This window comes from Mesorhizobium sp. B2-2-4 (genome assembly GCF_006442375.1).
Lineage (GTDB): Bacteria > Pseudomonadota > Alphaproteobacteria > Rhizobiales > Rhizobiaceae > Mesorhizobium.
Map to the genome: position 1 here is coordinate 340,530 of NZ_VFWB01000002.1, position 111,263 is coordinate 451,792.

The 111,263-nt window shown below is 63.7% G+C and carries 118 protein-coding genes and 1 riboswitch (1 of these 119 only partly in view); of the genes, 63 read left to right on the plus strand and 55 right to left on the minus strand.

The window, feature by feature from the left end:
- From FJ959_RS06695 to FJ959_RS06740, 10 genes are all read right to left on the minus strand, one after another.
- Positions 1-266, minus strand: the beginning of a protein-coding gene (locus FJ959_RS06695; RefSeq protein ID WP_140629179.1) for an ABC transporter ATP-binding protein. 1,786 nt of this gene lie to the left of the window's left edge; 266 of the gene's 2,052 nt are visible here — the first part of the coding sequence; it begins with the start codon at positions 264-266; its stop codon lies beyond the left edge, outside the window.
- The gene (locus tag FJ959_RS06700; protein WP_140497909.1) at positions 259-1,137 is read right to left on the minus strand and encodes an ABC transporter permease; all 879 of its coding nucleotides are present in this window, start codon (positions 1,135-1,137) and stop codon (positions 259-261) included. Before FJ959_RS06700 ends, FJ959_RS06695 begins: the two co-directional genes overlap by 8 nt.
- On the minus strand, positions 1,134-2,087 hold the full coding sequence (locus FJ959_RS06705; RefSeq protein WP_140498118.1) for an ABC transporter permease: 954 nt from the start codon (positions 2,085-2,087) through the stop codon (positions 1,134-1,136). The genes FJ959_RS06700 and FJ959_RS06705 overlap by 4 nt, the downstream gene beginning before the upstream one ends.
- Positions 2,088-2,157: 70 nt before the next feature.
- Positions 2,158-3,822 carry an ABC transporter substrate-binding protein gene (locus tag FJ959_RS06710; protein WP_140497911.1) on the minus strand — a complete coding sequence of 555 codons (1,665 nt, stop codon included), beginning with the start codon at positions 3,820-3,822 and terminating at the stop codon, positions 2,158-2,160.
- 233 nt (positions 3,823-4,055) lie between these two features.
- On the minus strand, positions 4,056-5,240 hold the full coding sequence (locus FJ959_RS06715; RefSeq protein WP_140520848.1) for a mandelate racemase/muconate lactonizing enzyme family protein: 1,185 nt from the start codon (positions 5,238-5,240) through the stop codon (positions 4,056-4,058).
- Positions 5,237-6,343 (minus strand): mandelate racemase/muconate lactonizing enzyme family protein, encoded by a 1,107-nt coding sequence (locus tag FJ959_RS06720; protein ID WP_140558258.1) that lies wholly within the window; start codon positions 6,341-6,343, stop codon positions 5,237-5,239. Before FJ959_RS06720 ends, FJ959_RS06715 begins: the two co-directional genes overlap by 4 nt.
- 29 nt (positions 6,344-6,372) lie before the next feature.
- On the minus strand, positions 6,373-7,065 hold the full coding sequence (locus tag FJ959_RS06725; protein WP_140558256.1) for a GntR family transcriptional regulator: 693 nt from the start codon (positions 7,063-7,065) through the stop codon (positions 6,373-6,375).
- Positions 7,066-7,241: 176 nt separating this feature from the next.
- Positions 7,242-8,396, minus strand: coding sequence for an efflux RND transporter periplasmic adaptor subunit (locus tag FJ959_RS06730; RefSeq protein ID WP_140629181.1), 1,155 nt, complete (start codon positions 8,394-8,396; stop codon positions 7,242-7,244).
- A 15-nt stretch (positions 8,397-8,411) separates the two neighbouring features.
- A complete protein-coding gene (locus FJ959_RS06735) occupies positions 8,412-11,588 on the minus strand; it encodes a multidrug efflux RND transporter permease subunit (protein ID WP_140629458.1) in 3,177 nt (1,058 codons plus the stop codon).
- The gene (locus FJ959_RS06740; RefSeq protein ID WP_140559344.1) at positions 11,582-11,830 is read right to left on the minus strand and encodes a hypothetical protein; all 249 of its coding nucleotides are present in this window, start codon (positions 11,828-11,830) and stop codon (positions 11,582-11,584) included. The genes FJ959_RS06735 and FJ959_RS06740 overlap by 7 nt, the downstream gene beginning before the upstream one ends.
- Before the next feature lie 246 nt (positions 11,831-12,076).
- Between FJ959_RS06740 and FJ959_RS06745 the strand changes: the two genes are divergently transcribed.
- Positions 12,077-12,670 carry a TetR/AcrR family transcriptional regulator gene (locus FJ959_RS06745; RefSeq protein ID WP_140497923.1) on the plus strand — a complete coding sequence of 198 codons (594 nt, stop codon included), beginning with the start codon at positions 12,077-12,079 and terminating at the stop codon, positions 12,668-12,670.
- A gap of 332 nt (positions 12,671-13,002) precedes the next feature.
- Here FJ959_RS06745 and FJ959_RS06755 read toward each other — a convergent pair whose 3' ends face one another.
- The 6 genes from FJ959_RS06755 to FJ959_RS06775 form a co-directional block, all read right to left on the minus strand.
- A complete protein-coding gene (locus FJ959_RS06755) occupies positions 13,003-14,025 on the minus strand; it encodes a LacI family DNA-binding transcriptional regulator (protein WP_140629184.1) in 1,023 nt (340 codons plus the stop codon).
- Between the two features lie 116 nt (positions 14,026-14,141).
- On the minus strand, positions 14,142-14,933 hold the full coding sequence (locus FJ959_RS06760; protein WP_140497927.1) for an ATP-binding cassette domain-containing protein: 792 nt from the start codon (positions 14,931-14,933) through the stop codon (positions 14,142-14,144).
- Between the two features lie 3 nt (positions 14,934-14,936).
- A complete protein-coding gene (locus FJ959_RS06765; protein WP_140558252.1) occupies positions 14,937-15,923 on the minus strand; it encodes an ABC transporter permease in 987 nt (328 codons plus the stop codon).
- Between the two features lie 119 nt (positions 15,924-16,042).
- Positions 16,043-16,978, minus strand: a complete 936-nt coding sequence (locus tag FJ959_RS06770) for a substrate-binding domain-containing protein (RefSeq protein ID WP_140497931.1) — start codon at positions 16,976-16,978, stop codon at positions 16,043-16,045.
- Positions 16,972-17,100 (minus strand): hypothetical protein, encoded by a 129-nt coding sequence (locus FJ959_RS32455; RefSeq protein WP_281406201.1) that lies wholly within the window; start codon positions 17,098-17,100, stop codon positions 16,972-16,974. The genes FJ959_RS06770 and FJ959_RS32455 overlap by 7 nt, the downstream gene beginning before the upstream one ends.
- Before the next feature lie 150 nt (positions 17,101-17,250).
- Entirely contained in the window at positions 17,251-18,408 is a 1,158-nt protein-coding gene (locus FJ959_RS06775) for a fumarylacetoacetate hydrolase family protein (RefSeq protein ID WP_140559346.1), read from the minus strand.
- A gap of 256 nt (positions 18,409-18,664) precedes the next feature.
- On the opposite strand from FJ959_RS06775, the gene FJ959_RS06780 reads away from it, so the two are divergent.
- The 3 genes from FJ959_RS06780 (at position 18,665) to FJ959_RS06790 (ending at position 20,371) form a co-directional block, all read left to right on the plus strand.
- On the plus strand, positions 18,665-19,315 hold the full coding sequence (locus FJ959_RS06780; protein WP_224680498.1) for a 2'-5' RNA ligase family protein: 651 nt from the start codon (positions 18,665-18,667) through the stop codon (positions 19,313-19,315).
- 131 nt (positions 19,316-19,446) lie between these two features.
- Positions 19,447-19,800, plus strand: a complete 354-nt coding sequence (locus FJ959_RS06785) for a nuclear transport factor 2 family protein (RefSeq protein ID WP_140497937.1) — start codon at positions 19,447-19,449, stop codon at positions 19,798-19,800.
- Between the two features lie 217 nt (positions 19,801-20,017).
- Positions 20,018-20,371, plus strand: a complete 354-nt coding sequence (locus FJ959_RS06790; RefSeq protein WP_140629186.1) for an ArsC family reductase — start codon at positions 20,018-20,020, stop codon at positions 20,369-20,371.
- Between the two features lie 186 nt (positions 20,372-20,557).
- On the opposite strand, the gene FJ959_RS06795 is transcribed toward FJ959_RS06790, so the two are convergent.
- From FJ959_RS06795 to FJ959_RS06805, 3 genes are read right to left on the minus strand one after another with little or no spacing between them, the layout of a single operon-like run.
- On the minus strand, positions 20,558-20,911 hold the full coding sequence (locus FJ959_RS06795) for a DUF488 domain-containing protein (RefSeq protein WP_140629188.1): 354 nt from the start codon (positions 20,909-20,911) through the stop codon (positions 20,558-20,560).
- Positions 20,912-20,934: 23 nt separating this feature from the next.
- Entirely contained in the window at positions 20,935-22,191 is a 1,257-nt protein-coding gene (locus FJ959_RS06800) for an aminopeptidase (RefSeq protein ID WP_140629191.1), read from the minus strand.
- Complete coding sequence (locus FJ959_RS06805; protein WP_140629192.1) at positions 22,188-23,180, minus strand: LysR substrate-binding domain-containing protein; 993 nt, start codon at positions 23,178-23,180, stop codon at positions 22,188-22,190. Before FJ959_RS06805 ends, FJ959_RS06800 begins: the two co-directional genes overlap by 4 nt.
- A 93-nt stretch (positions 23,181-23,273) precedes the next feature.
- Here FJ959_RS06805 and FJ959_RS06810 point away from each other — a divergent pair, with 93 nt between their 5' ends.
- The 3 genes from FJ959_RS06810 to sbmA all read left to right on the plus strand — a co-directional run bounded on the left by FJ959_RS06810 (position 23,274) and on the right by sbmA (position 26,086).
- Positions 23,274-23,474, plus strand: coding sequence for a hypothetical protein (locus FJ959_RS06810; RefSeq protein ID WP_140497946.1), 201 nt, complete (start codon positions 23,274-23,276; stop codon positions 23,472-23,474).
- A 76-nt stretch (positions 23,475-23,550) separates the two neighbouring features.
- Positions 23,551-24,711, plus strand: coding sequence for a YbfB/YjiJ family MFS transporter (locus FJ959_RS06815; RefSeq protein ID WP_140514745.1), 1,161 nt, complete (start codon positions 23,551-23,553; stop codon positions 24,709-24,711).
- Between the two features lie 115 nt (positions 24,712-24,826).
- A complete protein-coding gene (sbmA, locus tag FJ959_RS06820) occupies positions 24,827-26,086 on the plus strand; it encodes a peptide antibiotic transporter SbmA (protein WP_140497950.1) in 1,260 nt (419 codons plus the stop codon).
- Positions 26,087-26,122: 36 nt separating this feature from the next.
- Here sbmA and FJ959_RS06825 read toward each other — a convergent pair whose 3' ends face one another.
- Positions 26,123-27,136 (minus strand): polysaccharide deacetylase family protein, encoded by a 1,014-nt coding sequence (locus FJ959_RS06825; RefSeq protein ID WP_140558293.1) that lies wholly within the window; start codon positions 27,134-27,136, stop codon positions 26,123-26,125.
- A 191-nt stretch (positions 27,137-27,327) separates the two neighbouring features.
- Between FJ959_RS06825 and FJ959_RS06830 the strand changes: the two genes are divergently transcribed.
- On the plus strand, positions 27,328-27,993 hold the full coding sequence (locus FJ959_RS06830; protein WP_140514747.1) for a tetratricopeptide repeat protein: 666 nt from the start codon (positions 27,328-27,330) through the stop codon (positions 27,991-27,993).
- A 3-nt stretch (positions 27,994-27,996) separates the two neighbouring features.
- On the plus strand, positions 27,997-29,430 hold the full coding sequence (gene der / locus FJ959_RS06835; protein ID WP_140497954.1) for a ribosome biogenesis GTPase Der: 1,434 nt from the start codon (positions 27,997-27,999) through the stop codon (positions 29,428-29,430).
- A 74-nt stretch (positions 29,431-29,504) separates the two neighbouring features.
- Here der and FJ959_RS06840 read toward each other — a convergent pair whose 3' ends face one another.
- Positions 29,505-30,425, minus strand: a complete 921-nt coding sequence (locus FJ959_RS06840) for a LysR substrate-binding domain-containing protein (RefSeq protein ID WP_140497956.1) — start codon at positions 30,423-30,425, stop codon at positions 29,505-29,507.
- A gap of 116 nt (positions 30,426-30,541) precedes the next feature.
- Between FJ959_RS06840 and FJ959_RS06845 the strand changes: the two genes are divergently transcribed.
- The 7 genes from FJ959_RS06845 to FJ959_RS06875 all read left to right on the plus strand — a co-directional run bounded on the left by FJ959_RS06845 (position 30,542) and on the right by FJ959_RS06875 (position 36,158).
- Positions 30,542-31,870, plus strand: coding sequence for an MFS transporter (locus FJ959_RS06845; protein ID WP_140559352.1), 1,329 nt, complete (start codon positions 30,542-30,544; stop codon positions 31,868-31,870).
- Between the two features lie 100 nt (positions 31,871-31,970).
- Complete coding sequence (locus FJ959_RS06850; protein WP_140629194.1) at positions 31,971-33,152, plus strand: cell wall hydrolase; 1,182 nt, start codon at positions 31,971-31,973, stop codon at positions 33,150-33,152.
- Between the two features lie 256 nt (positions 33,153-33,408).
- On the plus strand, positions 33,409-33,807 hold the full coding sequence (locus tag FJ959_RS06855; protein ID WP_140498124.1) for an AtpZ/AtpI family protein: 399 nt from the start codon (positions 33,409-33,411) through the stop codon (positions 33,805-33,807).
- 87 nt (positions 33,808-33,894) lie between these two features.
- Positions 33,895-34,653 (plus strand): F0F1 ATP synthase subunit A, encoded by a 759-nt coding sequence (locus tag FJ959_RS06860; protein WP_140497962.1) that lies wholly within the window; start codon positions 33,895-33,897, stop codon positions 34,651-34,653.
- Between the two features lie 84 nt (positions 34,654-34,737).
- Positions 34,738-34,962: a F0F1 ATP synthase subunit C gene (locus tag FJ959_RS06865; RefSeq protein ID WP_140497964.1), complete on the plus strand. Its 225-nt coding sequence runs from the start codon at positions 34,738-34,740 to the stop codon at positions 34,960-34,962.
- A 94-nt stretch (positions 34,963-35,056) separates the two neighbouring features.
- Entirely contained in the window at positions 35,057-35,656 is a 600-nt protein-coding gene (locus FJ959_RS06870) for a F0F1 ATP synthase subunit B (protein ID WP_140497966.1), read from the plus strand.
- 10 nt (positions 35,657-35,666) lie between these two features.
- Positions 35,667-36,158, plus strand: coding sequence for a F0F1 ATP synthase subunit B (locus tag FJ959_RS06875; RefSeq protein ID WP_140514758.1), 492 nt, complete (start codon positions 35,667-35,669; stop codon positions 36,156-36,158).
- Between the two features lie 323 nt (positions 36,159-36,481).
- Here the strand turns inward: FJ959_RS06875 and FJ959_RS06880 are convergent, their stop codons facing one another.
- Both FJ959_RS06880 and FJ959_RS06885 read right to left on the minus strand, forming a co-directional pair.
- Positions 36,482-37,177, minus strand: coding sequence for a ribonuclease HII (locus FJ959_RS06880; RefSeq protein WP_140514759.1), 696 nt, complete (start codon positions 37,175-37,177; stop codon positions 36,482-36,484).
- A 142-nt stretch (positions 37,178-37,319) separates the two neighbouring features.
- On the minus strand, positions 37,320-38,474 hold the full coding sequence (locus FJ959_RS06885; protein WP_140559479.1) for a PA0069 family radical SAM protein: 1,155 nt from the start codon (positions 38,472-38,474) through the stop codon (positions 37,320-37,322).
- Positions 38,475-38,624: 150 nt separating this feature from the next.
- Between FJ959_RS06885 and FJ959_RS06890 the strand changes: the two genes are divergently transcribed.
- On the plus strand, positions 38,625-39,149 hold the full coding sequence (locus FJ959_RS06890) for a glycosyltransferase (RefSeq protein ID WP_140514953.1): 525 nt from the start codon (positions 38,625-38,627) through the stop codon (positions 39,147-39,149).
- Between the two features lie 148 nt (positions 39,150-39,297).
- Here the strand turns inward: FJ959_RS06890 and FJ959_RS31580 are convergent, their stop codons facing one another.
- From FJ959_RS31580 to FJ959_RS06925, 7 genes are all read right to left on the minus strand, one after another.
- Positions 39,298-39,543, minus strand: coding sequence for a hypothetical protein (locus tag FJ959_RS31580; protein ID WP_140497974.1), 246 nt, complete (start codon positions 39,541-39,543; stop codon positions 39,298-39,300).
- Positions 39,544-39,865: 322 nt separating this feature from the next.
- Positions 39,866-40,420: a molybdenum cofactor biosynthesis protein B gene (gene moaB / locus FJ959_RS06900; RefSeq protein WP_140564282.1), complete on the minus strand. Its 555-nt coding sequence runs from the start codon at positions 40,418-40,420 to the stop codon at positions 39,866-39,868.
- Complete coding sequence (locus tag FJ959_RS06905; RefSeq protein ID WP_140629199.1) at positions 40,407-41,285, minus strand: 4-(cytidine 5'-diphospho)-2-C-methyl-D-erythritol kinase; 879 nt, start codon at positions 41,283-41,285, stop codon at positions 40,407-40,409. The genes moaB and FJ959_RS06905 overlap by 14 nt, the downstream gene beginning before the upstream one ends.
- A 50-nt stretch (positions 41,286-41,335) precedes the next feature.
- Entirely contained in the window at positions 41,336-41,521 is a 186-nt protein-coding gene (locus FJ959_RS06910; RefSeq protein ID WP_140497980.1) for a hypothetical protein, read from the minus strand.
- 137 nt (positions 41,522-41,658) lie between these two features.
- Positions 41,659-42,522, minus strand: coding sequence for a S49 family peptidase (locus tag FJ959_RS06915; protein WP_140629202.1), 864 nt, complete (start codon positions 42,520-42,522; stop codon positions 41,659-41,661).
- Positions 42,523-42,609: 87 nt separating this feature from the next.
- A complete protein-coding gene (locus FJ959_RS06920) occupies positions 42,610-43,410 on the minus strand; it encodes a methyltransferase (protein ID WP_140497984.1) in 801 nt (266 codons plus the stop codon).
- On the minus strand, positions 43,410-43,634 hold the full coding sequence (locus FJ959_RS06925; RefSeq protein WP_135901951.1) for a DUF2007 domain-containing protein: 225 nt from the start codon (positions 43,632-43,634) through the stop codon (positions 43,410-43,412). The genes FJ959_RS06920 and FJ959_RS06925 overlap by 1 nt, the downstream gene beginning before the upstream one ends.
- A 165-nt stretch (positions 43,635-43,799) precedes the next feature.
- Between FJ959_RS06925 and FJ959_RS06930 the strand changes: the two genes are divergently transcribed.
- From FJ959_RS06930 to FJ959_RS06950, 5 genes are all read left to right on the plus strand, one after another.
- On the plus strand, positions 43,800-44,816 hold the full coding sequence (locus FJ959_RS06930; RefSeq protein ID WP_140497986.1) for a polyprenyl synthetase family protein: 1,017 nt from the start codon (positions 43,800-43,802) through the stop codon (positions 44,814-44,816).
- 106 nt (positions 44,817-44,922) lie between these two features.
- Positions 44,923-45,591: a GntR family transcriptional regulator gene (locus FJ959_RS06935; RefSeq protein ID WP_140547324.1), complete on the plus strand. Its 669-nt coding sequence runs from the start codon at positions 44,923-44,925 to the stop codon at positions 45,589-45,591.
- Between the two features lie 105 nt (positions 45,592-45,696).
- Positions 45,697-46,278, plus strand: coding sequence for a biotin transporter BioY (locus FJ959_RS06940; protein ID WP_140497991.1), 582 nt, complete (start codon positions 45,697-45,699; stop codon positions 46,276-46,278).
- Between the two features lie 8 nt (positions 46,279-46,286).
- Positions 46,287-46,754, plus strand: a complete 468-nt coding sequence (locus FJ959_RS06945; protein WP_140497994.1) for a DUF1284 domain-containing protein — start codon at positions 46,287-46,289, stop codon at positions 46,752-46,754.
- A gap of 159 nt (positions 46,755-46,913) precedes the next feature.
- Positions 46,914-48,686, plus strand: coding sequence for a tetratricopeptide repeat protein (locus FJ959_RS06950; RefSeq protein ID WP_140514774.1), 1,773 nt, complete (start codon positions 46,914-46,916; stop codon positions 48,684-48,686).
- 62 nt (positions 48,687-48,748) lie between these two features.
- Here the strand turns inward: FJ959_RS06950 and FJ959_RS06955 are convergent, their stop codons facing one another.
- The gene (locus FJ959_RS06955) at positions 48,749-49,210 is read right to left on the minus strand and encodes a GNAT family N-acetyltransferase (RefSeq protein ID WP_140629205.1); all 462 of its coding nucleotides are present in this window, start codon (positions 49,208-49,210) and stop codon (positions 48,749-48,751) included.
- Positions 49,211-49,420: 210 nt separating this feature from the next.
- Here FJ959_RS06955 and FJ959_RS06960 point away from each other — a divergent pair, with 210 nt between their 5' ends.
- The 3 genes from FJ959_RS06960 to glyS all read left to right on the plus strand — a co-directional run bounded on the left by FJ959_RS06960 (position 49,421) and on the right by glyS (position 53,759).
- Positions 49,421-50,341 (plus strand): glycine--tRNA ligase subunit alpha, encoded by a 921-nt coding sequence (locus FJ959_RS06960; protein WP_181165179.1) that lies wholly within the window; start codon positions 49,421-49,423, stop codon positions 50,339-50,341.
- A 129-nt stretch (positions 50,342-50,470) separates the two neighbouring features.
- Positions 50,471-51,145: a DUF559 domain-containing protein gene (locus tag FJ959_RS32070; protein WP_246678902.1), complete on the plus strand. Its 675-nt coding sequence runs from the start codon at positions 50,471-50,473 to the stop codon at positions 51,143-51,145.
- Positions 51,146-51,458: 313 nt separating this feature from the next.
- Positions 51,459-53,759 carry a glycine--tRNA ligase subunit beta gene (gene glyS / locus FJ959_RS06975; RefSeq protein WP_140629207.1) on the plus strand — a complete coding sequence of 767 codons (2,301 nt, stop codon included), beginning with the start codon at positions 51,459-51,461 and terminating at the stop codon, positions 53,757-53,759.
- Positions 53,760-53,848: 89 nt separating this feature from the next.
- Here glyS and FJ959_RS06980 read toward each other — a convergent pair whose 3' ends face one another.
- Entirely contained in the window at positions 53,849-54,298 is a 450-nt protein-coding gene (locus FJ959_RS06980) for a hypothetical protein (protein WP_140629210.1), read from the minus strand.
- A gap of 162 nt (positions 54,299-54,460) precedes the next feature.
- Here FJ959_RS06980 and FJ959_RS06985 point away from each other — a divergent pair, with 162 nt between their 5' ends.
- The 3 genes from FJ959_RS06985 (at position 54,461) to FJ959_RS06995 (ending at position 57,625) form a co-directional block, all read left to right on the plus strand.
- The gene (locus FJ959_RS06985; protein ID WP_181171923.1) at positions 54,461-55,435 is read left to right on the plus strand and encodes an L-threonylcarbamoyladenylate synthase; all 975 of its coding nucleotides are present in this window, start codon (positions 54,461-54,463) and stop codon (positions 55,433-55,435) included.
- A 10-nt stretch (positions 55,436-55,445) separates the two neighbouring features.
- Positions 55,446-56,876, plus strand: a complete 1,431-nt coding sequence (locus FJ959_RS06990) for an FAD-binding oxidoreductase (protein WP_140629214.1) — start codon at positions 55,446-55,448, stop codon at positions 56,874-56,876.
- 182 nt (positions 56,877-57,058) lie between these two features.
- Positions 57,059-57,625 carry a DUF6101 family protein gene (locus FJ959_RS06995; protein WP_140498020.1) on the plus strand — a complete coding sequence of 189 codons (567 nt, stop codon included), beginning with the start codon at positions 57,059-57,061 and terminating at the stop codon, positions 57,623-57,625.
- 75 nt (positions 57,626-57,700) lie between these two features.
- On the opposite strand, the gene ubiA is transcribed toward FJ959_RS06995, so the two are convergent.
- Entirely contained in the window at positions 57,701-58,684 is a 984-nt protein-coding gene (gene ubiA / locus FJ959_RS07000) for a 4-hydroxybenzoate octaprenyltransferase (protein WP_140629217.1), read from the minus strand.
- A 69-nt stretch (positions 58,685-58,753) separates the two neighbouring features.
- Positions 58,754-59,665 (minus strand): LysR family transcriptional regulator, encoded by a 912-nt coding sequence (locus FJ959_RS07005; RefSeq protein ID WP_140629218.1) that lies wholly within the window; start codon positions 59,663-59,665, stop codon positions 58,754-58,756.
- Positions 59,666-59,756: 91 nt separating this feature from the next.
- Between FJ959_RS07005 and FJ959_RS07010 the strand changes: the two genes are divergently transcribed.
- Together FJ959_RS07010 and purD are read left to right on the plus strand one after the other, a co-directional pair.
- Positions 59,757-60,578, plus strand: coding sequence for a phytanoyl-CoA dioxygenase family protein (locus FJ959_RS07010; RefSeq protein ID WP_140629219.1), 822 nt, complete (start codon positions 59,757-59,759; stop codon positions 60,576-60,578).
- Positions 60,579-60,736: 158 nt separating this feature from the next.
- Positions 60,737-62,020 carry a phosphoribosylamine--glycine ligase gene (gene purD, locus FJ959_RS07015; RefSeq protein WP_140629220.1) on the plus strand — a complete coding sequence of 428 codons (1,284 nt, stop codon included), beginning with the start codon at positions 60,737-60,739 and terminating at the stop codon, positions 62,018-62,020.
- 24 nt (positions 62,021-62,044) lie between these two features.
- Here purD and FJ959_RS07020 read toward each other — a convergent pair whose 3' ends face one another.
- From FJ959_RS07020 to FJ959_RS32075, 4 genes are all read right to left on the minus strand, one after another.
- The gene (locus tag FJ959_RS07020; RefSeq protein WP_140629464.1) at positions 62,045-63,160 is read right to left on the minus strand and encodes a glycoside hydrolase family 25 protein; all 1,116 of its coding nucleotides are present in this window, start codon (positions 63,158-63,160) and stop codon (positions 62,045-62,047) included.
- A gap of 127 nt (positions 63,161-63,287) precedes the next feature.
- Positions 63,288-63,779, minus strand: a complete 492-nt coding sequence (locus tag FJ959_RS07025) for a GNAT family N-acetyltransferase (protein ID WP_224705014.1) — start codon at positions 63,777-63,779, stop codon at positions 63,288-63,290.
- An 8-nt stretch (positions 63,780-63,787) separates the two neighbouring features.
- Positions 63,788-64,075 carry a DUF1778 domain-containing protein gene (locus FJ959_RS07030; protein ID WP_140629222.1) on the minus strand — a complete coding sequence of 96 codons (288 nt, stop codon included), beginning with the start codon at positions 64,073-64,075 and terminating at the stop codon, positions 63,788-63,790.
- Positions 64,076-64,113: 38 nt separating this feature from the next.
- Entirely contained in the window at positions 64,114-64,362 is a 249-nt protein-coding gene (locus FJ959_RS32075) for a hypothetical protein (protein WP_140498033.1), read from the minus strand.
- A gap of 227 nt (positions 64,363-64,589) precedes the next feature.
- Between FJ959_RS32075 and FJ959_RS07040 the strand changes: the two genes are divergently transcribed.
- Both FJ959_RS07040 and FJ959_RS07045 read left to right on the plus strand, forming a co-directional pair.
- A complete protein-coding gene (locus FJ959_RS07040) occupies positions 64,590-66,359 on the plus strand; it encodes an acyl-CoA dehydrogenase (RefSeq protein ID WP_140629223.1) in 1,770 nt (589 codons plus the stop codon).
- Positions 66,360-66,378: 19 nt separating this feature from the next.
- Positions 66,379-67,128 carry a crotonase/enoyl-CoA hydratase family protein gene (locus FJ959_RS07045; RefSeq protein ID WP_140520816.1) on the plus strand — a complete coding sequence of 250 codons (750 nt, stop codon included), beginning with the start codon at positions 66,379-66,381 and terminating at the stop codon, positions 67,126-67,128.
- A 140-nt stretch (positions 67,129-67,268) separates the two neighbouring features.
- Here the strand turns inward: FJ959_RS07045 and pdxH are convergent, their stop codons facing one another.
- Entirely contained in the window at positions 67,269-67,886 is a 618-nt protein-coding gene (pdxH, locus tag FJ959_RS07050) for a pyridoxamine 5'-phosphate oxidase (RefSeq protein WP_140498039.1), read from the minus strand.
- 40 nt (positions 67,887-67,926) lie between these two features.
- Here pdxH and FJ959_RS07055 point away from each other — a divergent pair, with 40 nt between their 5' ends.
- From FJ959_RS07055 to FJ959_RS07070, 4 genes are all read left to right on the plus strand, one after another.
- Positions 67,927-68,388, plus strand: a complete 462-nt coding sequence (locus tag FJ959_RS07055; protein WP_140498041.1) for an RT0821/Lpp0805 family surface protein — start codon at positions 67,927-67,929, stop codon at positions 68,386-68,388.
- 98 nt (positions 68,389-68,486) lie between these two features.
- Entirely contained in the window at positions 68,487-69,434 is a 948-nt protein-coding gene (locus FJ959_RS07060) for a DnaJ C-terminal domain-containing protein (protein WP_140629224.1), read from the plus strand.
- Between the two features lie 105 nt (positions 69,435-69,539).
- Entirely contained in the window at positions 69,540-70,358 is an 819-nt protein-coding gene (fabI, locus tag FJ959_RS07065; RefSeq protein ID WP_140498045.1) for an enoyl-ACP reductase FabI, read from the plus strand.
- A 52-nt stretch (positions 70,359-70,410) separates the two neighbouring features.
- Complete coding sequence (locus tag FJ959_RS07070) at positions 70,411-70,998, plus strand: histidine phosphatase family protein (protein WP_140559375.1); 588 nt, start codon at positions 70,411-70,413, stop codon at positions 70,996-70,998.
- A 106-nt stretch (positions 70,999-71,104) separates the two neighbouring features.
- Here FJ959_RS07070 and FJ959_RS07075 read toward each other — a convergent pair whose 3' ends face one another.
- The gene (locus FJ959_RS07075; protein ID WP_140498049.1) at positions 71,105-71,365 is read right to left on the minus strand and encodes a DUF1344 domain-containing protein; all 261 of its coding nucleotides are present in this window, start codon (positions 71,363-71,365) and stop codon (positions 71,105-71,107) included.
- Between the two features lie 182 nt (positions 71,366-71,547).
- Here FJ959_RS07075 and aroC point away from each other — a divergent pair, with 182 nt between their 5' ends.
- The gene (gene aroC, locus FJ959_RS07080; protein WP_140520814.1) at positions 71,548-72,669 is read left to right on the plus strand and encodes a chorismate synthase; all 1,122 of its coding nucleotides are present in this window, start codon (positions 71,548-71,550) and stop codon (positions 72,667-72,669) included.
- A gap of 100 nt (positions 72,670-72,769) precedes the next feature.
- A complete protein-coding gene (gene ribB, locus FJ959_RS07085; protein ID WP_140514808.1) occupies positions 72,770-73,870 on the plus strand; it encodes a 3,4-dihydroxy-2-butanone-4-phosphate synthase in 1,101 nt (366 codons plus the stop codon).
- A 50-nt stretch (positions 73,871-73,920) separates the two neighbouring features.
- On the opposite strand, the gene FJ959_RS07090 is transcribed toward ribB, so the two are convergent.
- Positions 73,921-75,144 (minus strand): MFS transporter, encoded by a 1,224-nt coding sequence (locus tag FJ959_RS07090; RefSeq protein ID WP_140629225.1) that lies wholly within the window; start codon positions 75,142-75,144, stop codon positions 73,921-73,923.
- Positions 75,145-75,264: 120 nt separating this feature from the next.
- Here FJ959_RS07090 and FJ959_RS07095 point away from each other — a divergent pair, with 120 nt between their 5' ends.
- Positions 75,265-75,870 carry a TetR/AcrR family transcriptional regulator gene (locus FJ959_RS07095; protein ID WP_140498058.1) on the plus strand — a complete coding sequence of 202 codons (606 nt, stop codon included), beginning with the start codon at positions 75,265-75,267 and terminating at the stop codon, positions 75,868-75,870.
- A gap of 43 nt (positions 75,871-75,913) precedes the next feature.
- On the opposite strand, the gene bluB is transcribed toward FJ959_RS07095, so the two are convergent.
- Positions 75,914-76,666 (minus strand): 5,6-dimethylbenzimidazole synthase, encoded by a 753-nt coding sequence (gene bluB, locus FJ959_RS07100; protein WP_140629227.1) that lies wholly within the window; start codon positions 76,664-76,666, stop codon positions 75,914-75,916.
- 48 nt (positions 76,667-76,714) lie between these two features.
- Positions 76,715-76,895, minus strand: a riboswitch (cobalamin riboswitch).
- Positions 76,896-77,016: 121 nt separating this feature from the next.
- On the opposite strand from bluB, the gene FJ959_RS07105 reads away from it, so the two are divergent.
- From FJ959_RS07105 to FJ959_RS07130, 6 genes are all read left to right on the plus strand, one after another.
- Complete coding sequence (locus FJ959_RS07105; protein WP_140629229.1) at positions 77,017-77,943, plus strand: histone deacetylase family protein; 927 nt, start codon at positions 77,017-77,019, stop codon at positions 77,941-77,943.
- 3 nt (positions 77,944-77,946) lie between these two features.
- On the plus strand, positions 77,947-78,198 hold the full coding sequence (locus FJ959_RS07110; RefSeq protein WP_140498064.1) for an exodeoxyribonuclease VII small subunit: 252 nt from the start codon (positions 77,947-77,949) through the stop codon (positions 78,196-78,198).
- 98 nt (positions 78,199-78,296) lie between these two features.
- Entirely contained in the window at positions 78,297-78,563 is a 267-nt protein-coding gene (locus FJ959_RS07115; RefSeq protein ID WP_010914875.1) for a DUF2277 domain-containing protein, read from the plus strand.
- A 40-nt stretch (positions 78,564-78,603) separates the two neighbouring features.
- Positions 78,604-79,524: a pirin family protein gene (locus FJ959_RS07120; RefSeq protein ID WP_140629231.1), complete on the plus strand. Its 921-nt coding sequence runs from the start codon at positions 78,604-78,606 to the stop codon at positions 79,522-79,524.
- 77 nt (positions 79,525-79,601) lie between these two features.
- Positions 79,602-81,539 carry a 1-deoxy-D-xylulose-5-phosphate synthase gene (gene dxs, locus FJ959_RS07125; protein ID WP_181171924.1) on the plus strand — a complete coding sequence of 646 codons (1,938 nt, stop codon included), beginning with the start codon at positions 79,602-79,604 and terminating at the stop codon, positions 81,537-81,539.
- A gap of 149 nt (positions 81,540-81,688) precedes the next feature.
- A complete protein-coding gene (locus FJ959_RS07130; protein ID WP_140580773.1) occupies positions 81,689-81,982 on the plus strand; it encodes a hypothetical protein in 294 nt (97 codons plus the stop codon).
- Between the two features lie 25 nt (positions 81,983-82,007).
- Here FJ959_RS07130 and FJ959_RS07135 read toward each other — a convergent pair whose 3' ends face one another.
- Positions 82,008-82,409: a GFA family protein gene (locus FJ959_RS07135; protein ID WP_140629233.1), complete on the minus strand. Its 402-nt coding sequence runs from the start codon at positions 82,407-82,409 to the stop codon at positions 82,008-82,010.
- A gap of 174 nt (positions 82,410-82,583) precedes the next feature.
- Here FJ959_RS07135 and FJ959_RS07140 point away from each other — a divergent pair, with 174 nt between their 5' ends.
- The 3 genes from FJ959_RS07140 (at position 82,584) to FJ959_RS07150 (ending at position 85,015) form a co-directional block, all read left to right on the plus strand.
- Positions 82,584-83,348 carry a TlyA family RNA methyltransferase gene (locus FJ959_RS07140; RefSeq protein WP_140580777.1) on the plus strand — a complete coding sequence of 255 codons (765 nt, stop codon included), beginning with the start codon at positions 82,584-82,586 and terminating at the stop codon, positions 83,346-83,348.
- Positions 83,345-84,580 carry a class I SAM-dependent RNA methyltransferase gene (locus tag FJ959_RS07145; RefSeq protein WP_140629235.1) on the plus strand — a complete coding sequence of 412 codons (1,236 nt, stop codon included), beginning with the start codon at positions 83,345-83,347 and terminating at the stop codon, positions 84,578-84,580. Before FJ959_RS07140 ends, FJ959_RS07145 begins: the two co-directional genes overlap by 4 nt.
- Positions 84,581-84,730: 150 nt before the next feature.
- Positions 84,731-85,015 (plus strand): hypothetical protein, encoded by a 285-nt coding sequence (locus tag FJ959_RS07150; protein ID WP_140629237.1) that lies wholly within the window; start codon positions 84,731-84,733, stop codon positions 85,013-85,015.
- A gap of 21 nt (positions 85,016-85,036) precedes the next feature.
- Here the strand turns inward: FJ959_RS07150 and tldD are convergent, their stop codons facing one another.
- Positions 85,037-86,449: a metalloprotease TldD gene (gene tldD / locus FJ959_RS07155; RefSeq protein ID WP_140514821.1), complete on the minus strand. Its 1,413-nt coding sequence runs from the start codon at positions 86,447-86,449 to the stop codon at positions 85,037-85,039.
- A gap of 164 nt (positions 86,450-86,613) precedes the next feature.
- The gene (locus FJ959_RS07160; protein WP_140494976.1) at positions 86,614-87,159 is read right to left on the minus strand and encodes an invasion associated locus B family protein; all 546 of its coding nucleotides are present in this window, start codon (positions 87,157-87,159) and stop codon (positions 86,614-86,616) included.
- Between the two features lie 258 nt (positions 87,160-87,417).
- On the opposite strand from FJ959_RS07160, the gene coxB reads away from it, so the two are divergent.
- The 11 genes from coxB (at position 87,418) to rnhA (ending at position 96,827) form a co-directional block, all read left to right on the plus strand.
- Positions 87,418-88,434 (plus strand): cytochrome c oxidase subunit II, encoded by a 1,017-nt coding sequence (gene coxB / locus FJ959_RS07165; RefSeq protein ID WP_181171925.1) that lies wholly within the window; start codon positions 87,418-87,420, stop codon positions 88,432-88,434.
- A gap of 38 nt (positions 88,435-88,472) precedes the next feature.
- Positions 88,473-90,125, plus strand: a complete 1,653-nt coding sequence (gene ctaD / locus FJ959_RS07170; RefSeq protein ID WP_140494972.1) for a cytochrome c oxidase subunit I — start codon at positions 88,473-88,475, stop codon at positions 90,123-90,125.
- A 72-nt stretch (positions 90,126-90,197) separates the two neighbouring features.
- On the plus strand, positions 90,198-91,142 hold the full coding sequence (locus FJ959_RS07175; RefSeq protein WP_140494970.1) for a heme o synthase: 945 nt from the start codon (positions 90,198-90,200) through the stop codon (positions 91,140-91,142).
- A gap of 2 nt (positions 91,143-91,144) precedes the next feature.
- Positions 91,145-91,306 carry a hypothetical protein gene (locus tag FJ959_RS07180; protein WP_140494968.1) on the plus strand — a complete coding sequence of 54 codons (162 nt, stop codon included), beginning with the start codon at positions 91,145-91,147 and terminating at the stop codon, positions 91,304-91,306.
- 8 nt (positions 91,307-91,314) lie between these two features.
- Positions 91,315-91,947 carry a cytochrome c oxidase assembly protein gene (locus tag FJ959_RS07185; RefSeq protein WP_140514826.1) on the plus strand — a complete coding sequence of 211 codons (633 nt, stop codon included), beginning with the start codon at positions 91,315-91,317 and terminating at the stop codon, positions 91,945-91,947.
- A gap of 1 nt (position 91,948) precedes the next feature.
- Entirely contained in the window at positions 91,949-92,827 is an 879-nt protein-coding gene (locus tag FJ959_RS07190; protein ID WP_140494964.1) for a cytochrome c oxidase subunit 3, read from the plus strand.
- A gap of 265 nt (positions 92,828-93,092) precedes the next feature.
- Entirely contained in the window at positions 93,093-93,479 is a 387-nt protein-coding gene (locus FJ959_RS07200; protein WP_140494962.1) for a DUF983 domain-containing protein, read from the plus strand.
- Entirely contained in the window at positions 93,476-94,231 is a 756-nt protein-coding gene (locus tag FJ959_RS07205; protein ID WP_181171926.1) for an SURF1 family protein, read from the plus strand. The genes FJ959_RS07200 and FJ959_RS07205 overlap by 4 nt, the downstream gene beginning before the upstream one ends.
- A gap of 87 nt (positions 94,232-94,318) precedes the next feature.
- Entirely contained in the window at positions 94,319-95,329 is a 1,011-nt protein-coding gene (gene ispH, locus FJ959_RS07210; RefSeq protein ID WP_140559381.1) for a 4-hydroxy-3-methylbut-2-enyl diphosphate reductase, read from the plus strand.
- A 5-nt stretch (positions 95,330-95,334) separates the two neighbouring features.
- Positions 95,335-96,297, plus strand: a complete 963-nt coding sequence (locus FJ959_RS07215; protein WP_140629242.1) for a homoserine kinase — start codon at positions 95,335-95,337, stop codon at positions 96,295-96,297.
- A complete protein-coding gene (gene rnhA, locus FJ959_RS07220) occupies positions 96,294-96,827 on the plus strand; it encodes a ribonuclease HI (RefSeq protein ID WP_140494956.1) in 534 nt (177 codons plus the stop codon). The genes FJ959_RS07215 and rnhA overlap by 4 nt, the downstream gene beginning before the upstream one ends.
- A 172-nt stretch (positions 96,828-96,999) precedes the next feature.
- Here the strand turns inward: rnhA and FJ959_RS07225 are convergent, their stop codons facing one another.
- From FJ959_RS07225 to FJ959_RS07235, 3 genes are all read right to left on the minus strand, one after another.
- Positions 97,000-97,479, minus strand: coding sequence for a DUF2938 domain-containing protein (locus tag FJ959_RS07225; RefSeq protein ID WP_140520804.1), 480 nt, complete (start codon positions 97,477-97,479; stop codon positions 97,000-97,002).
- 2 nt (positions 97,480-97,481) lie between these two features.
- Positions 97,482-97,964 (minus strand): peroxiredoxin, encoded by a 483-nt coding sequence (locus FJ959_RS07230; RefSeq protein ID WP_140514835.1) that lies wholly within the window; start codon positions 97,962-97,964, stop codon positions 97,482-97,484.
- Positions 97,965-98,048: 84 nt separating this feature from the next.
- Entirely contained in the window at positions 98,049-98,855 is an 807-nt protein-coding gene (locus FJ959_RS07235) for a protein-disulfide reductase DsbD domain-containing protein (protein WP_140514836.1), read from the minus strand.
- Positions 98,856-99,024: 169 nt separating this feature from the next.
- Between FJ959_RS07235 and FJ959_RS07240 the strand changes: the two genes are divergently transcribed.
- Positions 99,025-99,633: a YqgE/AlgH family protein gene (locus FJ959_RS07240; protein WP_140629245.1), complete on the plus strand. Its 609-nt coding sequence runs from the start codon at positions 99,025-99,027 to the stop codon at positions 99,631-99,633.
- 22 nt (positions 99,634-99,655) lie between these two features.
- On the opposite strand, the gene FJ959_RS07245 is transcribed toward FJ959_RS07240, so the two are convergent.
- Genes FJ959_RS07245 through thrC form a run of 4 tightly spaced genes read right to left on the minus strand, consistent with a single transcriptional unit; the run spans position 99,656 to position 105,864 of the window.
- Positions 99,656-102,544: an EAL domain-containing protein gene (locus tag FJ959_RS07245; protein ID WP_140514838.1), complete on the minus strand. Its 2,889-nt coding sequence runs from the start codon at positions 102,542-102,544 to the stop codon at positions 99,656-99,658.
- Positions 102,545-102,547: 3 nt separating this feature from the next.
- Entirely contained in the window at positions 102,548-103,144 is a 597-nt protein-coding gene (locus FJ959_RS07250; protein WP_140494945.1) for a GNAT family protein, read from the minus strand.
- Between the two features lie 15 nt (positions 103,145-103,159).
- Entirely contained in the window at positions 103,160-104,452 is a 1,293-nt protein-coding gene (locus FJ959_RS07255; RefSeq protein ID WP_140494943.1) for a pitrilysin family protein, read from the minus strand.
- 14 nt (positions 104,453-104,466) lie between these two features.
- Positions 104,467-105,864, minus strand: coding sequence for a threonine synthase (gene thrC / locus FJ959_RS07260; protein WP_140629248.1), 1,398 nt, complete (start codon positions 105,862-105,864; stop codon positions 104,467-104,469).
- Positions 105,865-105,993: 129 nt separating this feature from the next.
- On the opposite strand from thrC, the gene FJ959_RS07265 reads away from it, so the two are divergent.
- Positions 105,994-106,719, plus strand: a complete 726-nt coding sequence (locus FJ959_RS07265; RefSeq protein ID WP_140494939.1) for a hypothetical protein — start codon at positions 105,994-105,996, stop codon at positions 106,717-106,719.
- 35 nt (positions 106,720-106,754) lie between these two features.
- On the opposite strand, the gene FJ959_RS07270 is transcribed toward FJ959_RS07265, so the two are convergent.
- Positions 106,755-107,444 carry an HAD family phosphatase gene (locus FJ959_RS07270; protein WP_140558193.1) on the minus strand — a complete coding sequence of 230 codons (690 nt, stop codon included), beginning with the start codon at positions 107,442-107,444 and terminating at the stop codon, positions 106,755-106,757.
- A gap of 165 nt (positions 107,445-107,609) precedes the next feature.
- Here FJ959_RS07270 and FJ959_RS07275 point away from each other — a divergent pair, with 165 nt between their 5' ends.
- Positions 107,610-108,743, plus strand: a complete 1,134-nt coding sequence (locus FJ959_RS07275) for a site-specific DNA-methyltransferase (protein WP_140494936.1) — start codon at positions 107,610-107,612, stop codon at positions 108,741-108,743.
- Positions 108,744-108,809: 66 nt separating this feature from the next.
- Here the strand turns inward: FJ959_RS07275 and FJ959_RS07280 are convergent, their stop codons facing one another.
- Entirely contained in the window at positions 108,810-109,421 is a 612-nt protein-coding gene (locus FJ959_RS07280) for an HAD family phosphatase (protein ID WP_140494934.1), read from the minus strand.
- The gene (gene mutY, locus FJ959_RS07285; RefSeq protein WP_140629250.1) at positions 109,418-110,632 is read right to left on the minus strand and encodes an A/G-specific adenine glycosylase; all 1,215 of its coding nucleotides are present in this window, start codon (positions 110,630-110,632) and stop codon (positions 109,418-109,420) included. Before mutY ends, FJ959_RS07280 begins: the two co-directional genes overlap by 4 nt.
- A 56-nt stretch (positions 110,633-110,688) precedes the next feature.
- On the opposite strand from mutY, the gene FJ959_RS07290 reads away from it, so the two are divergent.
- The gene (locus FJ959_RS07290; protein WP_140494930.1) at positions 110,689-111,189 is read left to right on the plus strand and encodes a DUF721 domain-containing protein; all 501 of its coding nucleotides are present in this window, start codon (positions 110,689-110,691) and stop codon (positions 111,187-111,189) included.
- Positions 111,190-111,263: the final 74 nt, after the last annotated feature.

Below are 111,263 nucleotides of genomic sequence, written 5' to 3' on the forward strand. Positions count from 1 at the left end.
TTCATGACGTCCTGTCCGTCGAGCGAGATCGCGCCGCCTGATATGGAACCGTTTCGCGGCAGGTAGCGCACGACGGAAAGGGCGACCGTGGATTTGCCGCAGCCGGATTCGCCGACCAGCCCATAGGCCTCGCCTTGGCCGATGGTGAGACTGAGATTGCGCAGCACCGCCCGGTTTCGGCCGGAAACACGATAAGCGACCGACAGGTCGTTGAGGTCGAGTGCGTTCTGGGCCTGCGCCTTCCGGGTCTTGGAGGGTTCAGTCATTGAAGGCTCCATGCACGCCGTCGGCCGCCAGGTTGACGCCGATCACCAGCGAGGCGATGGCGAGCGCGTCGAACAGCACGGTCCACCAGAAGCCGCCGCCGATCATGCCGTAATTGCTGGAAATCGAGAGCCCCCAGTCCGGCGACGGCGGCTGGATGCCGAAGCCCATGAAGGAAAGCGTGGCAACCGCGAAAATGGCATAACCAAGCCGCACGGTCGTTTCAACCAGGATCGGCGGAATGACGTTGGGCAGGATCTCGACGAACATCGTATGCAGCGCACTCTCATGCCTGAGCTGGGCCGCGGCGACATAGTCGAGCTCGCGCTCAGCCAGCACCGCCGAGCGCACGGTGCGCGCGATGATCGGCGCGAAGCTCAGGCCGATGACCACGATGACGGTGGTCTTGGACGTGCCGAGCGCCACGATGGCGAGCAGCGCCACGATCACCACCGGGATTGCCATGAAGGCTTCCAGGATGCGGCTGACGACATCGTCGACGATACCGCGGAAGTAACCGGTGAGCAGCCCGAGCGCCGTGCCGGCCACCGTCGCCAGCAATGTCGCCAGCGGCGCCACGGTCAGGATGTCGCGCGAGCCGACGATGACGCGCGAGAAGACGTCGCGGCCGATCTGGTCGGTGCCGAACCAGTGTTCGGCCGAAGGCGGCGCCAGCGCGTTGATGATGTCGTCGGCGAGCGGATCGTAGGGCGCGAAATGTTCGCCGAACAGCGCACAGGCGACCCAGAACAGCACGATGGTGATGCCGACGAGGAAGGTGCCGGAGCGAAGCAGCGAGGACAAAACCTCCGCCAGGGGGCTGCGCTGGCGGGTGTCGTCCTGTCTGGCGGGACTGGTCTGGACGGCGCTCATTGTTCTGACCCCAGCCGGATGCGTGGATTGAGCACGGAATAGAGGAAGTCGGCCACAAGGGTGGCCACGGCATACACGATGCCAATGGTCAGGATGCCCGATTCCAGCATCGGGAAATCCTTGCCGCGCGCAGCGGTGAAGATCAGCGAGCCGATACCCTGGTAGCGGAACAGCGTCTCGATCACCACCAGCCCGCCGATGAGATAGCCGGTCTGGGTGGCAATGACGGTGATGGTCGGCAGCAGCGCATTGCGCAGCACATGGCGCCAGATCACCGTGCGCCAGGGAAGGCCCTTGAGCACCGCGGTTCGCGTATAGTCGGAATCGAGCGCCTCGATCATGCCCGAGCGCGCCATGCGCGCGATATAGCCGAACAGCACCAGGAACAGCGGCAGCGCCGGCAGGATCAGGTAGTAAAGCTGCGTGAAGAAACCGGCATCACGCGGCCATGCCGCCGAGATCGGCAGCCAGCGCAGCCAGACACCGAAGATCAGGATCAGGATGATGCCGGTGACGAACTCCGGCAGCACCGTCACCGACAGGCCGCCAAGGCTGATGATGCGGTCGAGCGGCCGGTTGAGATTGAGAGCCGCGACGACGCCGCCAAGGATGCCGATTGGCACCACCAGCACGAAGGCGACCGCCGCCAGCTTCATCGAATTTCCCAGCGCATCGATAACGAAGGGGGCGACCGGCGAGCGGAAGATGTAGGACGTGCCCATGTCGCCCTGGACGAAGTTTGAAATCCAGCTCCAGTACTGGGCAAGCAGTGGCCGGTCGACGCCGAGCGAATGGTTGAGCGCATCGACGGCGCGCTGGTCGGCGAACGGCCCCAATATGGCGCGCCCGACATTGCCTGGAAGCACCTGGCCGCCCAGGAAGACCATGATGCTGAGCAGGAACAGCGTGACGAGCGAAAGCGAGACGCGCCGGACAAGGAAGGAGAGAATGGCTAACACTCCCTGAGTAGCCAGCTCCCGTCAGGAAGCTGGCTGTTATAGGATTGGCTTTCCCTTCCGCTCAGGCCTTCGACGCCTTTTCGAGGAACAGCTGCGACATCGCGGTCGGCTGCACGCCGGCCACGCCCTTCGCCGTCGCCGTCAGATAGTCGTAGAAATAGCCGAAGATGACCGGCGTCTCCTCGAGCAGAAGTTTCTGGATCTTGCCTGCCGTCGCCTTCTGCGCTTCGAGATCGAGGGCCGCGATATAGCTGGTCGCCAGCGCGTCGTAGTCCTTGTTCTTGAAGTGCGCCGCGTTCCATGTGCCTTCGCTCTTCAGCGGGGCGGCAAGATAGACGTTCGGCACGCCGCGGTGGCCGTAGTCGGTGATGCCCATTTCCGAGTCCAGCCAGTTCGATTTGCCGAACACGGCGTCGCCGTAATAGGCGCTCTGGTCGAGGATGTTGAGCTCGAGCTCGATGCCGATTTCCTTGACCCAGTTCTGGATGAGCTGGGCGTATTCGGGGATTTCCAGATAGCGCTCGGTGGTCAGCGTCATCTTGAAGCCCTTGCCCGCGCCCGCCGCCTCCATGAGCTGCTTGGCCTGCGCGATGTCCTGCTTGCGCTGCGGCACGCTCGCATCGGTCGAGGGATAAACCGGGGCGAACGGGCTGTCGTTGCCGGCCACGGCGCGCCCCTTCATCAGGCCCGCGACTAGCTTGTCGCGGTCCAGGCTGAGCGCGATGGCGCGGCGCACGCGCGCATCCTTCATCGGCCCGTCGTCGCAGCGCAGGTGCAGTTGCTGGTGCGCCGACGATTTCAGGCTGATGATGTCGATGTTGGGATCGTTGAGCAGCGCCACGCCAGACAGGACAGGCATCTGGTTGATGATGTCGACCTGCCCGCCCTGCAGCGCCAGGATCATTGGCTGCATGTCGGCAAAGAACGTGAATTCGGTGCGTTCCGGCAGCGCCTTCTCGCCCCAGTAGCCTTCGTTCCGGACGAAGGAAGCGCCGACCTTCGGCGTGTATTTGTCGATCTTGAAGGGCCCGGTGCCGTCGAAGCTCTTTTCGTAGTCGCCCTTGTAGCTCGCCGGCACGATGACGGCGTTGTAATTATCGGACGACACCATGTAGGGAAAGTTGCCGTTCGGGGCGTCGAGGTGGAATTCCACCGTGTAGTCGTCGACCTTCTTGCTGGCGCCCTTCGACAGGATACCGGTGAACACCGACAATGCGTTGGACGAGTTGGCCGGGTCGGCGATCCGGTCGATGCTGGCCACCACGTCGTCGGCCTTCATTTCGCCGCCTGAGTGGAACTTCACGCCCTTGCGCAGCTTGAAAGTCCACACCGAGCCGTTGTCGTTCGGCTTCCAGCTTTCAGCCAGCGCCGGCTTGAGCACGAGATCGGGGCCGTCGACGCAGAGGAACTCCGCGACTTGCTGCATGATCAGCAGGCCGCCGGCATCGGCGATGGTGACAGGGTCGATCGTCGCCGCCGGCACGCTGCTTGCGACGCGGATCGTGGCGCCTGGCGCGCCTTGCGCCCGGGCGAGCGACGGCATGGCACCGAGGCCCGCGGCCGTGGTGATGCCGCCCAGCAGCGGCAGCGACAGGCCGAGCAGGCTGCCATGGCGGATGAAGTCGCGGCGGCTGACACGGCCGTCGACGAGACCGTCGATGAGGTGATTTTCGAGCGGCGAGCGATTGCGCCGGATGAGGTCGAGAATGCGATAATTCTTGCTCATGGGTTTGACCCTTTCCCCTGTTTCTTATGGTTGACGAAAATTCGCGACTATACCGTTTCCGGTCGCCAGAGGCCTGTAGACCGGGACTGTAGCACGCGGTTTTGTCCGGTCCATCCAGTCCTTGGCGCGGACGTGCCGGTTTCTGGGCTGCACTGCTTCCTCTAGTCCGTGGCCACCCTTTCCGACCGGGATCGCGGCGGCTGGCTTCTGCTGTTGTGGCCGGCCGCCCTCATCTAGTTCAGCGGCAAACGACGGTAAGTTCCGGGCTTTGCCGGATCGTGATATTTGTTGCAGGGCCCGTTCTCGGCGAAGTCGCGATGGCAGGCAGCGAGCCGTTCTCGCGACAATGTGATGCCGAGACCGGGCCCCTCCGGCACAGGCACGACATTATTCCTCGGGCAAAACGGTCCTTCCTCGGTGATGTCGGTCGGTTGCATGCGAAACAGCGACTGGTTCGGTTCCCGTATCCAGCCGAGCGCCGCGCATAGATGCAGGTAGGCGGCGCTGCCGATGCCGCTGTCGCCGCTGTAGCACCAGAAATCGATGCCGGCGTGCTCGCAGGCGCCGACGAAGCGCAGCATGCGGCCGATGCCGCCATGCGCGGTTGGATTGCCGACGAAGGCGTCGGGCACCTTGAGGTCCATGGCGCGGGCGATGTCGATGTTGTGGGTCGAGAACGGGATCGAGCAATGGCGCCTGAGTTCGCGCATCTCCTCGATCGTCGCCACTGGATCCTCCCAATTGCGCACGCTAAGCTCTTCCAGCGGCCGCGTCAGTCGCCGGGCGGTGCTGAGCGAATAGGCCTGGTTGGAATCGATGCGGATCATTGCATCGTCGCCGAGCTTCCTGCGGATCAATTCGATCATCTTCAGCGAGATTTTTGGATCCTGCGTCGAGAACTTCCCTTCGAAGAAGGTCGTTCCGTGGGTCTCATGAAGCTCGACGCAGTAGTCGGCGACTTCCTCCGGCGTCGTCTCGCCTTTCACCCTTGGCCCGTCGCCGCGCAGCGAAAAGTAATCGGTGAACGGGATCTCCTTGCGCACGGCGCCGCCGAGCAGTTGGTAGAGCGGCTGGTTCCACACCTTGCCGCGCAGGTCCCAGAGCGCCATCTCGATCGCGCCGAAGGCCATGATGCGGGTGCGGTCGTTGATCGACTGCACGCCGGTCCAGTAGGGCAGGCAGACATGCTCGGCGCCGGCGATGTCGAAGGCGTCGCGGCCCACGAGCCGGGGTGCCAGGATGTCGTTGATGATCGCGGCTGCTGCCGGCATCGGTGCTTCGCCGAGGCCGATCAGGCCATCTTCGGTCTCCACTTCGACAATGGTCGGCGAGAAGCCGTCGAGTTCACCGAACACCCAGGCATAAGGCGCCTCGAGCCTGAGGTTGATCGGCGTCGCGTTGATGCCGCGGATTTTCACCGGCCGACCTCGAAGAAGGGCTTGCCGAGCAGATCCGGGACGACGTCGATGCCGAGGCCCGGACCATCCGGAACGCCCATGCGGCTGCCGGTGACCGGCGGCTTGTTCGACGCCGTGCGCACCGTCACCCATTCGTGGAAGGCGATGGCGTGCAGGCGGCGCTCCTGCGGCGTCGACAGCGACAGATGCGCCATGGCCGCCGTGTCGATCTCGGCGCCGCCGGTATCCTCGACGGTGATCATGAAGCCGAGGTCGACGGCGACATCGCGGATCAGCCGGGTCCTGCCGACGCCGCCGAGCCGCGAGATCTTCAGCGTCAGCCCGTCGGCCGCGCCCCGGCGATGAATTTCCAGCATGTCCTCCAGCGAGGTGACGGATTCGTCGAGCACCATCGGCTTGTCGAGCATGCGGCGCACCGACATGTTTTCCTCGATCGTCGTGCAGGGTTGCTCGAATGTGTAATCGATCGAGCGCGTCGCATCAGCGAACTGGCGCGCCTGGTAGTGCGTCCAGCCGGCATTGGCATCGCAGAAGATGACAGTGTCTTTCGGCACTGAGGCGGCGACCGCCGTGACGCGTTCGATGTCGTCGCGAACGTTGCCGCCGACCTTGACCTGCAGCCGGTGGAAGCCGTCCTGGACGATGCGCTTCGCAAGTGCGGCCATGGCATCGACGCTGCCATGGGTGACGACCTTGTAAAGCTCGGCCGTATCGCTCTCCTTGCCGCCCAGCATCGTCACCAGCGGCACGTCGGCGGCGCGCGCGGCGAGATCCCAGCAGGCCATGTCGAGCGCCGACTTGATGTAGGGATGCCCTTTGAACACGATGTCCATCAGCCGGCCGATGCCGGCGAGGCCGCGCGGGTCGTGGCCGATGAGGTGCGGGGCGATCTCCATAACGCCGGCACGGGCGCCCGCCGGGAAGGCGGCCGAATAGAAATTGCCAAGCGGCGCCATCTCGCCCCAGCCGGTGATGCCGTCATCGGAGGTGATCGATACGATCACTGCGTCGAAGGCGTCGGCGACGCGCCCCTTCGACATGCGATAGGGGCCGTCCACGAAGGGCTGCGCGACATGGTAGGCTTTGATGGTTGCGATCTGCACGTTGATGTCCGTTGTCCGCTGGGGAAGGATCAGGCGCCTTTCGACGGGCGCCGTTCGAGAGCGCGCGCGTAGGCAAGAAGCTCTTCGAAGTCGTGGTCTATATGCTCGCGGGCGTGGCGCTGGGCAGCGCGCATGTCGTCGCCCTTGAGCAGCCGCACGTAAGTCTCGTGAACGTTCTCGGCAGGCACCGCTTCGTTGCGTGCCTGCTGGTGCAGGGCAAAATACATCTGCAACCGGCTGGTCAGCCGTTGCCATGTTTCCAAAAGAACGGAATTGTCGGCCCATTCGTGAATCAGGCCATGCAGTTGCAGCGCGGTTTCGATCTGCCTTGTGGTGTCGCGGTCGCGCGTCGCCTGCTTCACCGCCTCATGGCGCCGGTCGAGCTCATCGAAAAAGCGCTGGTCGCGCAGCTCCCATGTCCGCTCGATGGCGAATTCGTCGAGCACCTTGTTGAGCGAGTAGACATCGTCGATGTCCTTGGCGGTGACATTGATGACGAAGGTGCCGGCATAGGGGATGCTGGTCAGGATACCTTCCTGCACCAGCTCGCGCATCGCTTCGCGCAAAGGCGCGCGGCTGACGCGCATCTGTTCGGAAATCCTGAGCTCGTTGAGCTTTTGGCCCGGCTCCAACTGGCCGGTTAGGATTGCCCGTCGCAGCAGCGCCACGATCTCCGCGCGTCGGGTCGTATCCGCGATTGGACTGAAATCCGCCTTTGCCATCCCGGCCACTCCCGACGAAATAAAGGCAAGACAAGCAGATTGTCGACAATCTAACAAGGACTTTTGCGGCTTTTTTCACATCGCCGGTACTGGCCGGGCGGAGCTGCTCGCAAAAGCGGCGCCCGCGACCTGTGGGAAGGCCGGGGCGCCGCGCTGAAACCGGGCCTGCGGGGGAGTCAGGTGGCCGGTTTCTGTGGCAGTGGCGAAATCGGCATTCCAGGGCCGATCTTCTGCAGATTGCCTGTTATCACCTGGTCGCCTTCCGTGACTCCGCTCAGGATGGCGACCAGGTCGCCGCTGGTCGGCCCGGTCGAAACCAGCCGCTGGTCGACCGTGTTGCCCTTGCCGACGACGTAGAGATATTTGCCGAGTTGGCTCGAACCCAGTGCGACCTGCGGCACCATAAGCGCATCGGGCTGCTGTTTGACGTGCAGCCGGACGCGGACATATTGGCCAGGCAGCAGCGCGAACTTGGCGTTGCCGATGGTGGCGCGCGCGGTGATGGTGCCGGTCGAATGGTCGATCGTGTTGTCGATGAAGGTGAGTTCACCCTTCTGATGGGCTTCGGTCTCGCCCGGGAGCAGCACCTCGACCTCGATCGGGCCGGCGGCACGAGCTTCCTCGATCTGCGCCAGATCGCTCTCGCTCGGATTGAAGGTTACATAGATCGGGTCGAGCTGCACCAGCGTGTTGAGCACCGTGCCGGCGACGCTGACCAGCGTGCCGATCGAGGCCTGGTTACGGCCGATGCGGCCGGCGAAGGGAGCACGGATCTCCGAGTAACTCAGATTGAGCTCGGCCGTGCGGACCGCCGCCTGGTTGAGCGCCAGCGACGCCTGCGCCTCGCGCAAGGTGCTGGTGCGCTGGTCGAAGCTGTCCTTGGCTAAATAGCCGCTCTTGGCGAGCTCGGTGCCGCGGCCGAGATTGGAGCGGGCATAGTCGAGCGTCGCTGTATCACGCTGCACCTGCGCCTTCGCCTGGTCGAGCGCCGCCTGGAAGTCCTGCGGCGCGATCCTGTAGAGGAGGTCGCCCTTCTTGACGTCGGCGCCGTCTTCGGCGGCCTGCTCTTCCAGGTAGCCCGGCACTCTGGCCTGCAGCGTGACGCTGCGGATCGGTTCGGTGCGGGCGGCATAGTCGAGATAGATCGGGATCGTTTTCTTCACCACGCTGGTCACCGGCACCGGCATGACGAATGCCGCGGGAGCGGGCGTTGCCGCTCCGGCCGTGCCGGCATTGAGGCTGAGGCTGCCCATATCGAGCAGGTGAACGCTCGCCACCGAGATTGCGCCCAGCGCGACAGCGGCGCCCAAAGCGATTTTCCATTTACGCATGTTCAGTCTCCAATCTTATTCGGCCGCTTGCGCCATGGGCGGCAAGGCGGGTTCGGCAGTTGGTTCGGAATGCAGGGAAGCGGGCTCTTCACCGCCGCGCCGTTCGCGCAGCTGTTCGATGACCGCATAGAAGACCGGCACGAACACCAGCGACAGGATGGTCGCCGCCACCATGCCGCCGAAGACGGTGGTGCCGATCGATTGACGGCTGGCAGCACCGGCGCCGGTCGCGAACATCAGCGGCAGCACGCCCAGGATGAAGGCGAAGGCCGTCATCAGGATCGGCCGCAGCCTCAGCCGTGCCGCTTCCATCGCCGCTTCGACGATGCTGAGGCCTTCTTCGCGGCGTCGCCGGGCGAACTCGACGATCAGGATGGCGTTCTTGGCCGCCAGGCCGATCAGCATGACGAAGCCGATCTGCGAGTAGACGTCGATCTGCATGCCGCGCACCCACAGCACCACGAACGCGCCGAACAAGGCGAGCGGCACTGCCAGCAGCACCATGAACGGCATCGCCCAGCTCTCATATTGCGCCGCCAGGATCAGGAAGACGAAGACGATGGCGAGGCCGAAGACGACCGACGCGATCGATCCCGCCTTGAGCTCCTGGAAGGTGATGCCGGTCCATTCGAAGCCGAAATCCCTTGGCAGAGCCGTGGCGGCGGCCCGTTCCATGGCGGCGACCGCCTGGCCGGACGAATAGCCGGGCGCGGCGCCGCCATTGATCGAGGCCGAGGCGTTGTTGTTGTAGTGCGGCACCGTTTCCGGGCCGACGAACGGCACCAGCTTGCCCAGCGTGCTGAGTGGCACCATGCCGCCGGAGGCATTGCGCACATAGAGCCGCGAAATGTCGGCCGCACCCGCGCGTGCATCCTTGTCGGCCTGGATGGTCACCCGGAAGGTGCGGCCGAACAGGTTGAAGTCGTTGACGTAGAGCGAGCCGAGATAGATCTGCAGCGTGTTGAAGACGTCCGGCAGGTTGAGCCCGAGCAGCTTCGCCTTGGCGCGGTCGAGGTCGTAGTTGAACTGCGGCGTCGAGGTCGAGAATGGCGAGAAAAGCTGCTGCGGGTTGATTTCCGGCTGCTTGCGCGCCTCGGCGATCACGGCTTGCGTTGCGTCGTTGAGCGCGGTGCTGCCGCGGCCGGTAAGGTCCTCGACGACGAATTCGAAGCCGCCCGTGGTGCCGATGCCCGGGATCGAGGGCGGATCGAAGGAGAGCGCGAACGCCTCCGGGATCTGCATCAGCTTGCCGCGCACGTCGGCGACGAGCTTGGAGGCGCTCTGGTCGGGGCCACGCTCTTCCCACGGCTTCAGGATGGCGAATTCGACCGCGGAATTCGACTGCGCGGCACTGGTCAGGAAGTTCAGGCCGCTGATCGAGCCGACGATGTCGACGCCGGGCGTCGATTGCAGGATGTCGCGCGCCTTCTGCGCCACCGCGTCGGTGCGTTCCAGCGAAGCGCCGTCGGGCAACTGGATGACGACGAAGAAATAGCCCTGGTCCTCGACCGGAAGGAAGGTCGAGGGAAGCTTCGCCCAGACGAAATAGGTGGCGACCAGCCCGGCCGCGAACAGGCCGAGCATGATCCAGCGCAAACGGATGAGGATGCGCACGCCATTGGCATAGGCATGCGACAGCCTGTCAAAGCCCGTATTGAACCAGCGGAACAGCACGAATTGCGTGCCTTGGCGATGGCGCAGGAAGGCGGCGCTCAGCGCCGGGCTCAGGGTCAGCGAATTGAAGGCGGAAATGCCGACCGAGATCGCCACCGTCAGCGCGAACTGGTTGTAGAGGCGTCCCGAAACGCCGGGGATGAAGGCGACCGGCACGAAGACGGCCATCAGCACCGCTGTCGTGGCGATGATCGGACCGGTGACTTCGGCCATGGCGGCCTTGGTAGCCGCCAACGGTTTCAGCCCGGCCTCGAGCTGTCGTTCGACATTCTCGACCACCACGATGGCATCATCGACGACAAGGCCGATCGCCAGCACCATGCCGAGCAGGGAGAGCATGTTGAGCGAGAAGCCCATCATCTCCATGACGACGAGCGTCGCCACCAGCGACACCGGAATGGCGATCGTCGGAATGATTGTGGTGCGCCAGCTTTGCAGGAAGATGAAAACCACGGCGACGACGAGAACCAGAGCCTCGCCGAGCGTGATCAGCACGTCATGCATGGAGGCCGAGACGAAGCGCGTCGTGTCGTAGTGCATGGCATAGCTGACGCCCTTGGGGAAGCGGGCGGACAGCTCCTGCATCTTGTCCTTGACGCGCTGCTGCAGATCGAGCGCGTTGGAGCCGGGCATCTGATAGACGGCGAGCACCACGGTCGGGTCCTTGCCGAAGAAGGCCGACGACGAATATTGCAGGGCGCCGAGCTCGATGCGGGCGACGTCGCGCAGCCGCACCAGCGAACCGGTGGTGGTGTTGGCGCGCACGACGATGTCGCCGAACTCCTTGGGATCGCTCAACCGGCCAACGGCATTGACCTGCATCTCGAAAGCGGTGCCGGCAGGCGCCGGAGACTGGCCGATCTTGCCGGCGGCCACCTGGACGTTCTGCTCGGCAATGGCGTTCTGGACGTCGACGGCGGTGATGCCGAGATTGGCGAGCTTGTCCGGATCGAGCCAGACGCGCATCGAATAGCGCCGCTCGCCGAATATCTGCACGTCACCGACACCGGGCAGCCGCTTCAGCGGGTCGACCACTTGCAGATAGGCAAGGTTCGACAGCGCCACCGGGTCGACGGAGCCGTCGGGCGAAGTGAGGTTGACGATGAGGACAAAGTTCGGATTCTGCTTCTTGATCGTCACGCCGCCCTGATTGACGATCGCCGGAAGCGACGAGGCAGCCTGCGAGACGCGGTTCTGGACGTCGACGGCGGCGGTGCTCAGGGAGTAGCCGACATCGAAGGTGATGGTGATCGTCGAGGAGCCGTCGTTGGAGCTGGTCGACGACATGTAGGTCATGCCTTGCACGCCGTTGATCTGCTGCTCCAGCGGCGTCGTCACAGTGTCGGCGACCACCTGCGCGCTGGCTCCCGGATAGTGGGCGCTGACCACGACCTGCGGCGGTGTGATGTCGGGAAACTGCGAGACGGGCAGCAGGAAATAACAAATCGTCCCGGCGAGCACCATGATGATGGCGATCGCCGAGGCGAAGATCGGGCGGTGAATGAAGAAGTTTACCACGACACGCACGCCTCTCCGGCTGCTCTTGCCCTGCCGAACGCACTGGCAACCCTGGACAGCCTCTGGCCGCGTCCGAACTCTTCCGACGAACGGAGCAACGGCACCTCGCCGCGCTGCGAACCGGCAAGCGTGCGCAGCATTGTTTCGAAAGCGCGCGGATCGACCCCGTCGGCTTTCATGACCAGCCGGATCATCGGATCCCGAACGGCTTCATCTATGGTAAGATCGCGGCGCTGTGGCATTGGCCGGCTCCTTGTCTGTCGATTCGCAGCCCATGCTCGCGAACCGTTTTTCATCTCTTCACCGGCCGGAGCCGCATGAAATGCAATTTTTCGCCCGCCCCGATCTGGCCGGACCAGATCACGGTCTTGTTATTGACGGCGGACGCCATAGGTGTTACCAGTAAGTAACATTCTGGAAGTTACAGACCGGTAACACCCTAGTCAAGAGGTGGCCGAGGGATTTTTGGAAACGAAAGGAGATCAATGATGACAGACGGCGTCGTGGAGCGTCCTCGTCCCCGGGATCGGATCCTGGAGACGGCGCGCGACATGTTCCACAAGCACGGCATCAAGGGCGTCGGCGTCGACGCCATCACCGAGGCTGCTGGCACGAACAAGATGACGCTCTACCGTCATTTCGAATCCAAGGACGATCTGATCATCGAATGCCTGCGCGCCACCGCATCAAAGGCCGGCGCGATGTGGGACGCATTCGAAGCCGAGCATCCGGGCGACAAGCTCGCGCAACTGCATGCCTGGGTTCGCAAGGCGGCCGAGATGCTTACGGCCGATTGCCGGGGCTGCGACATGGCCAACGCCGCGGTTGAGCTGACTGAACCCGACCATCCGGCCAGGCGCGTGATCAAGGAACTCAAGGAAGCCCAGCGCGAGCGCCTGGTGGCGCTCTGCCGGGGCGCCGGCATCGGCCAGGCCGAACTTCTGGCCGATACGCTTTCGCTGCTGTGCGAAGGCGCGCGCGTGAGCGTGCAGACCGTTGGCACCGAAGGTCCCAGCGCGCAATTGGTGCGCATGGCGGAAGGGTTGATCCAGTCCTTCAGGGGCGGAGCCGCCGCGGGCTGATCCATCGGCAAGGCTCATTGGCGCCGGACAGCGCGTGCGCTTCCGGTTTGCCGTGGCTTTGATGTTGCGTGGATTCCCTGCCGTTCCCGGAAATGTCCGGCATGCAATAAAAAAGCCCGCTGCCGGGAGGAGGTGGCAGCGGGCTCGATTTCGAATGTGGTGCGGGAGGAGGTGCACCCCACTCAGCGCCGGCATCGCATCTGGGAGGAGTAGATGGCCGACAACCAGAAGCTATGAGTTGCCCAATGATTCGGCAATCGTGAATCGTGCATAGCAGCTGTGCAGATTCGCCGTATCGCTCGCGACGTGACCGGAAGGCCTCGCGGCCCGCGTCACTGCACCGGGACGTTTTCCCGGAAGATCAGCCGCGGCTCGATGAATTTCCGCGTCAGGTAGGGCGCCGATGATGCGATCGAGCCAAGCAGGCGGATGACCGATTGCTCGGCGATCAGCCTGGCATTCTGGTCGATGACGACGTCGGCGAGATCGTCGACGAGATAGCCGCGCGTTTCCCTCGTCAGGTCGTGACAGATGAATACCGGCTTGCGGTTGGGCCTGGCCTCCCGGATGGCCTTGGCAACGCCGGAGCGTCCGGCTCCAATGCAATAGATGCCGAGCAGTTCCGGCTCGTTGCGCAGCGCCTTCATGGTTTCGGCATAGCTGGCACCGGTCTCGTCGTTGATCTCGACGGCGCTGCTGACGCTCAGGTTGGGGAACTCCTCGCCGAGCACGGAGCGGAAACCCATCTCACGTTCCTCATGGCCGCGATAGGAGCGCGAGCCGACCACCATCGCCAACTGGCCCTCGCGGTCGGCGAGGAAGCGCCCCATCAGGAGTGCGGCGGTCCGTCCCGCCACCCGGTTGTCTATGCCGACATAGGCCGAGCGTGGTGCGGCCGGAATATCGGACACCAGCGTCACCAGGCGAATGCCGGCCTCGACGATGTCGCGCAGGATGTTGCGCGTCCTGGGATGATCGACGGCGATGACGCCGACGCCGTTGGCTTTCAGCGACAGGTTTTCGACGGCGGTCTGCAAAGCGTTCGGCGAGATTCCGGCGAGGTTGTGGATCCGGCACGAGGCAACGAGCGGCAGGCGCGAGGTATAATCCTCGATATGCCTGGCCAAATCCTGCATGAAGGCGTTGCTGCCGATCGGCAGGAAGAATTCCAGATTGGCCGGCCGCGAGGGGAGCGTTACCTGATCGGCGACCGGCAGATAGCCGAGCTGCTTGGCGGCCTCCATGACGCGCTGCCGGTTGGCCGCGCTGACCCCCTTCCGGTTGTTGAGCACCCTGTCGACCGTCGCCGTCGACAGTTCGCAGTTCCTGGCGATGTCAGAGACGGTGGCTTTCATGCCGCAACCCTATTGCCGATGCGATGGCACGCCAGACGGGCGATTTGAGCGGCGCCGATCGCGCCCATCGCCCGGATGCCCATTCTGCTGTTTCGCCAGGGATGTTGCGCTCGTCCTCAATGCGACCCCTTGCCATCGGCGATGGCGTCGCGGATCTCCTTGTCCGACATGCCGGTGATGACGCGTTCAACCTCCGCCACGCTGGTCGTCTTGGGGTCGATGTCCCCGGCCACCACCTTGCCGCGCCGCATGACGACGATGCGGTCCACCACCTGGAAGACATGGTGGATGTTGTGCGCGATGAAGATGCAGGAATGGCCGGAATCGCGCGCGCTGCGCACGAAGCTCAGCACGCCCTGGGTTTCGGCGACGCCAAGATTGTTGGTCGGTTCGTCGAGGATGATGAGATCGCTGTCGAAATGCATGGCGCGCGCGATCGCCACCGCCTGGCGCTCGCCGCCGGAGAGCGAGCCGATCGGCGTGGTCGGCGGAATGTTCTTGGAAATGCCGACCTGCTTGAGCAGGTCGCGGGCGACCGTGTTCATCGCCTCCTGGTCCATGCGGTTGAGGAAGCGCGGCGGCTTGATCGGCTCGCGCCCGAGGAACAAATTGCGGGCGATCGACAGTTGGGTGACCAGCGCCGAATCCTGGTAGATGGTCTCTATGCCGTTGGCGATGGCGTCGCTGGTGTTGCGAAGGTTCACCTTCTTGCCGCGGATGAAGATGTCGCCGCTGGTCAGCGGCACCGCGCCCGACAGCACTTTGATCAGCGTCGACTTGCCGGCGCCATTGTCGCCGAGCAGGCCGACGATCTCGCGCTCGTTGACATGGAAATTGGCGTCCACCAGCGCCTGCACGCGCCCGTAGGACTTGCGGATGTTCTGCATGCGGATCAGTGGCTCGGCCATGGTTCACGTCCCTGCCTGATGCCGGCGTTCCAGCCATGAATGAAGCGCCATCATGCCAAGGATGATCGCGCCGATGAAGATGTTGTAGGCAAGGCCGGGCACGCCGATCAGCACGATGCCGTTGCGCATGACGCGCAGGATCAGGATGCCGAGCACGGTGCCGATGATGGTGCCGCGCCCGCCCGTCAGCGCCGTGCCGCCGATCACCACCATGGCGATGACCTCGAGTTCGTAGCCGGTGCCGCTGTTGGGGTTGGCCGCCGAGGTGCGCAGCGAGGAGATGACGCCTGCAAGCGAGGCCATGACCGAGGACAGCACGAACAGGCCGATCTTGACACGGCTGACATTGACGCCGCGCGCCCTCGCAGCGTTCGGGTTGCCGCCGGCGGCCTGAATCCAGTTGCCGGTGCGGCTTTGCGTCAGCACATAGCCCAGCGCGATGGCCGCGGCGATGAACCAGAACAGCGACATGTAGATGCGGAACGGGCCGATGAAGAAATCGCCGACCAGCGCCTCCGCCAGCCAACTGCCCTCGGCGCTCCAGGTGCGCTGCGGAAAGCCGTCGGTGACGAACAGCGCGGTGCCGCGCACCACCAGGAGCATGCCGAGCGTGACCAGAAAGGACGGGATCTTGAGCTGCGTGACGAACCAGCCATTGACCAGGCCGATGAAGGCGGCGACCAGCAGCGCGACAACGAAGCCCATCTCCAGCGAGGTGAGGCCGCTGTTGAACAGCGTCCACATCAGCACCGGCGAGAAGCCGAACAGCGAGCCGACGGAAAGGTCGAATTCGCCCGACGTCATCAGCAACGTCATCGCCAGCGCGATCAGCCCGAGCTCGACCGTGAAGGCCAACGTGTTGGAGATGTTCTGGGGTGACAGGAAGTCGTGGTTGAAACCCCAGAAGACGGCGATCTCGACGACGAGCAGCACGAAGGGGCCGAATTCCGGCCGCGCGATCAGGCCTTGGACAAGCGAACGATTTTCCACGTGTAACCCGCGACTGGTTGGAATGGGCCGGACCATCGGGCCGCATCAAACGGCTCGATACCAGGCGAAAGGGCGGGACGCCGCACGCCCGGTGGACGCGCGGCGCTGGAGATCAGGGGCTATTTGCCGGACAGGATTTTGTCGTAGATCTCGGCGGTATCTTTCTCATAGAGCGCGCCGGTGATGACGTTGAAGCCCGGGGGAATGCCGCTGGCGGCCATGTTGGCGAGCGACAGCGCGACATAACTGGTCGCCTGCGGATCCTGCCACTGGCCGGCATTGACGTAGCCGTTCAGCACTTCCTGGGTGGTGTCGAGCGAGTTGCCCCAGCCGACGACGGGGATTTCGCCGGGCTTGACGCCGACTTGGTCGAACACGCGTTTGATCGAGCCGGTGACGAGGTCGCCAAGGCCGATGATCGCCTTCACCTTGGCCTTGTTGGCGGTGAGATAGTCGACCATGCGGTTGATCACCTCGGCCTGGTCGAGCGTCGCCTCGGTCACCTCATAGGTGATGCCGAGCGGCTCGAACACGCTCTTGATGCCTTCCTCTTCCTGCACGCCGTAGGTGGCGCCGGGAATCTCGACAGGCATCCAGACGAAGTCGCCCTTCTTCACCAGGCCCTTGTCGACCAGATACTGCGCCCAGTGCTTGCCGAAGGTGACATTGTCGCCGCCGACATAGGCGTTGAAATTGGCCTTGGGATCGGGCGTGTTGAAATTGATGATCGGAATGTTGGCCGCGCGGGCTTCCTTGACGATCTCGACAAGGCTGCCCGGATCGGGGCTGGTGGTGGTGATGCCGTCGGCCTTGGCCGAGATCGCGGCCCGCACCGCCTCCTGCTGCGAGGCGACGTCGCCATTGTGGAACGAGGTGTTGACGGTATTGCCGGTGTCCTTGGCCCATTGCTTGGCGCCGGCAAGGAAGTATGTCCAGACCGGATCGGCCGGGCCGCCATGTGAAATCCAGTAGAACGTCTTGGCCTGCGCCGCCGCCGGAATGACCGTCAGCGCGACCAGCAGGCCGTATAGAACCACTCTTAGCCGTGTCAGCATTTGATTTCCTCCCGTTTGAAACTGATCAGTTCGAAACCGCCCTCTTGATCGGGCAAGACCGCGTCCTCCTCGCCAACGCCGTGTTGGATGATCAGAGCATCCTCTTTTTCGACAAATGGCAAGCCTCCGCCTGTCAGTCGTAGTCGGCGCCTGACGGGACGCCATCAGCGGTCCCATCAGATTGCATCAGTTCGGATGATTTTTCGCGGCAGGCGATACCGGCCTCGAGGATCGCCGGAGCGATGATTGACCGCCCTCGGGTGAACCCAGAGCTAGAGGAGGCCGGCCCTGGCAAGATCGCGCATCAGATGGCTGGCGCCGTAGGTCCAGTGCGGGCAGTCCGGCGACAGTCGCACCCGGTTGACCAGCGCGCCGAATTTCTCCGACGAGATGGTGACGATGTCGCCGACCTTGTGGGTAAACCCCTTGCCCTTCTCGCCGCGGTCCTTCGAAGGCACGAACATGGTGCCGAGATAGAGCGCCAGGCCGTCCGGGTACTGGTGATGCGGGCCCATGGCGGCGGCAACGAGCTCTTCCGGCGAGCGGCTGATCTCGGCCATCGAGCTCGCGCCCTCCAGCGAGAACCCGTCCTCACCTTCCACTTTCAGCCGGACCACGGCCCGCTTTACGTCGTCGATCGAGAACGTGCCGTCGAACAGGCGGATGAAAGGCCCAAGCGAGGCGGAGGCGTTGTTGTCCTTGGCCTTGCCGAGCAGCAGTGCGGAACGCCCTTCGACATCGCGCAAATTGACGTCGTTGCCGATGGTGGCGCCGACGATCCTGCCGCTTGAGGCGGCGATCATGGCGATCTCCGGCTCCGGATTGTTCCAGGTCGAGACGGGATGCAGGCCGACATCGGCGCCGAAGCCGACCGAGGCCATCGGCTGGCATTTGGTGAAGATCTCGGCGTCGGGGCCGATGCCCACTTCCAGATATTGCGACCAGGCGCCGCGTGCGATGAGCTTGGCCTTGATCTCCATCGCTTCCGGCGAACCGGGCTTGAGCTTGGACAGATCGTGGCCGATCAGCCCGGCAATGTCGGCGCGGATGGCGTCGGCCTTTTCCGCCGAACCGCGCGCCTGTTCCTCGATGACGCGTTCCAAAAGGCTGACGACGAAGGTGACGCCCGAGGCCTTGATCGCCTGCAGGTCGACGGGGGAGATGAGATAGGGCCTTGCCGGATCACGCGCGGCCTCGAAACTGTTGGCCGCGATATCATCGAGCGAGCCGATCGGCTTGCCCTTGGCCGAGCGCACATAACCGGCCGGATCGGCCATCTCGCAGATATCGCGCACGGTCGGCGCCGTGCTCGACGTGATGTCGAAGACGGTGCCATCACGCACCGTGACCACCAGGGGATGCGAGGCGTCGCTGCTTCTGGCGCGCCCGACAAAAAGGCCTTCGGCGGGCAGATGCATCGGGTTTGTCATGCGTGCGGTCCTCTGATCATCAAAAATGCGGCTTGCTGGTTCGGCGCGGCACTTTCACCGGATTCCTGTCAAAGGTCTATCCCGTTTGTGGTGAGCCAGGCGCCATGTCTGCCGGCGTCGTCGGCGATTGGCGTACCGCAAGGAAGCACTCCGTCGGGGGTTGGATGCATGCGGCGGTGCGGGAGCCCCAACGCCTGCGTCATTTTTCGGCTTGCGTTTGTTCTCGTTTTGTTCTAGTATGCTCGCCCTGAGTCAATTGGCGGACGAGATCAGTATGAGTGGGCAACCCGCATTCGGAACCGCGAAGAACGGCCAGGCCTTTTTCCGATGGGAACAGGCCGGGAAGCATTTCCACCGGCTGTTCTTTGCCATCCTCGTCGGCAGCGCGATTGCTGGTCGTCTCGCGCGAAAGGCCATTGCCTTGAACCGTGAGTTCGGATTGCAAGGCTGGCTGGTTCCGGAAAATCACATCCACATCTCGCTTGTCGGCCTCGGCGACCATGAGGAGTACCCGCAGGAGTTGGCAGAGGCCGCCTGTCATATCGGATCGATGATCGTTGCGAAGCCCTTCGAGGTCTCGTTCGATCGCCTGTCGGCTTTTGGCGGTGGTGCACTGGTCCTGCGCGGCAGCGATGGCAATCCGTCGCTGCAGAAGTTCTGGCGTGACCTGACGGCGGTGATCTCGGACAGCCCGCTAAAACCCTTTCTCACCAGGTCCATCGAACCGCATGTCACATTGCTTCGTGATGAAGTGGGCGTTCCCAGCATTCGCGAGCGGTCGATCGATCCGATCGGCTGGACTGTCCGGGATTTTGTGCTGATCCACAGTCTCATTGGGAAAGGCGCCTACAAGCAGCCCGGACGCTGGCGGCTGACCGGTCAGGACGATGCACTGCCCGCCATGTGAGAGCCTGGAATCGTCCTCGCATAGTCCGCGCGGTCCATCATCCTGACATGGCATGTCAGCTACCAGACGGCACGACGATGGCAGGCCGCCAACCTTTCCCTATTTGCAATGCGTCTGAACAGGAGGAACACATGACCAACACGGAAATTGCCAAGGATTTCACGGAGCTTCTCAAGCGCGGTGACTACGAAAGTGCTGCCGAGAAATACAACGCCGACGACATCGTCAGCTATGAGGCCATGGAGGGGCCGATGGCCGTCTGCCGCGGCAAGGACGCCGTCAAGCAGAAAGGCCAGTGGTGGCAGGAAAACAACGAAGTCCATGGCGGCTCGGTCGAGGGCCCTTATGTCAACGGCGACCAGTTCGCCGTACGCTTTACATTTGACATAACGCCCAAGGCCACGGGCCAGCGTGTCACCATGGATGAGGTTGGCCTGTACACGGTCAAGAACGGCAAGATTGCCGAAGAGCGCTTCTATTATTGAGGCGGGTTTCCCGGCTGGCGGCACATTTCGCCGCATCCTAGCGGCCAGGATCATGTCCTGGCCGCTATCCGACCCTATGGACGTCGTCGTCACGGATCGGCGACCGCGCGCCCGCTAGTGAAGAAACTTGCTCCTCGATGGTTCTGCCGGGCCGCTGGCAAAGCGCGCGGGGGCTGCTTAATCTGCGGCCAGATTCGAAGTCCGAAAGGCACCTGTTTTGACGATCACCATGTACGGCATCACCACCTGCGACACGATCAGGAAGGCCCGCGTCTGGCTGGAGGGCCATACAGTGGCTTATCGGTTCCACGACTATCGGGCGGAAGGCATCGAGGCGGGCAGGCTGGATGGCTGGGTCCGCAAGGTCGGCTGGGAAAAGCTGCTCAATAAGGGCAGCACGACGTTCCGCGAGTTGCCGGACAAGGATAAGCAGAGCCTGGATGAAAAGAAGGCCAAGGCACTGATGCTGGCCAAGCCGACGATGATCAAACGGCCTGTGCTCGAGGTTGGCGACCGCATCCTGGTCGGGTTCAAGCCGGATGTTTATGAGGCGGCGGTGGTCGGGAAGTAGGGCGCGGTACACTCTCAGTTCGTCATCCTAGGGCGGAGCAAGGAGCGAAGCGACGCGGCGCAGACCCTAGGATCCATGCCGTGACTTTTGGGCGTCGCAGCCGTGCAGATTCTGCTCCGTTGCATTTCCGGACGGACGTCACGGCATGGATCCTCGGGTCAAGCCCGAGGATGACGAAGGGACAGGTCACTGTCCTCTCAGATACCCCGCCAGTACCACGGCATTGTTGTGCGCCTCGTCATGGGCGCCGTAGAGCAGCGTCACCTTGCCGTCGCGGAGCAGGGCGCGCAGTTGCGCCACGGCCTCGCCATTGCCTTCCAGTTCGGCACGATACCGCTTCTGGAACTCGGCCCATCGTTCGGGCTCGTGCCCGAACCACTTGCGCAAGTCGGTACTCGGCGCGATGTCCTTCAGCCATAGCGCCAGCGCGGCATGCTCCTTGCTGACGCCACGTGGCCAGACACGATCGACCAGGACCCGCTGCCCGTCATCGAGCGAGGGTGGTTCATACACCCGTTTGACCGCGATCTCGAAGGCCATCCGCTCTCCTTCGTGCGCTCCCGTCAGGCCCACTCGCCCTTGCGCATGACCGGCACGCGGCTGCCGTCCTTGCCGACGCCGTCGATGTCGATCTTGTCCGAGCCGATCATCCAGTCGATGTGGATGAAGCTCTTGTTGCCGCCGCGCTCCGCGATCTCGGCCTGGCTGAGCGAGGCGCCGTCGACGAAGCACTTCGAATAGCACTGGCCGAGCGCGATGTGGCAGGCGGCGTTTTCGTCGAACAGCGTGTTGAAGAACAACAGGCCGCTCGCCGAGATCGGCGAGGAATGCGGCACCAGCGCCACTTCGCCAAGCCGGCGTGCGCCCTCGTCGGTGTCCAGCACTTTCTTCAGCACGTCCTCGCCCTTCGAAGCCTTCGCCTCGACGATCCTGCCGCCCTCGAAACGCACCGAGATCTCGTCGATCAGCGTGCCCTGGTAGGAGAGCGGCTTGGTCGATGAAACATGGCCTTCCACCCGCCGTGCATGCGGCGTGGTGAAGACCTCCTCGGTCGGGATGTTGGGATTGCAAGTGACGCCGTTCTTGGCGGTGGAGGCGCCGCCCATCCATTCATGGCCGTCGGCCAGCCCGACCGTCAGGTCGGTGCCCGGCCCGGTGAAATGAAGCGCATGGAAAGCATGGCCGTTGAGCCATTCGGTGCGGCTGCGAAGGGCGGCATTGTGCGCCTTCCAGTTGCCGATCGGATCTTCCACGTCCACCCGCGAGGCGGCAAAGATGGCGTCGGCGAGCTTGGCCACCGCAACGTCGTCGGCATCATCGGGGAAGACCTGCTTGGCCCAGGCGAGATCGGGATAGGCGACGATGTTCCAGTTGATGTCGAAGCCGGTGATCTTTTCCAACGCCGGCTGGTAGGCCATCGAATTGGCCTTGTTGGCGCGCGCCACTTTCGCCGGGTCCTGCGCCGACAAAAGCGAGGGATCCTCGCCGCGCACGGCAAGTCGCGCCGCATTGTTGGAGAAGGCTTTGGCCATGCCTTCATAGAGCCAGCCGGCGGCGCGGTCGAAGCCGGCGTCCGCGCCATAACGAAAGCGCGCCAGCGTGATCTCGTCATCGTTGAAGATCGGCGTCACCAGCCCCGCGCCGGCCTTGTAGGCATGCTCGACGATGCGCCGGGTCAGCGGCAGCGCGGCGATGGAGGAGGTCAGCACCAGGTCCTGCCCGGGCTGCAATTGCAGCCCCACCTTGATGGCGACTTCGGCCAGCCTGTCGAGCTTCACCGGGTCGATCGTTGCGGAAACGCCGCGCGAATGTGTGGTCATGATCCTGCCTGCCGTAGTTTGATGTCGGACTCTACATAGACCGGCGCCACGGTGCTTTCCACCGTGATCGCGTCGCTCGTGCCCGCCTTCGCTGAGCCGAACTGCGCCATCGTCGCCTCGATCTCTTCCCGGATCCAGAGCTTGAAATCCCGGACCTTGCGGCTTTCGGCCTTGGCGGCGGAGGTCACCAGCCAATAGCCAAGCCCGCTCTGGGCGCGGATCCCGAACGGCGCGACGAGCCGCCCGTCGGCCAGCGCGTCGGCGGCGAGCAACTGCCAGCCCAGCATCACGCCATGGCCGGCAATCGCCGATTCCAGGCAAAGCATCGGATCGGTGAAGCGAGCGCCCTTCAAGAAGGTGACGGGTTCGACACCGGCCGCGGCGAACCAGCTTTCCCAGTTGATCATCGCCCGTTCGTCGGTGATCGCGCAGGTCTGGGCAAGGTCTTCGATCGATTTCAGTTTCTTCGCTATCGAGGGTGCGCAGACCGGGAACACCTCTTGTGCCAAAAGCAACTCCGCCTTGCCGGCCGGCCATGTGCCGTCGCCGAGCCGGATGGCGATATCGATATCGGAATGGTCGAGGTCGGCCAGCCGCACCGAGGCGTCGATGCGCAACAGCACGTTGGGATGCCGGGTGAAGTGATGCGACAGCCGCGGCAGCAGCCATTTCGAGGCGAATGCCGGCGCCACGGAAACCACCAGCGTGCATTGGCGCGCCTCGTCGGCCAGCGCCACGGCCTGGGTGAGCTCGCGGAAACCCGCGCCGAGGCGCATCGCGAACATGGCGCCGAATTCGGTCAGGACCAGCCCCTTGGTCGTTCGCTCGAACACGGCCTGGCCGAGCTGCTGCTCCACGCGCTTTATCTGCTGGCTAACGGCGCTGGCCGAAACGTTGAGTTCGCCGGCGGCCGCGGCGAGCGAGCCGAGACGGGCGACGGTCTCCACGGCGCGAAGGCCGTTGAGGTGGACGCGGTTGAGCATGGCCATTGAGTTTTTCTAAACCAGCGGGGCTGAAATCTCAATTGAAAGTGATGCCGAAAACGCAGACTTTATTCACGGGACAGGCCTGCGGAGGCTGACATGTTGAGGCTGTTATCGTCGCTCAAGATAGTATTCCCTGTGCACGAGCCGCCATACGGTGGCGAAGCGGTCGCCTGGCTGGCCGATCCGCTTGCGCATCCCGTGCTCGACGCCATGTCGGAGCGTGAGCTCGGCGACATACCGTTCCGGCTGACGGCGCGACGCACCGCCCACGAGACGGCGCAAGCGGGCTGCCGCTGATTGGTGCTGACGGTCCGGCGCCTGGCCCAACGCAAGCACGTTGTGTCGCCGGTCTTCGCACTTATTGTGCACCGCGATGACATCCGCCACCTCAACAGCGCTGCGGTTCGCTTTCGCCGGCATGATCGCCATGGCTGTCGCCATGGGCATTGGTCGTTTCGTCTATACGCCGATCCTGCCCGGCATGATGGAAGAACTCCATCTGTCGGCGGCCGATGCGGGCTGGATCGCGTCAGCCAATTATCTCGGCTACCTCGCCGGCGCCTTCGCCGCGGCGGGCGGCTGGGCGCATGGGCGCGAGCGCCTGCTGATGCTGGCCGGCCTCGGCGCCAGCGCCTTGCTTGCCGCGCTGATGGGGCTGTCGGATACGATCGCCGCCTTTCTCGTCATCCGCTTTCTTGCAGGCCTGGCCAGCGCCTTTGTCATGGTGTTCCTGGCCAGCATTGTTTTCAGCCATCTTGCTGCGGCCGGCCGCAGCGATCTGCAGGCGTGGCATTTCGGCGGCGTCGGCCTCGGCATCGCCCTGTCCTCGGTGCTGATGGCGGCCCTGGTCAGCGAACATGCCGGCTGGGCGGCGGGTTGGCTGTGGTCGGCGGCGATCTCGGCTTGTGGCTTCGTCGTGGTGGCGCTGCTGGTGGACAGCGGTCCGCTGGCCAGCGGCGATACCGGCCGCGAGCCGGCGCTGCCAAAAGACCGCTCGCTGACCAAGGTGATCGTCGCTTACGGCTTGTTCGGCTTCGGCTACGTGGTAACGGCTACCTTCCTTGTCGCCATTGTCCGGCAAGGCGGCGGCGGACGCGTGTTCGAGGCGGTGGTCTGGATGGTCACCGGTCTTGCCGGCTTTCCCTCGGTCTGGCTCTGGCAGAAGATATCGGCGCGGATCGGCCTATACGCGACCTATGCGCTGGGATGTTTCGTCGAGGTCGTCGGCATTGTCGCAAGCGTCGCGGTGGGCGGGCGCACCGGGCCGCTGCTCGGCGGCCTGCTCGTTGGCGGCACGTTCATCGCCATCACCGCGCTTGGCCTGCAGACCGCGCGGCAACTGGCGCCACAGGCCCCCCGGCGGACCTTCGCCTTGATGACGGCTTCGTTCGGTCTTGGCCAGATCATCGGCCCGATTGCCGCCGGGCTCCTGGCGCAGGCGTCGGGCGATTTCTTCCTTGCCTCGATCGCCGCCGCGGCCGTTCTGGTCGCCTCCGGCGTCATCATATGGTCGGCCGCGCCAAAATCGCCATGATTGTGGGTTTGCTCGGTGCCGGGCATCGGGCATGGGCATTTTCTTTCCCCCTAATGTGTGACTTTATGCCTGCTGAACCCAGCTGATTTGCGCAAAAATCGAGGAATTCGCCACAGTGTTCGTATCCTTCTTCCCGCAGCCGAAGCTGTTTTTCTCTTCGGCCGCCGTCTGGAGCCTTGCGGCGATCCTGTTCTGGTTTTTCGGGGGTGAGCAACTGGGCGCCGTCTTCGGCCTGCCGCCGGCAGCAGCCGGTGCACCGCCCATTATCGGCATCGCCGTCCTCGTCTCGAAGCCGTTTCTCTGGTTCTACATCTACTTCGCGTTCTGCGTGGTCGCTTTCTATGCGTTCTGGAGCTGGTATTCGCCGCATCCGTGGCAACGCTGGTCGATCCTGATGACGGCGGTCATCCTGTTCTTCATCTATTTCAATGTGCAGGTCAGCGTCGCCGTCAACGCCTGGTACGGGCCCTTCTTCGACTATGTGCAGGGGCTGATGTCGGGCACCGGAAAATCGACCAACGCCGAATTCTACATTGGGCTGGCCGATTTCTCGTGGCTTGCGCTGGTCGGCATGAACGTGCAGGTGGTCAACGCCTTCATCGTCAGCCATTGGATCTTCCGCTGGCGCACGGCGATGAACAACTATTTCGTCGAGAACTGGGGCAGGCTGCGCCACATCGAGGGCGCCTCGCAACGTATCCAGGAGGACACGATGCGGTTTTCCCAGATCATGGAAGATCTGGGTTCCAGCTTCGTCCAGTCGATCATGACGCTGATCGCCTTCCTGCCGGTCATGATCCAGTTGCAGGCCCATATAACCGAGTTGCCGATCATCGGCGCGATCCCCCAGCCATTGGTGGTCGCGGCACTGGCCTGGTGTCTGTTCGGAACGATTTCGGTCATGATTGCCGGCATGAAGCTTCCAGGGCTGCAGTTCCGCAACCAGCGCGTGGAGGCGGCCTACCGCAAGGAGCTCGTTTACGGCGAGGATCATGCCGACCGGGCCCAGCCCGCCACCACCGCCGCGCTGTTCGCCAATGTTCGCCACAATTATTTCCGGCTGTATTTCCACTACATCTATTTCAATGTCGTCCGGTACACCTACCTGCAGGCCGACAATATTTTCTCGCTGCTGATCCTCGGGCCGTCGCTGGTCGCCCACAAGATAACGTTCGGCGCGCTGAACCAGATTTCGAATGCATTCGGCAAGGTGACAGGTTCCTTGCAGTTCCTGCTCACCTCCTGGTCGACCATCGTCGAACTGCAATCGGTGCATAAGCGCCTGCGCGCCTTCGAGGCGACGCTGCAGGGCGAGCCGCTGCCGGAAATCGACCAGCGCTATCTGGCGCGGCAAGGCGCCGAGGATCCCGCTTAAGTCAGGAAAGACCTGGGTGCGAAACGGGTCGGCGGCTCAGCCGCCGACGGAAGCCTGCTTCTGGCCAGAACCCTGCCGCGAGATGTAATCGCGAAAACTGATGCATTCGACGTCTGATTTGACGCAGACCTCGCCGGCAAAACGCTCCAGCGCGTTCCAGTAGGCGCCGTCATTCATCAGCGCGAAATGGAAGCCGAGTTGCAGCGGAACGCGCTTGCCCCGGTATTGATCCTCGAAGGCGGCGCGGAAAGCCTGGTAGGTGCGGTCCGCGAACTCGCCTGCCTTGCTCGGCCGCTCGAAGCCGCCGGAATGCCTGACATAGAGATTGTAGTCCATGGCGATCACCGGCCGCGATTTCGGTCCTTCCGGGATCTGCGGCAGTGAAAAGCGCGCGAGGCCGGCGGTGGTCGGCGGCTGGACCGGGCCGCGCGAGACGCCGCTGGCGTCGAACCGGTAACCGGCGGCGGGCAGCGCCTCGTAGAGCGCCTTGCTCGTCGACAGATAGGGCGCGCGGAAGCCAACCACCGCATGCCGCGCGAAATCGCGCCAGCCGGTCGGCTCGGGCTCGATGCCGTTGATCGCATAGGCGTTTTCGAGGATGTGCTCGAACGAGGCGAACTCCTTCAGCCAGTCGGCCTTGCTCCAGTCCTTGCCGTCGAAATGGCCGCAGCCATGACTGGCGATGTCATGGCCTTCCGATGCCGCAAGCCCGATCTGCTCCAGCCGCTGGCTCACTTCCTGCGTCGAGGCGGCGAAGCCGATGTTGGATTTGCCCGATGTCTTGCCCGGCGCGGTGTATTGGCTGCGCGTTTCCGATGACAGCAGGAAGACACAGGAGAGGAAATAGGTGAAATGCGCTCCGGTGCGCTTCGCCAGCGCCCGGCTGCGCTTCCATTGCGAGATGTCGCGGGCGCTGTCGAAGGAGATGATGACGACCTGCTTCGGCCTTGCCGGCAAAGGCGCCCGCGAGCCGGGTGGATCGGCGAAAGCCGCACCGGCCGTGGCAAGCGAAGCGAGACAGAACGCGGCAACGCGAGACGAAAAGGATATTGGCAACAGCTACTGACCCCGGGGCGGTTTTGGCCCCGCTATAGCGCAAATGTGGCGTGGGTGCGGTGGCCTTTTCGTCCGTTTGCCCCGCGAATAGGTGATTTTCCGGTCGAACCCCTTCCATGCCGACAAAATTTCGCTAAAACGCGGGCTCGCGAACGCTCCGGCCCGGGGCAGGAATGGTTTTATTGATGTCCGACGACAGTTTTATCCGTGAAGTCAACGACGAGATCCGTCGCGAACAGGCGCAGAAGCTGTGGGACCGTTTCGGCCCGGCCCTGCTTGTGGTCGCGGTGCTGGTCGTGCTCGGCACCGCCGCCTTCGTCGGCTACCGCTACTGGGACGAGACCCGCGCCAACCGTTCGGGCGATGCCTTCTCGCAAGCGTTGAAGCTGGCCAATGACGGCAAGAACGACGAGGCGCTGGCCGCGCTCGATCAATTGGAGAAGGATGGCTACGGCGCCTATCCGCTGCTCGCCCGCATGCGCGCTGCCACCGTCAAGGCCGACAAGGGCGACGTCGATGCCGCCGTCAAGGATTTCGACGAGGTGGCGGCCGACGCCGCCATTCCCCAGGGCATTCGCGACATGGCGCGGTTGAGGGCGGCGCTGCTGCTGGTCGATCACGGCTCCTTCGCCGATGTGTCGAGCCGCGTCGAGGCCCTGACCTCGGACACCAACACGCTGCGCCACACCGCGCGCGAGGCGCTCGGGCTGGCCGCCTGGAAGGAAGGCAAGACCCAGGATGCGCTGAAGCTGTTCGACCAGATCGCCGCCGATGACGGTGCCCCGCGCAACACCCGTGAACGGGCGACCCTGATGTCCGAGCTGATCCGCGGCTCGGGCAGCGCGTCGTGACATATGAGCTTCAAAGTCGCCATCATTGGCCGGCCTAACGTCGGCAAATCGACTCTTTTCAATCGGCTGGTGGGAAGGAAGCTGGCGCTTGTCGATGACACGCCGGGCGTCACCCGCGACCGCCGCGTCCATGCGGCAAAGCTTTACGACCTGCATTTCGACGTCATCGACACTGCGGGTTTCGAGGACGCCGCCGCCTCGACGCTGCCCGGCCGCATGCGTGCGCAGACCGAGATCGCTATCCGTGAGGCCGACCTGATCTTCTTCACCGTCGACGCCAAATCCGGCCTGTTGCCGGACGACCGGACCTTTGCCGAGATCGTGCGCAAATCCGGCAAGCCGGTCGTGCTGGTCGCCAACAAGGCCGAGGCGAAGGGCGCGCAGGGCGGCATGCTGGAGGCCTGGGAGCTCGGGCTTGGCGAGCCGGTTCCGGTCTCGGCCGAACACGGCCAAGGCATGCCCGACCTGCGCGACGCGGTGATCGCCGCACTTGGCGAGGCGAGAGCCTTTGGCGAGGATGAGGACGACGACGAGGAGATCGCCTCCAGCGAGGTGCTGATCGGCGAGGATATCGCCGATCCCGACGCCGACGAGGTGCCGGCCTATGACGACACCAAGCCGATGCGCATTGCCGTCGTCGGCCGCCCCAATGCCGGCAAGTCGACGCTGATCAACGCACTGATCGGCGAGGAGCGGCTTTTGACCGGACCGGAAGCCGGCATCACCCGCGATTCCATCTCGGTCGATTGGGACTGGCGCGGCCGCCGTATAAAATTGTTCGACACCGCCGGCATGCGCCGCAAGGCCAGGATCCATGAAAAGCTCGAGGTCATGTCGGTGCAGGATGGCCTGCGCGCCATCCGCTTCGCCGAGATCGTCATCATCGTGCTCGACGCCACCATCCCTTTCGAGAAGCAGGATCTCCAGATCGCCGACCTGATCATCCGCGAGGGCCGCGCGCCGGTGATCGCCTTCAACAAATGGGACCTGATCGACAATCCGCAGGAACTCTTGGCCGAACTGCGCGAAAAGACCGAACGGCTTTTGCCGCAGGCGCGCGGCATGCAGGCGGTGACGGTTTCGGCCGAGACCGGACGGGGCCTCGACAAGCTCATGGAAGCCGTCATCCGCACGCACAAGGTCTGGAACAGCCGCGTCTCGACCGGCAGGCTCAATCGCTGGCTGGAAGGCATTCTTGCGCATCATCCGCCGCCCGCGGTTGCCGGTCGCCGGCTGAAGGTCAAATATGTCACGCAGGCCAAGACGCGCCCGCCGGGCTTCGTCGTCTCGTGCTCGCGCCCGGATGCGATGCCGCAATCCTATGTCCGCTATCTCACCAACAGCCTGCGCGAAGCCTTCGACATGCCGGGCGTACCGATCCGCATGGCGTTGAGGACTTCGGACAATCCCTTTGCCGGCAGGGCCAAGAAGCGCTGACGTCCGGGGGAAGGGTGCCAACCCTTCGACGCGGTGTAGACCCTGGAATGACGAAGAGGGGTTGCGACCAGGGCCTAGGCGACCTTCAGCAGGTTCTCATCCGTCCGCGCGCCCTCCGGTAGTGCCTGCCGCGCCGCTTCCAGCAGGATATCGGCGAGGCGGGCGGCCACCGGTTCGGGTTCGGCATCCCTGCGGTGCAGGAACAGCGTCATCCTGGGCAGCGCCGGCAGACCGGCAATCTCCGGCGTCATCGCGCTGACGCTGGCCGGCAGGCCGATGTCGGTGCGGATCGTCAGCCCGAGCCCGGCTGCAACAGCCGCCCAGATGCCACCAAGGCTCGGGCTGGAGAAGGCCATGCGCCAGGGCAGGCCGGCGCGGTCGAGCGTTTCGGTTGCGACCGTGCGCAACAGGCAAGGTGCTTCCAGCGCCACCAGCGGCAGCGGCTCGCCATGGCGCAGGCTGGTCTCGATGCGCTTTGCCGGGCCGATCCAGCGCATCTGCACGTCGGCGACATGCTGGCTGTATGGCAGCGTCGCGCCGCTGTGCCAGGCAAGTGCGATGTCCAGGCTGCCCGAGATGATCCGCTCCGCGAGCTCATGGCTGCGCGCGATGCGGGCCTCGATCTTGACTTTGGGATGGGCACGGGCGAAGCGGCCGAGCACGTCAGGTAGCACCGCCTCGCCAAAATCCTCCTGCAGGCCGAGCCGCACCCAGCCTTCCAGCTCGACATCATGGATGGCGGCGGCCGCCTCGTCATTGAGCTCGACCAGCCGCCGCGCATAGCCGAGCATGGTCTCGCCAGCTTCCGTCAGTGCCAGCCCGCGTCCCGACTTGCGGAAGATAGGCGTCGCCGCCTGCTCCTCCAGTTTCTTCAACTGCGCGCTGACCGCCGAGGTCGAGCGGCCAAGCCGGTCGGCCGCCTTGGCGAAGCTGCCAAGCTCCATTCCGGTGACGAAGCTTCTGAGGACGTCGAGGTCGAATGTCACGCGTCGCATGATAATCCCGTTTTTTAGGATTGTGCGTCAAAAACTTCCTGATTTTATGGACAAAGCTATGGCGATAGACATGCGCCGTCAAGGCCGGTCACCGGGCCGCAAACGGGAATGAAACCATGTCCGCCATCGTCACCCGCACCGATTGTCAGTCGACGCCACGGGCCGAAGGCTCCGGCTCCAGGACCTTCACACCCAATCACCGCTGGAAGGTGCTGGGCATCGGCGTCGCCGCCAATGCCGGTTTTTCCGCTACTTTCTCCGGCATACCGGCAACCGCGGTGCTGATGCGGCAGGGCTATCATCTCGGCAATGCTCAGCTCGGCCTGGCGCTTGGCCTTCTCGGTCTGGGCGTTGCGCTCAGCGAACTGCCCTGGGGCCTGCTCACCGATCGCTGGGGCGATCGCCGTGTGCTTTTGACCGGGCTCGGCGCCACGGCGGCGTGGCTGTTCCTGATGGCGTTGCTCATCGTTCCATCCTCGTCCGGCGAGCCGGGCGTTCATGTCCTGGCCGCTGCCTTGCTCGTCACCGGCCTGCTCGGCGGCAGCGTCAACGGTTCGAGCGGCCGCGCCATCATGGGCTGGTTCCGCGAAGGCGAGCGCGGATTCGCCATGAGCATCCGGCAGACGGCGGTGCCGCTTGGTGGCGGGCTGGGCGCTCTTGTCCTGCCCTCGCTTGCCGCCAGGCATGGCTTCGCGGCGGTCTATGGCCTGCTCGCCGCCTTCTCCGTGATCTCCGCCTTCTTCGCCTGGCGCTGGCTGCACGAACCGCCGACGCAGGGTTCGGCCGCGCCGACCGTTCTGGCCGGGCCCCCGCCGCTGCGCAATGTCGAGGTCTGGCGCATCGCAGCGGCCATCGGCCTGCTGTGCTTTCCGCAAGTGGCCGTACTCACCTTCGCATCGGTCTTCCTGCACGACTTCGCCGGCATGGGGACCCTGGCCACCAGCGCAAGCCTCGCCGCCGTGCAGACCGGCGCCATGGCGATGCGCGTCTGGAGCGGCCGCTTCACCGACCGCCACGGCAACCGCCGGCCGTTCCTGCGCCTGTGCAGTGCGCTCAGCGCGCTTGCCTTCACGCTGCTCTGGCTGCTGGTCCTGGCCAGCCCGACCATATCAGGCGGCCAACCCGTCGTGATGGCCACGCTTCCCGTGATGCTGATTGTCGCAGGCATCCTGGTCTCCGCCTGGCATGGCGTCGCCTACACCGAGCTTGCCACGCTTGCCGGCGCTGGCCATGTCGGCACCGCGCTCAGCCTGGCCAACAGCTTCGTTTTCATAGGTTTCTTCCTGGTTCCGGTGGCCATTCCGGGGCTCTTGCATCTCTGGTCCTGGCCCGGCGTCTGGTTGTCGGCGGCGGCGTGCGCGTTGATCGCGTGGCCCATCTTCCTGCGGCCGGCCTCCATGTCCGTCCCGCCGCAAAACCGCCCCACTTCGCAACCACGAGCCTGAGCCGACCGGGAAAACCCGATCGAAGCTGTTAACGTCCCATCAAGGTTAATGCATCATTTTGCTCTCCAGTGGGGTCAGTAGCGTTCCTGGAGAGAGTTCCGTGCATCGACGTGTCTTGACGCGCCTTGTTGCCGTCGCCGGTGAGAAGAAACGCAGCCTCGTGGCACCTTTCATCGTCGGCCTCGGCATCTGGATCGGATTTCCGACGGTTTCCGCCTACCAGGATATAACGAGCCTCGTTTCCGGCCTCGAGGCGCCGACCCGCTGGAATTCCTATGTCGAGAAATCCGTCGCCGGATCGGTCCATGCCGCCGAGATGCCGTTTGTCGACGACGCTGTGACGGGTTCGCTCTCCGGATCGGGGGTGCGCCTGCCCGGCGTCGGCGCCGTCTCCTTTCGCGGCAAGGGCGGCAAGGTCAGCACGACGCCTGATGAGGACCGCATCGTGCGCGCCGACAAGAAGGGCCGCATCGTCCAGATCTCTCCCGTCGCTCCGCCGAAGAACTTCAACGCCGGCTCGATCTTCGAGCGCACCTCATCCCTGCTGCGGCCCAGCATGGACAGCGGCCTGAAGATGGCTTTCGCCAAACCCGAGATCAAAGGCAAGGAAATCCAGATCGCCGCGGCATTCCACGCGCGTGAGGACAAGAAGCCGGATCCCGGCGTGTCGCCCATGCTTGCCGCCCTGGTCAACAACGATCATCCGGATGTGCTGGCGACGGCCTATGCGCAGGCCGCGCCCGATTATGCCAAGGCGTCGCCCTTCGAGGCCCTGCTCCAGGACGAGGAGCCCAACAACGGCCGTTTCATCCCGCCGATGGCCAAGGGCGACCATTCGTGGATCCAGAATCCACTTCCGGCGAGCGTCTTCTCCAAGCCCGAGCAGAAATGCCTGGCCAACGGCATCTATTTCGAGGCGCGGGGCGAATCCGTGCGCGGCCAGGCCGCCGTCGCCCAGGTCATCCTCAACCGTGTCCGCAATCCGGCCTATCCCAATTCGATCTGCGGCGTCGTCTACCAGAACGACAGCTGGTTCAACCGTTGCCAGTTCTCCTTCGCCTGCGACGGCAGGAAGAAGCGCATCGACAACCCGGTCGCCTACAAGACTGCGCAGGACGTCGGCATGGCGGTGACCGCCGGCAAGGTCTTCATTCCCGAAGTCGGATCGTCGACCCACTATTATGCCAATTACGTCCATCCCAACTGGGCGCGCACGATGCAGAAGATGACCAAGATCGGCCTGCATATCTTCTATCGCACCTATGGCGGCGGCTGGAGCTGAACGCCCGATAGGCGTCCATATTTTTGCGCGGCTGCGCGGTCTCTCGAAGAGCCGTCGCGCGGAGGATTCGCGCAAGGCGTCCGCGTCGCCATGGCGGGCACGATGTCGCACCTCTATACTGCATTGATTTCATTGTATAAAATACATGGTAACGAACTTCCGCCCGTGGCTTGACGGGCGCAAACCCTCTAACTATGTTGCCGGCGACTTTAGAAGCGGACGGACGGTGACGGTCTGCCCGGGCAGGGGGGTTGCGATGGCCGATGAAACTGGGCCAGGCGGAACCGGAGAAACCGGCCGCGGCAAGCAGCACGAAGCCGCCATCCGCGACGACGAACTTGAGCGCCGCCGGCGTGAACTTGAAGCATCGCTTGCGACAAGGCGGCCGGACCGGCTCGAGGGGAAAGATGCGAAACCAGTGACCGGGTACGGTCAGGCACTCAAGCTGTCCAGCGAGTTCATCGCCGGGGTGGTGGTCGGTGCCGCCATCGGCTGGATCATCGACCGTCTGGCGGGGACATCGCCATGGGGTCTGATCGTGTTTCTGCTGCTTGGTTTTGGCGCGGGCGTGCTCAATGTCATGCGTTCGGCAGGCGTTGTGGCGGAATTCGGACAGGGCGACAAATCGCGCTCTGGCCGCGACGACAGCAAGTGACCGCTCTTCAGGCGGCATTTGGAAATAGCCGCCTTTCGACGGGCGGCATGGTAACAAGGCCGCATGCGGCACTGACGGGGTTTGAACGTGGCAGCTGACAAGGTCGATCCGATCCACCAGTTCCATATCAACAAGCTGATACCGATCGATATCGGTGGCTACGACTTGTCCTTTACCAATTCGGCGCTGTTCATGGTCGCGACCGTTGTCGTCGCTGCGGCATTCCTGTTTCTGACGACGTCGAGCCGCAGCCTCGTTCCCGGCCGGCTGCAATCGATCTCCGAAATGGCCTATGAATTCGTCGGCAACATGTTGCGCGACGCCGCCGGCACGCAGGGCATGAAGTTCTTTCCCTTCGTGTTTTCCCTGTTCATGTTCGTGCTGGTCGCCAACCTGCTTGGCCTGTTCCCGTATTTCTTCACCGTCACCAGCCACATCATCGTCACCTTCGGCCTCGCCGTCTTGGTTATCGGCACCGTGATTGTCTACGGTTTCGGCAAGCACGGCCTTGGTTTCCTCAAGCTGTTCGTGCCGCAAGGCGTGCCGGTGTTCCTGCTGCCGCTGGTGGTGCTGATCGAAGTGATCTCCTTCGTCTCGCGCCCCGTCAGCCTCTCGGTTCGTCTGTTCGCCAACATGCTCGCCGGGCACATCACGCTGAAGGTCTTCTCCGGCTTCGTGGTCAGCCTCTCGGCGCTGGGCGCGGTCGGCGTCGCTGGCTCGGTGCTGCCGCTGGCGATGGCCGTGGCGTTGACCGCGCTCGAACTGCTGGTCGCCTTCCTTCAGGCCTATGTCTTCGCGGTGCTGACCTGCATGTACCTCAACGACGCCCTGCACCCGGGGCACTGATAAAAAATTTCCGGCGCAAGAGTTTTCAACATTGCCGCCGGAATGGAATCGCAACGGAATTTCAGATCCAAAGGAGTTGAACAAATGGACGTAGAAGCAGCAAAGTACATCGGCGCCGGCATCGCTTGCCTCGGCATGGGCGGCGCGGGCATTGGCCTCGGCAACATCTTCGGCAGCTATCTCTCGGGCGCGCTGCGCAACCCGTCGGCCGCCGATGGCCAGTTCGGCCGTCTGATCTTCGGCTTCGCCGTGACCGAAGCTCTGGGCATCTTCTCGCTTCTCATCGCGCTGCTGGCCCTGTTCGGCTGAGCCCCTGTTTGGCTGAGCCGCTATTTGGCTAAGCTATGGGAAGATTGGACAGGCCGGCCGCGAGAGCGGCGGGTCTGATATCAGGGGATAGTCCATGTTCGTGACATCTGCCTTTGCGCAAGAGTCCGCGCCTGCCACCGAGGCTGGCCACGCTGCGACGGAAGGCGACACGCATTCCGGCACCAGCGTGCCTGCCGAGGCTCATGGCATGTTTCCGCCATTCGATCCGGCGACGTTTCCGTCGCAGCTTCTTTGGCTGGCGATCACGTTCGGGCTCTTCTACCTCTTCCTGAAGAGGGTGGTGGTGCCGCGCGTCGGCGGCATCATCGATGTCCGCAACGACCGTATCAGCCAGGATCTCGATCAGGCCGCGAAGTTGAAGGGCGAGGCCGACGCCGCCGTTGCTGCTTACGAGCAGGAGCTGGCGGAAGCCAAGAAAAACGCCAACGCCATCGGCCAGCAGGCCAATGACGCGGCCAAGGCGGAAGCCGAGACCGCGCGCAAGAAGATCGAGGCCGCGCTCGACGAGAAGCTCGGCGAGGCCGAGGCGCGCATTTCTTCCATCAAGGCCAACGCCATGAAGGAAGTCGGCAGCATCGCCGAGGACACTGCCTCGGCGATCGTCGAGGCGCTGGTCGGCGGCAAGGCCAGCAAGGCCGAGATTGCGGCCGCGGTCAAGTCCGTGGCCGGGTGAGGAGCGCATCATGGACGCCACATCTCTTGCAACGCTCTGGGCCACGATCGCCCTGGTCATCTTTTTGGGTATCGCCATCTACATCAAGGTGCCCCGCCTGATCGCCAAGGCGCTCGATGCCCGCGCCGCCAGGATCAGCAGCGAGCTTGACGAGGCGCGCAGGCTGCGCGAGGAGGCCCAGCAGTTGCTTGGCCAATACCAGCGCAAGCGCAAGGAAGCCGAGCAGGAGGCCGCGGACATCGTCGCCGCGGCCAAGCGCGAAGCCGAACTGCTCGCCGCCGAGGCGCACAAGAAGACCGAGGACTACGTCGCGCGGCGCACCGCTCTTGCCGAACAGAAGATCGGCCAGGCCGAGCGCGAGGCGATCGGCGAAGTGCGCGCCAGCGCCGTCGACATCGCCGTCGAAGCCGCTCGCACGCTGCTCGCCGGCAAGATCGACGCCAAGGCGGGAGCCGACCTGTTCAAGACCTCGCTCGCCGATGTGAAGGCGAAGCTGAACTGAGTTGAAAACAACAGAAATGAAAAAAGCCGCCTGGGAAACCCGGCGGCTTTTTTGTTGTGGCGCGGAGGTCAACGCTGCCGATCTCCCCTCTCGTGGGGGAGATGCCCGGCAGGGCAGAGGGGGGGCGCGAAGGAACGCCAGCGCTCGATTCAAAATCAGCTGAATTGGGTGCCGATAGTGCAGGGAACCTGGGCAAGACTAACTGATAGGCTGGAGGGACAGCGCCCCCCTCTGTCCTGCCGGACGTCTCCCCCACGAGGGGGGAGATTGGCTGTCACCGCCGCTTTCGCCAATCCTACCAACGCAAGATAGATCGAGCCGCCCTAATCCAGCCCGGCGAAGCTCTCTTCTTCCACCACCTCGGCACCTTCAAGCCTGAATGGCGCGAACGACACGCGGTGCAGCCGCGCCACCGGCCCGTGCGTCTCGATCGCGGTGCGATGGCGGACCGTGGCATAGCCCATATGCACTTCGAAGCCATAGTGCTGGTGATGGCTGCCGCAGCCGCACATCATGCGGTCGCGCATCACCTTGGCGACGATCGAGGCGGCGGCGATGGATTGCGAGCGCTGGTCGCCCTTGATCAGCGCGCGCCCCGTGCAAGGCAGGCCCGGCGGCACGTCGCGCCCATCGGCAAGCGCGAGCTTCGGCTGCACCGGCAGGCCGGCGACCGCACGGCGCATCGCCTCCAGGCTCGCCTTGAGGATGTTACTGCCGTCAATGCCCTCGGCGCTGACCGAGGCCATCGACACGCCGAGCGCGGAGCCGATGATGCGCACGAACAGCGCCTCGCGTTGCAAATGGCTGAGCCGTTTGGAATCGTCGAGGCCGTCGGGGATGTTGGCAGGGTCGAGCACGACCGCAGCCGCCACCACCGGTCCGGCCAGCGGGCCGCGTCCGGCCTCGTCCATCCCCGCGACCGGCCACAGGCCTTCGGCCATCGCCTTCGTCTCGAAGGAGAAATCGGGTTTCTCGACGATTTCGAAGAGAGGCGGAGAATCAGAACGCGCGCGAGCCATGTTGCGGCGAGGTTCGCATCGGCTCTGATTCTCCGCAAGTCCCTCCGGGTCGGGTGGGGCGCCGGACCGGGAGGGCACCGTCTGCAGGCCGGGGCAGGCCGGACGGGATTTTTTCGCCACGGCGGCAAACAGCCGCGGTCGTTCAAAGCAGCATCAACTGCTCCTGGTCCTTGCCGGCGGCGACGAACTGGTCGGTCCGCAGCGTGCGCCGCTCGGCATTGAGACCGAGCCGCTTGGCGGTGATTTCGAAGCGCCGGCCGATCTGCCAGGCGTAAGGACCCGCGCCCTTCATGCGCTTGCCCCATTCCGAATCGTAATCCTTGCCCTCGCGCATCGAGCGGATCAGCGACATCACATGGCGATAGCGGTCGGGATAGTGGCGCAGCAGCCAGTCCTTGAAGATCGGGCTGACCTCGAGCGGCAGGCGCAGCACGACATAGCCCGCCTCGCGTGCGCCGGCATGGTGCGCCGAATCGAGGATGCGTTCCATCTCCTGATCGGTCAGCCCGGGGATGATCGGCGCGACCATGACCGAAGCAGGGATGCCGGCATCCGCAAGCTGCCTGATCGCCTCCAGCCGCTTGGCCGGCGTCGAGGCCCGTGGCTCCATGGTGCGCGCCAGCATGCGGTCGAGCGTGGTCACCGACAACGCCACCTTGGCGAGGCCCCGTTCAGCCATGCGTGACAAGATGTCGATATCGCGCGTCACCAGGGCGGATTTGGTGACGATGCCGACCGGGTGGCCGCGCGCCTCCAGCACTTCGAGGATCTCGCGCATGATCCGGTACTGCTTCTCGATCGGCTGGTAGGGATCGGTATTGGTGCCGATGGCGATGGTTCGCGGCTGGTAACCGTCCTTCGACAGTTCCTTGTCGAGCAGGCGCGCCGCGTCGGGCTTGGCGAACAGTTTGGATTCGAAATCCAGCCCCGGCGACAGGCCCATGAAACTGTGCGTCGGCCGCGCAAAGCAATAGACGCAGCCATGCTCGCAGCCGCGATAGGGATTGATCGAGCGGTCGAAGGAGATGTCGGGCGATTCATTGCGGGTGATTATGGTACGCGGCTTCTCGACCTGCACCTCGGTCTTGAAGGGAGGCAGTTCCTCCAGCGAGTTCCAGCCATCGTCGAAGACATGCCGGCTGACCGGCTCGAACCGGCCGGACGGGTTGATGCCTGCCGACCGGCCGCGGTTGCGGTCCGGACGCACGCGCATGCCGCTCTGCTCGATCATAGCATTGGCTATTTCGGCTCGTCCTGCTCCGAAGGCGGCAATGTCGGCGCGCATGATCGGTTCCATCTTCGCCCGCTCCCAGGGACTGTCCATGTTGTTTCGAATCGCTCTGCTCATGAATTTAATCCTATTTGCCGAACGAGAACAAAGCAAGAACTTTCTATGGTGCGCCGCAAAAACTGGCGCTGCGTTCCGCTTTCCGCTATTCGGCAAATGATGCTCACCGTTCTCATAGAGACCCACAATGACGAGGAGGGCCTCGCTCGCACCCTGGCGACGCTGATCGGCGGCGCGGTCGAGGGCGTGGTGCGCGAGGTCATCGTTTGCGACACCGGTTCCACCGACCAGACCCATCGCGTCGCCGAGCATGCCGGGTGCCAGTATGCGACCGACGGCGTCGCGGCGGCCATCCGGCACGCGAAAGGCGATTGGCTGTTGCTGCTGGAACCGGGCGCGCGGCTGGTCGACGGATGGATCGACGAGGTCGTTGCGCATACAGCGAGGCAAACCATGGCGGCGCGGTTTTCACGCACACGCGCCGGCCGCGCGCCATTCCTGGCCCGTATCTTCTCGGGAAACCGTGCCTTGGCCGACGGGCTGCTGATCAGCAAGCGCCAGGCCACATCCTTGTCGAAAAGAGCCGGCAGCGCCGAGGCTCTCGCTCGCGGCCTGGCGACCAAGCGGCTGGATGCCGAAATCTGGGCCGCTCCGGCAAAACAAGAGCACCGCCCGTCCAAATGATTTTGCAGCTGCTCTGTCTACGTGCGTTGCACATGTGACGCGCAGCCAGTTTCCGATCACGCGGGTGCCGGCGCGCAGGCCGCGGCTGATGATGGAAGTGGTTTCGGTGTCTCGCGGTCCTCGCGCCGGTGCTTCCACGGCGAGCCGGTCATTCGCTAAAACGCATCTCGACAGGCATCCAGCGAAGACGACGTCTGGCTTGACGCTCTGCCTTGCTTTCCGCGTCGTAGTCGACCGGGATCGGTTCCTGACTGAACGACCTTTGATCGTCCAGGGCGTTGATGATGACGATTGCCCTGGCATCGTCCTCTCCGGCGATTGCGGCGGTATAGACACCGCATTCACCGCAGATCAGGTAGTCGGCCGTCCCCAATCCAAAACGGTATTTCTTCAATCGCTGGATGTCCTTGACTGAGATGATCAGCCTGCCGTCCGGATCGGCGACGGCGCGCGAGCCATGCTTGGTACAGAACGAGCACTGGCAGGCGCGAACCTCGATTGTCGATGGATCGAGCTCGGTTGAAAATCGAAGGTGTATGTTGCCGCAATGGCACCCGCCATTATGCACTGTCATCGCGTCCGCCCGTCTTCAACGGCGATGGCCGCCGCCGCGAGACGATACGTCCTGCCGCATCCGGTTTGGAATGGTCTTTCGAAGGCGAAGGCGGTGTTCTGCCTGGCAAACGCGGCGTGAAACCAGCGCCTTGCCTCGGCTTTCACGGAGCCGACATGCCGCGCCGCAGGTGCTCGTCCAGGCGCGGCATGATCTCGACGAAGTTGCAGGGCATGTGCCGGTAGTCGAGCTGCGCCTTCAAGATGCCGTCCCAGGCATCCTTGCAGGCGCCGGGCGAGCCCGGCAGCACAAAGACGAAGGTGGCGTTGACGACGCCGCCGGTCGCCCGGCTCTGGATCGTGGAGGTGCCGATCTTGTCGTAGGAAATGCGGTGGAACACCTCGGAAAAACCATCCATGCGCTTTTCGAAGATCGGCTCCAGCGCGTCCGGCGTCACGTCGCGCCCGGTGAAGCCGGTGCCGCCGGTGGTGATGACCACATCGATCCCATCATCCTTCGACCAGCCGAGCACCTTGTTGCGGATCTTGTCTCCATCGTCGGTGACGATATCGCGGGCGGCAAGGATGTGGCCGGCTTCCGCGATGCGGTCGGCCAGCGTCTGGCCGGACCTGTCGTCGGCAAGGCTGCGCGTGTCGGAAACGGTCAGCACCGCGATGCGGACCGGAATGAAGGAACGGCTCTCGTCAGTCCTGGCCATGGGCATCTGCCTCCGCCGTCATGCTGCGCGTCGCGGCGACGAACCAATCGGGTTGCCGGGCACGGATATCGGCGGCCGCGCGCTTGGCGACGTTGCCGGTCTCGAACAAGCCGAAGCAGGTGGCGCCGGAACCCGACATGCGGGCAAAACCGGCTCCGGCCTTGTTCAGAACAGAAAGTGCCTTGCCGATGGCGGGCTCGATGGCGCGGGCCGCCGGCTCGAGGTCGTTGCGCGTAATCTCCAACCAGTTGCGCAGGCTGTGGAAGTCGACCACGCGCGGCAGCGGCGGCAGCGCTTCATTGTCGCGCCGCGACAGCGCGTTGAATACGTCGGCTGTCGAGACCGCCTTGCCGGGATTGACCAGCACCAATCCGAGCGCCGAGAAATCCGGCACGATCGACAGCTCCTCGCCGATGCCGCGTGCAATCAGCGGCCTGGCCGCCAGGCACATGGGAATGTCGGCGCCGAGCGAAAGCCCGATCCGCGCCAGCGCGACATCGTCGATGTCGAGTTGCCAGCTTGCCGCAAGCCCGCGCAGAACTGCTGCCGCATCGCTCGACCCGCCGCCGACGCCGGAAGCGACGGGCAGGTTCTTTTCGAGCTTGATGGCGACCGGCGGCGTGCCGCGAGGACCGGCTGCCTGCCGCAGCGCGTCACGCGCCCTGAGCACCAGATTGCTGCCGTCGACGGGAACATCCGGACCGTAGCGGCCGGACACGCTGAAATCGTCTCGCTCGGCAAGCGCGATCTCGATCCTGTCACCAAAGCGCGTGAACACCGCCAGGCTTTCGATCAGATGATACCCGTCATCGCGCCTGCCGGTGACATGCAGAGCGAGGTTTATCTTGGCGGGCGCCGGCCACATCCGGACGCGCCGGCCGGATTCCAGGCTCTCGATTGCGAGTGAAATGAGGATCAGTCCTTGGCCAGCCGGTACTCGCCGGTCTTCGGATCCTTCACCAGCGTCCCCATCGCGCCGTTTGCCGTCTGCTTTTCGGTGCGCCGCACCTTGGCGGTTACGCGCTCGGCCTCGCGGATGAAGGTGCGGTAGCCAAAATAAGCGGCGATCCCGACGACGGCGAAGAAAATGATCTGCGGCATATCAAAACTCCTCCCACGCTGGGCCGGCGAAGGGCGGCCGGTCGGGTCGGTTGGCGCATGTCGTCCAAAGGCGGTTTCTGGAGAAAAACGACATGCATGGAACTTCGAGGTTCATGCTAGACGGTTTTGCCGGGTTTTCAAAGCCCGAAGCGCGCCCACAAAGCGCGCTCTTGCGCCGCATCGAGCACGCCGCCGGTGGCAGCGGCGGCAATATCGGGCGCCGAAAAGCCCTTGCTCGAGCCGAACAGCCCGAAGCGGCCGAACAAACCGCGCGGCGCCGAGATCAGCTTGAGTTGGGTTTTCGCCCCGAACCGCGTCTTGAGCACGGATCGCATGTCGCCGAGCGCATCGACAAGCCCAAGCTCCAGGCCGCGCTTGCCGGTCCAGAACAGGCCCGTGAACAGGTCGGGATCGTCCTTGAGCTTGGTGCCGCGCCGCTCCTTGACCAGATCGATGAAGGTTTCGTGCACTTCGAGCTGCAGCGCCTTCAGCCGTTCGATGTCTTCCTTTTTCTCGGGCTTGAACGGATCGAGCACCGACTTGTTCTGCCCTGCCGTATGGACGCGGCGCTCGACGCCGATCTTCTTCATCAGCTCCGGGAAGCCGAACGAAGCCGAGACCACGCCGATCGAGCCGACGATGGATGATGGATCGGCGAAAATCTCGTCGCCGGCGACCGCGATCATGTAGCCGCCCGAGGCAGCGACGTCCTCGACGAAGACCAGCACCTTTCTGTTCTTCTCGATCGCGAGGTCGCGGATACGCTTGAAGATCAGCCGGGACTGCACCGGCGAGCCCCCGGGCGAATTGATGGAGATGGCGATGGCAGGCGCGTCGAAGGAAAACGCCTTTTCGATCAGCCCGGCGGTGGAGGCAAGCGACAGGCTGGGACGGAACGGGCCGCCGCCCGCCAAGATGGTGCCGTGCAACCGGATAACCGGAATGGTGACGACCGTGGAACGCCAGGATTTCGGCAGCAGGCGGTTGAAAAGGCGTTTCACTGAGGTCGATCTCCGCTCGATGGGTTGCCAGCATGTAGGAATTTCAAGGCCAACGGCAATGCCGCGGCCATCGCGGCCAGTTTGTGTTCAATCTCCGAACAGGGAGGCGAGGCCGTTGTTGATCATCTCCGTCCGTTCCGACGGGCCGTCGCCCGTCTGCGCGTGAAGCATCAACGGCGGCCGGATGGCGAGTTTGCCGCGCGCCCCGAACGTTGCCCTGACGATGATGCGGATCGCCGCGGCATCGGGACGGGGATGCACGGCCAGCATCTCGGCGTCGCCGAAACGGCCCGCGATCGCATCGAGAAGCGAACCGAGTTGCTCGGGCCGCGCGATGACGGCAAGCCCGCCGCGCGGCCTGACCACTGCTGCGGCACTGCGGATCCAGCCCTCTAACAGCCCGTCCTCCATGACATGCGCTTCCTTTCTCAAGCGCTCGGGCGTGGCGCGGTCCTGCGCGGCGTTGAAGGGCGGATTCATGATGACGAAATCGAAATCATTGTCGCCGAGGCCGGCCGCCGTCCTGGCGCGGCCCGAAAGCGCGACATTGGCGACGAGCACCGAAGCGCGGTCGACGAGGTGAGCGTTGCCGGGATGCGCGAGCGTGGCCGCGGCGAAAGCCGCCATTTCCGGCGCGCGTTCGACCAGCACGGCCCGGGCCGTCGGGCAGCGCGCCAGAACGGCAAGTGCCGCGGCACCGGCGCCGGCGCCGAAATCGGCGAGACGCCCGCCGAAGGAGGACGGCACGGCAGCCGCCAGCATCATGGCGTCCATGCCGGCGCGATGGCCGCCATGCTTGGGCTGCACCAGCCAGAACCGGCCGCGATGGAAGGCATCGACCGTGTGGGCTGGCGTGTCCGGGGCGAGGGCGGCTGGCGCGGCGGACATTATTTTTGGCGGATCTCGTTGGCGATGCCGGCATCCGTCAGGATGCGCCGCGCCGCGTCGGCCTTGTCGGCGTCGACCATGACGCGCCGCGGCAGGATGCCGAGCGAGCCGTCGAGCACGCTCATATTCTGGTCGGCCACGAAGCAGCCGATGCCGGCATCGCGCATCAGCGATTCGACGAAGGAGATGATGACCGCGTCGTTGGTGCGAATGAGCTCTATCATCTGACGAAACTCTCAGTTTGCCGCGTTCATGTAAACGCATGCGAGGCCCGAAACCAGAGAAGCCGCGCCAATTCGCCACTTGCCGTGGCCGCGTTCGCCGCCCTAGAGTCCGTAACGGAACTAAGGGTGCCGTCGCACGCGTTACATCAGACGGGAGAGTTTGTCGTGGGTGTCGTTCTCAACATCGAAAACGGAAAGCGGGAACCCGCCTCCATCAAGGATCTGATCGACCTGACGGCGGCCGACATGGGGCGCGTCAACGAATTGATCCTGTCGAAGGCCGGATCCGATGTCGAGATGATCCCGGAGGTCGCCAACCACTTGATCTCGTCGGGCGGCAAGCGGCTCAGGCCAATGCTGACGCTCGCCGCCGCACAGATGTTCGGCTATGCCGGCGAGGGCCACGTCAAGCTCGCTACATCGGTCGAGTTCATGCACACGGCGACGCTGCTCCACGACGACGTCGTCGACGAGAGCGGCATGCGACGCGGCAAGAAGACGGCCCGCATGATCTGGGGCAACCAGGCGAGCGTGCTGGTCGGCGACTTCCTGCTTGGCCAGGCATTCCGCATGATGGTCGATGTCGGTTCGCTGGAGGCGCTCGACATCCTGTCGAGCGCGGCCTCGATCATCGCCGAGGGCGAGGTCATGCAGCTTGCCGCCGCCAAGAACCTGGAGACCACCGAGGACGAGCATTTCGCCGTCATCAAGGCCAAGACCGCGGCCCTTTTCTCGGCTGCCGCCGAGGTCGGCCCCGTCATCGCCCAGGCGACGCGCAACGACCGCGCCGCCTTGCGCTCCTACGGCATGAATCTCGGGCTCGCCTTCCAGCTGATCGACGATGCGCTGGACTATGGCGGCACCAGCAAGGATCTGGGCAAGAATGTCGGCGACGATTTTCGCGAGGGCAAGGTGACGCTGCCGGTCATTCTCGCCTACCGGCGCGGCAGCAAGGCCGAGCGCACCTTCTGGAAGCGGGCCATCGAGGACAATGTCACCGATGACGCCGGCCTCGGAAAGGCGATCGGGCTGATGACCCACCACGGCGCGATCGCCGACACGATCGGGCGCGCCCGTCATTTCGGCGAGATCGCCCGCGACGCGCTGGCGCCGCTGGAGGCGACGCCGCAGAAATCGGCGCTGATCGACGTCATCGACTTCTGCATCAGCCGGGTGAACTGAGCCGCTGCCTTTCACGCAGCTCTCCTCTGGCTCGTGCTGGGGAGAAATCCGTGAATCCTTCTCCGCCGCCTCGACAAGCTGCCCGGCTGCAAATTATCTATAAAACATGGCAAAGGGCACGGACGACACCATCGCGGTGCGCATCGGCAAGGTTCTGGCGGATCGCATCATCTCGGGCGCGATCGAGCCGGGCGCCCGGTTGCGGCAGGACCATGTCGCCGAGGAGTTTAATACCAGCCATGTGCCCGTGCGCGAGGCCTTTCGCCGCCTCGAGGCGCAAGGCCTCGCCGTCAGCGAACCGCGCCGCGGCGTGCGCGTGGCGGCTTTCGACCTCGGCGAGGTCAAGGAGGTCGCCGAAATGCGGGCGGCGCTCGAAGTGCTTGCGCTGCGCCACGCGGCGCCGCATCTGACCTCCGCTATTCTCGATCGGGCCGAGGAGGCCAGCAAGGCCGGCGACAAATCCCTGGACGTCAGGTCGTGGGAAGAAGCCAACCGCGCCTTTCACCGGTTGATCCTGACGCCATGCGGCATGTCGCGTCTTCTCGCCACCATCGATGACCTGCACGCCGCAAGCGCCCGTTTCCTGTTCGCCGCATGGCGTTCGGAATGGGAGACCCGTACCGACCAGGACCACCGGGCGATATTGGCCGCCTTGCGGCAGGGCAACACCGAATCGGCCGCAGCGACATTGGGGCGGCACGTGCAATGGATTGGCCGCAAGCCGGTCAGGACAGCCTCCGGCACCACGCGAGAGGCCTTCGCGATCGTGGGCTAACCGCCTTGCGCAAGGCGTGCCTTGCCATCGTCCGAAAATTGTGGCTTCGATAATAGATCGAAGGCAAAAATTATCTATAATTTTGGATCGACCAAGGGAGCCCCTATGACCGACATCGCGTTCTCGTCCGCAAAACCGTCCTTCAGCCCGCTCCGGCTTCAGGAGCGATCGCTCGGCTGGCAGGCGGGCGCCGTCGTGCTCGGCACCCTGTTCCTGGCGCTGTCCTCCTACATCGAGGTGCCGATGGTGCCGGTTCCGGTGACGATGCAGACCTTTGCCGTGACGCTGGTCGGCGCGCTCTACGGCTGGCGGCTGGGCGCGATCACCATCGCCGCCTGGCTGGCCGAGGGTGCGGTCGGCTTCCCGGTTCTGGCCGGCGGGGCTGCCGGCGTACAACATTTTATTGGCCCGACGGGCGGCTATCTCTTCGCCTTCCCGGTTGTCGGCGCACTGGTCGGCTGGCTGGCGGAGCGCGGTTGGAACGGCGGCAGGGTCGTGCTTGCCTTTGCCGCCATGCTGCTCGGCAACCTGCTGTGCCTAGCCCTTGGCACGGCGTGGCTCGCCGTCATCATCGGCGCCGAGAAGGCTGTTGCCTTCGGCTTCCTGCCGTTTGTCCTCGGTGGCCTGCTCAAGTCGGCGCTTGGCGCCGCCACGCTGATGGCGCTCCCGCGCGGCAAGGCGAAATAGCGCCAGCCGTGACGATAAGGCTGCGCGCTCATCACCTCCTTTGCCTGCTCACCTATGTGGGCAAGGGATACAGCCCCGCATTCACGGCCAACTACGACGGTATCGCGCAGCGCCTTGGCCGGGGCGAGGACATACTGGTCGTGTCCGGCCCGGACGACATCTGCGCACCGTTGCTGGATGAACAGGAGCCACATTGCCTGCGGGACAGCGCCGCCGAGCGGGACCGGCTTGCCGCCCACGATGCCGGCGCCTTGCTCGGGCGACCAATCCGGGCCGGTGCGCGCCTCGATCCCGGTGCGGACATGCTGGCGCGGATGCGGCAGGCCTTCTCGGCCGGCCTCACGCGCGAGGCCTGCCGAGGCTGTGAATGGAGCGGCCTGTGCAGCGCGGTGGCGTCAGGCGGATATCAGGGCGCGCGCCTGCGGCCCTCCGGTCTTCCGGGCACTCCTGACGCCGATGCGCCGGTTTCGGGCTGAAAGCCGTTCTTTGCCGGCATGGTTTGTTAATCGGGTGACCCGATTGTGAATTCGAGGCGGATTGAAGCGTGACCCCAAAAAGGCCATGCTTTTCTCCGAAAGATCGAATCTACGTCGATCCCGCTGACGCGGAGATGGCGCCTGGCTGAAAGGGATACGATGCAGCAGGGACGTGCGCGCTGGCTGACAAGGCTGGCACTTGTGACGGGCATGGCGATTTCGGCGCTGCCGGCCTATGCCAAGCAGACCACCGAACCGGTGAAGATTACATCTTTCTCGGGAGCCTATCTGGCTGCCCGGATCGCCGAGGGTGACAACGACCTGGATAATGCCATTGCCTACTACAAGCAGGCCCTGGCCTTCGATCCAAGCGATACGGGCCTGCAGCAGAGCCTGATGCTGTCGCTGATCGCGCAAGGCCGCTTCGACGAATCCCTTGTCTATGCCGACAAGCTCAAGGAAGTTCCCGACGTCGAACGGTTCTCGCGCCTGGCGCTGGCGGTCGATTCCTTCCACAAGAAGGATTTTTCCAAGGCGCAGTATTGGTTGAAGCTGTCGCTGGAATCCGATCTCGACCGGCTGATCTCCGGCGTCATGTCCGGCTGGGCCCAAGAGGGCGCCGGCGACCCCAGCGAGGCGATGGCATCCATCGACAAGCTGCAGGGGCCGGACTGGTTCGGCCTGTTCAAATCCTTCCACCGCGCGCTGATCGCCGACGCGTCCAACATGCCTGAGAAGGCCGACGCGATCTATGCCGCGACCATGCAGGACACCGCCGCCGGCAGCGCGGCTCCCGAAACATGGATGCGCAATGCGCAGGCCTATGCCTCGTTCCTGGCCCGCAAGGGCGACACGGCCAAGGCGGTATCGGTGCTCGATCAGGCCGAGGCGTTTTCGCCGGGCAAGCTGGAAATTGTCGCCTTGCGCGACAGGATCAGCAAGGGCGACAAGATCCCGCCCTTCATAGCCGGCCCATCCGACGGCGCCTCCGAGATATTGCTCGATCTGGCAACCGCGCTCAATCGCGGCGGCGGTGAGCCTTTCGTCAGGCTCTATCTGCAATATGCGCTGGCGCTGAAACCCGACAGCGATGCCGCCCTGGTGCAGCTTGCCGCCGTTTCCGAACAGCTGAAGGACGGCGAGGGGGCCATCGCGCTCTACCGACGGATACCGGATACCTCGCCGCTGAAGGAGCTTTCGGACTTACAGCTTGGCCTCAATCTGGCCGATCTCGATCGCCATGACGAGGCGATCACGCATCTGAAGGCCTTCGTCGATAAGCATCCCAACGACATGCGCGCCTATCTGGCGCTTGGTGGGGTCTATTCGTCGAAGGAGGATTTCCGTTCCGCCGCCAATCTCTACGACAAGGCCGTCGAGGCGCTGAAGACGCCGACCGCCGCCAACTGGAATATCTTCTACCAGCGGGGCATCGCCTATGAGCGGCTGAAGGAATGGCCGAAGGCCGAGCCGAATTTCCGCAAGGCGCTGGAATTGCAGCCCGACCAGCCGCAGGTGCTGAACTATCTCGGCTATTCCTGGGTCGACATGAATATGAACCTGAAGGAAGGCCTGGCGATGATACAGAAGGCCGTCGATCTCAGGCCGAGCGACGGTTACATCGTCGACTCGCTGGGCTGGGCCTATTTCCGCCTCGGCAGGTACGATGACGCGGTGCGCGAAATGGAACGCGCGGTGTCGCTGAAGCCGGAAGATCCGGTGCTGAACGACCATCTCGGCGACGCCTATTGGCGCGTCGGCCGCAAGCTGGAAGCCACCTTCCAGTGGAACCAGGCGCGCGACCTGAAGCCGGATCCCGACGTGCTTGCCGCCTTGCAGCAGAAGCTGATGAAGGGACTGCCGCCGATCGAGTCCAACACGGCGCAGGAAACCCCCAAGGTCAAGCCGGCACCGGCTGCGCCGAAGGGCTAAGATGAAATGATGTTGCTCGCGAACGGGGCCCTTGTCGGGCTCCGTTTTCGTTAGCAGCCGTGTCAGAACAGCTTGCGGTAGACGACGAAGCCCGAGCGTTCGCCGATCCTGTCGTAGAGCTTCATGGCGGTGTGATTGGTCTCGTGCGTCAGCCAGTAGACCCGGCCCGAACCGGCCGCCTGCGCCCGCTCGTAGACGCCCTCGATGAGAGCCCGGCCGATGCCCTTGCCGCGCAAGGTCTCGTCGGTGAAAAGATCCTGCAGATAGCAGTTCGGCGCGACCGCCGTGGTGCTGCGGTGGAAGAGGTAGTGCACGAGGCCGACGAGCCGTCCTTCACTTTCGGCAACCAGCGCATGCACCGGCTCATAGGCGTCGAAGAAGCGCGACCATGTCATGGCGGTGATCTCGCTTGCCAGCGCCGTCTCGCCCGAGCGCCCGTAAAACGCGTTGTAGCCGTCCCACAGCGGCAGCCATCGCGCGAAATCCTGGCGCGTGACAGGGCGGACGGTGATGGAGTTGGGCATGGCTGACCTGTTGTCTGGCGAGACGGAGTTGTGAGCGTTCACCAGAAGGCACGTGCTCATCGCCGGCAATGGGCCAGCCGCTCGCAAAGCTTTCGACATGCCTCGCGACGCCCGCGCCTTGCTTGACGCTTCGCCGCCGTGTCTCTAGGACGGGGCCGCAAGTCAGCCCTTGCAGCCGAGGCCACCGTGACGATTGAAATCCCCGCCCATATGCATCCCAGCCGCTCCTTTCAGGGGCTGATCCTGACTCTGCACAATTACTGGGCGGACTATGGCTGCGTGATCCTCCAGCCCTACGACATGGAGGTCGGTGCCGGCACCTTCCATCCGGCCACGACGCTGCGGGCGCTTGGACCGAGGCGCTGGAACGCCGCCTACGTCCAGCCTTCGCGCCGCCCCAAGGACGGCCGCTACGGAGAGAATCCGAACCGGCTGCAGCACTACTACCAGTATCAGGTGATCCTGAAGCCCAATCCGCCCAATCTGCAGGAGCTCTATCTCGGCTCTTTGGCGGCGATCGGCATCGACCCGCTGCTGCATGACATCCGCTTTGTCGAAGACGATTGGGAAAGCCCGACGCTGGGCGCCTGGGGCCTTGGCTGGGAATGCTGGTGCGACGGCATGGAGGTGTCGCAGTTCACCTACTTCCAGCAGGTCTGCGGCATCGAATGCGCGCCGGTTGCGGGCGAGCTCACTTATGGTCTGGAACGGCTGGCCATGTATGTGCAGGGCGTCGACAATGTCTACGACCTCAATTTCAACGGCCGCGACGGCGCCGACAAGGTCACCTACGGCGATGTCTTCCTGCAGGCCGAGCAGGAATATTCGCGTCACAATTTCGAATACGCCGACACGACGATGCTGCTGCGCCACTTCGACGATGCCGAGGCCGAATGCAAGGCACTGCTCGATGCCGGTGCGCCCGCATCGAACGACAATCTGCCTGTGCACCGCATGGTGTTTCCCGCCTACGACCAGTGCATCAAGGCCAGTCACGTCTTCAACCTGCTCGACGCGCGCGGCGTGATCTCCGTCACCGAGCGGCAGAGCTACATCCTGCGCGTGCGCAATCTGGCGAAAGCCTGTGGCGAGGCGTTCTTGAAGACGCAGGCCGGCGGATTGGCGGCCTGATCTCAGGCACCCTCCCTCATCAAATCGAGGGAAGCGTTGATCGGCGATAGAATCTGGCCGCTCGGGCCGGCTATTATGCGCAATGCTTGGCGCACGCCCGGCATCGAGAAGGCGCCATGGGCCTGAGCGGTGAAGCAGGCGCTGAGCGCCAGGATTTGCAAAAGTCTGGATACCGTTTTCATGGTCGTTCAGCCAATAGCTCTCTGCCTGAGCGTGGGTCGCTTCAGCGCTGCGTTCGGTTCATGGAAATCTTTGATCCAAGGACGGGTGGGATCATCCCGTCCCGACAGGACGCCCAAAATTTCTGGAAAGGGTGACAGCGGCCAGCCGAGTTGCTATGGCCTCTTTACCTCCCCCTGGATGGGGGAGGTCGCCGCGAAGCGGCGGGTGGGGGTGACAGCGCGACTTCTCATGCCGAAACTCGATCGGTTCAAACTGCGGTCGGTGCAACGGCTTCGTGCGGCGATGACCGACGAAGAACGCATCTTGTGGCGGCACCTATGGCGCATCCCGGTGGAAAGGCACTCATTTCGCAAGCAGGCGTCGGTCGGTATTTACTTCCCTGATTTCATCTCGCACCGCCTGAAGCTGATCATCGAGGTGGACGGCGCTCACCACAGTTTCGATCGTCAGCAACGACACGACGAAATTCGGACAAAATGGTTCGAAAGTCAGGGCTATCGTGTCATCCGTTTCTGGAACCACGAAATCAAAAACGAACTGGATTCCGTGCTCGATACGATCTATGCGGCGGTGGAAGAACGAAAATCAGACCTTCGCCCGTCAGACGCCGAAGGCGCTTGAGATTGAGACGCCGCCACCCCACCCCGGCGCTGACGCGCCGACCCTCCCCATCGAGGGGAGGGTGAGGAGCTATCCATGCCTGACCTGCTTCTAGAACTTCGCTCCGAGGAAATCCCGGCCCAGCCGCGCGCCCGCAGCGCCGGAGGCGCGAGGACGCGCGAACAGGAAAATGGCATGCGAGCGGAGGCACTCTGATGCCGGATCTTTTGCTCGAACTTCGCTCCGAGGAAATCCCGGCCGAGCCGCGCGCCCGCAGCGCCGGAGGCACGAGGACGCGCGAACAGGAAAATGGCATGCGGGCGGAGACACTCTGATGCCGGACCTTTTGCTCGAACTTCGCTCCGAGGAAATCCCGGCCCGCATGCAGCGCAAGGCGGCGGGCGATCTGAGGAAGATGCTGACCGACGGCCTGGTCGAGGCAGGGCTGACCTACGAGGCGGCGCGCGAGTACTGGACACCGCGGCGACTGGCGCTCGACATCAGGGGCCTGACCGCGCGCTCGAAGGATATCCGCGAGGAGATCAAGGGGCCGTCGACGACGGCGCCGGAACAGGCGGTCCAGGGCTTCCTGCGCAAGGCCGGGCTTTCCTCGGTCGCCGAGGCACACGTCCATTCCGACCCGAAGAAAGGCGATTTCTACGTCGCCCATGTCTCGAAGCCGGGCAGGGCGGCGGAAGAGATCATCGCCGGACTGGTGCCTGACATCATCCGCAATTTCCCGTGGCCGAAATCGATGCGTTGGGGGCCGGCCTCGGCCAAGCCCGGCTCGCTGCGCTGGGTGCGGCCGCTGCAATCGATCCTGTGCACCTTCGGTCCGGAAACCGAGGAGCCGGTCGTGGTCGATTTCGAGATCGACGGCATCCGTTCGGGCAATGTCACTTACGGCCACCGCTTTCACGCGCCCGGCGAAATCACCGTGCGCCGCTTCGACGATTATGTAAGCAAGCTGGAAGCGGCCAAGGTCGTGCTCGACGCCGACCGGCGCAAGGAGATCATCCTTGCCGATGCCCGCAACCTCGCTTTCGCCAACGGGCTGGATCTGGTCGAGGACGAGGGGCTTTTGGAAGAGGTGTCCGGGCTGGTGGAATGGCCCGTGGTGCTGATGGGCGCGTTCGAAGACGCTTTCCTGGCCATTCCGGCCGAGGTGATCCGCCTGACCATCCGCGCCAACCAGAAGTGCTTTGTGACATCGCGCCCAATCTCCCCCCTCGAGGGGGAGATGTCGGCGAAGCCGACAGAGGGGGTCGGCACGACGGGACGCGACTCCCTTTCGCACACAGAGGACGCCGGCGCTCCACATGAGACGACCCCCTCTGCCCTGCCGGGCATCTCCCCCTCAAGGGGGGAGATCAGCGAACTTTCCAACCGCTTCATCCTCACCGCCAATATCGAGGCTAGTGACGGCGGCAAGGAGATCGCCCACGGCAACGGCAAGGTGGTGCGCGCGCGCCTCTCCGACGCGCTCTATTTCTGGACGACCGACCAGGGCGATCTGCCTGATCTCGCTGAGCTCGAGGGGTCGGCGAAAAAGTTCGGGCTTGACCTGAAGAAGCCTCTCGACCAGCGCATCGCGCGCCTCGACCACCTCAATGTGACCTTCCATGCCAAGCTTGGCACGCAGGGCGCGCGCGTGGAGCGGATCAGGCGATTGGCGGAGGAACTGGCGCCGCTCGTCGGCGCCGATCCCGCGCTCGCCGCTCGCGCCGCGGTTCTCGCCAAGGCCGATCTGACCACCGAAGTCGTCGGCGAGTTCCCGGAATTGCAGGGCGCCATGGGCCGCAAATACGCGCTGCTCCAGCGTGAGCATCCGTCCGTGGCGGCAGCCATCGAAGAGCACTACAAACCGCAGGGGCCGTCCGATTACGTGCCGAGCGATCCGGTGTCGATCGCCGTCGCGCTCGCCGACAAGCTGGATACGCTTGTCGGCTTCTGGGCCATCGATGAAAAACCGACCGGCTCGAAGGATCCTTACGCGCTGCGTCGCGCTGCGCTCGGCGTGGTGAGGATTTTGGTCGAGAACCGCATTCGACTGGGGCTGACGATGATCTTCGGCAGCGCTTCCACGAACTACACGGTTGGCAACATAGATCAGGTCCGAGACCTTCTCGCCTTCTTCCACGACCGCCTGAAAGTCTACCTGCGCGATCAGGGCGCTCGCCACGACCTGATCGACGCTGTCATCACGCCGCAGTCGGATGACCTGCTGCAGATCGTACGCCGCGTCGAGGCGCTCGGCACTTTCCTCGACACCGAGAACGGCAAGAACCTGCTTGCCGGCACCAAGCGCGCGGCCAATATTTTGGCTGCCGAGGAGAAGAAGAAAACGGCGATCGCCGAAACCGTCGAGCCCGCGCTGTTCCGCGAGGATGCCGAGAAATCGCTGTTCGCGGCGGTGAATCAGGCCGAGAAGCAAGCCGGCGAAGCGATTCAAAACGAAGACTTTTCCGCCGCCATGCTGGCGCTTAGCGTTTTGCGCGAACCGGTTGATTCATTCTTTGAACGCGTTCTCGTGAATGATGAGGATCAGGCCGTGCGCGCCAATCGATTGGCGCTGCTCGCCCGCATCCGCGCGGCCACCGACCAGGTTGCGGATTTCTCCAAGATCGCGGGCTAAAGAGACTTCAGGCGGCGACACTCGTCCACGGCGCAAAAGCGGCCTGTCCGGCAATGGTGCCGGACGCCGGACCGACGTCAAGACAGCCGCTACTTGAGCTTGCCGACTCCAGGGACGGGCTGCTGCGCTGCCGCCGCCGGCGCGGCTGCCGGTGATGTCGCCGGGGTCTTCTGCCCATTCGCCGCCGGTGCCGTCGAAGCGGTGGCGGTTGCAGGGGCAGTGGCCGGCACCTTGGCCTGCGTGGGCGTCGAGAAGGCGCTGCCGACGATACCGCCGCGAATGATCATCGGGTTTTGCAGGAAGCCGTGCCGCGCCTCAGGCGCGTTCGGGATCGCCGCCACCTTTTCATAGGTGACGTCAGGTTCACCGAGCGCGGTGACCGACCGCATATCGCCTGCCTTGGCAGCATCGGCTGCCTCCAGCGTGACAATGGACGGCGTTGCGGACGGCGCGCCGGGAAAGACCAGGGAGGAAGCCTGGGCCCCGCCGGCCATCGCCGCCAGAGTGATAGCAAGCGTTCCCCAAATACGCACAGACACGATGAAAGCTCCCCATTACCCGGAAGCCGCACGATAGCGGGTCGGAATTGATGCCGGCTTTCACGGAACCGTAGCATTTTAGGGATTGGTGAATCGCCAAGGGACGGGCTTGCCCCTTGGACGCCATCGTACTACGCAGCCGACATTCGTGAGGTGACGAGAGTGGCTGAAATTCTTGCCGTCGGCGAGGCGATGGAACGGGCATTGGCGCTGCTTGAAAGCGGCGAGGTGGTCGCCATTCCGACCGAGACCGTCTATGGGCTCGCCGGCGACGCCACCAACGGCGTTGGCGTGGCGCGCATCTTCGAGGCCAAGGGGCGGCCGCGCTTCAACCCTCTGATCGCCCATATCGCCGATATGGAGATGGCCGAGCGCATCGCTGTGTTCGATCCGCTGTCGAGGAAATTGGCGCTTGCGTTCTGGCCAGGTCCTTTGACGCTGGTGCTGCCGCAGCGGCCCGGCAACGGCACCCATCCTTTGGTCACCGCCGGGCTCGACACGATCGCCTTGCGCATGCCGAGGGGCTTTGGCGGCGACCTGATTGCAAGGCTCGGCCGGCCGCTTGCGGCCCCCAGCGCCAATTCCTCCGGCAGGATCAGCGCGACGACGGCGCAAGCCGTGGCGGCTGATCTCGGCGCACGCATAAAGCTGGTCGTCGATGGCGGGGCGACGCCGGTCGGGCTGGAATCGACCATCGTCAAGGCCGAAGAGGGGAAATTGCGTCTGCTGAGGCCCGGCGGGATTGCCGCCCAGGAAATCGAGGCGGTCGTCGGCATGGAGTTGTTGCGCGGCGCCGACGCCGGTGTCGAGGCGCCGGGCATGCTTGCCTCGCACTATGCGCCTGACGCCGCGGTGCGGCTCAACGCCGGGACCGTCGGCGAAGGCGAGGCGCTGCTGGCCTTCGGCAAACGTCGCGCCGAAGGCTGGCAAAACGCGGCCGCCTGCCTCAATCTGTCCGAGGCTGGCGACCTGCGCGAAGCGGCGAGCAATCTTTTCGCCTACATGCAGCAACTCGATCGCAGCGGCGCGCGGATCATCGCCGTCGAACCGGTTCCCTTCGACGGGCTCGGCGAAGCGATCAACGATCGGCTTTCGCGGGCCGCCGCGCCGCGTGACAATAGCTTGCCGCCAACATAGTTTCGCGCACATGACCGACATCGCCGAGATTCCCGACACCGCTCTCATCGACCGCTTCGCGGCGATCGTCGGTGAGAAATACGCGCTGCGCGACCAGCGCGATATAGCACCCTACATCACCGAACGGCGCGGGCTGTGGCATGGCGCGACATCGCTTGTGCTGCGGCCAGGCAGCGTCGAGGAGGTCAGCCGGATCATGCGGCTGGCGACCGAGACGGCAACGCCGGTCGTGCCGCAAAGCGGCAATACCGGACTGGTCGGCGCCCAGGTGCCGGACAACTCCGGCCGCGAGATCGTGCTGTCCCTGTCGCGGCTGAACCGCATCCGCGAGATCGATGTCTTGTCCAACACCGTGACGGCGGAGGCCGGCGTCATCTTGCAGACGTTGCAGGAAGCGGCCGATGCCGCCGACCGGCTGTTTCCACTGTCGCTGGCCGCGCAGGGCTCCTGCCAGATCGGCGGTAACCTTTCCTCCAATGCAGGCGGCACCGGCGTGCTGGCCTATGGCAATGCGCGCGAGCTTTGCCTGGGCGTCGAGGTGGTGCTGCCGACGGGCGAGGTGTTCGACGATCTGCGCAAGCTGAAGAAGGACAATACCGGCTACGACCTCAAGAATCTGTTCGTCGGCGCCGAAGGCACGCTCGGCATCATCACCGCCGCCGTGCTGAAACTGTTCCCGAAGCCGAAAGGTCGCGAGGTTGCGTTCGTCGGCCTGCCGTCGGCCGAGGCGGCGCTGTCGCTGTTCAGCCTGGTGACGGACCGCGCCGGCGCCGCGCTCACCGCCTTCGAGCTGATCGGCAAGCGGCCCTACGATTTTACGCTGGCGCATGCCCAGGGCGTGGTGCGGCCGCTGGCGCAGGATTGGCCGTGGTATGTGCTGATGCAGATCTCGTCCGGCCGTTCGCCGGAGGATGCCAGGGCCCTGATCGAGGACGTGCTCGGGGCCGGGCTGGAACAGGAAATCGTCGGCGATGCGGTGATCGCGGCCAGCCTCGCCCAGGGCGATGCCTTCTGGAATTTCCGCGAGGTGTTGCCCGATGCGCAGAAGCCCGAGGGCGCCTCGATCAAGCATGACATTTCGGTGCCGGTGGCATCGATCCCACGTTTCATCGAAGAGGCCGCCGGCGCGGTGGCTTCGGTCAGCCCCGGAGCGCGCGTGGTCTGCTTCGGCCATATGGGCGACGGCAATCTCCACTATAACATCTCGCGGCCAGTTGACGGCGACGACCAGGCGTTCCTCGATCTCTACCACCCCATGAACAAGGCCGTGCACGACGTCGTGCGCTCCTTCCACGGCTCGATCTCGGCCGAGCACGGCATCGGCCAGTTGAAGCGGGACGAACTGATCGCCACCGCCCCGCCGATGGCGATAGACCTGATGCGCAGGGTCAAGCAGGCCTTCGACCCGGCCGGCATCATGAATCCTGGTAAGGTTATCTGATCCTTTCGGATTCAAGCGCTCGGTCGCATTCCGATAACCATCCCCGTGATCAGCAAAATTTAACCGACTTTCTTAAGCGCGGCGGTAAGGAGGCCGCGCTACTGTTTCCCCATAACGAGGCCGGGAAAACTGGCCCGGAGAGAACCGGACACCGGCTCTCAGGAGAAACAGGAAGGCATTCAATGAACACTGGACTGAAGCCAGTCTGGGCGGGACGCAACATGCGCCTCGACCCATTCCGCCTGCCGCAGGTGGTAAGCTACGCCACGCGCGACGACTATGGCGACGTGACCTTCACCATCGACCACCGTGGCGCCGTGATCCGCCGCCTGCTCGAGATGAGCGGCGTACCGGCGATCATCGCTCTGCCCGCCAATGCGTTCCGCGGCGTTGCCGCCCGCGCGATGGAGGACCCGGAAGGTAACGTCACGGTGACTTTGGAACTCCTGCACAATGATCCGATGCTGTCGGTGCCGCTGCTGGTGGCCGACGATCTCGACGACGTCGCCGCCGACTGGCGCGCCTGGGCCGACGCCTATCGCCTGCCGATGCTGTTGATCGAATCGGACGGCATCGCCCGCACGCTGGAGGAATCGCTCGGCGCGGCCATCAAGACGCTGCCGCCGCAGGATCGCCGCAAGGGCCGCGTTTCGACCATGCGCCGCCCGCGCTTCCTCGCCCGCCGCAGGGCGGGTGACCTCGGTCTCAGGCTGGTGATCGGCGGCGAGGAGATCATCGCGCGCGAATAGGCTGAAATTCTGTCTGGAAGGCTGGCGCCGGCTGCCGCCACCTTCTCTCCGTAAACGGGGAGAAGGGAAAGAAAACTATACCAGCGGCTTCAGCGCCACCCACAGCGCGCCGCCGATGAGGCCGAGGAAGATCAGCCAGCCGACCTGGTTGTTCGACCTGAACAGCCGCAGGCATTGATCCGGATTGTCGATATCCAGCACCAGGATCTGCCGCGCCATGTGGGCGCCGGCGGCGATAAGTCCGGCCAGAGCCACGACAGGGGCCTGCGCCGAAGCGAAGGCGATGGCGAAGCAGACAAGCGCGCCGCCATAAAGCCCGACCAGCCACGATTTGGTATTGTCGCCGAACAGGCGCGCGGTCGAGCGTACGCCCACGATGGCGTCGTCTTCCTTGTCCTGGTGCGCATAGATCGTGTCGTAGCCGATCACCCACAGGATCGAGCCGAGATAGAGCATGACGGCCGGCCCGTCCAGGTCGCCGAACTCAACCGCCCATCCCATCAGCGCGCCCCAGGAAAAGGCAAGGCCGAGAACCAGTTGAGGCCAGTTGGTGATCCGTTTCATGAATGGATAGATGGCGACGATGGCCAGCGAACAGACGCCGAGCAGGACGGCGAAGCTGTTGAACTGCAAGAGCACGGCAAGTCCGACCAGTGCCTGCAGGATGAGAAACAGCCATGCCCCCCGCCGCGTGACCTTGCCCGACGGAAGCGGCCGCGAGCGCGTGCGCTCGACCTGATTGTCGATGTCCTCGTCGGCCAGATCATTATAGGTGCAACCGGCGCCGCGCATGGCGATGGCGCCGGCCAGGAACAGCACGAGATACAAGGGCGCCGGCAGCAGCGAAGGCAGCGGATTGCCCGGGCGCGGATAGGCGCTGGCCGCGAGAGCCGCGGACCACCAGCACGGCCACAGAAGCAACTGCCAGCCGATCGGCCTGTCCCATCGGGCAAGCTGCGCATAGGGCCATATCGGCCGCGGCAGCACGCGGTACACCCAATGGCCGTTCGGCGCGTCGGCGACGCGGCCCTGGGCTGCTTTCGACTGAACCGTTTCCATGAACGATGGAGTGGCAGCAGCCGCGCAAACCGTCAAGCGGCGAGCAGGGCAGTGGCATTCGTCAGCGCTTCAGGAGGCGAAGATGTCGCGGGCGGAGAACCAGCTCTTTGCCACGTCGACGAAGGCCAGCACGGCATTGGGCAGGCGCTGGTGCGTGTCATGGGTGAGGAGGATGCGCTGCATGGGCAGCGGATCGGAAAGCGGCTTGCAGACGAGAGGCAAGCCGTCATAGCTGCGGTCGCCATGCGGCCTCGTGTAACTGACGGCGACGCCGAAGCCGTTGGCCACCATGCTGCGCTGGAGTTCGAACGAGCTTGTCTGCCTGTCGGCGACCGGCGACAGGCCACGGCTGCGGAACAGGTCCAGCATGTGCTGCCAGCTATGCGGCTGGTCCGTCGTGATCAGCGGATAGGCGGCCAGATCGGCCAGGCTGACATCGGGACGATCCGCCAGCGCGTGTCCAGCCGGCAAAAGCGCGTGCGGCCTGAGCTCATGCAGCAGGATGCGGGCGAAATGCGAAGGCAGCCCAAGATCATAGGTGAGCCCGAGGTCGACGGCGGCATCGCCGAGCCGCCGCCCGAGCGTCTCGAAGGTCTCGTCGCGCACGATCACCGCAACCTCCGGATGGCGTTCCGAGAAGGCGCGGATCAGAGCCGGCGCGAAATAAGGCGCCAGATCTTCGAAGCATCCGAGCACCAGTTCGCCGCCGAGCATCGATTTGCGCGATCCGAGACCGATGAGCTCGTCCGTCTCGGCAAGGACCTGTTTCGCCTTGGCCACCACGGCGCGGCCGAAGGATGTCAGCGAAACGCCGCTTCCGCGCTGGCGCACGAAGAGTTTCTGGCCGAAATCCTGTTCGACCGCGTCGATGGCCACCGAAATGGACGGCTGTGAAACGTTCAACGCCCTAGCCGCGCGGGTAACGCTGCCATGGCGAGCGACGGCAACCAGATAGCGCAATTGCGTGAGGGTAGGGCCCATAGAGTATAACTATATGACGGATCAGAAGTTATTATTTTACTAAATGAAAGAGAGTTGCGATAGTGGCATCGATCCCTGAAAGGAGAATGCCATGGCTTCCCAGACCGCACCTCGCGCGATCGACACAGGCTTGATCGATGCGCGGACAATAGCGGATTACCAGTGCGACGGCGCTGTCTGCATCCGCGGCGCTTTCAAGGACTGGGTCGAAACGATCGCCGCCGGCATCGAGCGCAACATGCAAAACCGCAGCGCCACCGCCTCGGACATCGCCAACGGCCGCGGCAGCTTCTTCGACGACTACTGCAACTGGGGACGCATTCCCGAATTCGTCAAGCTGGTCCGCGAATCGCCGGCGGCCGAACTGGCGGCCGCGGTGATGCGGTCGCGCACGGCGCAGTTCTTCCACGATCATGTCCTTGTCAAGGAACCGGGCACCCAGAAGCCGACGCCCTGGCATCAGGACATCCCCTATTATTTCGTCGACGGCCGGCAGACGGTGAGCTTCTGGATCCCTATCGACCCTGTAAAGGAGGCAACGCTGCGGCTGATTGCCGGCTCGCACAAATGGGACAAGATGATCCTGCCGGTGCGTTGGCTCGACGACAGCAATTTCTATGCCGACGAGGGCGACTACCTGCCGGTGCCGGATCCAGACACGGACCCCTCGCTGGAGGTGCTTGAATGGGAAATGGAGCCGGGCGATGCTATCCTGTTCGATTTCAGGACAGCGCATGGCGCACGCGGCAACCTCACTGCGGCGCGGCGGCGGGCGCTATCGCTGCGCTGGGTCGGCGACGATGCCCATTATGTCGAACGGCCGGGGCGCACCTCGCCGCCCTATCATGGCCATGGCATGCAGCCGGGGCAGAAGCTGCGCGAGGACTGGTTCCCGATCGTCTTCCAGAGCTGAGGCGCTTGCCCGAAATCGGCGGCGGAGGACGCCGCCGATTTTCTGGCAGGGGTAACGTTCCCGTGCGCAATTTCGACCAAATCGCCCGGATGCCTTGACCCGTCGTCCAGAGAGCAATAGCGGGTTCTTTGGAAGATTACAGGCATCAAGAGGTGGCCATGAACGTTCTTCTTCTCGGCTCCGGCGGCCGCGAACATGCGCTCGCCTGGAAGATCGCCGCGTCGCCGTTGCTGACCAAGCTCTATGCTGCGCCCGGCAATCCTGGCATGGGCCGCGAGGCGGAGCTGGTCAAGCTCGACATCGCCGATCATTCCGCTGTCGCCGCCTTCTGCAAGGACAAGCAGATCGGCCTCGTCGTGGTCGGGCCGGAAGGGCCGCTGGTGGCCGGCATATCAGACGATCTGCGTGGCTGGGGCATCCGCGTCTTTGGCCCGTCGCGTGCGGCGGCGCGGCTCGAAGGATCGAAGGGCTTCACCAAGGATCTCTGCGCCAGATATGACATCCCCACCGCCACCTATGGCCGTTTCTCAGACCTGGCATCGGCCAAGGCCTATGTCGAGAAGATGGGCACGCCGATTGTCATCAAGGCCGATGGCCTTGCCGCGGGCAAGGGCGTCACGGTCGCAATGACGATGGATGAGGCGCTGGCCGCGCTCGACGCCTGTTTCGACGGCTCTTTCGGCACGGCCGGCGCGGAAGTGGTGATCGAGGAGTTTCTGACCGGCGAGGAGGCCAGCTTCTTCTGCCTGTGCGACGGCACTACAGCACTGCCCTTCGGCACCGCGCAGGATCACAAACGCGTCGGCGACGGTGATGTCGGCCCCAACACCGGCGGCATGGGCGCCTATTCGCCGGCCCCGGTAATGACGCCGCAGATGGTAGAGCGCACCATGCGCGAGATCATCGAACCGACCATGCGCGGCATGGCTTTAACGGGTGCATCCTTCGCCGGCATTCTCTTCGCCGGGCTGATGATAACGGACGAAGGGCCGAAGCTGATCGAATACAACACCCGCTTCGGCGACCCCGAATGCCAGGTGCTGATGATGCGGCTGAAGGACGACCTGCTGGTGCTGCTCAATGCCGCCGTCGATGGCCAGCTCGCGCACATATCGGCGCGCTGGAGCGACGAGGCGGCACTGACCGTCGTCATGGCCGCGAGGGGCTATCCCGGCACGCCCGAAAAAGGCTCGGTCATTCGCGGGCTCGATGAGGCTGCCAGCCAGGGCGCCCAGATTTTCCATGCCGGTACCGCCATCAATGGCGGTGCGCTGGTCGCCAACGGCGGTCGCGTCTTGAACGTCACCGCGGTCGGCGCGACTGTCGGCGAGGCGCAGGAGAAGGCCTATGCCGCGCTCGACCGTATCGATTGGCCGCAGGGCTTCTGCCGCCGCGACATTGGCTGGCAGGCCGTGGCGCGCGAAACGGCAGGAGCAAGCTGACCGCAAGCATCCGGTCGCGCGCTTTCAGCGTTTGCCCCGGTCGAGTTCGGTAGAAGCGGTGCTCACCGGGTCCGCCGCCGCAGCGAAGGCGGCTTCGAGTTGCGCTGGAGTGCGCTGCCCGGTGCGCTTCCAGGCGACATATTGGACGATGCCGAAGATCGGCCGCCGCGGCACCGTCTTCACGACAGGCATGCGGAACCCGTCGCGGAATTTCGACCAGCGCGAACCAAGCACCGCGACCATTTCCCCGAAACTCGGCGGCGTCGCCACATCGGCGTAGATGAGGGTGGTCTTGCCGGCCAAAGCGGCTTCGCGCGAGAGCGGCACCGGTACGCTGGCGAGATAATCCGCCGGCACGTCGATCAGCCCGCCGAACGGCCATTGCTGGCGCAGCGTGGCGGCATTTGTCGGCGCGACGTTGACGTCGATGTCGTCCGGCGTCCCGGCTACCCTGTAGGGGCAACGGAAGCGGCCGCAATTGGCCTGGGCCGAAAACTGCCAGAGCGCATAGCCTTGCCAGTTGCCGATGGGAAAATGCACGTCGATGTCAGGCTTGTAGCGCGCATACCAGAGCGGCAGCCGCGACAGCAGCCCATATTTGTAGCTTTTGTCGGCGATATACTGGGCGGTCTTGCCATTGGTGTAGAGTACCGGGAAGCGGCCGATGCGCCGATGCACCTGGCGCACGAACGCCTCGGCGTCGTCGAGCGACATCCATTGCGCGGGATCGATGCCTTCGATGTCGAGGGCCATGAGGTCGTCCGGCGCGGGATCAGCGAAATCGAGGAAATTATTGGCCTGCTCGACCGGATTGCCGGGGCGGGCGAGGTGATAGGCGCCCCATTTCAGGCCGAGCGCCTTGGCCACGACCTTGCGCGTCTGGAACAGTTCGCGTGTCACCGCATGGCGCTTCCACAGCGCCTTGCAGAGTTTGACCTCGGTATCGTCTCCGGAGCAGGAATAGGGCGGCGACATGCCGTCGGAGGCTTTGTTGATGAAGCCGACGACGCGCTTGTCCGTGGCAAGCTGCGCCCAGTCGATGGAATTGTATTCGTAGGCATCGACGACAAGCGCCCGGTCGGCACTTTTCCACGGCTCGGAGAAATCCGAGGCCCTTGCCGCCGGTGTCAGCGCCATCATCGCCGCGAGAGCGATCGCTGGGCGGCGAAGAAGATGCGCCGTTCTCTTCAAACAGGAATCCCCGTTGATCAAAGGCAAATCCTGGACCGCTATGGTTAAGGATTCGCTTTCAAGGCAATGCGGTCCGTCAGCCGAACAGCTTCAATGCCGTCGCTACTGATAGGAACAGCGACAACCGCCGGTCTTGAAATGGCCTGAAACCATATTTGCAATAGAAGGCGGCGGCCATGTCGTCCTTTGCGTCGACGATCAGTGCGAAGGAAGCAGGAGCAGCTTGGGCGCAGCGCCGAAGTGCATCCACGATCAGTATCGATCCTACTCTTTGTCCCTGATATCGGGTATCGACTGCCAACCTTCCGATCAATATGGCGGGCAGGACCGGGTAACGCGGTAGGCGTCTTGTCAGGTCTTCCGGCAGAGAAGTGATGGGCACACTTGACGCTGCAAGAGTGTAGTATCCGGCAATGAGATCGACATCACGGTCCGCGGCGACAAAGCAGTTGCTAACTCGGCGTTTGACGTCCTGGCTTGCCAACTCGTGTAGATATTGGCCGAGTGCCAGCACGCCACAGCTGAATGCCTTACGATCATACGATCCGCCCAGCGGCTCGATGATCAAGCCTAGACTCACCGGGATTCGACGACAACTCGCTTGTAGGCGTCGGCGGCTTTGCGCAGCGCTTCATTAGGTTCGGGCGGATTGAGAATGGCCTCTACCAGAGCGAGCTGATCCTCGATGGACAGGCGGATGATAGCGATCTCCTCAATGGTGCGTTGTGCAGCTTCCTGCGCTGCGGAGACCACGAAGTCGCTGACGCTGCGGCCCTGGATTTCGGCGGTACGTTTCACCACACTCAGCATATCCGGGGATATCCGAGCTTCGAGACGGGAGGTACGGGTCAGTTGGTTTGTCATTTCGATCACCTCTAGCACGGTATGTACGGGAATACATATCAAGTGCGACGGTCAGCGCGGCCGAATGGCTGAACTTCAAACGGATCCGGCGCGGGCTGTTGCGGCAGCGTGCCTTCGGCCGCGCGTTTGCGATGATGGGCGAGCGAGCATTTCGGCGAGCACAATATACCGCGATCCGACCAATAGGCGGCGCCGTTTTCCAATTCACCGTGATAGTATGAGAACCCCGCCGCCCGGTAGGGCAGGCCGCACTCGATACAACGGTAGGCGTCAGGTCTGGCAAGCATGAGTTGGTTTCCAGTCGGCTGGTTCTGGTCTGTTGCCGGTCGATTTTGACCCGGCGTCCATCGCATTTAATACGAGCCGGCGCGATTACAAAATCAGCGTGACAAAATTTGACGTTTACGTAAAAAGAAGATGGGCGATCGCCCAAAGGCGAATACGGTGTGTGGCAAGCAGGTCCCACTCAGGTCCTAGGATCAGCCTGGCCGATGCATCAGGAGGAGCGAGCGGCATGTATCTGGCACCGGTCGAGGACATCGCGTTCACCCTCAAGCATGTGGCCGGCCTGAAGCCTGCCCTCGATGACGGCACGTTCGGCGATCTCGGCGAGGATCTCGTCGACGCCGTTCTTAGCGAGGCCGGCCGCTTCGCCACCGAAGAGGTCGCGCCGCTCTACAAGATCGGCGACGAGCACGGCGCGGTGCTGAAGGACGCGGCAGTGACCATGCCGCCGGGCTGGAAGGAACTTTATCGCCGCTGGATCGACGGCGGCTGGAACGCGCTCTCCGGCCCGGAAGGATATGGCGGGCAGGCGCTTCCGACCATGCTCGGCGTCGCCGCGCTCGAAATGTGGAATTCCGCCGCCATGGCCTTCGGCATTGGCCCGACGCTGACCATGGGTGCGGTCGAGGCGCTCGACAAGCACGCTTCGGAAGAGCTCAAGGCCAAGTATCTCGCAAAGCTCGTCTCCGGCGAGTGGATGGGCACGATGAACCTGACTGAGCCGCAGGCCGGCTCGGACCTCGCTGCCTTGCGCACGCGCGCCGAACCGGCCCGCGACGGCACCTACCGCATCTTCGGCCAGAAGATATTCATCACCTATGGCGAGCATGATCTCACCGACAATATCGTCCATCTGGTACTGGCGCGGCTGCCTGACGCGCCTGCGGGCACGCGCGGCATCTCGCTCTTCCTGGTGCCGAAATTCCTGGTCGGCGCGGACGGCTCGCCTGGCGCACGCAACGACGTCTTCTGTTCGGGCCTCGAGCACAAGCTCGGCATCCATGCCTCGCCGACCTGCACCATGATCTATGGCGACGGTTTTCAGGGCGCCAAGCCCGGCGCCATCGGATGGCTGATCGGCGAGGAGAACAAGGGGCTGGCCTGCATGTTCACCATGATGAACAATGCCCGCCTCGCCGTCGGGATGCAGGGCGTGGCGGTCGCGGAAGCCGCGACCCAGAAGGCGATCGCCTATGCCAATGAGCGCCGCCAGGGCAAGGCGGCGGATTACGCCGGCGCCGGCATGGCGCCGATCGTCCATCACCCCGACGTGCAGCGCAATCTCCTGACCATGAAGGCGCTGACGCAGATCGCGCGGGCGATCAGCTATTCCTGTGCCCATGCCATCGACCTGGCGCGCGTATCGTCTGGTGACCAGGCGGCGCATTGGCGCGACCGGGCCAACCTGTTGACGCCGCTTGCCAAGGCTTTTTCCACCGATATCGGCGTCGAGGTCGCCTCGCTTGGCGTCCAGGTCCATGGCGGCATGGGTTTCATCGAGGAGACGGGGGCTGCGGCACTCTATCGCGACGCCCGCATCGCGCCGATCTACGAGGGCACCAACGGCATCCAGGCGATCGATCTGGTGACCCGAAAACTGCCGCTGGGCGGCGGCGAGCATGTGCACGGCTTCATCGCCGAGCTTGCCGCTGTCGCCGGCGCCGTGCGGACATCGAATCTCGAAGGGTTTGGCCATACGGCCGATGCTCTCGACCGCGGGCTCGACGATCTGACGCAAGCGACACGTTTCCTGCAAAAACTGTCGGCCGATGGCCGGACTGGCGAGGCGCTTGCCGGCGCGACACCCTATCTCCGGCTGGTCTCGCTTGCAGCCGGCGGCGCCTACTTGGCGCGGGGCGCCGTTGCCGATCACGGCCGCGTCGCCCTTTGCCGCTTTTTCGCCGAAAACCTGCTCGGCGAGACAAGTGCCTTGAAGGAGCGCGTTGTCGACGGCGCCGCAAGCCTCGCCGCTGCCGGCAAGACATTGATTTCCGCCTGACGTTCACAAGGAAAGAACCGTGACAGACCATATCCTCGTCGAGCGCCAGGGCGCCATCCAGATCATCCGCATAAACCGCCCGGACAAGAAGAACGCGCTGACGCGCGCCATGTACGCCAAGATGTCGCAAACCTTGGCCGAAGGGGATGCGGATCCGGCAATTCGCGTCCATGTCTTTCTCGGCGTGCCCGGTGCCTTCTCCTCCGGCAACGACCTCGCCGATTTCATGGTCGTCGCCACTGGCGGCGAAGGCGGCACGGAAGTCTGGGATTTCCTGATGGCGCTGGCCAGGGTCGCAAAACCCATCGTCTCCGGTGTCGACGGCATCGCGGTCGGCATCGGCACCACGCTCAATTTGCACTGCGACCTGACCTTCGCCACGCCGCGCACCGTGTTCAGGACACCCTTCGTCGACCTCGGCCTTGTGCCCGAAGCGGGATCGAGCCTGCTGGCGCCGCGCATCCTGGGCCAGCAGGGCGCGTTCGCGCTGCTCGGCCTTGGCGAAGGCTTCTCGGCCGAACGCGCCAAGGCCGCTGGTCTGATCTACGAAGTTGTCGAGGAAGGAGCGCTGGAGGCGTCGGTTCTGGCGGCCGCCGGCCAGATCGCCGCCAAGCCGCCGCAGGCGCTCAGGATCGCGCGCGACCTGATGCGCGGCTCTCGCGAGGACCTCGTCGCCCGCATCAACGTGGAAAGCGAGCATTTTCGCGAGCGGCTGAAATCGGACGAAGCCCGCGCTGCACTGACGGCATTCATGACCAGAAAAAAATAGTTCGGCCCCCGCCTCCCTTAGATGGGGAGGTCGGCCCGCAGGGTCGGGTGGGGTGGAGCGCCGACCTATCCCGCGTGCCTCGGTCGCCACTGGCCAGCCCGGGCTAGGCGCAGTGAGGATGTCGGCGCTAGTTTACAAACTCAGGGATAAAGCCGCGTCTTCTCCCAACCGCCCCCGGCATTGCGCGAAAACACCACGCGGTCATGCAGCCGAAACGGCCTGTCGTGCCAGAACTCGATCGTCTTCGGCACGATGCGGAAACCCGACCAGTGTTTTGGGCGCGGAATCTCGCCGATGGCGTAGCGGGCCGTGTATTCGGCCACCGCCTTTTCCAGCGCGAACCGGCTTTCCAGCGGCCGCGACTGTTTCGAGGCCCAGGCGCCGATGCGGCTGCCGCGCGGCCGTGTCGCGTAATAGGCGTCGGCCTCGGCATCGCTGACGATCTCCACCGGCCCGCGCACGCGCACCTGGCGGCGCAGCGATTTCCAGTGGAAGCACATCGCCGCCTTCATGCTGCCTAGGATCTCCCGGCCCTTGGCGCTTTCGAAATTCGTGTAGAACACAAAGCCGCTCTCATCGAAGCCCTTGAGCAGCACCATCCGCACATCCGGCATGCCCTCGGCATCGACGGTTGCCAACGCCACGCCGTTGGGGTCGTTCATTTCGCTTTTGGTGGCGTCGTCCAGCCATGCGGCAAAAAGGCGAAACGGCTCGGCGGCCTCGGTAAAGTCACCGCTTGTTAACTCAGTCTCACTCATAGTTTTTCTCAAATTTTCATCAAACAGGGGAGGTTGCCGATTGTCGCGTATCGCGCAAGCTTTTGACAGCAGGCAAGGCAGCCTATTTGCTTCAGCCAGCGCCAAAGCCGCGATCGTGATGATTGCCTTGCCGCTTGCCGCATGTGGCGCGGGCGGCTTCAGCCTGCAAAAAGCCGAGGTCGATCGCTCGATCCTGACCGGCAGCATTTCGGCTCCAGCCGCGTCGGCCGATTCGGACCGCGATTCCGACCAGACGACGATCGGCAACGCGGTGTCCTCCGCCGACATCGAGCAGCTCGGCGGTCAAGCCGTGCCGTGGGCCAATGCCGGTACGGGTTCGCGCGGCTCCATCACCGAACTGGCGGAATTGAAGGATGGGGGTCAGACCTGCCGCCGCTTCAAGGCTTCGCGCGAAAGCTTTGACGGCGTTGCCATGTTCGCGGGCGAACTTTGCCTGGCCAGCGCCGGCGGCTGGCGCATGCAGGACTTCAGGGCGCTTTGAGCTTCCACCTTTGAATAACGTCCAGCACTGGAATTTCTTCCTATGCGAGCGCATATAAGAGGCGACTATGGACTCACTCTTTCTCCAGGGCAGGAAGCATGCGCGACCCCTATGAGGTGCTGGGCGTTGCAAAGAACGCATCGGCCAAGGACATAAAATCGGCGTACCGCAAACTCGCCAAGAAGCATCATCCGGACCAGAATCCGAATGATCCCAAGGCGAAGGACCGTTTTGCCGCGGCCAATCAGGCCTATGAGATCGTCGGGGACGAGAAGACCCGCGCCGCTTTCGATCGGGGCGAGATCGACGCCGACGGCAAGCCGCGTTTCCAGGGCTTCGAGGGCGCCCCCGGTGGCGGTGACCCCTTCGCCGGTTTTCGCCGCCAGCAGCAGGGAGCCGGCGGTTCGCGATTCGAGTTCCGCTCCGGACGCCCTGGCGGCGATCCGTTCGATGGCAACAGCGATATCTTCAGCCAGATTTTTGGCGACGTCTTCTCCGGCTCGCGCGGCCCCGGCCAAAGCGGGGCAGGAATGGGTGACCGCCGCCAGCCGGCAACCGCCCCCGACCTCAATGTCACGCTCGACGTTACCATCGAGGAAGCGGCGAACGCTGAAAAGGTCACGGCGATGTTCCCTGACGGCCGCAAGGTGGCGGTCAAGCTGCCGGCCTATGTCGAGGACGGGCAGACCATCCGGCTGAAGGGGCAGGGCGAGCAAGGGCCGGGCCAGCCCGGCGACGCGTTGGTCAAGATCCGCTTCCGCCGGCATCCGCGCTACCGCCTGGAGGGCCGCGACCTGCATGCCGATTTGCCGGTGGGGCTGGCCGATGCCGTGCTTGGCGCCAAGGTGGCCGTAGAAACGCCGACCGGCAAGCTCGCGGTCAACGTTCCCGCCTGGTCGAGTTCGGACAAGGTCCTGCGCCTGAAGGGCAGGGGCCTGCCGGAAAAGGCCGGCGGCCACGGTGATCTCTACGCCCATGTGCGCATCATGCTGCCAGAAGGCGGCGACAGCGCGCTCGAAGGGCTGTTGCGCAGCCAAAAAGGCTGATTGGCGGCTCTTGTCCCCGAACTGTCCCGTTTGAGCGCTTGAAGGGGCTCTGTGCCTGTGCGATAGGGCTCTCCACAAATAAGAAATCTTGCGGAGAGCACGCATATGGCGGGTGGACAGGGCCTGATGGCCGGCAAACGCGGCCTGATCCTCGGCGTCGCCAACAACAGGTCGATCGCCTACGGCATCGCCAAGGCATGCGTCGACCACGGCGCCGAGATCGCGCTGACCTATCAGGGTGAAGCGTTCAAGAAGCGGGTCGAGCCACTGGCCGCGGAACTCGGCGCCTTTGTCGCCGGCCATTGCGATGTAACTGATCCGGCGAGCCTCGACGAGGTTTTCGCCAATGTCGCCAATCATTGGGGCAAGCTCGACTTCCTCGTCCATGCCATCGCTTTTTCCGACAAGGACGAACTGACCGGCCGCTATGTCGAGACGACGCGCGATAATTTCCTGCGCACGATGGACATTTCGGTCTATTCCTTCACCACCATCGCCAAGCGCGCCGAGGCGCTGATGACCGATGGCGGTTCGCTTTTGACGCTGACCTATTACGGCGCCGAAAAGGTGATGCCGCATTACAACGTCATGGGCGTCGCCAAGGCCGCACTCGAGGCCAGCGTGCGCTACCTCGCCGTCGATCTCGGGGCCAAGAAGATCCGCGTCAACGCGATCTCGGCGGGCCCGATCAAGACGCTGGCCGCTTCCGGCATCGGTGACTTCCGCTACATCCTGAAGTGGAACGAATACAATTCGCCGCTGAAGCAGACGGTCACCCAGGAAGAGGTCGGCGATTCCGGCGTCTATTTCCTGTCCGACCTGTCGCGCGGCGTCACCGGCGAAGTGCATCATGTCGATTCCGGCTATCACGTCGTCGGCATGAAGGCGGTTGACGCACCCGATATTTCGACGGTCAAGGATTAACTCCCTCCGCCTATCCTCCGCCCAGGCCCTGGCCCGACCTCCGGAAGACCTGATGTACCCGCTGGTTTATATCGTGCGCCACGGCCAGACCGCGTGGAATGCCGAATTCCGGCTTCAGGGGCAGGCCGATACCGACATCAACGCGCTCGGCCGCGAGCAGGCGAGCGCAAACGGGCATCGGCTGGCTGACCTGATCTCCAATCCAGCAGAGTTCGATTTCGTCGCCAGCCCGATGCGGCGCACGCGCGAGACCATGGAGCGCATTCGCGCCGCCATGAAGCTCGACCCGGCTGCCTATGGGACCGACCCCCGCCTTGTTGAAGTGAATTTCGGCGACTGGCAGGGTTTCACCTTTGCCGAGCTGGAGACGCAATTTCCGGGTGCGAGCAGGACGCGTGCGCTGGACAAATGGAACTTTCAGCCGCCGGGCAAAGATGCCGAGAGCTACCAGATGCTGCTCGAACGGGTAAAGCCGTGGTTCGACGCGCTCGAGCGCCAGACAGTCTGCGTGACGCATGGCGGCGTCATGCGCACCTTGTTTCGCTTCGTGCTTGACATGGCCGAGAACGATGCGGCGAAGCTGGCGATACCGCAGGACCGCGTGCTCAAGCTGGAAGGCGACAGCCTGGGGTGGCTTTAGGGACCCGGCACGATCCAGGAAGGCTCATGCAGGCTGCCGGTTGCGGGGTGCATAAAACGGCTGTAACGGCTCAACAAACGCCGAACAGCCGATTTGCATTGGAAGCCTAGTCGGAGTCGCTGTCAGGCAACTGCATATCGGTGACCACGTTTTCGCCATTGGTCACGTCATAGGCGATGACGATGTCCATGCCGGGCTTCAGCGCGTCGAGATCGGTTTCCGCGTTCAGCTTGTAGGATTTGCCGTCGTCCAGCGTCAGGGTCAGCGCGTCCTTGTCGATCTTCTTGATCAGGCCTTCGGTCTGCCCGGCGAAAGCGGCGGTGCAAAGCAGGAATGTGGCGGCAACAGCGCCAATCAGGGTACGCATCATCGTCCTCTTTGGTATTGCGCCGGCATGAGTAGCGGCGGATCCTCAACGGCGAATGGAGCAGAGCAGAAACCAATCGAATGTGTCAAAACTAAATCCGAAGATCACGGTTTGACCCCTGTGGAAAACGCCAATAGAAGGCAGGCTTCAGTCGGCTCCGATGCCGGGCAAGGCACTTTGCGATGTCTCACAACACGTTCGGCCATCTTTTCCGCGTCACCACCTGGGGCGAAAGCCATGGGGCCGCATTGGGCTGCGTGGTCGACGGCTGCCCACCCGGCATCCGCTTCACGCGTGACGAAATCCAGGCCGAACTCGACAAGCGCCGGCCCGGCCAGTCGCGCTTCGTCACGCAGCGCCGTGAGCCTGACGAAGTGAAGGTGCTGTCGGGCTTCATCCTTGACGATGACGGCGAGACGATGATCACGACAGGTACGCCGATCTCCATGCTGATCGAGAATGTCGACCAGCGCTCGAAGGACTATGGAGAGATCGCCCGCCAGTACAGGCCGGGCCATGCGGACTACACCTATGACGTCAAATACGGCGTGCGCGACTATCGCGGCGGCGGCCGATCCTCGGCGCGCGAGACCGCGGCTCGGGTCGCCGCCGGAGCCCTCGCCCGCAAGGTCGTGCCGGGCATGGTGGTGCGCGGTGCACTGGTATCGATGGGCGAGAAGTCGATCGACCGCGCCAACTGGAACTGGAATTTCATTGGCGACGCGGACAATCCGTTCTTCACGCCGGATCCGGCGTCCGTTCCCGTTTTCACGAGCTATCTCGACGGCATCCGCAAGGCGGGTTCCTCCGTCGGCGCCGTGATCGAGATCGTCGCCGACGGCGTTCCGGCCGGCCTCGGCGCGCCGATCTACGCAAAGCTCGACCAGGATATCGCGTCAGGCCTGATGTCGATCAACGCCGTCAAGGGCGTCGAGATCGGCAACGGCTTCGAGGCCGCCCGCATCACCGGCGAACAGAATGCCGACGAGATGCGCATCGGCAATGACGGCCAGCCGGTGTTCCTGTCCAACAATGCCGGCGGCATCCTTGGCGGCATCTCGACCGGCCAGGCGATCATCGCCCGCTTCGCCGTCAAGCCGACGTCTTCAATCCTGACGCCCCGGAAGTCGATCGACAAGGACGGCAACGACGTCGAAGTGATGACCAAGGGTCGCCATGATCCGTGTGTGGGCATTCGCGCCGTACCGATCGGCGAGGCGATGGTTGCCTGCGCAATCGCCGACCATTATCTGCGGCACCGAGGACAGACAGGTAAGGAAGGCAGTAGGGCAGTAGGGCAGTAGGGCAGTATGTTAAGCTGCCCGCGAGACGAGCAATTTTTCCTTTCCCCTACTCCCTTACCGCCCTATTCCCCTACTCCCTTGCGAGCGAAGCGAGCATTCCATGTCTTACGACCAGAAGAAGATCGTCGAAGCAATCCGGGCCTTCGAGCGCGGCGAGATCGTCGTCGTCATGGATGATGACGGACGCGAGAACGAGGGCGACCTGATCGTCGCCGCCGTCCATTGCACGCCGGAAAAGATGGCCTTCATCGTGCGCAACACTTCGGGCATCGTCTGCACGCCGATGCCGCGCGAGGAGGCCAAGCGCCTCAACCTTGCGCCGATGGTCGCCGACAATGATTCGGCGCACACCACCGCCTTCACGGTTAGCGTCGATTTCAAGCACGGCACCACGACTGGCATTTCAGCTGACGACCGCACGCTGACCGTGCGCAATCTCGCCAACGGCAATGTCGGCGCCTCCGATTTCGTCCGCCCCGGCCACATCTTCCCGCTCATCGCGCGCGAAGGCGGCGTGCTTATGCGTTCGGGCCATACCGAGGCGGCCGTCGATCTGTGCAAGCTCGCCGGCCTGCCGCCGATCGGCGTGATCTCGGAACTGGTCAATGATGACGGCACCGTCAAGCGCGGCCCGCAGGTCGCGGCTTTTGCCGAGGAGCACGGCCTCAAGCAGGTCTCGGTCGCCGACCTCATCGCCTATCGGCAACGCAAGGAAACACTGGTCGAACGCGTGGCATGCTCCGAGATCGACACGCTCGGCGGCAAGGCGCAGGTCTTCACCTACACGCTGCCCTGGGATTCCATGCACCATGTCGCCGTCGTCTTCGGCGACATCCGCGACGGAGAAGAGGTGCCTGTGCGTCTGCACTCCGAGGACGTGGTGACCGACGTCTTCGGCACCAGCCACCGGCTGGACGCCATCATGAAGGCGATGGGCGAGCGCAAGCGCGGCGTCATCGTCTATCTGCGCGAGGGCTCGGTCGGTGTCGCCCACCAGGAGCGCAACCGGCCGGCGAGCGGCGACCGGGAGGACCACGAAGAGGCGCGCCGCCGCGAGAATGAATGGCGCGAGATCGGGCTCGGTGCTCAGATCCTGAAGGATCTCGGCATTTCCTCGATCAATTTGATCGCCTCGCGCGAGCGCCACTATGTCGGCCTCGAAGGTTTTGGCATCCACATCGCCAAGACCGAGATTCTCTAGGTTCGACGGCGGCAATAGCGTCCGACCCGCTGAACCGGACGCGTCATGGTTCATTCCGCGGCAGCGACGGCCGCTTCACACCCATCCAACTCGCATTTGTGAGTGGCAAGACTGCGCTGGCCGAGCAGCACCGTGACCAGCGCGATGCCGCCCGCGACCACCGAGACCCAGAACCCGTTCTGGGCGCCGAACGCATCCACCACCGCGCCGGCGGCGAAAGAGCCCAGCGCCATGCCGATGCCGATTCCCGTTGTCACCCAGGTAATGCCCTCGGTCAGCATCGCTTCCGGCACATGCCGTTCGATCAGGCCGAATGCCGTGATGAAAGTCGGCGAGATCGCCACGCCGCTGATGAAGACGGTCAGCGCCAAAATCGGCACGCTGTCGGCGGTGAGCGGCAAAATCGTGCTGACTGCGATGATGGCGACCGCGACGGTCAGCTGGCGCTGTAGCGGCGTCTTGAGGTTGAGCGCGCCGACCACGATGCCCAACACGAACGATCCCAGCGCATAGACGCCGATCACCAGGCTCGCGGCACCGGCTTGGCCGAACTGCTTGGTGATCGCCACGGTGCTCACTTCCGTCGTCGCGAAGGTCGCGCCGATGAAGATTAGGGCGAAGGTGATGATCTGTACCGGCCGCAGGCGGATTGCCGAGCCAGTCGAACCATGGTCCACCGGCCGCACTTTCGGCTCGGTCGATCGCTGCAGGATGAATGCTATCGAGCCCAAAGCGAGAAACAACGTGCTCGCCAGCATGCCTGCTTCCGGAAACAGCGCCGCACTGAGGCCCACCGACAGCGCCGCGCCGGCGATATAGACCAGTTCGTCGGCCGCCGATTCGAAGGCGAAGGCGGTGTTCATCTCCGGCCGGCCGCGAAAAAGCTCGGTCCAGCGCGCGCGCACCATTGCCGGCATGCTGGGCATGGCCGCTGCCAGCAGCGCCGACACGAACGATGTCCATACCGGCCAATCCTGGTTGGCCGACGCAATCAGCAGCAGGAATGCCAGCACGGAGATGATGGTGGTGGGCACGACGATCCATGTCTGGCCGAGGCGGTCGACCAGCCTGGAGATCTGCGGCGCCAGGAAAGCGTTGGCCAGCGCGAATGTCGCCGAGACGGCACCCGCCAGCCAGTATTCGCCACGCGTCTGCGACAGCATCGCCACGATGCCGATCGGCGCCATGGCGATCGGCAGGCGCGCCATGAAGCCTGCAGCGGCAAAGCCCTTGGCGCCAGGGGCTCGAAAGATCTCGGAATAGGGGTTCTGCATGGTCCGTTCCTCGACAAAAGGCGATTCGGAAATTACATACGATGCGTATGAATACTAAATAGATCATACGTCGCGTATGTCAATTGGCATACGTGACGTATGTGGATAAGGCCAGAAGAGATGCACAAGCCCCGCAGGGAAATGATCGCCGAAACGCGCGCCAAATTGATTGCCGCGGCCCGGCATGCGTTCGGAACGATTGGTTATGCCGAGGCATCGATGGATGATTTCACCGCATCGGCCGGGCTGACGCGCGGTGCGCTCTATCATCATTTCGGGGACAAGAAGGGGCTTTTGCAGGCGGTTATCGCCGAGATAGACGCCGAGATGGCGGCACGGGTGAATGAGGTTGCAGCGAAAGCACCGACCCGCTGGCAAAGCTTCGTCGACGAATGCACGAGCTACATCGAAATGGCGCTGGAGCCGGAAATCCAGCGCATCATGTTTCGGGACGGTCCGGCCGTGCTGGGGGATCCCGCGCAATGGCCGAACGCCAATGCCTGCGTCGCGTCGATGACCGATCACCTGACGACGCTGCAGGGCGACGGGGTGGTTGTCCCGGGCGTAGACCCCGAGACCGCGGCACGGCTGATCAACGGGGCGAGCAGCCAGGCGGCGCAGCGGATCGCCAATTCGAACGACCCGGAAGCGACGTCGAAGACCGTGGTGGCGGCATTCAAGCAACTGCTCGAAGGATTGTTGAGGAAGGATGCCGGAGCCGCCTGACGACGGCAGGCCGCCGGCAGCTCTGGGCATGCCGTATCGGCAATCAAATCAAGAGTTTGTCAGACTTTTCGCATGTTGCCGCCTTGAGGCGTGCGATCGTTGATTTGAGCGGAACTTCGCCCTGTCCGCAAAACGTCTCGCTCATGATCAGCTCGGGCAGCGGCCGCCGCCGCCCCCAGCCATGTGTTTCGAGGTCCGGTTTCGGCGCGAACTCCGAGACACGGCCGACACAGAGATAGGCCACCGGCGTCACATGCTCGGGAATCGACAGAAGGCCTTTCAACGCCTGCGCCTCGATAATGCTGACCCAGCCGACGCCGACGCCTTCGGCGCGCGCCGCCAGCCAGAAATTCTGCACCGCGCAGACCGTGCTGTAGAGATCCATCTCGGGATTGTGCCAGCGTCCCAGCGGCGAACCCTGTGAGCGTCGGCGGTCGCAGGTGATACAGATATTGAGCGCGCTTTCGCAGATGCCTTCCAGCTTGAGCTTGCGGTAGAGCGCCCGCCGCTCTTCCTCGATCGCCGGCAATTCCTGCTCGCGCGCCGCGAGGAACAGGTCGCGCACCTGTTCCCGTCGTTCGGTGCCACGAATGACGATGAAATTCCATGGCTGCATGAAGCCGACCGATGGCGCGTGATGGGCGGCAAGCAGCAGCCGCGCCAAGACCTCGTCGTCGACGGCCTCTGATGTAAAATGGCTGCGGACATCGCGCCGCGTGAACATGGCGCGGTAGACCGCATCGCGCGCCATCTGGTCGAATCCGTCACCCACGGGGATGGTCATATTGTCCGGCATCGCTTGTCCCCTTGCGATTGCAATCAACTGCCGTCCGCCTGACCATGCGGATGACGATGCCTGCCAGGCCGGTCTTCTGGCTCGGGATCAACCCGCATCCGGCGCCTTCCCGTCATCGACAGTGGCATTTACCGGCGCGGTCCCCCTTACAGCGTTGGGCACGCCACGGTATCAAACCGTGTTCCCGATTCTCCCGCTCGCGGCGGGCACCAGGCAGTGGCCGGGACTTTACGACGAAGGCCCTGCGCCGCCAATCCCCGTGGCGACGCGAACGGACGCAAGCGCGATTTTCCCCAACCATCAGGCCGCAACGCATGGCCATCGCCGCGCCAGGGCACTAGATAGGGAGCATGGCCACTCGTCTCTACACCCATCCGATCTTCCTCGAGCACATCACGCCACCCGGCCATCCGGAGCGGCCGGACCGCTTGCGCGCCATTGAGCGCGTGCTCGACGACGAGGCTTTTGCCGCGCTCGACCGCCTCGAGGCGCCACAAGGCGATGAGGCCACCATTCTCTACGCGCATCCCGAGGATTTCGTCGAGCGGGTACGCGCCGCCATTCCCGAGACGGGCATCGCCCGCATCGATGCCGACACAACGGCCAGCCCGAAGAGCTGGCAGGCGGCGATCACCGCGATCGGAGCCGCCAACGCCGCCGTCGACGACGTCTTTGCCGGCAGGGCAGACAACGTTTTCGTCGCCGCCCGGCCGCCCGGCCATCATGCGGAGAAAGCGACGGCGATGGGCTTCTGCCTGTTCAACACGGCGGCCATCGCCGCACGTTATGCACAGCGCAAACACGATATCGAACGCGTCGCCATCGTCGACTGGGACGTGCATCACGGCAACGGCACGCAGGATATTTTCTGGGACGATCCGTCCGTGCTTTATTGCTCGACGCACCAGATGCCGCTCTACCCGGGCACCGGAGCAAAGAACGAAACCGGCGCCGGCAACATCGTCAACGCGCCGCTTGCGCCGCAGACCGGCAGCGAGGCGTTCCGCGATGCCTTCCTGTCGCGCGTGCTGCCCTCGCTCGACAATTTTGCACCCAACCTGATCATCATTTCGGCCGGCTTCGATGCGCATCATCGCGACCCGCTGGCCGAGATCAACCTGACCGAGGATGATTTCGACTGGGCGACCGGCCAACTCATGCAGCGCGCGGCGCGCCACAGCGGCAACCGGCTCGTCAGCCTGCTCGAGGGCGGCTACGATCTGCAAGGATTGGCATTTTCGGTCGCCGCCCATGTCGGGCGACTGATGAAAGGATGAATGATGGCTGGTGAAACCAACGAAGACGTCAAGGCGATGAGCTTCGAACAGGCTCTCGACGCGCTGGAGAAGATCGTCGATGATCTGGAGCGTGGCGATGTGCCGCTCGACCAGTCGATCAGGATCTACGAGCGCGGCGAGGCGCTGAAGGTGCATTGCGACCGGCTGCTCAAGGCGGCCGAGGACAAGGTGGAGAAGATCAGGCTGTCCCGCGACGGCAAGCCGGTCGGGACGGAGCCGCTGGACGCGGATTGAGGCACGCAGCCGTCTCTCTGGTTTTTGACACGATCATGATTGAGGATAGAACGCGTCCCGATTGAAACGGCTCCAGGACAAGAGGAGATACGGAAGCGATGTGCAGAAACATCAAGACCCTGTTCAATTTTGATCCGCCGGCGACCAACGACGAGGTGCGCGATGCAGCCCTTCAATTCGTTCGCAAGCTGAGCGGAACGACGCGGCCTTCGAAGCAGAACCAGCACGCATTCGACCATGCCGTCGAGGCCATCGCGGCGTCGGCGCGCGAGCTTCTCGATTCGCTTGAAACCAACCAGCATCCGCGCAATCGCGAGGAGGTTGCGGCCAAGCTGCGGGCGAAGGCGGCGATCCGCTTTGCCTGATCTGGCCAAAGCAGCCATCGGCCGCTGACAAGGAGAGTTCATGAGCTTCTTTCCCGGGAAGGATCCTGAAGCCGGCGATGCCTTTGCCAGCGACCAGATCGAATTGATGGTCATTCCGAACGCCAAGGACATTGGCGGTTTTCAGGTTCGCCGCGCCTTGCCGACCGCCAAAAGGCGGCTGGTCGGTCCCTTCATCTTCTTCGACCGCATGGGCCCGGCCATCCTGCGTGCCGGTCAGGCGCTCGACGTCCGGCCGCATCCTCATATCGGCCTGTCGACGGTCACCTACCTGTTCGACGGCAGGATCAGGCATCGCGATTCGCTCGGCACCGAGATGGTGATCGAGCCGGGTGACGTGAACCTGATGACCGCCGGCCGCGGCATCGTCCATTCGGAGCGCACGCCGGAAGAACTGCGCGGCGCGCCGATGTCGATCTCGGGGCTGCAGACATGGTTGGCGCTGCCGGACGGCAAGGAGGAAGTGGCGCCGGTTTTCGAAAACACCGCTGTCGCGAGGCTTCCCGACATCGACGCGGAAGGCGTCAGCGGCCGCATCGTTATAGGCGATTTTCAGGGGCTGCGTTCCCCGGTGCGAGCCGATTCCGAGACGCTCTACGCCGACCTCAGGCTGGCGCCCGGCGCCAGCGTGAAAATCCCTGCCGACGCGGAAGAACGCGCCATCTACACGCTGGAAGGCGAGGTCTCGATTTCCGGCGACGTGTTTCCGGCCGAACGGCTGCTGGTGTTCCGGCCCGGCGACGAGATCGTCGTATCCTCACAGGCCGGTGCCCATTTCATGCTGTTCGGCGGCGCCTCGCTGGGCTCGAAGCGCTACATCTGGTGGAATTTCGTCTCGTCCTCCAAGGAGCGCATCGAGCAGGCCAAGCAAGAATGGAAGACCGGCCGCTTCGACATCGTTCCCGGCGACGAGAAAGAGTTCATTCCACTGCCGGAAGGCTGAGAAAATCGATGAGGGAGCCGGCCTTCCGCGTCATTTGACAGGCATTTACTTTCGCCTGACGGCGGCCTATCCCGCGCATGAACAGAAGCCTGGGCCTACCCGTGAACGCAACGCCGCATACGCCGCTTCTCGACAAGGTCCGCATCCCGGCCGAGCTGCGCACGCTTTCCGAAAGCGAATTGCCGCAACTGGCATCGGAGCTTCGCCTCGAACTGATCGACGCGGTGTCGAGCACCGGCGGTCATCTCGGCGCCGGGCTTGGCGTGGTCGAACTGACCGTGGCGCTGCACTATGTCTTCAATACCCCCGATGACCGGTTGATCTGGGATGTCGGCCACCAGGCCTATCCGCACAAGATCCTGACCGGGCGCCGCGATCGCATCCGCACCCTGCGGCAGGAGGGCGGCCTCTCCGGCTTCACCCGCCGCACCGAGAGCGAATACGATCCGTTTGGCGCCGCCCACTCCTCGACGTCGATATCGGCCGGCCTCGGCATGGCGGCGGCCCGCGATCTTGCCGGCGGCCGCAACAATGTCATCGCTGTCATCGGCGACGGCGCCATGTCGGCCGGCATGGCCTACGAGGCGATGAACAACGCCGGCGCGCTCGATGCCCGCTTGATCGTCATCCTCAACGACAACGACATGTCGATCGCCCCGCCGACCGGCGCCATGAGCGCCTATCTGGCGCGCCTGGCCTCTGGCAAGGCCTATGTCGGCCTGCGCGACTTCGGCAAGAAACTGACCTCGTATCTTGGCAAGCGTGCCGACCGTGCCATCACCAGGGCGGTCGAGCATGCGCGCGGCTACGTCACCGGCGGCACGCTGTTCGAGGAGCTCGGCTTCTACCATATCGGTCCGATCGACGGCCACAATCTGGACCATCTGATCCCGGTGCTGAAAAATGTTCGTGACAATGGCAAGGGCCCCGTGCTGATCCATGTCGTCACCCAGAAGGGCAAGGGCTACGCGCCGGCCGAGGCCGCGGCCGACAAATATCACGGCGTCAACAAGTTCGACGTCATCACCGGCGCTCAGGCCAAGGCCCCGGCCAACGCGCCGGCCTATACCAAGGTGTTCGCCGAAAGCCTGATCCGGGAGGCCCAGGAGGACGAGCGCATCGTCGCCGTCACCGCCGCCATGCCGGGCGGCACCGGGCTTGACCTGTTCGGCGAAGTGTTTCCGGCCAGGACCTTCGACGTCGGCATCGCCGAACAGCATGCGGTGACGTTCGCGGCCGGCCTCGCGACCGAAGGCTACAAGCCGTTCGCGGCGATCTATTCGACCTTCTTGCAACGTGCCTACGATCAGGTCGTGCACGACGTGGCGATCCAGAAATTGCCGGTGCGCTTCCCCATCGATCGCGCCGGCTTCGTCGGAGCCGACGGCGCCACCCATTGCGGCGCCTTCGACACCACCTTCCTGGCCTCCCTGCCGGGCTTCGTCGTCATGGCGGCGGCCGACGAGGCGGAACTGCGCCACATGGTGCGCACCGCGGCAACCTACGATGACGGCCCGATCGCCTTCCGCTATCCGCGCGGCAATGGCGTCGGCGTCGACATGCCCGATCGCGGCTCGGTGCTCGAAATCGGCAAGGGCCGCATCATCAGGGAAGGCGGCAAGGTGGCACTCCTCTCCTTCGGCACGCGCTTGCAGGATTGCCTGATCGCGGCCGAGGAACTGGGCGCGTCCGGGCTTTCGACCACCGTCGCCGATGCGCGCTTCGCGAAGCCGCTCGACGAGGATCTGATCCGGCGGCTGGCCCGCTCGCACGAGGTTCTGGTCACGGTGGAGGAGGGCGCCATCGGCGGCTTCGCCAGTCACGTTTTGCAGTTCCTCGCCCATGAGGGCCTGCTGGAAAGCGGCCTGAAAGTGCGCCCGCTTGTGCTGCCGGACGTGTTTGCCGACCACGCCAAGCCGGAAAAGATGTATGCCGATGCCGGTCTCGATGCCGCCGGCATCGTCCATACGGTTTTCACCGCCCTCGGGCAGGCGGCCCACGCCCAGCGCGCCTGACTCGACACATCAAGCGTTTTGAATCGGTTTGCCGGCTCGATGTCGTAACGCATTGTTGACATTGCTGTTTGGCGTTTTGCTTACCGTGTCTCTTGCCCGTTTTTCAACGGCACGCTGCTAGGTTCTGGCCAGGCAGGGAGACAACAAAAGTGAAGACGCTTCTGTGCGGTGTGGCGATCCTGACCGCCATCGCAGCGCCGGCCATCGCCGGAACGCGCTACGACCGCAATCTCGAGAAGGCGGCCGTGGATATAGTCGCCAGCAGGATGGGGCATATCAGGGGCGGCTTCTCCTACAAGCAGCTGCCGCAGCTTGTTGTCCCGCCGGACGCCGCATCGGCATCCGCCGCGCCAGTCGAGCGCCCGCGCAGGGAAGTTGCCCGCGATCGGGATGACGGCCTGTCTCCCGCCGTCGAACGGCAGGCTCCCCGCACCATCTTCTGATCTCGCCCAAATCAAACCACCCAAATCAAAACCACATGTCGCGCACGCAGCGGCCATCGCGCGGCAGATCGTCGTAGGTCTCGAGACCGTCGAAATGGTCGATCGGCAGGTCGGCCACGGCTTCCGGCGGCGCAAGCCTTACATTGACGGCGATCCGCGTGCGGCCGGACTCGGCTGGGCGCAAACCGCGCCAGGCAAGCACGCACGCACATGTCGGGCAGAACAGGATCTCGAGCGTGGGTTCGGCCTTGCCGGCACGTTTATAGCTTTTTATCGGCCCCACGACGCGGATACGTTCATCGACAAAGTCGTAGGCCCAGAGCGTGCCGTAACGTCGGCACAGCGTGCAGTTGCAAGCGGTGATCGGCCCGGGATCGCCCTTCAAGGTCCAGTGGGCCGCACCGCAATGGCAGATTCCCGTCAGCATCCGTCCTCCTTCGCCTTCGGCAGCAAAACGGCGTTTCTTCCTTATCATCGTGGCCGACCTGATGCGATATGCGACTGGCCGCGAGCGGCTCTCTGCGGTCGCCGCCCTGGGGGATGTTGCTTCTCCCGCTCCAATATCCTTGCCTTCGCCGCCGGCTTTCGCCAAGGAAGACCGATGAATTTTCCCCCGCCAGCCAGCACGCGCCAGCGGCTCGACGATCTGCTCGTCCAGCGCGGCCTGTTTGCCAGCCGCTCGCGTGCCCGCGACGCGGTCGAGCGCGGCACGGTAACGGTGGACGGCGCTATTGCCCGAAAGCCTGGCCAGGCCGTGCAACCGGAATGTGTCATCGCCGTTGATGACCCGGCCCAAGGCTATGTCTCACGCGCGGCGCTGAAGCTGATCGCCGGGCTCGACCATTTCGGCCTCGATCCGGCCGGCTGTGAGGCGCTCGACATCGGCGCCTCGACCGGCGGATTCACCCAGGTCCTGCTCGAACGCGGCGCGACCCATGTCACGGCGATCGATGTCGGTCACGGACAGATGCATGCTGATATCGGCAAGGACGCGCGCGTGACGGTCATCGAGGGGCTGAACGCCCGCGATCTCTCAACCGCCGATCTTGGCGGCCGCAGTCCGGACTTCATAGTCTCCGACGTCAGTTTCATTTCACTGAAACTCGCCCTGCCGCCTGCGCTTGCCATCGCCAAGCCCGGTGCCGCAGCGATGTTTCTGGTCAAGCCGCAGTTCGAGGCGGGTCGCGAGGCGATCGGCAAGGGCGGCCTGCTGAAAGACCCCTATCATGCCGCCCGTGTCGCCGGCTTGCTGCAGGATTGGCTGGATGCCGTGCCCGGCTGGCGCTCGCTCGGCTTGCATCTGTCGCCGATCGAGGGCGGTGACGGCAATCGCGAATTCCTGCTTGGTGGGGTCAAGGACCGATGAGTGCACGCTTCACCATCAAAAAGCTTGGCGCCCAGGGGGATGGCATCGCCGACACCGAAAGCGGCGATCTGTTCATTCCTTTCACGCTGCCAGCCGAGGTCGTCACCGCGGCGCGTGAAAGGGATCGCGCCACGCTGATGGCGCTGATCGAGGCCTCGCCCCTGCGCATCGAACCCGCCTGCCGCCATTTCGGCGAGTGCGGCGGCTGCGCCCTCCAGCATTTGGAGGCGCAAGCCTATCAGCAGTGGAAGCGCGAGAAGGTCGTGCATGCGCTGAGAGGCATCGATTGCGAAATAGGCGGTCTGGTCGCCTGCGCGCCGCACACGCGCCGCCGCGTCGTGCTCGCCGCCAGGCGCACCGAAACAGGCATGCTGCTCGGCTTCAATCGCCATCTGTCGGCGGAAATCATTTCCATCTCCGAATGCCCGATCTCGCTGCCTGGGATCGTCAACGCGCTCGACAGCTTGAGGGCACTCGCCGAATTGATCTGCGCCACCCCGAAATCGTTTCGCATGGCAGTCACAGTGACGGGTTCCGGCCTCGACGTGGCGGTGCATGAATCGGGCAAGCTCGGCGAAAACCAGCGCCGCATCGCCGCCAATTTTGTCATTGCGCAGGGCTTTGCCAGACTGTCCATCGATGACGAGATCATCATCGAGCCGAAGAAGCCTGTCGTCATGTTCGGCAGCGTTGCCGTCGCGGTGCCGCCGGGCGCCTTCCTGCAGGCGACGGAGGCAGCCGAACGGACCATGGCCGATATCGTCGGCGGACATCTGAAACGTGCCAAAAAAATTGCCGATCTCTTCGCCGGCTGCGGCAGCTTCGCCCTGCGGTTGGCCGCGAGATCGGAAGTGCATGCGGTGGAGGGCGATGCGGCCGCACTTTCGGCGCTCGATCGGGGTTCACGCTTCGCCACCGGCCTGAAACGCGTGACCGGCGAGCGCCGAGACCTGTTCCGCCGTCCGCTGACGTTCAAGGAGTTAAACGCCTTTGATGGCGTTGTCTTCGATCCGCCCCGCGCGGGCGCGGAGGATCAGTCGAAGCAGATCGCCCGCTCGGATGTTCCATTCGTTGCCGCGGTCTCCTGCAACCCGGTGACGCTCGCGCGGGATTTGCGCATCCTCATCGACGGCGGCTACGCGGTGAAAAGCGTGACGCCGATCGATCAGTTTCTGTGGTCGCCCCATGTCGAGGCTGTTGCCTTGCTGGAGAAGCCGCGGAAAAGACGTTAGGCGCTTAGCCCTGCTCAGCGAGACTGGTCGCGTCATGCAGTCTGCCCCGAAATCCCAGCCAGATTTATCGCTAAAGTTGTGGATCATCGCCACTGCAGTTGAATCTGCCCTCGAAAAAGACATAATCCAAGTTGGGATAAGGGGGAGAAGATGATTTCACCAGGTTTTGTTGCCGAGATTTTTGGTTCGGCTCTCATCATGGCGCTCACCGGTGCGGTGCTCGCTTGGATCTTGACAAAATTCACGCGTGTGGGGCTGGTGCCATCCTATGCGCTAGGCGTCGCGGTCATGACGTTTGTCGGCGCTGCGCTCTATGTCTCCGGCCATGATGGGACCGTCGACTACCTGAGTGCATGGACCCGGTACGCGATCGGCGGCGTTGTCGGTTTCCTGATCCTGTACGCTACGTCGCGCCGGTCTGTGAGCAAGACCTAGCAGACTGGCCACGAGGCGGCTTCAAACCCTTGTGCCGCCGACCGTCATCTGGTCCATCCTGAGGTGCGGCTGGCCGACGCCGACCGGCACGCCCTGTCCAGCCTTGCCGCACATGCCAATGCCGTTGTCCAGCTTCATGTCGTTGCCGATCATCGAAACGCGGTGCATGGCGTCGGGCCCGTTACCGATCAGCATGGCGCCCTTGATCGGCTGCGTCACCTTGCCGTTCTCGATCATGTAGGCTTCGGTGCAGCCGAACACAAATTTTCCGGAGGTGATGTCGACCTGGCCGCCGCCGAAGGAGACGGCATAGATGCCGTTCCTGACCGAGGCGATGATCTCGTCCGGCTCCATGTCGCCCGATGTCATGTAGGTGTTGGTCATGCGCGGCATCGGCTGGTGCGCGTAGCCCTCGCGCCTTCCGTTGCCGGTGGCCCGCATGCCCATCAGCCGGGCGTTCTGGCGATCCTGCATGTAACCGACCAGCTTGCCGTCCTCGATCAGCACGTTGCGCGCCGAAGGCGTGCCTTCATCGTCGACGGTGAGTGACCCGCGTCGTTCCGCGATCGTGCCGTCATCGACGACGGTGACGCCCTTTGCCGCCACCTGCTGGCCCATCAGGCCGGCGAAAGCCGAAGTTTTCTTGCGGTTGAAGTCGCCTTCCAGCCCGTGGCCGACGGCCTCGTGCAGCATGACGCCGGGCCAGCCGCTGGAGAGCACGATGTCGAACGTGCCGGCCGGCGCCGGTACGGCTTCGAGATTGACCAGCGCCTGGCGCAGCGCCTCCTTGGCGGCGTGCTTCCAGCTGTCCTCGACGAGGAAGTCGCCGAACGCCTTGCGTCCGCCCATGCCGTAGGAGCCGCTTTCCTGGCGGTCGCCGTCGCCGACCACCACCGACACGTTCACCCTGACCAGCGGCCGGATGTCGCGCACCACCTGGCCGTCGGCGCGCACGATCTCGACATGCTGCCAGGACGAGGTCAGCGATGCCGAGACCTGGCGCACGCGCGGATCCTCGGCGCGCAGCCATGCGTCGACTTCCTGCAACAGCTTCGCCTTGGCCTCGAAGGAAGGGGAGGGGATCGGGTTCTCATCGCCATAGAGATGGCGGTTGGTGCGGGCGGGCGCGGCGGCAAGCGTTCCGGAATAACCGCCCTTAACGGTCGAGACGGCGTCAGCCGCGCGTCGCAGCGAAGCCTCGGACAGGTCGCTGGAGTGGGCATAGCCGCTGGCTTCGCCGGCAACCGCGCGTAGGCCGAAACCCTGGTCGGTGTTGAAATTGGCCGTCTTCAGCCGACCGTTGTCGAACATCAGCGCTTCGCTCTCGCTGTATTCGACGAACAACTCGCCATCGTCGGCGCCGTTGATGGTCTCTGCGACGATCTCCTTGACGCGATCGTCGGAAATATCGAATTGGCCGATAAGGCTGTTCATGGCGTATGTCCGTGGATGAATGGTTATATCCGGGATGTAGGCGCGAAGCCGCGCCCAGACAATCGCCAATCGTCATTCAAATGCAGGGCGGCGGCGTCCCGGATCTATCCCAGGTCCGGAAAACCTATCGTTGATCGGCAGCTCCCGGGTCGAGGCGCGGGAGTCTACGGCAGGGCCGCAAATCCGTCAGCAAAACCCTTGAGGTCCACCGGGATGCCGATGCCTTCTTCTGGCGTCTGGAAGACGATGAACGTGGCCGACGTGCCGGTCTTCAGCGTATCGAGCAGCGGCTTCTCGAGAATGACCTCAGCGTAGCAGCCGTCCTGGAAGCAGCGCACGAAATAAGCGCGGCCGATATCCTTGCCGTCGACATTGAGGCCGAGCCCGTTGGGCAAGAGCACGCCGAGCGGCGCCAGCACGCGCAGGATCTCCGCCTTGTTGTCGGCGGTGCGCAGCACCACGACCGACAGCCCCATCTCGGGGCGGTCCTCGGCGACGACGTTCTGCATCATCACGCATTGTTCGGACGTGGCGCCGGCCGGCGTGTCGCAGATGATCGACCACGCGCCATGGGTCGAGCGCACCGTGCCGCTCGGCTGGGCCGCGTTGGCCTGGCCGGCGGCCGACAAGCCGGCGACGGACAAGGCGGCGAGAAAGATGACCTTCGCCAAGGGGCTCGAAAGCCCAAATCCCGACAGCCAAGAGTTCATGACGGCTCCATTGCGAATCACGGCACTTTAAGCCGCGCCAAAGCCAAGTAAAGGACGAGACAGCGGCCGAGCCGCCACGAAAATGCCCATGCGGCGCTTTTCCTAGCCAATTTCGCCCGAATTACGACGCCAGGCGCGCCGGCCGGCAGGAAGCAGCCGATCCGTTGAACATAGCCGATTCGCCATGGCGGCCGCCGCCTTCAAAGATGCATTCCGGCTTGCGCGCAAAAATGCCGCACGGTTTCCTCCGCTCCTTTCTTGCGGAGGGAAAAAGAGTATGGTTTGAACCAGCTTGAGACAGTCGGGATTCCCGTCCCGGCATTGTTCGTTATTCTCGTGGACACAGCCGCGAGGAACTGGGAGACGAAGAGGGCGATGAGAAATTTCCTGGCAAACGCCAAGCTTCCAGCAAGTGCCAAGTTTCTAAGCGCTTGTGCCGTTACCACGTTTTTCGCCGGCACGGCCGCCCATGCCGATCAGCCCGTCGAGTGGGAGACGACCTTCCAGGCGCCGGCAACCGACATGATGCGCCAGATCGAGTGGTTCGGAAACTACACGATGTGGTTCATCATCCCGATCACCGCCCTGGTATTGGTCCTTCTGATCTACTGCATCGTGAAATTCCGCGCGAGCGCCAACCCGGTTCCGTCCAAGACCAGCCACAACACGCTGATCGAGGTGATCTGGACTGTCGGCCCCGTCGTCGTCCTGCTCTGCCTCGCCATCCCCTCGTTCCAGCTCTTGACCGCGCAGTACACGCCGCCGGAAGAAGCCAAGCTCACCGTCAAGGCGACGGGCAACCAGTGGAACTGGGATTACGAATACCAGACCGACAACACGCTCTCGTTCAACTCGGCGATCCTCCAGGATGGCGACCGTGCCGCCGCCGGCAAGGAAGATCGCAAGGTCTATCCGCGCCTGCTTGCCGTCGACAACGAGATGGTGGTGCCCGTCCACACGATGACCCGGGTGCTCGTCACCGCGACCGACGTGATCCATTCCTTCGCCATGCCGTCCTTCGGCATCAAGATAGATGCCATTCCCGGCCGCACCAACGAGACCTGGTTCAAGGCGGAGAAGGAAGGCCTCTATTACGGCCAGTGCTCGCAGCTTTGCGGCAAGGACCATGCCTTCATGCCGATCGCCATCCGCGTCGTCTCCGACGCGCAGTTCAAGACCTGGCTGGCTGCGGCCAAGGCCGATCTGCCCGGCGCCAACAAGACGCTGATGGCCGAGGTCGATGGCCAGAACAAGGTAGCGGCCGCCGGCAACTGATGCCGCGGGTTAGCAAGATTTAGGGAACGGAGCGGAACATGGCAGACGCTGCAGCTCACGACGGGCACGACCACAAGCCTTATCATGGTTGGGTGCGCTGGGTTTATTCGACCAACCACAAGGACATCGGTACGCTCTACCTGATCTTCGCGATCATGGCCGGCATCATCGGCGGCGCGCTGTCGGTCGCCATCCGCATGGAGTTGCAGGAGCCTGGCATCCAGATCTTTAGCGGTCTGGCGCAGATGGTCTACGGCATGAACGGTGACGCCGCGATCGACGGCGGCAAGAGCATGTACAACGCCTTCGCCACGGCGCACGCGCTGATCATGATCTTCTTCATGGTCATGCCGGCCCTGATCGGCGGTTTTGCCAACTGGATGGTGCCGATCATGATCGGCGCCCCGGACATGGCGTTCCCGCGCATGAACAACATCTCGTTCTGGCTGCTGCCGCCGGCTTTCATCCTGCTGCTTATCTCGATGTTCGTGCCGAGCGCGCCTGGCGCCTACGGCGTCGGCGGCGGCTGGACGCTCTATCCGCCGCTTTCGACCTCCGGTCAGCCCGGTCCGGCCATGGATCTGGCGATCCTGTCGATCCACATCGCCGGCGCGTCCTCGATCCTGGGTGCCATCAACTTCATTACCACCATCTTCAACATGCGCGCGCCAGGCATGACGCTGCACAAGATGCCGCTGTTTGCCTGGTCGGTGCTGGTCACCGCATTCCTGCTGCTGCTGTCGCTTCCGGTCCTTGCCGGCGGCATCACCATGCTGCTTACCGACCGCAATTTCGGCACGACCTTTTTCGCTCCCGACGGCGGCGGCGATCCGCTGCTGTTCCAGCACCTGTTCTGGTTCTTCGGCCATCCGGAAGTGTATATCCTGATCCTGCCGGGCTTCGGCATCATCAGCCATATCGTCTCGACCTTCTCGCGCAAGCCGGTGTTCGGCTACCTCGGCATGGCCTACGCCATGGTCGCGATCGGCGCGGTCGGCTTCATCGTCTGGGCGCACCACATGTACACGACCGGTCTGTCGCTCGACACGCAGCGCTACTTCGTCTTCGCCACCATGGTCATCGCGGTGCCGACGGGCGTGAAGATCTTCTCCTGGATCGCGACGATGTGGGGCGGATCGATATCGTTCAAGCCGCCGATGCTGTGGGCGCTGGGCTTCATCTTCCTGTTCACGATCGGTGGTGTTACCGGGGTTCAGCTGGCCAATGCCGGTCTCGACCGGTCGCTGCACGACACCTATTTCGTGATCGCGCACTTCCATTACGTGCTGTCGCTGGGGGCGGTGTTCGCCATCTTCGCCGGCTGGTACTACTGGTTCCCGAAGATGACCGGCTACATGTATTCGCCCGTCATCGCCAACACCCATTTCTGGGTCATGTTCGTCGGCGTCAACCTTGTCTTCTTCCCGCAGCACTTCCTCGGCCTTGCTGGCATGCCGCGCCGCACCATCGACTATCCGGACGCGTTTGCGGGCTGGAACATGGTGTCGTCCTACGGTTCGTACATTTCGGCCGTCGGCGTGGTGATCTTCCTCTATGGCGTGTTCGAAGCCTTCCAGAAGAAGCGGATCGCTGGCGCCAATCCATGGGGCGAGGGCGCAACGACGCTGGAATGGCAGCTGCCTTCACCGCCGCCGTTCCACCAGTGGGAGCAGCTGCCGAAGATCAAATAAGGCGGCAGCCCGGAATCGAAACCGCCGGTTCGCCGGCGGTTTCGGCCAAACGGAATATGGATTTGAGTACGCATGGCCCTTGTCGACGAAACCAGCATTGACGAAGCGGGCTTCCGCATGTCGGAAGCGACGGCGGGTGATTTCTTCGCCCTCCTGAAGCCGCGCGTCATGTCGCTGGTGGTGTTCACCGCCTTTGTCGGACTGGTCGCGGCACCCGTGACCATCAATCCGCTGCTGGCGGTGATCGCGATCCTGGCTATTGCCATCGGGGCTGGTGCCTCCGGCGCGCTCAATATGTGGTACGATGCCGATATCGACGCGGTGATGACACGCACCGCCACCCGCCCCGTGCCGGCCGGCCGCATCCAGCCCCACGAGGCGTTGAGCTTTGGGTTGGTGCTTTCGGTTTTGTCGGTGATGACGCTCGGCGTGCTGGTCAACTGGCTGTCGGCGGCGCTGCTGGCCTTCACCATCTTCTTCTATGCCGTCGTCTACACGATGTGGCTGAAGCGCTGGACGCCGCAGAACATCGTCATTGGCGGTGCTGCCGGCGCCATTCCGCCCGTCATCGGCTGGGCCGCGGTGACCGGCACGGTCAGCCTGGAGAGCGTCGTCCTGTTCCTCATCATCTTTCTGTGGACGCCGCCGCATTTCTGGGCGCTGGCGCTGTTCAAGTCGCAGGATTATGAACGCGCCGGCATCCCGATGATGCCCAATGTCGCCGGCCCGGCGTCGACCCGCCGTCAGATCTTCGCCTATGCTCTGGTGCTGGCCCCGGTCGGTGTGCTGCCGTGGCTGCTTGGCTACACCACGCCGTTCTATGGCGTGGCTGCCCTGCTGCTCGGGCTCGGCTTTGTCTGGTATGCGTGGAAAGTGCTTGGCATGTCCGACGACGATCGCGCGATGAAGCCAGCCAAGGCGTTGTTCGGCTATTCGCTGCTCTATCTCTTCGCCATCTTCGCGGTCTATCTCGCCGACAGCGTCGTCGAACGTGCACTTGCGGTGGGTGGAGCATGAGCATGATCGAAGACAAGCTCGAAACGGTCACCTTGACCGAACGCCAGCGGAAGGCCCGGCGCAACCGCTCGGTCGCCATCGGCGTAGCCTTGGCCGTGCTGGTCGTTATCTTCTATATCGCGACGATCGTGAAGTTCGGTCATAACCTCTCTGGCACGATGTGAGGCGGGAGATGGGTGTCGACACGAGTGCCAAACCGGCCGGGCACAACAGCAACCGCCTTGTTGCGGCCGTCTGCCTTGCCTTCTTCACCGGCATGATCGGCATGGCCTATGCCGCGGTGCCGCTGTACAAGATGTTCTGCCAGGCGACAGGCTATGGCGGCACGACGCAACGCGTCGAGAAGCAGTATGCCGGCCGCGTGCTCGATCGCGAGATCACCGTCCGCTTCGATGCCAATATCGCCGGCGTGCCGTGGGATTTCCAGCCGGTCCAGCGCTCGATGACCATGAAGATCGGCGAGACGGTGCAGGCGCACTATCAGGCGACCAACAAGTTCGATCGCCCCATCACCGGCCGCGCCACCTTCAATGTCCAGCCTGAACTGGCGGGTCCCTATTTCAACAAGGTCGAATGCTTCTGCTTCACCGACACCACGCTGAAGCCCGGCGAAACGCTTGACATGCCGGTCCTGTTCTACGTGGACCCCGATATCGTCAACGTGCCGGAACTGAAGGACGTGAAGACGATCACCCTGTCCTACACGATGTTTCCGGTCGAGAAGAACAAGCCGGTCGCATCGTCGGAGCCGGTCCAGGGCAACAGCAAGACAATTTCAAATACCGAAGGAAATCTCGGGGGTTGATATGGCAGACGCGCACGCAAAACATCACGACTATCATCTCGTCGACCCGAGCCCGTGGCCTTTCCTGGGATCGATAGGGGCGCTCGTCACCGCCTTTGGCGGCGTTTGCCTCATGGAATACCTGAAGGGCGGCTCGTTCCCGATCTTCGGCTTCAACATCGCCAATCCGTGGCTGTTCTTCATCGGCCTTGCTATCGTCCTCTACACCATGTTCGCCTGGTGGTCGGACACGATCAAGGAAGCGCATGAGGGCCATCACACGCGGGTCGTGTCGTTGCATCTGCGCTATGGCATGATCATGTTCATCGCCTCCGAGGTGATGTTCTTCGTCGCTTGGTTCTGGGCCTATTTCGATGCCAGCCTGTTTCCGAGCGAAGCCCATCAATATGCCCGCACCGCGTTCACCGGCGGTGTCTGGCCGCCGAAGGGCATGGAGGTTCTCGATCCTTTCCATCTGCCGCTCTATAACACCGTGATCCTGCTGTTGTCGGGCACCACGGTCACCTGGGCGCACCACTCCCTTATCCACGGCGATCGCAAGGGGCTGATCAACGGACTGGTGCTGACCGTCGGCCTCGGCATGCTGTTCACCATGGTGCAGGCCTACGAGTACATGCATGCTCCGTTCGCCTTCAAGGATTCCATCTATGGCGCCACCTTCTTCATGGCGACCGGCTTCCACGGCTTCCATGTCATCATCGGCACCATCTTCTTGGCCGTCTGCCTGATCCGCGCCATGAAGGGCGATTTCACGCCCAAGCAGCATTTCGGTTTCGAGGCTGCCGCATGGTACTGGCATTTCGTCGACGTGGTCTGGCTGTTCCTGTTCGCCTCGATCTATGTCTGGGGATCGGTCGGCGCGGTAATCGAAGCCCACTGATACCGGTCTGATGATTTTTGAAGGGGCGGCTGCGGCAACGTGGCCGCCCTTCTTCTTTTCGGTGCAATGCGATCCGGGCGGTTGCGAGGGCGCACAGTGTCGATGCCGGCGGCATGATCATGATCCGCGGCCAGCCGAACGGATTCGGCGGCTGCTTCAATTGGTCGGCTGGACCGACGGCGGCATTGCCGTTACGGACTCCGGCATGGACGAAGTCAGGGCAGTGGTGGTCGATGGAACACCCATCAGGATTGAGCGGCAAGCAATGAGCGACGACAAGGCGATCTGGCCTCCGATCGACCCGATTTCGGCGGGCTTGCATGGACGCTGCCCGCGCTGCGGCGAGGGGCGGCTGTTTTCCGGCTTTCTCACCGTAGGCAAACGCTGCACCAATTGCGGTCTTGATTATTCCTATGCCGATGCCGGCGACGGGCCCGCGGTTTTCGTCATCCTGATCATCGGCTTCATCATCGTCGGCCTGGCGCTCTGGGTCGAAGTGACGCTGAGCCCGCCGCTCTGGCTGCATCTGCTGGTCTGGATCCCGCTGGCGCTGGTGCTGTGCCTGACGGCGCTCCGGCTGATCAAGGGGGTGCTGCTTACGCTGCAGTACCGCAACAAGGCGGCCGAGGGCCGGCTGGATCGCGGCGAATGAGCGACATGTCCGCCAAAGACGGCGGTCGTTCGCGGCCAGGATCGGTATTGCTGCTCGGCATTGGCCTCGTCCTGCTCCTGATCCTGCTGGCGCTCGGCACCTGGCAGGTCCAGCGCCTGCACTGGAAGGAAGGTCTTATCCAGACCATCGACCAGCGCACCCACTCGCGGCCGCTCCCGCTGGCCGAGGTCGAGAAACAATTCGCCTCGACTGGGGACGCCGACTACACGCCGGTGACGGTGACCGGCACGTTCCTGCATTCCGGCGAGCGGCATTTCTACGCGACATGGGAAGGCGAAGCCGGCTTCAACGTCTACACGCCGCTGGCCCTCGACAATGGCCGCTTCGTCCTGATCAATCGCGGTTTCGTGCCATACGATCTGAAGGATGCCGCCAAGCGCGCCAAGGGACAGGTCGCGGGCAAGGTCACGGTCACCGGCCTCGCTCGCAATCCGCTGCCGGCAAAGCCGTCGATGATGCTTCCCGACAACGACGTGGCGAAGAACATCTTTTACTGGAAGGACCGTGACGTGATGGCGGCGAGCGCTGGCTTGCCGGCGAGCGCCAAGCTGGTGCCAATCTTCATCGACGCCGACAAGACGCCGAATCCGGGCGGTTTGCCCATCGGCGGTGTCACCATCATCGACCTGCCGAACAGCCATCTGCAATATGCTATGACCTGGTATGGGCTTGCCGCGGCACTTGCCGCCGTTCTCATCCTGCGGCTTCGCAGGCCAGCGAAAGAGGAATGAGCGCGACCGACCCGCTTGAAGGGCCATCGCCCTTGACAGGACGGGGGTAGGCACCTCATTTCGGCTCTGATCAAACGGCCCGGATTCATGCTTCAGACCACGACAAAGCCTTCTCTGACGATCCGCCTCTGCCAGCCGCGCGGTTTTTGCGCCGGCGTCGACCGTGCTATCCAGATCGTCGTGCTGGCGCTGAAGAAATATGGCGCGCCGGTCTATGTCCGCCACGAGATCGTGCACAACCGCTATGTCGTCGAGGGTCTGCAAAGTCTTGGCGCCGTCTTCATCGAGGAACTTTCCGAGATTCCGGCCGAACATCGGCAGTCGCCGGTCGTCTTTTCCGCGCATGGCGTGCCGAAGTCGGTACCGGCGGATGCCCAGGCGCGCAATTTGTTCTATCTCGACGCCACCTGTCCGCTGGTCTCCAAGGTCCACAAGCAGGCGATGCGCCACCAGCGGCTCGGCCGCCACGTGCTCCTGATCGGCCATGCCGGACACCCCGAGGTCATCGGCACGATGGGACAATTGCCGGAGGGCGCGGTAACGCTGATCGAGACCGAAGCCGATGCCGCGAGGCTTGCGCCGACGGACCCGAAGGCGCTCGGCTTCGTCACCCAGACCACGCTATCGGTCGAGGACACGGCCGGCATCATCCGCGCGCTGCAGGACCGATTTCCCGATTTGCAGGCGCCGGCGGCGGAATCGATCTGCTATGCCACCACGAACCGCCAGGAAGCGGTCAAGGATACCGCTGCTGGCGCCGATCTCTACCTGATCGTCGGCGCGCCCAATTCCTCCAATTCGCGGCGTCTTGTCGAAGTGGCTGAGCGTGCCGGCGCCACCATGTCGCTTCTCGTGCAGCGCGCCGCCGAGATTCCGTGGGACGACATCGGAGACATCTCGACGCTCGGTCTGTCGGCGGGGGCATCCGCCCCGGAGATCATCGTCGACGAGATCATCGATGCATTCCGCCAGCGCTTCGATGTCACGATCGACCTGGCCATCACGGCCACCGAAACGGAGGATTTTCCCGTCATGCGGGTACTGCGCGATGTCGAACTGACGGCGGCCGACATGGCTTTCGTCAACGGGGCGCCGTAAGGCACATGGCGGTCTACACCGACGTTGCGGAAGGCGAACTCGGCGCATTCCTGAAGCACTACCCAGTCGGCGATCTCCTGTCCTACAAGGGCATCGCGGAGGGCACCGAGAACTCGAATTTTTTGCTGCACACCTCCAGCGGCTCCTACATCCTGACGCTCTATGAAAGACGGGTCGAAAAGGCGGATCTGCCGTTTTTCCTCGGGTTGATGGGCCATCTCGCCAAAAAGGGCGTGTCCTGCCCGCTGCCGGTAACCGCGCATGACGGCAGCGTCATCGGCACGCTGGCGGGCCGGCCGGCCGTCATCATCACTTTCCTCGAGGGTCTCTCGCTCCGGCGGCCGACATCGATCCACTGCGCCGAGGTCGGCAAGGCGCTGGCCGCCCTGCACCTGGCCGGAGCTGACTTTCCGATGACCCGCCCCAATGCGCTCGCCATCGACGGCTGGCGCAAGCTCTGGTCGGCAGCCCGCGACCGTGCCGACGAGGTCGAGCCGGGCCTTGCGGCCGAAGTCGACGCCGACTTCGCCGACTTCGAGCGGAATTGGCCGAAGGGTCTCCCGGAAGGCATCATCCATGCCGATCTTTTCCCGGACAATGTGTTCTTTCTCGGCGAGAAGCTCTCCGGCCTGATTGATTTTTATTTCGCTTGCAACGACCTCTACGCCTATGACGTCGCCACATGCCTGAACGCCTGGTGTTTCGAGAAGGATTTTTCCTTCAATCTCACCAAGGGCAAGGCGCTGCTTGCCGGCTACCAAGGTGTGCGGCCTCTGAGCAATCAGGAAAAGGCGGCACTTCCGATGCTGGCACGGGGCTCGGCGCTGCGTTTCATGCTGACCCGGCTGTATGACTGGCTGACCGTTCCCGATGGCGGGCTGGTAATGAAACGCGATCCGACCGAATACATCAGGAGAATGCGGTTTCATCGGACGATCAAATCTGCTTCGGAATATGGGCTGGCATGAGCAAACACGTTGAGATCTTCACCGATGGCGCCTGTTCGGGCAATCCTGGCCCGGGCGGCTGGGGCGCGATCCTGCGCTTCAACGGCGCCACCAAGGAACTATCGGGTGGCGAGGCCGAGACGACCAACAACCGCATGGAATTGCTTGCCGCCATCTCGGCGCTGAACGCGCTCAAGGAACCTTGCACGGTCGATCTTCACACCGACAGCAAATATGTCATGGACGGCATTTCAAAGTGGATCCATGGCTGGAAGAAGAACGGCTGGAAGACCGCCGACAAGAAGCCCGTCAAGAACGGCGAACTCTGGCAGGCGCTGGATGAAGCCAATCGGCGTCACAAGGTCACCTGGATCTGGGTCAAGGGCCATGCCGGCCATACCGAGAACGAACGCGCCGACGAACTCGCTCGTGAGGGCATGGCGCCGTTCAAGAAGGGCCCGGTCAGGCTTGTTTCTACCCCACCCAAGCCGGTCTCGCAGTCCAAGCAGCCGGCGGTGGCAAAGGCGCGGCGTTCGACCCAAAGCTATTGAATTCCGGGGCGGCACCATCCCCAGGCTGGGATCTCTGTCATGCCGGGCCTGCACTATGTGACGCATCCCCAGGTTCAGGTGGACGCCAAGATTCCGGTGCCGGAATGGGACGACGCGCGCCGAATTGTCCACGGGTGGCGGCCGATCGGCAGGCCGGCACAGCCGCAGATCCTCAGCGGATCAGCAGCGCCGTACCGTAGAGTCCGAAAGCGAACACTGTGTGTGACACCAGATTCAGCGCCCGTACCTTCATCGGGTTGGGCCGCTTCGACGCTGCCCAGCCCGCGCCCATGCCGGGCGCCAGCAGGAACCAGCCGGCGCCGACCGTGACCATGCCGAGGATGAAAGCCGGCAGGAAAGTCGGCGCGACAAGCCAGCCCGCTCCGGCCACCACGACAAGGATGATGCCGTAGACGATGCCGACAAAATAGTGAAAGGCCCAGCCCAAAGCCGATTCGTGTACATAGGGCGTCGCATCGCCAATATCGTCGTGAAAGACTTTTTCCCGTAAATGCCAGACCCAGCGGCCAACGGGGGCCCAGTTCGGCCGTGCTTGACCGAACATCTTGTAGAGAAGAAAGGCCCAGATATCCATCAGCAGCGTGGCGCCGACGCCGATCGCCACGCTACGCCAGACGATGTCGAACGTCATGGTCAGAGCAGTTCGAGGATCTTGGCGGCGCCGGATTCATCGACGCCGGGCTTGGTCTCGACATTGAGGGCGGTGACCTTGCCGTCATCGACGATCATTGAAAACCGCTTCGACCGAAGACCCATGCCTCCGCCGGAGAAGTCGGCGTCGAGGCCGATCGCCTTGGCGAAGTCGCCATTGCCGTCGGCGAGGAACAGGATCTTGCCTTCACCGCCGGTGAAGCGTGCCCAGGCGCCCATGACATGGACGTCGTTGACCGAAACCACGGCGACCGTATCGACACCGCGCGCCAGGATGGCGTCGCGGTTCTCCAGGTAGCCCGGCAAATGATTGTTGCTGCAGGTCGGCGTGAAGGCGCCAGGCACAGCAAACAGCACGACCTTCTTTCCCGCAAAAATCTCGGCCGTCGTGATCGGCTTGGGACCGTCGGCAGTCATCGTCTTGAACGTCGTATCGGGCAGTCTGTCGCCAGCGGAAATGGTCATGAGTTCCTCGCTTGGGAGAATGGGGAAGGACGTAGCCTTGGGTAGCGAACTATGCGGTTTCCCGCAACCATCGCGGGGGCTGGATCAAGGGAAAGGCAAGAGCCCTTCGACCGCGCCTGCCGAACTCGTCAGCGTGTAGTGAAGTCCGCCATCCGTGGGTGTCGTCGATGGCCGGTCGAGGATCGGCACGGTGAAGACCAGCTTGCCGTCCTTCTGGCTACGGGCCGGCGAACCGAACATGTAGTCGCGGTCTCCTGCGACGAAGAAGTCCGCCGCTTCCGGATCGCCGGGAAAGCTCGCCTCCACAACCAGCGTTTCATGGTCGCCCGGCAGCACGTTGATGCCGAAGTCGGATCTTGCCGGCGCGGGCAAGGCGGCGAAGCTCGCCTTGACCAGCTCCGCGTCCTCGGCATTGTCCGGGTCGGAGCCGGGGTCGACGGTCAGCCGCGTCTGCACAGGGATGCATATCGTCTCGCAAATGCCGAGGAAAATGTCGGCGTCGATGACGGACGGATCCTTCGCGGCCGACAGCGTGAACGTCACCGGCAGCGAGACCGGATAGTCGTAGCCCGCCCATTTGCCGTAGCCGTCGTCATGACGCTTCGGCGCCGGGAAGGAGAGGCTGGCATCGGAAATGTTGGTGCTGGCGGAGATATCGAGTTGCGGCGGCACACCCGCGTCGCCCGGGTCGCGCCAATAAGTCTTCCAGCCAGGCTTGAGCGCTATGTCGAGAACGCCCCGGATGCGGCCGGCATCGTCGGGCTTGCCGCTCGTCACCAGCCGTACCTTGCCGCCTTCGCTGTTGTACCAGGCGGACGAAGAGGCCGCGGCTGGGAGTGTGATTGCCGATCCGATAACGGCGCCGAGCAACAGGATTTTCAAGCTTTGCATGGTGATGATTTGATCGTCCGTTCATGGCCGTGCAATGATTTCATGGTCTTGCCGGTATCATATTTGCGTGACCTTTGCCGCAGGTAATGATCGGCCGGCGGCACGGGCTTGGTCGAAAACCGGCGCGGTACATCTTTTCGGCGCCCGGGAAACGCGTTACCCTCTGATCATGGACTTGTTGCGCCACAAGAAGACGGCCGCCGGCAGCGGCTTTCTCGACGATCAGTTCCTCATTGCCATGCCTGGCATGAAGGACGACCGTTTCGCGCGCTCGGTCATCTATATCTGCGCCCACAGCGATGAGGGCGCGATGGGCCTGATCATCAACCAGACGCAGCAGATGCTGTTTCCGGACCTTTTGGTGCAACTTGGCATCATGAACGAGCACGAGGCGATCCGGTTGCCCGCCCGTACCCGTGATTTCGTCGTTCGCAATGGCGGGCCCGTCGACCGCAGCCGCGGCTTCGTGCTGCATACGGGCGATTACCGGGTGGAGTCTTCGCTGACCGTTTCCGACGATGTCTGCCTGACCGCGACCGTCGACATATTGCGCGCCATATCGTCGGGCCGGGGACCCCGTCACGCGCTGATGGCGCTGGGCTATTCGGGTTGGGGCGCCGGCCAGTTGGAAACCGAGATAGCCGAAAACGGCTGGCTGACCTGTCCGGCCACTCCGGAGCTTCTGTTCGATACCGACATCGAGCGCAAATACGACCGGATTCTCGCCTCGATCGGCATCGACCTCGCGCATTTGAGTGTAGCGGCCGGCCACGCCTGAGCTCCAGCGGCGTGAAAGCCAACTACGCCTGCGTCAGCGGATACTGTTCCTTCAGCGTCTTCAGCACCTGATCCCCGGGCATCGGGGCGCCGAACATGAAGCTCTGCACATATTCGCAGCCCATCTGGCGCAGCTCCAGCGCGTCGCGCTCGTCCGAAATGCCTTCGGCGACCACCGACAGGCCGAGCTCATGCGCCATGCTGACCATGGATTTGAGCAGCACGGCGCGTTTGGGCGTGCTGTCGTCCACGAAACTCTTGTCGATCTTGATCGTGTCGAAGGGAAAGCGCGTCAGATAGGCGAGCGAAGAATAGCCGGTACCGAAATCGTCCAGCGACAGGCCGATGCCGAGCTGCTTCAGCTTGGTCAGCACATGGGCAGTCTGCTCGGGATTGTCCATAACCAGCGATTCCGTGAGCTCGAGCCGGAAGCAGCGCGGCTTCAGATTGGCCCGCGCAATCACGGAGCGGACGTCGCTGACCAGGTCGCGGCGGATGAGCTGGCGGCTGGAAAGGTTGACCGAAACCGACAGCGGCGCGTCGCCGATCTGCTTTTGCCATGCCGCCAGATCCTCGGCGGCCTGCTGCATGGCGAACAGCCCAAGCTGTACGATCAGCCCGCAGCTTTCGGCGACCGGAATGAAATCCGCCGGCGGGATCATGCCGCGGCGCGGATGGTCCCAGCGCAGCAATGCCTCGAAACCGGCGACGCTGCCATCTTCCAGCCGAACGATCGGCTGGTAGGCAAGCGTGAATTCGCGCCGTTCGATGGCACGGCGCAGGTCGGATTCGAACTGCAGCCGATCGGTGCCGACGGTGCGGAAGGCCGGGCGGAACGGTTCGATCCTGTCGCCGCCGAAGCGCTTGGCCTGATGCATGGCAAGCTCGGCGTCCTTGACCATGTCCTCGGCCGAGGTCTGCGCCGAGGTCCAGGTGATCAGCCCGATCGAGGCGGTCAGCACGATCTCGCGCTTGGCAAAGGTGATCGGGGCGTTGATGGCATGCTTGATGGCGTCCGCCACCGCCGCGATGCGGGCCGGGTCCTGCTCGGAAAGCAGCATCAAGGCGAACTGGTCGCCGGCGAAGCGTGACAGCGAGTCCTTCGGCTTCAAGAGCCGGTGCAGGCGTCGCGCGATGGTGAGCAGGATGGTGTCGCCGGCCGAGATGCCGAGCCCGTCATTGACCTGCTTGAAGCGGTCGATGTCGATGACGAAGACGGTCGGGCGCACCTTCTCTTCGGTCCGTGCGATCGAGATGATCGCCTCGAGCCGGTTCATGAACAATTCGCGATTGGGCAGGCCGGTGAGGTTGTCGTGCACCGCGTCGTGCAGCAGCCTCTCCTCGGATTTTTTCTGCTCGGTGACGTCAACCATGGTGCCGACACAGCGGATGACCTCACCGTCCGATCCGATAACCGGGCGCGCGCGCAGCGCAAACCAGTGATAGTGGCCGTCGGCGCCGCGCAACCGGAAGTTCTGCGCCACCTTGCCGCGACGGTGCTCGAGCACCACGTCGAGCGTGGTGCGGAACGTGTCGCGGTCATCGACATGCAGCACCGGCAGCCAGTTGCGGGCGGCACCCCCCAGGCTGTTGGGGGCGAGGCCGAGCTGGATGCTGACGTCGGGCTTGGTGACGACGCGGTCGCGCAGCACGTCCCAGTCCCACACCGTGTCGCCCGAGCCGGCCACCGCCAGCGCCTGCCGCTCGAGGTCGGAGAACAGGCCCTGGTGCAGCGCGCCTCCGGCGAAGGCATGCTGCATGACGGTGAAGCCGATCAGCAGGATGATGAGGATCAGACCGCCGCCAAGCGCCGGCTGGGCGATGTCGTTGTCGAGCATGCCGGTTATCGCCATCCACGATCCGCATAGCCACAACAGCACCATCACCCAACTGGGCACAAGCATGATCGCGCGATCATAACCGCGTATGCCGAGGAAGATGATCAGGCCGAGCCCGGTCAGCGCGGTGGCGGCGAAGGACAGCCTGGCGATGCCCGCGGCAACCGCCGGGTCGACGATGGCGACGCCGGCGATCAAGAGCAGGCCAAGGATCCAGACCAGCGCCCCATAGCTGAAATGGCCGTGCCATCGATTGAGATTGAGATAGGCGAACAGGAACACCACGAAGGTCGCCGCCAGGGCCACCTCCGTTCCCGCCCGCCACATCTGCTCGTTGCCGGGCGATATCTCGATGATCTTGTTGAGGAAGCCGAAATCGACGCAGATATAGGCAAGCACGGCCCAGGCGAGTGCTGCGGTCGCAGGGAACATGGAGGTTCCCTTGACCACGAACAGGATGGTCAGGAACAGCGCGAGAAGCCCGGCGATGCCGATGACGATGCCGCGGAACAGCGTGTAGGAATTGACTGAGTCCTTGTAGGATTCCGGGTCCCAGAGATAGACCTGCGGCAGCTTGGGCGAGGCGAGTTCGGCGATGAAGGTGATCACCGTTCCCGGGTTCAGCGTCACCCGGAAGACGTCGGCGTCCGGGCTGCTCTGGCGGTCGAGCGCAAAGCCTTCGCTGGGCGTGATGGCGGCGATACGGGTCGAGCCGAGATCCGGCCAGAAGATGCCGGAATTGACCAGTCGGAAATGCGGCGCCACGATCAGCCGATCGAGCTGCTGGTCGGTGGTGTTGGCAAGCGCGAACACGGCCCAGTCGCCGGTGGAACGGGCGTCATTGGCCTCGACCTCGATGCGTCGTACGATGCCGTCGGGCCCGGGCGCGGTCGAAACCTGGAAGTTTTCGCCCTGGTTGCGGTAGATTTCCACGGCGCCGGACAGATCGAGCGCGACATCGTCGCGAGCGATCTTGATCGGTTCGACGGCAAAGGCCGAGGACGCCGCGCACAGCGTCAGGATCGTCGCGAGGACAAAGGCGAACAGCGGCCCGTTGCGCAGGAATTTCGTCAAAAATCAGTCCTTCGTTCCAGCGCCTGGCGGATCGTCCGCGATCCGGGCGTAGAGGTAGTGGTCCTGCCAGATGCCATTGATCCTGAGGTAGGATCGCAGAAGTCCTTCGCGCCGGAATCCGGCTTTTTCAAGCACACGGATCGACCTGATATTGTCGGGAATACAGGCCGCTTCGATCCGGTGCAACCTCAGCGTATCGAAGGCGAAGCGGGTCACGACCTTGACGGCGTCGGTCATCAGGCCACGACCGCCGAAGCGCTCGCCGATCCAGTAGCCGACATGCCCGCTCTGCGAGACCCCGTGGCGTATGTTGCCGAGCGTAATTCCGCCAGCCAACCTGCCGCTCGACTTCTCGAATATGAAGAAGGCGATCGCGGTTCCCTGCGCATAGTCCTCGCGGTAGCGGCTGATGCGCAGTCGCCATGCCGCCCGGTCAAGCTCGTCCGGCGCCCAGCGCGGCTCCCATGGTTCGAGGAATGCCCGGCTCTCGCCGCGCACAGTCGACCACTCCCGGTAGTCATTGGTGAACGGCACGCGCAGCGTCACGCGGTCGCCCTTCAGTGCCGGCAGGTCGCGGCGAAAGAAAGGGAGCGCGAACACGGCGCTTGTGCGGGCTTAGACGGCGAGCTTGCGGGCCGTGGTGGGCGTGCCCGGAAGCGAATCGAGGATCGCTTCGTATGGCGCCAGCGTACCCACGGGCCCTACAGCGGTAAGCGTCGGTTTGGTCGAGAACAGCCGTGACGACAGGTCGGTCAAACGATCGACCGTCAGCGCCGAGAGCCGCTCCATCAGTTCCTCCTTGGCGATCGGCCGGCCGAACAAGAGCAGCTGTCGCGCGATCTGCGAGGCGCGGCTGGCCGGACTTTCCGCCGACATGATCAGACCTGCGCGGTATTGTGCGCGCGCCCGGTCCAGCTCTTCCTGCAGGATGTTCTCGCCGGCCTTCTGCAATTCCTCGATGATGACGGGCACCAGTTCGGCGATGTCGCTCTGCCCGGTCGCGGCATGGACGCCGAATATGCCGGTATCGGAAAAGCCCCAGTGGAAGGCATAGACCGAATAGCACAGGCCACGCTTTTCGCGGACTTCCTGGAACAGCCTGGACGACATGCCGCCGCCGAGGATCATCGACAGCACCTGCGAGGCGTAGAAATCGCGCACATGGTAGGCGCGGCCTTCGAAGCCCAGCACGATCTGCGCGTCCATCAGGTCGCGGTCCTCGCGGAAATCGCCGCCAACATATTGCGCATATTGCGGGATGGTGTTGTCGGCCTTGGTGCGGAAGCCGCCGAGCTGCTTTTCCACTTCGCGCACGAAATTGTCGTGCTTGATGTCGCCGGCAGCCACGATCACCATGCGCTCGGCGCCGTATTGGCGCTCGATGAAATCGTGCAATTGCTTCGACGTGAAGGATTTGACGGTTTCCGGCGTGCCCAGAATCGAGCGGCCGATGGTCTGGTGGCGAAAGGCGGTCTCGGTGAACCGGTCGAACACGATGTCATCGGGCGTGTCGTGCGCGGCGCCGATTTCCTGCAGGATCACGTGCTGCTCGCGTTCGAGCTCCTGCGGATCGAATTCCGATTCCTGCAGGATGTCGGCAAGAATGTCGACGGCCAGCGGCACGTCGTCGGAGAGCACCCTGGCATAGTAGGATGTGGTCTCGACGCTGGTGGCGGCGTTGATCTCGCCGCCGACGTCCTCGATTTCCGAGGCGATCTCGAAGGCTGTTCGCCGCTTTGTGCCCTTGAACGCCATGTGCTCGAGCAGATGGGCCATGCCATGCTCTTCGTCACGTTCATTGCGGGCACCCGACTTGACCCAGGCACCCAGGGCAACCGATTCGATGCTTGGAAGGGTTTCGGTGGCGACTGTCAGGCCGTTCGACAGACGGCTTACCTCAACACCCATATGGTTCGTACTCCTTAACGCGCCGCTCGCGCACGGCGGCTGACGTAATCTTCCACCATTTTCAGGTCGGATGGAAGTACCGTGTATTTTTCCTCCGATGTCATCAACCCACCTAGCCATGCGGGCAGTGCGGGTGACACGCCGCTGGCGGCCTCGACGGCGGCCGGGAATTTTGCTGGGTGCGCAGTGCCCAGCACCACCATCGGCACGGCATTCGAAGCCTTGCCGGCCGCGACATGCACGGCTGCCGCGGTATGCGGATCAAGCAGGTAGTTGCTGGCCGCGAGCGTCGAGCGGATCGTCGCGGCGACCTCGTCCATATCTGCGCGGCCGGCATCGAATTCGGCTCGCATCCCCGCGATCTCCGTGGCTTCTATGGTGAAGGCGCCGGATTGTTTGAGCCCGGCCATGTAGCGCCGCACGGTCGCCGGGTCGCGGCCCGACGCCTCGAACAGCAGGCGCTCGAAATTCGACGACACCTGAATGTCCATGGAAGGCGAGGTGGTCGCGAACACGCCCTTGGTGCGGTATTCGCCGGTCGCGAAAGTGCGTGCCAGTATGTCGTTGTCGTTGGTGGCGATGACCAGCCGATCGATCGGCAGGCCCATTTTTTTGGCGGCGTAGCCGGCAAAGATATCGCCGAAATTCCCTGTGGGCGCGGTGAAGGAGACGGGGCGATCGGGCGCGCCGAGCGACAGGGCCGAGGAGAAATAATAGACGATCTGGGCCATGATGCGGGCCCAGTTGATTGAATTCACCCCCGACAGCGAGACACGGTCGCGAAAGCCGTGATCGTTGAACATGTCCTTGAGCATGCCCTGGCAATCGTCGAAATTGCCTTCGATCGCCAGGGCATGCACGTTCTCAGCCTTCGATGTCGTCATCTGCCGTTGCTGCACCGGCGACACGCGGCCATGCGGGAAGAGAATGAAGATGTCGGTGCGGCTGCGCCCGGCGAAGGCGTCTATCGCTGCTCCGCCGGTGTCGCCCGATGTGGCTCCGACGATGGTGGCATGCTGGTTGCGTTCGGCGAGCACATGGTCCATCAGCCGGGCGAGCAACTGCATCGCGACGTCCTTGAAGGCGAGCGTAGGTCCATGGAAGAGTTCGAGGATAAAAGCGTTGGGGCCGGTCTGGACCAGCGGGCAGACAGCCTCGTGGCGGAAGGTGGCATAGGCCTCCCGCACCAGACGCTCGAACACGGGAGCCGGGATTTCGTCGCCAAGAAACGGCGACAGCACGCGGATGGCCAGCTCGGAATAGGCCAGGCCGCGCATGGCGCGGATCTCGGCCATCGAGAATTGCGGCCACTGGCGCGGCACATAGAGCCCGCCGTCGCGTGCCAGGCCTGTCAGGACGGCATCGCAAAACCCAAGCGCGGGCGCCTCGCCGCGGGTACTCACATATTGCATCGTCACAATTCCGTTACTGCCTTGGGTTTTCGACCCACGCAAGGTGGTTAATTTCTACGCTGGCTCAGTCGCATTTTTGCCGCGCGGTTGATATACGTCACCAACTTTGCGAGAGGGAAGTGCAGTTTCATGGCGTTTCATACATTCAGCGGTCGCTTTTTCGCGGGTCTTGCGCTCACCGGCTTTATGCTTGCCGCCGCCGGCTGCCAATCAGGCGACAACGGTATGCTGAACCTGGGTTTTGGCAAGAAGGACCCGACCGCGCCACCGCCGCCGCAGGACCCCAAGATTCTGGCCAGCCAGTTGAATGCCTATTGCCCGAGGGTGATGCTTCGCGACGGCACGGCATTCTTCAACACCTACGCCAACGAAGCCCGGAAGCCCAGGCCCAAGCTCAAGAAGACCGGCGACGCCGCGCAGGATGCCGCGGCCCAGGCTGCGGCCGATGCTGCCGCTGCTACTCCGCCGGACGATTCGGCGAGGGTCATTTATCAGGCCTCGATCAGCGACGTGACCCGCGATTGCAGCCGCGCCGACGGACAGCTGACGATGAAGATCGCCGTCGCGGGCAAAATCGTGCCAGGGCCGAAATTCACGCCCGGCACCATCACCATGCCGATCCGCACCGCGGTGATGCATGGCACCGAGGTGCTTTATTCGCAGATCCACCAATATCAGGTCCAGGTTACCGACCCCTCGGTCGCCACGCAGTTCGTCTTCACCGATTCCAACATCGTCGTGCCGGCGCCGACGGCGCAGGACTATCAGGCCTATGCCGGCTATGATGAAAATGCGCCGAAGGCCGCGACCGACAAATCGAAGAAAAACAGGAAGAAAGCCGCCGCGACCAACTAAATCCGCAGGGGTGCTCGTCGGGGCCTAGCGAACGCTCACACGTCCGCCGACCATTCTGATAGGGCGGCCAGCGTGCCGCTCAGATCCGCCCAGCGGCGGATCACCGTCTCGGCGCCCGCCTCCGTCAGCGCATCGGCATGGCCGGGATAGCTATGGGCGGCGCCCGTGAACCCGATGACACGCATTCCTGCCGACCTTGCGCCGGTCACGCCGTGCACGGAATCCTCGATGACGAAAGTGTTTGCCGGATGGGCGCCGAGCTTTTCGGCGGCGAACAGGAACACGTCCGGAGCCGGTTTGGTTTTTCCGGTCGGCGTCTCCATCGCGGAGAAGATGCGCCCGGCAAAGAATGGCAGCAGATGCACCTTCTCCAGCATGAATTCTATCCGCTCCGAGCGTGAGTTGGAGCAGATGCAACGTTGCGCCGTCACCGAGGCGACCGCTTCGCGCACGCCCTCGATGGCACGAACGTCGCTGCGCAGTTTCCGGTCGACCAGCTCTTCGGCGCGATCGATCAGCGAAACCTGGAACGGGATGTTGGACTTCTCCTCAACCCGCATCAGAATGTCCTTGAACGTCAGCCCCGCATAAGTCTCGGCAATCTCCTCGGCCGAGATTTCGTACCCGGACAAGGTCAGGAGCTCGGCCTCGACGCGCGCGGCGATGATTTCGGAATCGACGAGCACGCCGTCGCAATCGAAGATGACAAGGTCTGGCTGGGGCATGGTGATCCGGGCAATGAGAACGGGCAGGCTTCAGGCGGCGCGGCATACACCAACGGGCACGTCGGCGCAAACCGGCGGCGTCCGATCGCTGCCCTTCACCGAATATTTACGCTGATCGGTAACCATAACCGGGAGTAAACAGTAACGCGTGCCTTGGGTGTAAAAATGTCAGCCGTGCGTCTTGTCGACGAGCTTTCCCATGCTCCCCAGCAATCCGAATGGCTGGACACGATCCTGAAGGGCGACTGCGTCGCGGCGCTCGACCGGCTGCCCGAAAAATGCATCGACGTCATCTTCGCCGATCCGCCCTACAATCTGCAGCTCGACGGCGACCTGCACCGGCCCGACCAATCCAAGGTCGACGCGGTCGACGACGACTGGGATCGGTTCGAGAGCTTCGAGGCCTACGATGCCTTCACGCGCGCCTGGCTGCTGGCCGCGCGCCGGGTGCTGAAGCCCAACGGCACCATCTGGGTCATCGGCTCCTATCACAACATCTTCCGGGTCGGGGCCAAGATGCAGGACCTCGGCTTCTGGATCCTCAACGACGTCGTATGGCGCAAGACCAACCCGATGCCGAATTTTCGCGGCCGCCGCTTCCAGAACGCGCATGAGACGATGATCTGGGCCTCCCGCGACCAGAAGGGCAAGGGCTATACCTTCAACTACGAAGCGTTGAAGGCGTCGAACGACGACATACAGATGCGTTCCGACTGGCTGTTCCCGATCTGCACCGGTGGCGAGCGGCTGAAGAACGACAATGGCGATAAACTGCACCCGACGCAGAAGCCGGAGGCGCTGCTCGCCCGCGTCATGATGGCCTCGACCAAGCCCGGCGACGTCGTGCTCGATCCCTTCTTCGGCTCCGGCACGACAGGCGCGGTGGCCAAGCGCCTTGGCAGGCATTTTGTCGGCATAGAGCGCGAGCAGGCCTATATCGACGCCGCCAATGAACGCATCGACGCGGTGCGGCCGCTCGACGGCGCGGACCTGACCCTGCTCACTGGCAAGCGCGCCGAGCCTCGCGTCGCCTTCGTCAGCCTGATCGACACCGGGCTGGTGACGCCCGGTGCTACGCTCTACGACGCCAAGAAGCGCTGGGCGGCCAAGGTTCGCGCCGATGGCACGGTGGCGATCGGCGACAGTGCCGGATCGATCCACAAGATCGGCGCCGAAGTTCAGGGCCTGGATGCCTGCAACGGCTGGACCTTCTGGCACTATGAGCGCAGCGGCGGCCTGACCCCGATCGACGAACTGCGTCGCATCGCGCGTCTCGGCATGGAAAGGGCAGGGGGCTGACCCTGCCGATTGCCGCGGCCTTGGCGTTGGTTCAAAGTCTCAACGAAGTACTGGAAGCGATTCAAATCACGCCTTGATTCCGAGCCGCTCAAGGTCTGCTTGAAGTGTCTTGGCATCGGTGAACAGCACTGCCTGCCAGCCGGCCGCTTTGGCGCCGTCGACATTCTTCTGGCTGTCGTCGATGAACAGCGTCGCGGACGGTTCGAGCTCGAACGCGGCGACGTGATGGTCGTAGATGTCGCGATCCGGCTTGATCTTGCCGATCTCACCCGAAATGGTGACACCGCGCGGACGATTGAGAAAATCGAAGCGTTTGCGCGCTTCGGCCAGCGTATCGGCGGCGAAGTTGGTCAGCATGGTGACATCGTGGCCGCTGTCGATCAGACCGACCATGATGGCGACGCTGTCGTCATACGCATGCGGCACCATGTCGTGCCAGTGGCGGCGAAAATTGCGGATGTTTTCCGCGTGATCCGGGTGGTCCGCGATCAGCAGCGTTTCCGCCTCTTCCCATGTCCGGCCGCGGTCCTGCTCGATGTTCCAGTCATGCGTGCAGACATTGTCGAAGAACCACTTTCTCTCCTCGGCATCGGGAATAAGCCGGCTGAACGGGATGTTCGGGTCGTAGTGGATCAGCACTTTGCCGATGTCGAACACGATGTGGCGGATTTCAGTCATGAGGCCTCTCTGCACTGTTCGGTGACGGCTTTTTTCGTCGCGCCGGGTATCGCAGCCTCGATTGCCTTTTTCATGACAGTGGGCAGCGCTTCACCCGAAATGTCCGACGGCAGCGACCAGAAATGCCCGGCGGGCGTCTCGCCGGTGCTTCGGGCGAGGAAGATTTCGAGCTCGAGCGCAAAATGGGTGAAGACATGCGCGATTCGGCCGGCTTGTCGCCAGTCGCCGGGAAAGGGTGCGGCCGCCGCTGTGGTCGCGCCGTCCAGCCGCGCCGTCCAGCCGGTCGTCGGCACCTCGGTCATGCCGCCGAGCAGCCCTTTGTCGGCGCGTTTGCGCAGAAGAATGGCACCGTCGCTTCGCACGGCGACGAAGGCTGCGCCGCGCCGCAGCGGTTTGTCGGCCTTGGGCAGGCGCACGGGATATTGTTCAGGATCGCCTGAAACGACCGCGCTGCAGCCCTCGCGCAGCGGGCAAAGCATGCAGCGCGGCCGGCGCGGGGTACAGATCGTGGCGCCGAGGTCCATCATCGCCTGAGCGAAATCGCCGGGCCTCGTCGTGGGAACCATGCGCTCGACACGGGCGCGAATGTCGGCCTTGGCTTCGCTGAGCGGCGTGGCAATGGAGAACAGGCGGGTCACGACACGTTCGACATTGCCATCGACGACGGCAGCCGGCCGGTCGAAAGCGATCGCCGCGATCGCCGCCGAAGTATAGGCGCCGATGCCCGGCAATTCCTTCAAGCCGGCTTCCGTATCCGGAAACCGGCCGTCGCGCCCGGCCACCAGATCGGCACAGGCCTTGAGGTTGCGGGCACGGGAATAGTAGCCGAGCCCTGCCCAGGCTTTCATCACGTCCTCGACGGGCGCCGCCGCCAGCGCCGCGACATCAGGCCATTTCTCGACAAAGGCGCGAAAATAGGCCTTCACGGCTTCAACCGTGGTCTGCTGCAGCATGACCTCCGACAGCCAGATCCGGTAAGGATCGGGCCGCACGCCACGGGCATGGTCGCGCGGGGTCACGCGCCACGGCAACTCGCGATGATGTACGTCGTACCATGCGAGCAGGCGGGATGCGGTATCGCCAGCTTTGCTGCTGTCCCCGGGCGCAGCTCTGCTGCTGTCACTGGACGCAGCTTTGCTGCTGTCAATAGACGCAGCTTTGCTGCTGCTGTCCTCTGATATGGCCTTGCGGGTCTGCTCGTGCGGTGCCATTGATCTCGTATCGGCCTCGGCCGGGAAGAGTGGAGGTGGGTGGCTGGAGAACGCACATGGCAGGGAAAAAGCCCTTCGGCAATCCCGTTCCGGTGAGCGATCTCGCCACCGCGATCCTCGACCCGGTGCTGCGCAAGCGGGCGGGCATTTCGGTCAGCCTGGTCCAGTCGTGGGAAGAGATTGCCGGTTCGCGCCTGGCCGGCCATTCGCGCCCTGAAAAGATCCAGTGGCCTCGGCGGCTGCACGAAGACGACCCGTTCGAGCCGGCCGTGCTGGTGATCGCCTGCGAGGGCATGGCGGCGCTCCATCTGCAGCATGAGGCCGGCGAGATCATCAATCGCGTCAATGCATTTCTCGGCTTCACGGCCATCGGCCGCATCAGGATAGTGCAGAAGCCGGTTCTAAGTGAAAAGGCGCGGCCGAAACCACCCGTCAGGCCTCTCAACGAGGCGGAAAAATCAAGACTGTCGCACATCGTCGGCAAGATAGAAGACGATGGCCTGCGTGCCTCTCTGGAGCGGCTCGGCGCCACTATTCTGGGACAAAGAAAGTCATAGCACCGTCGCCAATCTCGCGATTTCGTGATTATAAGCTTCAAGTTTCACGATTGGATTGGGGACGGCGATGCCTT

What these genes read in the sequence shown, in the direction of transcription:
- FJ959_RS07180 (WP_140494968.1), top strand. Translation starts at nt 91,145, where the DNA reads ATGATCGAAGACAAGCTCGAAACGGTCACCTTGACCGAACGCCAGCGG.
- FJ959_RS06800 (WP_140629191.1), bottom strand. Translation starts at nt 22,191, where the DNA reads ATGACCACACATTCGCGCGGCGTTTCCGCAACGATCGACCCGGTGAAG.
- FJ959_RS07090 (WP_140629225.1), bottom strand. Translation starts at nt 75,144, where the DNA reads ATGCAGAACCCCTATTCCGAGATCTTTCGAGCCCCTGGCGCCAAGGGC.
- FJ959_RS06995 (WP_140498020.1), top strand. Translation starts at nt 57,059, where the DNA reads ATGAACACTGGACTGAAGCCAGTCTGGGCGGGACGCAACATGCGCCTC.
- FJ959_RS06870 (WP_140497966.1), top strand. Translation starts at nt 35,057, where the DNA reads ATGTTCGTGACATCTGCCTTTGCGCAAGAGTCCGCGCCTGCCACCGAG.
- FJ959_RS07200 (WP_140494962.1), top strand. Translation starts at nt 93,093, where the DNA reads ATGAGCGACGACAAGGCGATCTGGCCTCCGATCGACCCGATTTCGGCG.
- FJ959_RS06775 (WP_140559346.1), bottom strand. Translation starts at nt 18,408, where the DNA reads ATGACAAACCCGATGCATCTGCCCGCCGAAGGCCTTTTTGTCGGGCGC.
- FJ959_RS06805 (WP_140629192.1), bottom strand. Translation starts at nt 23,180, where the DNA reads ATGGCCATGCTCAACCGCGTCCACCTCAACGGCCTTCGCGCCGTGGAG.
- FJ959_RS06725 (WP_140558256.1), bottom strand. Translation starts at nt 7,065, where the DNA reads ATGGCAAAGGCGGATTTCAGTCCAATCGCGGATACGACCCGACGCGCG.
- FJ959_RS06745 (WP_140497923.1), top strand. Translation starts at nt 12,077, where the DNA reads ATGACAGACGGCGTCGTGGAGCGTCCTCGTCCCCGGGATCGGATCCTG.
- ribB (WP_140514808.1), top strand. Translation starts at nt 72,770, where the DNA reads ATGTCTTACGACCAGAAGAAGATCGTCGAAGCAATCCGGGCCTTCGAG.
- rnhA (WP_140494956.1), top strand. Translation starts at nt 96,294, where the DNA reads ATGAGCAAACACGTTGAGATCTTCACCGATGGCGCCTGTTCGGGCAAT.
- FJ959_RS06880 (WP_140514759.1), bottom strand. Translation starts at nt 37,177, where the DNA reads ATGGCTCGCGCGCGTTCTGATTCTCCGCCTCTCTTCGAAATCGTCGAG.
- der (WP_140497954.1), top strand. Translation starts at nt 27,997, where the DNA reads ATGAGCTTCAAAGTCGCCATCATTGGCCGGCCTAACGTCGGCAAATCG.
- FJ959_RS06795 (WP_140629188.1), bottom strand. Translation starts at nt 20,911, where the DNA reads ATGGCCTTCGAGATCGCGGTCAAACGGGTGTATGAACCACCCTCGCTC.
- FJ959_RS06920 (WP_140497984.1), bottom strand. Translation starts at nt 43,410, where the DNA reads ATGTCCGCCGCGCCAGCCGCCCTCGCCCCGGACACGCCAGCCCACACG.
- FJ959_RS06875 (WP_140514758.1), top strand. Translation starts at nt 35,667, where the DNA reads ATGGACGCCACATCTCTTGCAACGCTCTGGGCCACGATCGCCCTGGTC.
- FJ959_RS06855 (WP_140498124.1), top strand. Translation starts at nt 33,409, where the DNA reads ATGGCCGATGAAACTGGGCCAGGCGGAACCGGAGAAACCGGCCGCGGC.
- ispH (WP_140559381.1), top strand. Translation starts at nt 94,319, where the DNA reads ATGCTTCAGACCACGACAAAGCCTTCTCTGACGATCCGCCTCTGCCAG.
- FJ959_RS07265 (WP_140494939.1), top strand. Translation starts at nt 105,994, where the DNA reads ATGGCGTTTCATACATTCAGCGGTCGCTTTTTCGCGGGTCTTGCGCTC.
- FJ959_RS07290 (WP_140494930.1), top strand. Translation starts at nt 110,689, where the DNA reads ATGGCAGGGAAAAAGCCCTTCGGCAATCCCGTTCCGGTGAGCGATCTC.
- FJ959_RS07235 (WP_140514836.1), bottom strand. Translation starts at nt 98,855, where the DNA reads ATGCAAAGCTTGAAAATCCTGTTGCTCGGCGCCGTTATCGGATCGGCA.
- bluB (WP_140629227.1), bottom strand. Translation starts at nt 76,666, where the DNA reads ATGCCGGACAATATGACCATCCCCGTGGGTGACGGATTCGACCAGATG.
- FJ959_RS07185 (WP_140514826.1), top strand. Translation starts at nt 91,315, where the DNA reads ATGGGTGTCGACACGAGTGCCAAACCGGCCGGGCACAACAGCAACCGC.
- FJ959_RS06925 (WP_135901951.1), bottom strand. Translation starts at nt 43,634, where the DNA reads ATGATAGAGCTCATTCGCACCAACGACGCGGTCATCATCTCCTTCGTC.
- FJ959_RS07105 (WP_140629229.1), top strand. Translation starts at nt 77,017, where the DNA reads ATGGCCACTCGTCTCTACACCCATCCGATCTTCCTCGAGCACATCACG.
- FJ959_RS06815 (WP_140514745.1), top strand. Translation starts at nt 23,551, where the DNA reads ATGACATCCGCCACCTCAACAGCGCTGCGGTTCGCTTTCGCCGGCATG.
- FJ959_RS06755 (WP_140629184.1), bottom strand. Translation starts at nt 14,025, where the DNA reads ATGAAAGCCACCGTCTCTGACATCGCCAGGAACTGCGAACTGTCGACG.
- FJ959_RS06910 (WP_140497980.1), bottom strand. Translation starts at nt 41,521, where the DNA reads ATGCCGCAGATCATTTTCTTCGCCGTCGTCGGGATCGCCGCTTATTTT.
- moaB (WP_140564282.1), bottom strand. Translation starts at nt 40,420, where the DNA reads ATGGCCAGGACTGACGAGAGCCGTTCCTTCATTCCGGTCCGCATCGCG.
- FJ959_RS07215 (WP_140629242.1), top strand. Translation starts at nt 95,335, where the DNA reads ATGGCGGTCTACACCGACGTTGCGGAAGGCGAACTCGGCGCATTCCTG.
- FJ959_RS07225 (WP_140520804.1), bottom strand. Translation starts at nt 97,479, where the DNA reads ATGACGTTCGACATCGTCTGGCGTAGCGTGGCGATCGGCGTCGGCGCC.
- FJ959_RS07145 (WP_140629235.1), top strand. Translation starts at nt 83,345, where the DNA reads ATGAGTGCACGCTTCACCATCAAAAAGCTTGGCGCCCAGGGGGATGGC.
- FJ959_RS32075 (WP_140498033.1), bottom strand. Translation starts at nt 64,362, where the DNA reads ATGCTTGCCAGACCTGACGCCTACCGTTGTATCGAGTGCGGCCTGCCC.
- FJ959_RS07120 (WP_140629231.1), top strand. Translation starts at nt 78,604, where the DNA reads ATGAGCTTCTTTCCCGGGAAGGATCCTGAAGCCGGCGATGCCTTTGCC.
- pdxH (WP_140498039.1), bottom strand. Translation starts at nt 67,886, where the DNA reads ATGAGTGAGACTGAGTTAACAAGCGGTGACTTTACCGAGGCCGCCGAG.
- FJ959_RS06710 (WP_140497911.1), bottom strand. Translation starts at nt 3,822, where the DNA reads ATGAGCAAGAATTATCGCATTCTCGACCTCATCCGGCGCAATCGCTCG.
- FJ959_RS06810 (WP_140497946.1), top strand. Translation starts at nt 23,274, where the DNA reads ATGTTGAGGCTGTTATCGTCGCTCAAGATAGTATTCCCTGTGCACGAG.
- FJ959_RS06770 (WP_140497931.1), bottom strand. Translation starts at nt 16,978, where the DNA reads ATGCTGACACGGCTAAGAGTGGTTCTATACGGCCTGCTGGTCGCGCTG.
- FJ959_RS07020 (WP_140629464.1), bottom strand. Translation starts at nt 63,160, where the DNA reads ATGATGGCGCTGACACCGGCGGCAAGGGCCTCGGATTTCTCCGAGCCG.
- FJ959_RS07160 (WP_140494976.1), bottom strand. Translation starts at nt 87,159, where the DNA reads ATGAACTCTTGGCTGTCGGGATTTGGGCTTTCGAGCCCCTTGGCGAAG.
- FJ959_RS06940 (WP_140497991.1), top strand. Translation starts at nt 45,697, where the DNA reads ATGACCGACATCGCGTTCTCGTCCGCAAAACCGTCCTTCAGCCCGCTC.
- FJ959_RS07205 (WP_181171926.1), top strand. Translation starts at nt 93,476, where the DNA reads ATGAGCGACATGTCCGCCAAAGACGGCGGTCGTTCGCGGCCAGGATCG.
- FJ959_RS06955 (WP_140629205.1), bottom strand. Translation starts at nt 49,210, where the DNA reads ATGCCCAACTCCATCACCGTCCGCCCTGTCACGCGCCAGGATTTCGCG.
- tldD (WP_140514821.1), bottom strand. Translation starts at nt 86,449, where the DNA reads ATGAACAGCCTTATCGGCCAATTCGATATTTCCGACGATCGCGTCAAG.
- FJ959_RS06905 (WP_140629199.1), bottom strand. Translation starts at nt 41,285, where the DNA reads ATGTGGCCGGCGCCCGCCAAGATAAACCTCGCTCTGCATGTCACCGGC.
- FJ959_RS06950 (WP_140514774.1), top strand. Translation starts at nt 46,914, where the DNA reads ATGCAGCAGGGACGTGCGCGCTGGCTGACAAGGCTGGCACTTGTGACG.
- FJ959_RS06960 (WP_181165179.1), top strand. Translation starts at nt 49,421, where the DNA reads ATGCATCCCAGCCGCTCCTTTCAGGGGCTGATCCTGACTCTGCACAAT.
- FJ959_RS06840 (WP_140497956.1), bottom strand. Translation starts at nt 30,425, where the DNA reads ATGCGACGCGTGACATTCGACCTCGACGTCCTCAGAAGCTTCGTCACC.
- ubiA (WP_140629217.1), bottom strand. Translation starts at nt 58,684, where the DNA reads ATGGAAACGGTTCAGTCGAAAGCAGCCCAGGGCCGCGTCGCCGACGCG.
- mutY (WP_140629250.1), bottom strand. Translation starts at nt 110,632, where the DNA reads ATGGCACCGCACGAGCAGACCCGCAAGGCCATATCAGAGGACAGCAGC.
- FJ959_RS06865 (WP_140497964.1), top strand. Translation starts at nt 34,738, where the DNA reads ATGGACGTAGAAGCAGCAAAGTACATCGGCGCCGGCATCGCTTGCCTC.
- FJ959_RS06830 (WP_140514747.1), top strand. Translation starts at nt 27,328, where the DNA reads ATGTCCGACGACAGTTTTATCCGTGAAGTCAACGACGAGATCCGTCGC.
- FJ959_RS07175 (WP_140494970.1), top strand. Translation starts at nt 90,198, where the DNA reads ATGGCCCTTGTCGACGAAACCAGCATTGACGAAGCGGGCTTCCGCATG.
- FJ959_RS06740 (WP_140559344.1), bottom strand. Translation starts at nt 11,830, where the DNA reads ATGCCACAGCGCCGCGATCTTACCATAGATGAAGCCGTTCGGGATCCG.
- FJ959_RS06730 (WP_140629181.1), bottom strand. Translation starts at nt 8,396, where the DNA reads ATGCGTAAATGGAAAATCGCTTTGGGCGCCGCTGTCGCGCTGGGCGCA.
- purD (WP_140629220.1), top strand. Translation starts at nt 60,737, where the DNA reads ATGAACGTTCTTCTTCTCGGCTCCGGCGGCCGCGAACATGCGCTCGCC.
- FJ959_RS07095 (WP_140498058.1), top strand. Translation starts at nt 75,265, where the DNA reads ATGCACAAGCCCCGCAGGGAAATGATCGCCGAAACGCGCGCCAAATTG.
- FJ959_RS07070 (WP_140559375.1), top strand. Translation starts at nt 70,411, where the DNA reads ATGTACCCGCTGGTTTATATCGTGCGCCACGGCCAGACCGCGTGGAAT.
- FJ959_RS07270 (WP_140558193.1), bottom strand. Translation starts at nt 107,444, where the DNA reads ATGCCCCAGCCAGACCTTGTCATCTTCGATTGCGACGGCGTGCTCGTC.
- FJ959_RS06760 (WP_140497927.1), bottom strand. Translation starts at nt 14,933, where the DNA reads ATGGCCGAGCCACTGATCCGCATGCAGAACATCCGCAAGTCCTACGGG.
- FJ959_RS07030 (WP_140629222.1), bottom strand. Translation starts at nt 64,075, where the DNA reads ATGACAAACCAACTGACCCGTACCTCCCGTCTCGAAGCTCGGATATCC.
- FJ959_RS07060 (WP_140629224.1), top strand. Translation starts at nt 68,487, where the DNA reads ATGCGCGACCCCTATGAGGTGCTGGGCGTTGCAAAGAACGCATCGGCC.
- FJ959_RS07075 (WP_140498049.1), bottom strand. Translation starts at nt 71,365, where the DNA reads ATGCGTACCCTGATTGGCGCTGTTGCCGCCACATTCCTGCTTTGCACC.
- FJ959_RS07140 (WP_140580777.1), top strand. Translation starts at nt 82,584, where the DNA reads ATGAATTTTCCCCCGCCAGCCAGCACGCGCCAGCGGCTCGACGATCTG.
- FJ959_RS07135 (WP_140629233.1), bottom strand. Translation starts at nt 82,409, where the DNA reads ATGCTGACGGGAATCTGCCATTGCGGTGCGGCCCACTGGACCTTGAAG.
- FJ959_RS06990 (WP_140629214.1), top strand. Translation starts at nt 55,446, where the DNA reads ATGACCGACATCGCCGAGATTCCCGACACCGCTCTCATCGACCGCTTC.
- dxs (WP_181171924.1), top strand. Translation starts at nt 79,602, where the DNA reads ATGAACAGAAGCCTGGGCCTACCCGTGAACGCAACGCCGCATACGCCG.
- FJ959_RS07115 (WP_010914875.1), top strand. Translation starts at nt 78,297, where the DNA reads ATGTGCAGAAACATCAAGACCCTGTTCAATTTTGATCCGCCGGCGACC.
- FJ959_RS07255 (WP_140494943.1), bottom strand. Translation starts at nt 104,452, where the DNA reads ATGGGTGTTGAGGTAAGCCGTCTGTCGAACGGCCTGACAGTCGCCACC.
- FJ959_RS06935 (WP_140547324.1), top strand. Translation starts at nt 44,923, where the DNA reads ATGGCAAAGGGCACGGACGACACCATCGCGGTGCGCATCGGCAAGGTT.
- FJ959_RS06885 (WP_140559479.1), bottom strand. Translation starts at nt 38,474, where the DNA reads ATGGAACCGATCATGCGCGCCGACATTGCCGCCTTCGGAGCAGGACGA.
- FJ959_RS07005 (WP_140629218.1), bottom strand. Translation starts at nt 59,665, where the DNA reads ATGGGCCCTACCCTCACGCAATTGCGCTATCTGGTTGCCGTCGCTCGC.
- FJ959_RS07230 (WP_140514835.1), bottom strand. Translation starts at nt 97,964, where the DNA reads ATGACCATTTCCGCTGGCGACAGACTGCCCGATACGACGTTCAAGACG.
- aroC (WP_140520814.1), top strand. Translation starts at nt 71,548, where the DNA reads ATGTCTCACAACACGTTCGGCCATCTTTTCCGCGTCACCACCTGGGGC.
- ctaD (WP_140494972.1), top strand. Translation starts at nt 88,473, where the DNA reads ATGGCAGACGCTGCAGCTCACGACGGGCACGACCACAAGCCTTATCAT.
- FJ959_RS06785 (WP_140497937.1), top strand. Translation starts at nt 19,447, where the DNA reads ATGACCAACACGGAAATTGCCAAGGATTTCACGGAGCTTCTCAAGCGC.
- FJ959_RS07240 (WP_140629245.1), top strand. Translation starts at nt 99,025, where the DNA reads ATGGACTTGTTGCGCCACAAGAAGACGGCCGCCGGCAGCGGCTTTCTC.
- thrC (WP_140629248.1), bottom strand. Translation starts at nt 105,864, where the DNA reads ATGCAATATGTGAGTACCCGCGGCGAGGCGCCCGCGCTTGGGTTTTGC.
- FJ959_RS07110 (WP_140498064.1), top strand. Translation starts at nt 77,947, where the DNA reads ATGGCTGGTGAAACCAACGAAGACGTCAAGGCGATGAGCTTCGAACAG.
- FJ959_RS06890 (WP_140514953.1), top strand. Translation starts at nt 38,625, where the DNA reads ATGCTCACCGTTCTCATAGAGACCCACAATGACGAGGAGGGCCTCGCT.
- FJ959_RS06845 (WP_140559352.1), top strand. Translation starts at nt 30,542, where the DNA reads ATGTCCGCCATCGTCACCCGCACCGATTGTCAGTCGACGCCACGGGCC.
- FJ959_RS07190 (WP_140494964.1), top strand. Translation starts at nt 91,949, where the DNA reads ATGGCAGACGCGCACGCAAAACATCACGACTATCATCTCGTCGACCCG.
- FJ959_RS07150 (WP_140629237.1), top strand. Translation starts at nt 84,731, where the DNA reads ATGATTTCACCAGGTTTTGTTGCCGAGATTTTTGGTTCGGCTCTCATC.
- fabI (WP_140498045.1), top strand. Translation starts at nt 69,540, where the DNA reads ATGGCGGGTGGACAGGGCCTGATGGCCGGCAAACGCGGCCTGATCCTC.
- FJ959_RS07040 (WP_140629223.1), top strand. Translation starts at nt 64,590, where the DNA reads ATGTATCTGGCACCGGTCGAGGACATCGCGTTCACCCTCAAGCATGTG.
- FJ959_RS07275 (WP_140494936.1), top strand. Translation starts at nt 107,610, where the DNA reads ATGTCAGCCGTGCGTCTTGTCGACGAGCTTTCCCATGCTCCCCAGCAA.
- glyS (WP_140629207.1), top strand. Translation starts at nt 51,459, where the DNA reads ATGCCGGACCTTTTGCTCGAACTTCGCTCCGAGGAAATCCCGGCCCGC.
- FJ959_RS07010 (WP_140629219.1), top strand. Translation starts at nt 59,757, where the DNA reads ATGGCTTCCCAGACCGCACCTCGCGCGATCGACACAGGCTTGATCGAT.
- FJ959_RS07280 (WP_140494934.1), bottom strand. Translation starts at nt 109,421, where the DNA reads ATGACTGAAATCCGCCACATCGTGTTCGACATCGGCAAAGTGCTGATC.
- FJ959_RS06700 (WP_140497909.1), bottom strand. Translation starts at nt 1,137, where the DNA reads ATGAGCGCCGTCCAGACCAGTCCCGCCAGACAGGACGACACCCGCCAG.